Origin of the sequence: Bacillus sp. 0209A, assembly GCF_036765095.1 — a bacterium.
GTDB lineage: Bacteria > Bacillota > Bacilli > Bacillales > Bacillaceae > Bacillus > Bacillus subtilis_G.
The window spans coordinates 1-115,343 of sequence record NZ_JBAIZV010000006.1 but is presented as its reverse complement, the minus strand read 5'-3'; the positions used below and the strand labels follow the sequence as shown (position 1 = coordinate 115,343).

Sequence of the window (115,343 nt, the reverse complement as noted above, 5' to 3'; positions counted from 1 at the left end):
TTCCGATCATGCAGCGCGGTTAAATAGACATTTTTGCTCAAATCATCAGGCTGTGCGGAATATTGTTCGTACGCTCTTTTCGCTTGATCTTCAATCGTTAATACCTTTGGCGGCAGAAAGCCTTTTAAACCTAGTTCTTTTCTTTCTTCCTCAGTAAAAGCAACACCTTTGTTCAAAAAAGGAACAGAGAGTACTTCAAGGCCTCTTAACGTTGTTTGAATGTCTCCTTCGTTTGTTACTTTGAATTGTTTCACCCTGCCTCTTCCTTTCTGAGCATAATTAGTACTAGGTTTGCATTATTAGCCGGAAAACATGCAGGGCAAACATTAAAATATGCTATGGCTTCTTGCGCTTGACTGCATCTTTGATGCTTCCATCCTCATCCCATTTCAGCGCGTGATACTGGGCGTCATGGTAAAAAATAAACCAAGCGTCTTTTTCCGCCGCAAATGCCTGCCATTTCTGCTTTTGCGGTATAGAGGTCATTGGATAATCATCATAAGCCAGCACCCATAGCGGATTGCGGTGGGCGTGTGTCGGCATTAAATCTGCCATATGTACGGCGGTTTCACCCGCATCCTCGCATATTAGCACACTGTGTCCGTCGCTATGGCCCCCGGTATGATGCATCGTAATCCCCTCTGTGATCGTTAAGGTGTCTTCAAAGGTTTTCACTTGGCTGGCAATAGCCTCCCAGTTTTCTTTCCAATACGTATTTTTTGATCTGATATTCGGATGACGCATTTCATTCCATTCAACAGCCGATGCATAAATCACTGCATTCGGAAAGACAGAGACGAGCTGTTCTCCTTCATATTCTGTTAAACCGCATGCGTGGTCGAAATGAAGATGTGTCATAGCAATCACGTCTATATCATCAACCGTTAATCCGAGTGCCGCTAATGATGGTTTCACATTCGACTCTTGTGTCACGCCATAGTTTCGTTTTTGTTTTTCAGACATCTTTCCGGACCCGATTCCTGCGTCGACGATGATATTGAGCCCGTCCTTTTGAATGAAAATAGGGTCTGTCCTTAGTTCAATCTGGTTATTTTCATTGACTGGATATTTTTTAGACCATAACGGCTTTGGAACGACGCCGAACATGGCGCCTCCGTCCATATGTGTCACGCCTCCGTCAAGCCAGGTCAACGTGATATTTCCGATTTTCATTGTTTTCATTTTCATCCCCCCTGTCATCATGGTAGCAAACGGCCCATAAAAAAAACAGACTCCTGTATCAGAGTCTGTTTTACGTTCTCCATTCAACCTCAGCCCGATAGATCGGCTGGCCAAGCGCTGAAAATTTTTCTTCATATTCTGTCATAATATTGCCTTCCAGATTGCTGTTATGCAAATCGAGACTGACATATGTCAGCAGCAGGCCGTATTCAGAGAAGCTCTTCAAAGAGTACTCAAACAAGCCGCGGTTGTCCGTTTTAAAATGAATCGCTCCGCCTTTTCCCATCACTTCTTCATATTTTTTGAGGAAGTGGGAATACGTCAGACGGCGTTTTTCATGACGGTTTTTCGGCCAAGGATCAGAAAAGTTCAAGTAGACCCGATTGACTTCACCCGGCTCAAATACATCCGTCAGCGTGTCCGCATCTATATTCAGAAGCTTTACATTCGTTGCTTCGCTATCTTTTACTTTTTGGACGGCTGTCACGATGACGCTTTTAAATAACTCAATCCCAATATAATTGATGTCTGGATTTTGTTTGCCCATTCCAGAAATAAATTGCCCTTTTCCTGTCCCAACCTCGATATGAATCGGATTGTCGTTGCCAAACACTGTGTTCCATTTCCCTTTATAATCAGCAGGGTTGCTGATGGCAATATGTGCGTTTTCAGCCAAAAAGTCATCAGCCCAAGGCTTGTGGCGCATTCTCATATGATTGACACCTCTATCTATTATTTCGACTAACAACATACCATGAATTAAAAAGACCCGCAAGCTCGTTTTTTAAAGCGTGCCCGCTAAAGCTGAGTATATAAAAAAAAGAGGTTTCCGTCTGCCGGAACACTCCTTTCACATGTATAAAAACGCTCTGTTTTGAACAATTTAACCCGTATGATACTGAAGGGATGTGTACCGCTATGGGTTTACATTATGAGCATCAAGTTCATTTATTAAAGGATATATTGACTGACCATCAATTGGACTGCTGCGGAACCGTCGCAGAGTACGAACAGCTTGAGCGTGTGATTAAATCGCTGATGGCAAACACCGAGCTTGATTCAAACTTCAAAAACGTGCTGGAAGATGTTTACCGCTATAGCCAATCAGGAATATCGTCGAAATCCATCGACTCACACATACAAGAGCATCAGAACAGCCTGTCTCAATGGGTAGAGCAAATGAATTCGTATTCCTGATTATTCAACGATGCGTTTCATGAGAATATGCAGTTCTTCCATTGCATCATGAAATTCTTTATCATTGCCTTTTGCTTTATGCCAGGCAATGAAAGTGATTGTTTCAGATAACACATACCAAGCCATTCGTAAGCGCAGGCTCTCTGTTAACTCAATGCCGTACATGCTCAGCCAGCTCTCCCAAGCTGGCTTTTCGACGTAGTGGTACAGCAAAGGCCCTAGATCCATCGCCGGATCAGCGATCATGGCGCCGTCCCAGTCAATTAAATACAGCTGGTTGTCTTCAGACAATAGCCAGTTATTATGATTGACATCACAATGGCAAACGACTTTCTCACCGAAATGCACTTCATGCAGATGTTCTTCTAAATACTTGATGCCTTCTTGAATCAGCGGTGAAGATTGCTGCACAGCAAATACAGCCTGCTTGAGCTGAGACAGAAGAGCCCCCGGGTTCAGCGGTTCTTTTCCAAGTCTCTTCAACATGTCCAGCAAGGCTTTTGATGTGTGTATTTTACGAAGCAATTCAGCAACGGGCCGTCCGCTCATATCTTTAGGCTTCAGCTCTCTGCCGGTCATCCAGTGCTGGGCCGTAATCACGTCCCCATTTTCCATCCGTTTTGTCCAAACCAGCTTCGGAACAATGCCTTCGGCGGATAAAACAGCTAAAAAAGGTGAGCTATTACGTTTTAAAAAAAGCTGCTGCCCGTTATGTTTCGCATAATATGCATCTCCTGTAGCTCCTCCGGCGGGGAAGATCTCCCAATCGCTACCTAGTAATTGTCCCAACCAGTTCATATCAATGTTCAACCCATCATTTCTTAAAATATTTTAGAATAAAGGCTAATCGTCTCTAGTCTATCCAGCGAGTGCCTTTTTCGTACGAATCGTATGAAAATAAAAAAGACAGCTATTGAGAGTCTCATATGCTAATCAATAGCCGTCCTTTAAATTTTAGCGCTATAGCACAAACTTCGTCAAGCAAAACTCTTAAGATCTGATGCTAAATATAAGATAACTGTTCCGATGCCGTTTACCGCAACCGCTTTCTTGATTTCTTTCGGATCATGCCGAAAACCTGATGTATCACTTAAAAGCAGGTACGTCTTGTCGTTTGGCAGCTTCCATTCAACAGTTTCCGGACTCGCGTGGTGGATAACGATGATGTCTTCCCATTCATCAACCTCGCCGAGATCAGAAAGCCTGAATGCAATGAGGTGTTCTTTTAGCGTCAAACATTCAAGATGGCGCTGGATATCTGCAGCCGACCTGAGACGGAACGCCGGATGCGTTTTTCTCAGCGATATCAGCCTGCTGATATAGTCAACATCTTTTTTGAATGTATCACGGCGATCCCAATCCAGCTGGTTAATGCTGTCACTGGATTGATAACTGTTTTCCACCCCCTGCTTCGTCCTGAAAAATTCCTGGCCGCTGTGTATGAACGGCACTCCTTGGGCAAGCAAGATAACCGCGGCTGCAAGCCTTTGCCTGCTCCTCTTACGGCTTTCAGTTTCTTGAGGAAGCGCAAGGTCCATTTTATCCCAAAAAGTGTGATTGTCGTGTGACTCAACATAATTGATGGACTGGCTGGGTTCAGGAACAATTGGTGCAAATGCCTTCCATCCCGAAGACCCGGCAATTCCGTGCATAACGGCTTCCGCTGCTTCACCGCCGCCGAGCGCAAAGCCCGCTGCCGTAAGGTGAAAGGTGTTCCCTTTCACAGCATCACGAAACGTATCATTGAAAAAGCCGATGCCCGGCATTTTTGAAGCGTTCGCCAAGGTCGCTTTCTGTTCATGCGGCAGCGGTGTCGCCAAATCCCATCCTTCCCCAAAAAGCAGGATTCCGGGCTTTACCGCAGTTGCTTGTTCTTTGATGTAAAGCACGGTGTCAATATCTAAAATACCGAGCAGATCAAAGCGGAAGCCGTCGGCATCGTATTCCTCAATCCAGTAGATGACGCAATCCGCGATGAATTTTCTAGCCATCCGCCTTTCTGAGGCGATGTCATTTCCAACACCGGTGCCGTTTGACGGCATCCCAAATTCGTCATGCCGAAAAAAATAACCGGGCACTGTCTTTTCAAACGATGACTTCTCCCGTTCATACACGTGGTTAAAGACGACATCCAGAATGACTCGCAGGCCGTGCTGGTGAAGGGTGTTGACCATATGTTTTAGCTCTGTTTTTCTTGTTTGAGGATCATGAGGGTTTGAGGCATAGCTTCCCTCTGGGGCAAAGAAATGGAGCGGGTTATACCCCCAATTGTAAGCATCAAGCGGCTTCTCTTCATCAACTCCGGCAAAATCATTTACCGGCAGCAGCTCTACATGTGTAACGCCGAGCTCTTTTACATACGCCAGCCCGGAAGAACAGCCATTTGCGGTTTGCGTTTCTGTTTCCGTCAGCGCTAAGTATCTCCCCTTGTTTTTCATGCCGCTGTTTACATGGATGGAAAAGTCGCGGATGTGCATCTCATAGATCACGGCATCCACAGGGTTTGAGAATGGTGCGGCCGAATCAACCCAATTTATCTCATCCGGGCGCAGGACGACGCCCTTCTCTCCATTTACCGTCACGACCTTTGCATACGGGTCAACGGTTTCCGTCCATTCTGAATTGTTGCAGATGCAGAACACATACTCATATCCGTGGAGATCGCCGGTGACCGTAACGGTATAAACGCCTTTTTCCATCCGAATCATTTGGAAGGTGCGCCCGTTTTTTTCAGGATGGGAAAGCTTGACAGCAGCTGAGGCTGCGGCAGGCGCCCATACTTTAAATTCAGTATAATCCGCCGTATAAACAGCCCCAAGCTCTCCGTCATAATAAAATACATCATCAAACGCGTCCGTCCGGATGACCGCGCCTATTTGGAGATCCGTTTTGTCGCCGCTGGACGCTCTCACAGCATGTGTTGTTCCGAGAGTCACTGGACGGTCGGATGCGCAGACGTACTTGTATTTTCCTTCAAGCAGATATTCCTCTCTGACAGCCAAAGGAATATCTGTTGTTTCTGTCTCAAGCCGAAAAGGCGGTTTCATGATGCCTTTTTGTTCAGCAGGAATTAGAACGGTAATGATATTCATGTCATCGACATACGCTTCGAAGCTGCGGCGGATGCTGACCATCGGAAACTCTCTCCTCCAAACACATTTTAAGTTTTGATCCTTAGGGGTGAAGGACTCGATGCCAAACGAAACGGGGTGGTGCCCATGATTTCTCCGTCAGCGTGAAACGGAATTTTGTTCTTCGTGTAAAACGTAATGTCCTTTGCTTTAAACATCGTAACGCCGTCCATTTTGATATGCTTACCAAATGCCATCAGACATAATAGCCAATATTTTTTCAAAAACGGCTGATTTTCAACGATCACGATATCAAATGCCTTTTCGCGCGGATTTGCAAGTGGCGCCGCCTTCATGCCGCCCCTATAGAATGGGTGGTTGGATACGACCGCAAACCAGACATCATGAAATTCTTGTGTTTCTCCTTCAACTGTACAGGCTAACGAAAACGGTTTGAAGGTGGCGGAGGCGCGCAAATGGGAAAGCGGATAAACAAGAAATCGAAGGCGCAAAAAAAGAAAAACCCGTCTTAACGGAAATTCCAGCGCCTTTTTATTGACATATGCGTCAAACCCGATCCCGATATGATTCATAAAATAAAGAACCTGCGATTTATCCTGAAAGAAATTGACGCTCCCTAAATGAAAGGATCGGGTTAACGGACGCTTCTGCTTCCTGATTTCGTGCATCAGATCCACTTTTTTGATAGAGAATCCCCGCGAAAAATCATTATACGCGCCCGCCGGCACAAAGCTCAGTTCAATATCGTCAACATCTTTCAGCCCGTTGACAACTTCATGCATAGTTCCGTCTCCGCCAATGACAATCAGCCGCTTCAGCTTATATTCCTGTATCGTTGAAATCTGCCTGGCGAGCACCTCGGCGTGCCCCGGATGTTCAGTTAAAAATGAACGATGCTCAACCTTACGTTTGATCAGTTCCTTTTGAATGGACTTCCAAACACGCAGGCCGTTTCGGCGGCCTGCTGTCGGATTAATAATAAAAAACCAATGGCTCATCTTTCTCACCTGCTTATGTTATGAGAAAACCGCTCATATCGTTCTCTTTCACTCCAGCCACTCTTGTCTGCGATAGGAGTCAGACATGCAGTAAGACAGCAGAGCCTTTGCAGCCTTTACCTGATGATGTTTAATCGGGGCAGTGTTTTTCTTCTGCCGCTCAATCCATTCTTCCGCGCCCCGCTTATCCGCTATTTCTAAGCCGTATGGCGGCTCCGGATAATCGATGTACGACGTTCTGCTCAGAAGCAATTTTCGAACCGGAATATCAGCCTGTTTTTCCTTTATGATCTTTGAGACAACGGATTCCGTACGAAACAGGCTCAGCCCCGGATTTAACACTGATGCAGTCTGAGAAGCTGTTTTCTTCTCCCAAAAACGATTTTTAGACCCTATGTACACACTGTCTTCCTCCGCCTCTAAGAAAGAAACGCAATAAATCTCAAGGGGAGAAATAATCACAATGCTTAATTCAACCGCCGCCTGCTGAATTTTCAGCACAGGCTTATACATAACGAAATAAGAATCAGGCAGCTGCTGGGTCAGATAACGCAAAATGCGGTCCTGCTTCACCTGGTTTGAGAGATGGGATATTTCTGCAAGAGTAGAGCTAGCCCATTTGAGCTGAAATTCATATAAATGTCTTTTATAAAAGGAAGCAAGCGCCATCCTGCTCTTCGGCAGCCTTACATGTAAATTGTCTTCTTCCTCAAACCATTGGTGTCTCTCTTCTTGTATATCGGCTTTTATCTCTTCTTTTCTTCTTTTCAAAGAAAATTTTTTTCGTTTCTGCACCGGTTCCGGCTCTTCGGCACTGGCTTGTTTTTCTTCATGCTGGCGCTCCGCTGCCTCTAATAGTGAAAGCCAGCGCTCTTTTTTCAGCCGTACAAACTGGTTTATATAATGGTACGGATCAAGCTCATATCTTGATATATAATCATGAATTTTGATGATTTGTGCCATGTTTGTTTCTCCACTCCGCAATAAATTAAGTTAAATGAAATTTGAATAGTTCCTCATACTTTGGTGATTGATTCAAATGTATTTGAAAGAGCGAGAATCGTTCAGCCATCATCGAAACCTCTCCGCTTTCAAACGGGACATGTGCCGGAAATCCTTCTTCGCCTGTCCATTTTCTGGCCAGCGTCATATGAGGGTGGTACGGTCTCTTTTCCACTTGAAAGCCGGCTTGAAGAACAGCCTGTTTTGTATGTTCCCGCAGCATTTCAAGTGTTTTGTTTTTCTTTGGCTCGAGGTGTAAAACACGCGGCCTTCTGCGGTCGCCGAATACATCAATTTTGCCAAACTCAATCGGAAACGGATCGGTTTCTGAAGCAATCGCAGCTAGCGAGCCTTCAAGCTGCTGGATTTGTGTCTCATCCGCCGCTCCGAGAAAAATCAACGTGATATGATAGTCAAGCGGGTGCACCCATTTTTGAAACGTTAAAACCGGCTCGTTTTTCGCAGCCTGGTCAATCGGATTCGCAATTCCTTCAGGAATGGGAACGCCGATGAAATAATGAGGCCGTATATCTGGCATCCGTCTGACACTCCCTTCTGTAACAGCTATTATTTTATCAATAAAGAGGCTGTGCGGATAGAGGAACAGTGTATGAAAACACTCTCGCACAAACGTTTATTATGTTAGGATATTATACGACACTTGTTTTATTCAGAAAGGAATGACAATGTTGAAAATCGTTGAAAATACAGCTGATCTGATTGGAAATACACCGCTTGTGAGATTGAATCGGCTTCAGCCGGAAAACGCGGCACAAGTCTATTTAAAGCTTGAATTTTTCAATCCGAGCGGCAGTGTGAAAGACAGAGCTGCTTATCATATGATGATAGAAGCGGAACAAAATGGTTTGCTCAAACCGGGATCAGTGATTATCGAGCCGACAAGCGGAAATACCGGAATCGGACTCGCCATGAATGCGGCCGCGCGCGGCTATAAAGCGATCTTAGTTATGCCTGATACGATGACGAAGGAACGGATCAACCTTCTTAAAGCTTACGGTGCAGAGGTTGTATTAACACCCGGAGCGGAAAGAATGCCGGGCAGCATCAAAAAAGCGAAGGAGCTTGCTGAACAAATTCCGAACAGCTATATCCCAATGCAGTTCGATAACACCGCAAATCCTGACGCGCACCGAAAAACAACGGCGCCTGAAATTGCCCGGGCAATAGAGGAAATTGGAAAGCCGCTCGGCGCTTTTGTCGCCTCTTCCGGAACGGGAGGAACCATTACCGGAACAGGTGAAGCGCTCAAAGAGCTTTTCCCGGATATCACGGTTCATGTTGTCGAGCCCGCGGGTTCGCCTGTATTATCCGGAGGAAAACCCGGCGCACATAAGCTTGTAGGGACGAGCCCAGGCTTTATTCCTCCGATTTTAAATCAAGACGTCTATGACGAAATTATCAAAATCTCTGATGAAGACGCCTACACGACGACAAGACGCCTTGCTGCAGAAGAAGGAATTCTTGTCGGGCCCTCTTCAGGTGCTGCCTGTTTCGCGGCAATCGAAACAGCGAAACGCCTCTCTCCTGACCAAGTCGTGGTCTGTATGACAGCCGATACGGGAGAACGGTATTTATCAACTGATTTATGGTCATTTGTTTAAAAAAGGACGGGCTTCAGAAAAAGCCCGTCCTTTTATTTTGCAAGTTCGTAGATCGCCTGCGCATATAAAGCTGTCGATCTCAGCAAATCATCAATTTCAATATATTCATCCTTTTGGTGTGCGCTGTCAGGACGTCCGGGGAAGAGCGGGCCGAACGCGACACCTGCTTTTAAAGATCTGGCATAAGTCCCCCCGCCGATTGAGATTAAATCAGCTTTTTTGCCCAGCTGGCCTTCATAAACCTTTTGCAGGGTTTTGACTAACGGATGGTCTGCTGACACATGATGCGGCTTGCTGTCTTTGAATTCTCCCAGCTTAAATTCAGATGCGCTTTCGAATGCATCGCGGATCACTTTGCTTTCCGCGGTCACAGGATAGCGGATATTGATCCCGAGTTCGCCTCCTTGCCCTTCCGTATAGCGGAGTGTTCCCACATTTAATGTCAGCTCGCCGCTAATGTCATCTTCACAATCAATATTCAGTTTCTTTCCTCTCGTATCGCCTGAAAACTTGTCTGTGACGACTTGCACAAATCGCTGTCCTGCTTCGTCAAGCTCAGCCTGCTGCAGAAATTCACACAACAAAATGCCGGCATTGATTCCATTGTTCGGTTCCATCGCATGGCAGGAAAGCCCGTACATACGCAAAATGAGCTGACCGTTCTCTATGCCAGCTTCTCCTTTTTGATCCGTCGTGCGAAGCATATCTTTAAATGAAGCAAGAATCTCTTCTTTTTTCAGCCCTTCAATGACAGCTTCAGCAGCATCGGGCACCATGTTCAAGCGAAGACCCGACTGAAATGAGACAAGCATTGCCTCAGAATCGGCTAGGTTTGAGTGGGGCGGGATAAGTAAAGACGCATCAATGATTCCTTTTTCCGCGTTAATAATCGGAAAATCGGCGTCAGGCGCAAATCCCAGTGTCGGCATTTCTTCATGCTTGAAATAATGCTCTACACATCTCCAATCGCTTTCTTCATCTGTTCCGATAATGATTCTGACGCGCTTGGACAGCGGCAGATTCATGTCTTTCACGATTTTCAGCGCATAGAATGCCGCCATTGTCGGACCTTTGTCATCAATGGCCCCCCTTGCATAAATCCGTCCGTTACGGATATGAGCTGAAAACGGATCACTCTTCCAGCCGTCTCCGGGCGGCACGACGTCAACATGGCATAGTACGCCGACAATGTCATCGCCCTCGCCCCATTCAATATGACCTGCGAAGCCGTCAAGATTTTTTGTTGTAAAGCCTTCTTTTTCTCCAAGCTCCAGCAAGGAAGTCAGGCTGGCGTTTACTCCTTCTCCAAACGGTTTGCCGGTTCCTGCGGTTGTTTCATCCATTACACTGTTGATTCTCAAAAATTCCTGTGTATCACGAATTAAATCCTCTTTTCTTCTAATCACTTCAACTTCCCAGTTCATAACGTTCCCCTTTCCGCAAGAAATCACTTGCAAAAACCAAATAAAACGAATAATATTAATGGTGTTTTGTTAAAACGTTCGTAATTGGAGGATACTATGTTTCATCTAAAAGAGCAGAAAACATCCATAAAGCAAGAAATCATAGCAGGGCTGACGACCTTTTTCACAATGGTCTATATCGTCGTGGTCAATCCGGTCATTCTGGCTAACGCCGGGGTTCCTTTCGACCAGGTTTTCACCGCAACGATTATTGCCTCCATTGTCGGAACGCTGTGGATGGCCCTGGCAGCAAATTATCCGATTGCTATTGCGCCCGGCATGGGCTTGAACGCTTATTTAGCCTTTCATGTCGTAAGCGCCAGCGATGGCGGCATCACATACGCGACAGCTTTCAGCGCCGTATTTACAGCAGGGGTTCTCTTCATTATTCTATCGTTAACGCCTTTAAGAAAACAACTTATTGAGGCGATTCCAAACAATTTAAAATACGGAATCACAACAGGCATCGGGCTGTTTATCGCTTTTATCGGTTTGCGGCAGGCGGGAATTGTGGCAGCTGATGAGTCAAACTTGGTTACTCTCGGCGATTTGCATTCACCTGGTGTGATTTTAACGCTGATCGGGCTTTTGATCAGTGTGGTCTTGATGGTCCTCAACGTCAGCGGTGCCTTATTTATCGGAATGGCAGCGACCGCTTTGATCGCCTTTTTTACCGGCCAGCTGCATTTACCGAAGGGATTAATGTCGCTTCCTCATTTGCCAGACGGCCTGATCATTTCAAATCCGTTTTCCGCTTTTGGCGATGTTGTACATCACGGCCTGTACGCTGTTGTCTTTTCTTTTCTTCTGGTCACGATATTTGATACAACAGGCACGATGATCGGTGTTGCTGAGCAAGCCGGGCTGATGAAAAATAACAAGCTGCCGAACGTGCGAAAAGCGCTGCTGGCTGATTCAACTGCGACAACAGTAGGAGCGGTTTTCGGCACAAGTCCAACGACGGCATTTATCGAGTCATCCGCTGGTGTCGCAGCCGGGGGAAGAACGGGGCTTACAGCTTTGACTGTTGCGGTGCTGTTTGCGGTTTCAATGTTTTTCAGTCCGCTTGTCAGTGCCTTATCCGGCATAGCCGCCATCACCTCTCCTGCTTTAATTATCGTCGGCAGCCTGATGATGCGCTCGGTGTCCAATATGAACTGGAAAGAGATGGACGAGGCATTCCCTGCGTTTCTCGTCATTCTGTCGATGCCTTTGACATCCAGCATTTCTACAGGAATCGCGCTTGGCTTTATTTCGTATCCGATTGTAAAAGCAGCGCGGGGAAAATGGAGAGAGATTCATCCGCTCGTTATCGTTTTCGCTATTCTGTTTTTCATCCAGCTGTTTATTTTATAGCACATACAGAAAACCCAAACGTCAGCCGTTTGGGTTTTTTATGTAAACAATAAAAAGACAGCAGCCGCTAATAAACAGCATGCGGCAAACGCATAGTGCAGGATGTTGATACAGCTTTTTCTGGCCCGGTAATACTCATCACTTTCCTTATCGGCGCCAATTAGAATAGGCGCATCCATCACTTTGTCAAAGATAAGCGTAAGGATATAACGGCAAACACCTATATATACCAAGAGCGCAATCAGCTTCAGCCAAATCGGGGAGACAAAGATTAGAACGGCGAAAGCTGACAACAGCATACACATCCGTCTTATATACTCGCCATTCCTCAGCAAAACTTTGAAAAACAATTCCTTATAGCCTGTGTAGATTGTTCTTTTTTTAAATATCCTTCTTGAATTTCGGAATAATAATGGTTTTCTTCTCATCCTGTCTTTCACTTTCGGCATTCCCGCCTCCTGGCTCATCATCATCACAAGCCCGGCAAGCGCCAGCCTGCTTTTTTTCTCTTCAGTCACCTCTGCTTCAAAAGCCGAGAACGAAGCTGTCTTTTTCAAACTGCGGACGAATGCGAAAATGAAAAACAAAATGCCAATGAGCGCAAGCAACCCCCACTCAGTGAAAATGATTAGGCCAGCAGAACCAGCAAAAAGAACGGCTCTGACAAGAATTTCGGCAACCCGCCTCGAAATGGAACGCGGCTTTCTGATCCTGTCTTGCTTTAAGGATAAGAAGAACATATGAAGGCCAAACAAATAACATAATAGAGCCGCGCTTTCTGCTAATGTGATATGAAGAGAATGACTGATAAAAGGAAGAACAATGAAATAGAGCAGCAGCCATTTGCCGAGCGTGACCAAAAAAGAATACACCAGCGCGTACCGTTTTAGCTGGTAGATCAGCTCTTTCTTTTGCAGCAAAAACACGTTGTCCGCTTCCATTAAAAACGTATGGATCGAGCCTGTGCACACGATCAGCACACAGACGGCGTACAGCCATCTCCATTCCATCACCTCAGACCACTCATAAAAAAGGCCTCTTCCGTTCATCAAATCGATATACTGATAGATGACAAAAGCAAGCGCCGGTAAAACAATGTAGAGAGCGACTGTCCAGTCAATGACCGCATGCAATACCTTAAACTGATACCTGTAATAGTCAAACAGCCTGCGAAAAAAGAGCGATCGCCCGTTCATGGCCGGTCACCTTGGACCGCCTTATAAAAACAGTCAAGCAATGACTGCCCCTCTGATCCGGTCTGTTCCTGAATATCTTGTAACGTGCCCTGGAGAAACAAAGAACCTTTCTCAATCATATAAAACCGGTCGCAGATTTTTTCTGCGGTATCGAGTACATGTGTGCACATGAGAATGCCGGCTCCCCTTTGTTTTTCATCCTTAAGCATGTCCACAAAACGTTTCGTTGATATCGGATCAAGGCCAATAAATGGTTCATCAATCACATACATATCCGGCTTAGAGAGAAAAGCTTGGATAAGCATCAGTTTTTGCTGCATGCCTTTCGAAAAGGTGATTGGCAGCTCATGCATAACGTGATCAAGCGAAAATGTCTGCAGCAGGCTTTCTGCCCGAGGCGCAAATTCACGCTCATCAATACCGTGCAACGTGCTGACCAGATCCAAATGCTCCCACAGCGTCAGTTCTTCGTAAAAGGACGGGTGCTCCGGAATGTAGGCAAATGAAGAGTCATTCCAAGCAATATGGCCTTTAAAGTCTTCTGAGAGGCCGAGTATCGCCTTGATTGCGGTGCTTTTCCCGGCGCCGTTTGCTCCGATCAGCCCGACTATCTCCCCTTTTCCGACTTCCAGAAAAACATCGGTGAGCACTTTTTTTCGGCTCGTATACCCCGCCTGTTCTATTGAAGCCTCAAGCATTTTTGCCAAATCTCACTCCTCCTCCAAAATTTACTACGAAACAGAATAAAAAAAGTTTCTTTAACCATAATAATATTGTGCCGAAATACATAGTAATCCAACAAGGATGGCTGCACAGCTCAAATTGGAAAAAATTAATAGGAGTTATCCCTAGATTCATTACTGCGATATCGTGTATAATGAGGGCGAATTATCTAAAAACTATAATATAAAATGTCTGCCTTTGTTGCTATTTCGTACGCAGTTGATAGTCGTGAGTTGTGGTTAGTCAAGTCCATCCGATCTTATGATAGGGAGTGGTTTTTTGAAACCTTCAACAAACCGTATGCTAACTCGAATTAAATCAGTTTACATGTTTATCCAAGAAAAAGGCCTTGTGACAACACAGGAACTGGTTGACGAATTCGGCATTACACCTAGAACAATTCAAAGAGACTTAAATGTGTTGGCATATAATGATCTTGTTCATAGTCCAAGCCGTGGCAAGTGGGAGACAACGAGAAAGAAAGTAAAGATTACATCATAAACATTGAAAATTACATAGGGCCGCCTGAGAGCGGCCTGATAGATACAGGGCGAAGAACTTTCTGAGCCTTGTTTTTGTGTGCTTACTTATATATAAAAAAATCCCGCATTAAAATGCGGGATTTCATTTTGTCATCTTTTCAGCGTGATTGAAAACCCTTGAAGTCTAGAAAAGGCGAGCATTGGAGCAGAGCGAATGTTTTAATTCGTGAGCACCAACGCGCAGACTTGACAACGAATGCGAGGGTTTGTCGACACGCTGAAATCCCGCATTAAATGCGGGATTTCTTCATGCCTGCGGTTCATTCAGCCAATGAAGTTCTTCTGCTGTAAGCTCACGGTATTCTCCCGGTGACAAGGCAGGATCCAAGGAAACACGCCCCATTGATAAGCGCTTCAGATAAATCACTTCATTGCCGACCGCCTTTGCCATCTGCTTGACCTGATGGTATTTTCCTTCCGTAATCGTCAGGTATATCACGGTATCGCCGTTGTCGTTTGTCTTGATTTCCGCTTTTGCCGGCTTTGTTTGATAGCCGCCTTCTATGTAGACACCCGCTTCTAAATCCGAGATGTCTTCCGGTGAAATCTGTGATTGTAAATGGACTTCATACGTTTTTGGAACATGCTTTTTAGGCGATAGGAGCCGATGTGCCAGCTGGCCGTCATTGGTGAGCAGTAAAAAGCCTTCTGTATCCTTATCAAGCCTGCCGGCGGGAAAGGGTTCAAATCTCATCTCTTCCGGCGTCAGCAGATCGACCACTGTTTGCTGACGGCTGTCCTCAGTCGCCGACAGCACTCCCTGCGGCTTATTCATCATGAGATAAATGAACTCGCGGTAATCAACCGGTTCTCCGTATACGGTAACCTCTTGCGTATCAGGATCAACGTGCGCCTTTACATCTTTGGCCGGTTTGCCGTCGACCATGACGGCCCCCGCCTTCACAACGGCTTTGACTTCTTTTCTGGAACCATATCCGCTGTTGGCAAGCAGCTTATCAAGTCTCATTCCCGATCTCTCCTTTATAAAAGAAAGCCCGCAGCATGCGAGCCCTCTGTTTCTTGATTATCTAGTTCATCAGCCGGCATGTCTGCCTTTCTTTAAGAACCCGGGCAAACGGCGGCCTAATATTTTCTGCAAAAATCCTATTCGGTATCCGCAATACAGGTAGACAGCTCCGCCAATAGCGGCCGCAATGACTACAACGATCGCAGCTTGCACTTGACCATCCTGGTAGGAAATAAAGAAGCTTAGTACCCACTGTACGATTTTCACAGCTATCCCCATAATGGCTGACAAGACCAGCATCAAAACAGTCCGTTTGACTAATATCTTATACGAATAGCCCGCGTGGCGTTTGATCATGATAAATCCGTATAAAAGCGACGCGCTATATCCAAGCGCCGTCGCTAAAATCGCGCCGTCAGCCTGCATCAGCTTGATCAGCGGAACATTCAGCACAAGTTTGATCACGACGCCGATCACAAGGCTGACAACCGCAAATTTTTGTTTATTGATGCCCTGCAGAATCGCTGCGTTGACCGTAAATAAAGAGAACAAAATCGCGACTGGCGAATACCAAAACAGAATGTTTGCCCCCAGTTCAGGAAGAAGGCTCTCTGATCCGTAAAAGAACGTATACGTCGGTCCTGCCAACACTGAAATCCCAACAACTGCCGGAATAATTAAAAACAGGATCGTCTGCATCGTTTGATTAATCTGCTGATTCAACAGCTTATAGTTTCCGCTAGTAAACGATTCAGTAATCGTTGGAATTAATGTCAATCCAAAAGCTGTTGCAAGGGAGACCGGAATCATCACGAGCTTCTGCACATACAAGGTAAGAATCGCCATCATGTCCTGGCTGATGGCTTGATGGCCGGCTTCGATCATCGCTTTGTTAAACGTATTTGTATCAATATAGTTATACAAAGGGATGGCTAGTCCGACAAAAACGTACGGAGCGGCATAGCTGAACAGCTCGAGAAACATTTTCTTGTAGCTTAAGTTTGCTGTCGGCCCCGTATTCGGCATCATCGCCAGTAGGCTGCCCTTCCGTTTATTCCAATAAATATACAGTACGATCAGTCCTCCGAAGGCGCCGATCAGCGCTGCGAAGGTCGCATAACCTACAGCGATCACAAGGCCGCCGTTCAAAACCTTCAAGATCAAGAATGTCGCACTCAATAAAAAGATGATGCGGACAATCTGTTCAACAACTTGGGAAACAGCCGTCGGCCCCATCATTTGGTGCCCTTGAAAGAATCCGCGGACAAGGCTCATAATCGGCACGACCAAAAGCGCTAAGCTGACCATGCGGATGACATAAACGACATGATCAATTGTCAGGCCGTTATTATCCTTGCCTCCCAGCGATATTTCCGCAAAAAACGGAGCTGATAAATACAGAATGAAAAAGGCAATCATACCGGTGACAAGCATAATCGACATACCCGCCTTAAGCATTTTTCTGCTTGTTTCATAGTCCCCTTTGGAATTATATTTGGAAACAAATTTAGAAACGGCGGCTGGAAAGCCCATCGTGGCAATATTCAAAAATAATGTGTATTGGTTGTATCCATATTGAAACAATGCACCGCCTGTCGCCCCGACCATAATGCTGAAAGGAATTAAATAGACCATTCCAAGAATCCGCGATATATATGTACCGAGCGTTAACACAAACGTGCCTCTTAACAGTTTGCTTGACATGTTTCTTCATCACCATTTTCTACGAAGATTCAACTTTTCTATTTTACCACAACTGGGCATTTAGACGGTAATAAATACAAAAGCAATCTTGTGAACGATTCAGGTTCGCGGCAAAAGACGTTTAAGGAGAGGCTTTCTTTCGCTATAATAGTACTGCGGGCGGGGTGTCCGCAGACGAAACAGAAAAAGAAAGTTGATGATAAAGATGAAACAGTATGACGTTATCGTAATCGGCGGAGGCCCTTCAGGGTTGATGGCCGCAATTGCAGCAGGAGAACAGGGCGCTGATGTTTTGCTGATAGATAAAGGAAATAAGCTAGGCCGGAAACTCGCGATTTCCGGGGGCGGCCGCTGCAATGTGACGAACCGCCTTCCTGTGGAAGAAATTATTAAGCACATTCCAGGCAACGGCCGTTTTTTATACAGCGCGTTTTCTGAATTTAATAATGAAGACATTATCAAGTTTTTTGAAAATCTCGGCATTCAATTGAAGGAAGAGGATCACGGCCGGATGTTTCCTGTGACAGACAAAGCGCAAAGTGTCGTCGACGCGCTGTTAAACAGGCTGAAACAGCTGCGCGTAACCATCCGAACGAACGAGAAAATTAAATCTGTCATCTATGAAGATGGACAGACAGCAGGGATTGTGACGAATAACGGCGAAATGATCCATAGCCAGGCAGTCATTATCGCTGTCGGCGGTAAAAGTGTGCCTCATACCGGAAGCACGGGAGACGGCTATGAATGGGCTGAAGCTGCAGGCCATACGATTACAGAGCTGTTCCCGACAGAGGTTCCCGTCACATCTTCCGAACCGTTCATTAAGCAAAAAACACTTCAGGGATTATCACTTAGAGATGTTGCCGTCAGTGTGTTAAATAAAAAAGGCAAACCGGTCATCACACATAAAATGGACATGCTGTTTACCCATTTCGGCCTCTCAGGACCGGCCATTCTCAGATGCAGCCAATTTGTCGTGAAAGAGCTGAAAAAACAGCCGCAAGTGCCGATCAAAATTGATCTGTATCCTGATATCAATGAAGAAACGTTATTCCAAAAGATGTATAAAGAACTGAAGGAAGCACCGAAAAAAACCGTTAAAAACGTGCTGAAGCCTTGGATGCAGGAGCGCTATCTTCTATTCTTGCTCGAAAAAAACGGCATCTCTCCGAACGTATCGTTTTCCGAGCTGCCAAAGGAGCCTTTCAGACAATTTGTAAAGGACTGCAAGCAGTTTACCGTACTTGCAAACGGCACACTGTCTCTTGATAAGGCATTCGTCACAGGCGGCGGGGTATCTGTAAAAGAAATTGACCCGAAAAAGATGGCTTCTAAAAAAATGGAGGGGCTGTATTTGTGCGGTGAAATTCTGGACATCCACGGCTACACAGGGGGATACAATATTACCTCCGCCCTTATCACAGGAAGGCTTGCGGGGCTCAATGCCGGTCGCTTCGCCCGCTCTTGACCAGACCTTTCATTTTTTTACAAAACGCTGAACATTTGAAAATTCTCCGCATTCATGGTACGGTGAGACTTGTTTTGTTTCACCTGATTGCGGGGTAATTTTAAGAGAGGAATGATTTGCCATCGTACGACCATACTAAGCCTGCGAGCAAGATATAGGCGTACACAAAAAATTTAGAGGGTGAGAATATTTGAAAAATATATCTAGTGTATTTTGGATTGTGATTGTGATCACAGCTGCTGCTGTATTGTGGGGCGTTGTGTCTCCTGACAGCCTGCAAAACGTAACCCAATCCGCGCAAGCTTTTATCACCAATTCGTTTGGCTGGTATTATCTTTTAGTTGTGTCATTATTTGTCGGGTTCTGTCTGTTTTTGATTTTCAGCCCGATCGGAAAAATTAAACTCGGTAAGCCCGATGAAAAACCGGAATTCGGGTTATTATCATGGTTTGCCATGCTGTTCAGCGCAGGCATGGGAATCGGCTTAGTATTCTACGGTGCGGCTGAACCGATCAGCCATTACGCAATTAGCTCTCCATCAGGTGAAACAGAAACCCCCCAAGCCTTCAGAGATGCGCTCCGTTATACGTTTTTCCACTGGGGTCTGCACGCTTGGGCCATCTATGCCGTTGTGGCATTATGCATTGCATATTTCCAATTCCGAAAAGGCGCTCCTGGATTAATCAGCAGCACGCTGTCACCGATTCTCGGTGATAAAGTAAACGGCCCGATCGGAAAACTGATTGACTGTATCGCTGTTTTTGCCACAGTCGCCGGGGTAGCGACAAGCCTTGGTATCGGGGCAACTCAAATCAACGGCGGATTGAATTACTTATTTGGTATACCAAATAACTTTCTCGTTCAATTTATTTTGATCGCTGTTGTTACGATCCTTTTCTTGGTTTCTTCGTGGTCCGGACTCGGAAAAGGCATTAAGTATTTGAGCAACACCAACATGGTATTAGCTGGACTGTTAATGCTGTTTGTGCTGTTTGCCGGGCCTACCGTATTGATTATGAACTCTTTTACAGATTCTATCGGACAGTATATACAAAACATCGTGCAAATGAGCTTTAGACTGACGCCGTACGATCCTGAGAAACGTGAATGGATTAACGGCTGGACGATTTTCTATTGGGCATGGTGGATTTCCTGGTCTCCATTTGTGGGCATTTTCATCGCCCGGGTATCCAGAGGACGGACGATCCGTGAATTTTTAATTGGTGTCTTGGTAACACCATGTATTCTCGCGTTCCTATGGTTCTCTATCTTTGGCGTATCGGCTATGGATATTCAGCAAAAAGGCATCTTCAATGTAGCGAAACTGTCAAGTGAAACGATGCTGTTTGGAACACTCGACCACTATCCGCTGACGATGCTGACATCTATTATGTCATTGATCCTGATCGCCGTGTTCTTTATCACGTCTGCCGACTCCGCAACATTTGTGCTCGGTATGCAGACGACATACGGTTCATTGAACCCGGCCAATTCAGTAAAATTCAGCTGGGGCATCATTCAATCTGCCATGGCTGCTGTCCTCCTTTATTCCGGCGGACTTTCCGCTTTGCAAAACACAGCTATACTCGCGGCGCTGCCGTTTTCTATCGTCATTCTGCTGATGATTGTCGCTCTTTATAAATCATTGGCAAAAGAAAGAAAAGAGATCAGAAAAGCAGAGAAGCTTCAGAAACCGAGAAGCCCGAGAGTGAAAAAAGCTTAATCACAAAAAAGATCTTTCCGCTTGTGCGGGAAGATCTTTTTTATTTGCGATATAGAATAAGGGCGGAAAAACAGTAAAGCTGCTCGCCGTCTGGGTCGCACGCCGCCGAAACCGTATATTTGATATCAATCAGCTGTTCCTCCGCTATCCCTTTTAAAAACGAATTAATTTCCGTCTGTAAGTCTTTTTCATGCTCTTCATCAAATACCGCCACCTTCAGCATCTTATCCGCTCTCCTTTCTCTATCAATCTATTCCGCTTGGGACAGCGTTATGATAGAGAAATCTTGATTATCTCGTCTCCGGATAAAAAGCCCGTCTATGGCGTTTCTTCTGCGGCTCATCTTCTTGCCGCTCCACTTTGAGGAGCACGGCATAAACAATTCGCATATGACAGTAGCTGATCAGGCTGACGCTGAAAAAAGGGACAATGCCGGGCAGGTACGCAAGCAAGAAAAAGAGAGCGACAGTCAGCGCCAGCATGACGAGCGTATATTGCAAATACGCCACACTGAGCAAGAGCGAAAACTTCACATACAGACGTTTTTTCCATTCAAAATGGACAAGCAGCGGAAACACATAAAAAAGCATGGATACGAACAAAAATCCAAATATCATAATGGCAAAGCGGAGGACATGCAGAAGGAAATGGCTCGGATAAATAAAAGCCAAATCGATATAGATGATCAAACCGATGATCACCAATACTGCGCCGATCAGATTTGAACGGAGAAATTCAGCCTTGTATTCTCGCCAAAACGTTTTTAAAACAGGGACGTTGTCCTGCCCCTGAACCCATTTCCGCATGACAGCGAATAAAGCCGCGGTCGCGGGCATGATGCCGAACAGCCCGAGACCGATCAGCGTAAAAAACAGCCAAAGCAAGTTTGTATACGCAAATCTCATGATCCACTCACAAAAGCGCAGCACCCGCCCCATTGAACCATCATGCTCCACGGCGGTCCCTCCTTTTCGCATTATACATTTTGCATCTGAAACAGCCTCTTAATGTTGATCGGCTTCTTTTCGGCAACCGAGCGCCACATCCCCTCACCAACCGCGATGGAGTAGGCTCCTGCTTCAGCTCCGGCTAAAATGTCATAACGGCGCAGCGGGTCTTTTCCTAAAAAAAGATCCTCAAGCAATAACGGATCACCCCCGCCGTGCCCGCCCTCGTTTTTGACCACTTGTATCGTCTGCTTTGATTCAAAAAGCGGATAGTATTCAATTGTCTGCTCAGGAAAAGCAAACGGAATTCTGGAAGGCTCGTGAAATTCATTTGATTCGATACGCCCTTTTGTGCCATTGATCGTCAGCCGGTAGCCTTCATACGGGGCGGAAAATATGATCGAGTAGCTTAAGAGCGCACCGCCGTCATATTTGACAGCCGCCACGTACGTATCCTCAATGTCAATCTCCTCGTCAAAAATGCACGCGTCAGGCCTGTACGCTGTATACAAGCTGGACTGGTCTCCCGCTTGAAGATGATCATCCTTTACAGAGGCTATAGAAGAACGGGAATGCCATCTTGAATAGTATTGACATTTTTCTTTGACACGGCACGTCCCGCAAAAACGCCCGTCTTCTTCCGGCAGCGGGTTCCACTCACTGTCCGCCCCATAGTAATTCAAGGCGCCATAAGCAAATACCTCAACCGGTTTTTGCCCGAGCCACCAATTGACGAGATCAAAGTGATGTGTTGATTTATGGACAGAAAGACCGCCGGAAAATAGCCTCGACCGGTTCCAGCGTTTAAAATAACTGGCGCCGTGATACGTATCAATATACCAATTCAAATCAACAGAGGTGATCCTGCCTATTTTTCCATCCAGAATCATTTCTTTCATTTTCCGATGAAACGGGCTGTAGCGATAGTTAAACGCGACGGTGACTTTCCCTTTGCTTTTCGCCTCCGCCTCAAGCACCCGATTCGCATCCCGCACCGTCGTCACCATGGGTTTTTCTGTCATCACATCCGTATCCCACTGAAGGCTTCTTAAGATATATGTGACATGTGTGTCATCCCTGCCTGCCACAATGACAATATCAGGCTTTGAAACGCGCATCATCTCATCAAAAGTGTCTTCGTTGTACTCCGGCACGTGGGCAAGCTCGGGAAACCTCTTCTTGCAAACGGCAAAACGTTTTGGATCGGCATCCAGCAATCCCGTAATCTCATATTGTGTTGAAAACCGCTCCATCAGCGGTTTGATAAACATACTGAGCGCTCTGCTGCTCACTCCGCAAATGACGATGTTCTTCAATGTCCTCACCTCTATCGGGCTTCAGTTAGTTGGGAAATCAGCTGCAGCGCTTCCTCTGTTTTTTTAGCGTACACAGGGATAAACGCCGCCATATTGCGATTCAATCGAAAAGAATAGCCATTCAGCTGTTTTTTCCCTTTTTTGATCTGAACGGCATAGACCGTTTTTTCTCCTGTTTTTTGATCAACAGTTGTATAGGGAGATGTTTTTTCAGGCGGCAATCCATCTAACGGCTGAAAATTTTCCGGATCATCATACGCTTGAAACATGTCTTCAGGCACGATGAAAACATCTCCCTCACGAGCGGTGATTTCAGTCAGCAGTTTTTCCGGAAAGGCTGGAAAGATATCCACCTTCCCGGCCTTCTGCCCAGCGGCCTCTTTTATGTTTTCCTGTACGCCAGCCTGCATATCAGAAAAGAGGATGACATGCAGTCCGTCCTTCTTGCTTGAGCATGATGCCAAAAAGAGCATTGAGACGATCACACACAAAGCCGTACGTGTACTTGGTGTCATTTCCCCGCTGACCTAAAAAGAGTCTCCAGCTCTGTCATGGCCAAAATAAACGCGCCTGCTCCGTGCAGGTCGTTTGTGCTTCTTTCGCGGCTGACATAATAGTCATAGAAACCGGCCGACGTTCCGACACATATATCTTTGACAAGAAACGCACCGTCTTCTGCCATCTCGGTTTTCTGCTGAATCAAACCTTGATACGCTTTGAACAGTGTTGTTTCGTAAGCTCTGTCAAGATATCCTTTATTGATTCCTTTCGCGATTGCGTACATGTACAGACAGGAACCTGAGCTTTCCAGCCAGTTATCGGCTCTGTCGCCTTTGTCAACGATCTGGTACCATAATCCTGACTCCTTGTCTTGATAGCGGCAGATGCTGTCGATCATGTCCTGCAGCGTTTTTTTCCACACGTGACGGTTTGGATGCTTCTTCGGCAGCTCTTCAATCATGTCAGCAAGAGACATCACATACCAGCCGATGGAACGCGCCCAGAATTCCGGAGAACAGCCTGTCTCTTCATTGGCCCAAGGCATTTTTTTCGCTTCATCCCAAGCGTGATAAAAGAGCCCGGTTTTTGAATCCTTTGTATGCTTTCTCATCAGCGACTCCTGGAGCACGACCTGATCAAACAGCTCCGGCTCCTGCTTCAGATTGGCATATTTCAGCGCGAACGGCCCGCCCATGTATAAGCCGTCAAGCCACATTTGATAAGGATAGCCGTCCTTGTGCCAAAAACCATCCTCAGACGTCCGGTTCAGTGTCCCATACAAGCCGCGCAGTCTTTTTGCCGCGTTTACATACCGCTCATCCTTCGTCGTTTCGTATAATGGAAAAAGAAGAAGACCCGCTTGAATGGCGTCGAGCTCATCTCTTCTAAATAATAGATTGCCATAATCATCAATTAAGAGATCTGCATAGGCCTTCACATACTCAAAATACCGCTTTTGCCCGGTTGCTTCCCACAACCGCAATACCCCGCATAAGAAAACACCCTGATGGTAGTGCCAGCGGTTTGCAGGCGGCAGCTCCTCCACTGTGTACGTGTCCATAATGGTGTTTGCCAATGCCTCCGCGTACGTAAGAGGCGATTTTACAGCGATTGATTGATCCATTGATCCCATCCCTTTCTTAATAGATTCCTTCCTCGCCAAATTTCTTCGCCAAACGATTCGCAAGCATAACCAAGATCAGCCCGACCGCCGCTTTAAAGACGCCGACTGCTGTACTGTAGCTGAATTGGCCCTGTTTCAGCCCCGCAGTATAAACGTACGTATCAAAAATTTCCGCCACTTCCCTGTTTGTCGCATTTAACAGTAAATACACATGCTCGAAGCCAAGCTCCAGCGTGTCCCCGATTTTTAAAATCAGCAAAACGACGATGACACTTTTGATGGCGGGCAGCGTAATATGCCACATTTGCCGCAGCCGTCCCGCTCCGTCCATTTTCGCCGCTTCATACAGCTGAGGGTCAACCGCTGTAATGGCCGCAAGGTAAATGATCGTCGACCAGCCCGCTTCCCTCCAGATGACCTGCAGAATATACAAGGGCCGGAACCATTCTTCATTCAGCAGAAAATTGATTTTTTCACCGCCAAAAAACACAATCAGCTCATTAATCAAGCCTCCGTCTACTGTTAAAAGCACAAACGAAAGCGATACAACGATGACCCAAGACATAAAATGCGGAATATAAATCAGCGTTTGAACAAATTTTTTAAAGAGAGCGATCCGCACTTCGTTTAATAGAAGCGCCAGCAAAATCGGCACCGGGAAAAATATAACCAGGTTCAAAGCAAATAACACGAGCGTGTTTTTTAACAGGAGAAAAAATGTAGGCTCTGTAAACAGCCTAATAAAATGCTTCAGCCCGACCCATTCGCTGCCCAAAATGCCGAGAAACGGCTGATAATCCTGAAACGCAATCACAATTCCCCACATCGGGACATACTTGAATAGCAAAAAATAAATACAACCCGGCAAAATCATCAAATACAAATATTTCTGCTGGACCAGTTTGTTTAGTAAGCGCTTTCTTTTTTCTTTTTTTAAAATGACTGCATCAACAGCCGGCACTTGCGCTTCTGCTGTTTTCATCTTTTCCAAGCCTCCTTTCACGGGTTCTTGCATTCACTGTAGCGCAGCAGGCAAAAGTCCGTCTACAATCATATGATCACATCCTGTCTTATCCCTTTATGATCAAGGATTCAGCCGTTCCATCTGAAAAAAAGACACCAATATTAGAAAATGATTATTGACAATATCTATCAATCTTTGGATTAATTGTATTAAGGTGAAAGCCGATGTTATGAAATGGGGGGTTTTATGAAAAGAAGCCAATACAAGTTTTATTACAAACTGATCACGTTTTTCTGTCTGCTCAGCACCATTCCGGTCATTCTGGTCGGATTGTTTTCGTACGAGCACTCGCAGAAAACGGCTATCTCCAACGTTTCGGAGGAAAAACTCGACACACTCCAGCAGACCCAGCAAAGCATCGAGCATATATTAAAAACCGTCGATCACTCTTTAACCCACTATGTGAGTTCGCCGCCTCTCCTTCGCACACTGTCCGAGCCTATGCACTCTGATCAATTTCAAATCTATAACCAAGTGAACCAAGAGCTCAACTACCTGCAAAGCTTCGATACCGACCTGTCGAACATGACGCTAGTCAGCTATATGAAACAATGGTACATGAACAATTCCGGCTTGTACCGTTTGAATACAGACTCTCTTCATGAAGCAGCCGCAGCATACACAACACACAAAGCGAGCCGCTCGTATTGGACGCTTGAAGAAAACAATCATTTAATTTCGACAAAGGAAGGGACCTCAGAAAACTGCCGCTACAATATCAATTTAATTAAACAGCTTCCTCTGAACAGCACAAATACAAAGGGATTGGCCGCCGCAAGCATCCCGAGCTGTTCGCTTGTCAAAAACATGCCCGACTATTCAAATGCCAATAACCTGTTTATCATTAATGAAAAAGGCCGCATCATCCTGCATAACAACATGTCTGACATCGGTGAATCTCTTCAGAACGACGACTTTGTCCAAAAAATGCTGGCGCAGACCGCCAAAAGCGGGCAGTTTGAAACCGTTATTGACCGGATTCATTATAAAGTCACCTATCAAAGATCCGACTATAACACATGGACTTATTTCTCTCTCGTTTCCTTGCCTGAACTAAAAAAAGAAGCCAAGTCAATCGGCTGGATCACTTTTACGGTATGCTTCATTTTGTTAACGCTTTCATTATTGTTCTCTTGGCTCGGCTCCCGCCATTTTTATAAGCCGATCAGGGTGCTTTACGAATCATTCGTTAGGCATGGTGCCATACCAGAAAAACAGCCGCCTCAAAATGAATTTGAATTAATTGAACGGAGCTTTAAGCAGCTGAAGGACAGAAATGACGACCTTGAAGAAACGATGAAACAGCAGGCCACTCATCTGCAGCAATATTTTATGGTCAGGCTCATGCTTGGAAAACTGACGGATGAGGAGGTCAATAACCGTTTTGAAAGCCTTGGTTTAGAGCAAAATTGGCGGAATCTTGCCCTGCTCGTGCTTCAAATTGATTCGCTGAATCATACGCCTTATGAGAAAAAAGATATGGATCTGCTTTTGTTTGCCGTCAACAGCATGATTGAGCGAAACATCCCGTCGGACAAACATCTCGCACCCGCTGTCGTTGACAAACAGCAGGCAACGATTTTGATCAATCAGAACGGGACAAAGGAAGCATTCATGGCTGAGCTGAATGAGACTGCAAGGATGATACAGGATAAGGCGGAAGCGGAGCTGCAACTGTCTGTCAGCATCGGCATCAGCCAGCCGTTTGATGCGCTGATAAACGCGAAAACAGCCTATGCAGAAGGATCAGAAGCGTTGAAATACCGGCTCAAAGCGGAAAACAAATCAATTATCTTTTACGAAGACCTTGACCAGAAAAAAACCTTCAACACCCATTTTCCAAAACAGCTTCAGCATGAGCTGTTTGATGCCATAAAAGAGGGGGACAAGGAGAAAGCGGACATATGCCTGCACGCAATTTTGCAATCGATCTTCACCCAAAACACCAATCCGTACCAATTCCAAATCGCAATCGCCCGCTTTTTGAACCATGTGATTGAACTAATGCATGTACTCGGGATCGAATTGTTTGAGTTTGAAGAAAATAAAATGCTGTACGATCAAATTTTCGAGCTGAAAACGTTCGAGGATACCGAAAACTGGCTCAAGAATGAGTTCATTGATCCGATGACAGACAAAGTGAACGCCCGCACGGATGCCCAGTACAAAAACATTTCCGACAATATCATTCATATCATCCACCATGAGTTTGAATCCGATTTGACATTGGATGAAATCGCCCGCAGGCTGCATTACAACCCAAACTATTTAAGCAGCATATTCAAAAAAGAAATGGGTATTTCATTCAGCGATTATGTCTCCGGCTACCGCCACCATATGGCGAAAAGCTGGCTTGCCGAAACCGACATGGCGGTAAAAGACATTGCCGAAAAACTAAAATACAAAAACTCGCAAAATTTTATCAGGTCATTTAAAAAGCTGGAGGGGATTACACCGGGAAACTACCGCCAGCAAAAAAGAAGCATGTAAAAAACCCAAAACCGTGTTTTGGGTTTTCACATGTTATTTTGCCTGTTTAAACGCTTCTTCGTATTCCTGAATAATCTGCTTCCCGCCGCTTGATTCCCATTTTTTCACTTCTTTATCAAACTGGCTTTCTGTGATATCTCCTATTATATATTTATAGGTCGCGTCATCAATAATTTTCTTCAGTTCATCTCCCCGTTCCGACTCCGCGGCGGAATACAAGCTTTCAGCAGGGTTTGAGACGATGATCTTTTCATTATCTTTTGTCAGCTCCTCGTACGCCGTCCGAAGCGGATCCCCAGTGTTTTTTAAGTAGGCTTTATCAATAGCGATTAAGGCGGACAGCGGCTGAATATCAGTCTGCCAGTCTTTCACTTGGCTTTCCTTGCGTGTGAACGTTTTGCCCTCTCCTTTGTTGTAATGAACGCCGTCAATACCGTAAGTCATCAGGCTATAGACGTCTTCTTCAGCGGCTCGGTCGAAAAACGCCAAAATCCTTTTAAGCTCCGCTTCTGTTTTCACACTCGTTTTCGGGAAAGCAAACACGCCGTTATGGCCCCCTGACGCCCACACCCGCTCTTTCCCATCCGGGCCTTTTATGCGGTTGATGATCTCAAGGGCCATAGACTTATCAGAGGCATGGTCGCGAAGATTGACCGCATCTACCATATTGCCAATGTAGATGCCGGCTTTTCCTTGAGAAAACAGCTCCTGCTGCTGGGTTTTGCTTGTGACGGGAAAATCCTTATTCATATAGCCGTTATCACGCAGTTTTTTCATGTAGTTCATTGTGTCTTTGTATTCCTGCGTCATGAAATCAGGCGTGAACTTGCCGCCTGATTCCTTCCAGTCTGTCGGCATGCCTTCATACGAGCCAAGTGTTTTAAACGCGCCGTAAATGAAGTCATTGCGGTCTGTCAGTCCGAATGTATCGTCTTTCCCATCCTTATCCGGATCATCCTCCGTAAACGCTTTGGCCACTTCATAAAGCTCATCAAGCGTTCCCGGCGTTTTCAAATTCAAATTGTCCAGCCAGTCCTTCCGAATGACGATCCCTTGTCTGGAGAGCGGACGTTCTCTGTATACCCCGTAGAGCTTGCCGTCGATCGTCACGTTTTTATTAATAAGTTTATTCATTTTGCTTAAGTTGGGGTAATCTTTGATATAATCGCTAATTTCCCAAAACATTCCTGATCTGAAGGCATTCATGACTGACGAATTTTTAATATCCTGGATGGTCACGATTTGCGGAAGATTGCCGGCTGCAAGCGCCGCATTCAGCCTGTCTTCTTTCACTGCGTCAGGAACCCAAGTGATGTCCAGTTCTGTATTTGTCAGCTTTTCAATTTCTTTAATCGCCCTGTCTTTCGGCGGCTGCTGGTGATACAAAATCGCCATCCAAGACAGCTTTACCTTTGAATCCGAGTCAGCTTTACCCTCAGCCGAAGACTGATCAGCCCCTTTACAGCCCGCCATCACTCCGCCGAGTGCAAATACAAGCACAATCAAAAGCACCCTCCATTTGTTTCCCATCGTACCCCTCCGTTTCATATTCTTTATCCTTTGACAGATCCCAGCAAAGCTCCTTTTGCAAAATGCTTTTGTATAAAAGGATAGACAAGCAGAACCGGGATGGTCGCCACCACTATGACCGCCATTTTGATAGTTTGCTCGGGCGGCGGGCTGCCCGACCCCATTTCTGACATATCCCCCTGCATCCCGCTTGATACAATTACGATTTGGCGCAGAAGCACCTGAATCGGCCATTTTGTTGAATCATTTAAGTACAAAATCGCTGTCATATACGTGTTCCAATACGTGACCGCATAAAATAGTGATATCGTTGCGATCGCAGGAAGAGACAGCGGCAGCACAAGTTTAAAGAAAATGCCCAGGTCATTGCACCCGTCAATTTTCGCGGACTCTTCCAGGCTTGACGGGATATTTTGAAAGAAGTTTTTCAGAATGATCAGGTTAAAGGCATTAATGGCTGTCGGCAAAATGAGCGCCCAGTAAGAATCGAGCAATCCTAGCGATTTGACCACAAGGAAAGTCGGAATCATGCCGCCGCTGAAGAGCATCGTAAATACGACGAGAAACATGAGCGGCTGCCGGCCGATTAACTCGCGGCGGGATAACCCGTAAGCCATCAGGGAAGAAAGAAACATGCTGGCCGCAGTGCCTATCACTGTCACAAACACAGAAACAAGCAAACTCTTATAAATAATATCTGTTGAAAAAATGTAACGATAAGCATCTAGCGAAAAAGTAGACGGTATTAAAATGAATTTTTTCGACACAACTTCTTCTACTGTGGCGAAGGATGCCGCGATGACATGAATAAACGGAAGTACGCATATTAAAGCGAACATCAGCAAAAACCCGTAAATCAAAATATCAAACAGGCGACTTTTCAGTGAATGTGCGATAGCTCCCACCTCTCTTTTGTAAGCGTTACCATTCTTTTTCAAACGAGCTGCAGCACGTGACGATATCGTGTCTAAAATGTAGCAAATCTGTCATTGCCATGTCTATAATCATTTGAACAGAGTCCCCGGTCTGGCGGGGACTCTCGTGAAGGAAAAGCCGATGATAAAAGAAAAAGAGCATAATCTTAGAAAATGATTATGCTCCGTTCTCTTCCTCTTCCAGAAGTTCGGATGTATTGATTTGGGGCGAAAAACCGAGTTCGTTAACAGCGGATGCAATAGACCACGGCCGGCCTTGGTTGTCAGAGACGGCGTAATACGTGCCGTACCGGATATTGGTTTCAATGGCGGCTTTGAAAATCGACAGCAGATCAGGATGAGAAAGCAGTGTCTTTTTCGTCCGTTCTTTTTCATGCAGCGTATCCATTTCATCTGTGACGACTGTTCCGATTCGAAGGTTGATTACTGAAAGCTTATTTTCCAAATAAAATAAATGGCCGATCTGTTCAGAGGTCAGCTTTAATACACCGTACAAGTTTTTTGACAGCGGATAATCGCTTGTTGTGATCTCACGTCCTAAGAGCGAACGCCCGTCTTTTTCATACACATCTGTCACATGATTGCTGCTGGCGAACACGAGCTTTTGAATGCCGAGCTCCGCTGCGGCGCGGCACAAGTAATAGCTTGCCCTATAGAAAACATCCGTCATTTTCTCAAATTCATTGATGTCCATGACATCGTATTTGATTTTAACAGCCAATAAATTCAAGATCACATCTGTATCTTTCGGAATTTTCTTCAACAGCTCCCCATAATTTGCCGCGTCAGCCTGAATGGAAGAAGCTTTGCCATCGAAATGATCTTTATCAAGCACTGTCACTTCATAATCTGCTGTAAGCCCTTCAGCCAGCAGTCTCCCAATCACACCATTTCCGCCGGCGATCAGCACTTTTTTCACTGTGTTCACTCCCCTTTTTTATAGATTGCCCATTTTCGGCGGGGCTGACACTTTTTTTGGCACTCACAGGCTGGTTTAGTCAAAAGTCACTGGCAGCTCTTCAAGCGCCCGAAAGCCAAAAAGCGGCCGGTATCGGCATTCAGAAACAGCGAGCTTAAGACCGGTCATTCGCTGCATCAGGGTATGAATCGCAATTTGTGCTTCTAATCGTGCCAGCGAGGATCCTATGCAAACATGATGGCCATGTCCGAATGAGAGGTGCGGATTAGGGCTTCTGGTTATATCGAAGACATCTGCCTGCGTGAATATGTTTGGATCTCGATTGGCAGCCCCTAATAGAAGATAGATTTGTTCCCCTTGACGGATCGTCACCCCGCTGATGTCAATATCTTCTGAGGCAACTCTGGCTGTCATTTGCGTGGGGCTCTCATAGCGTAAACATTCCTCAATTGCGGTACCGATCAGATCAGGGTTTTCTTTTAGCTTCAAAAGCTGTTCTGGATGCCGCAGCAGACTAAGGATTGAATTGCTGATAAGATTGACCGTTGTCTCATGTCCGGCAATCGCCAGGAGTATGCACGTAGATGCCGCTTCCTCTTCCGTCAGCTTATTCTTTTCTGTCCCATTCAAAAGCATGCTGATCATATCCTGTTTAGGATGGCGTTTCCGCTTTTGAATCAGCTCTCTAAAATATGCCATAGCCTGTACAGCGATATGATTGCCCTCTGTTAAAGCCTTTCTTGACCGGGTAAAATCAATTGTTTGAACGAGACTTGAAGCCCATTCTTTTAATTGCTCCCTATCTTCGGCCGGTACACCTATCATGTTAGCAATGACGTAGCTTGCCAAAGGAAAAGCAAAGTCCGAAATGACCTCCATCTTTTTTTTACCTTGCACTTGATCAAGCAAGTAGTGGACAGTTTCATCGATATACGGACGATAGCACGCTGACATTCTCGGGGTAAACGCTCCGCTGGCCATCGTCCGCAATCGCCTATGATCAGGCTGATTCTGAAACAGCATCATTTGATTTTGTACATGTTTAAGATCTTGATATTTGATTGACGTTTCCGGCAGCGGAGCACGAACTTTGAATCTCGCATCTTTTAAAATAGCTGCCGTTTCTTCATATCCTGTGACATACCAGCCCGGATATTTCAAGAAACTCCCTTTATATATAGGATGGACAGCGCGCATTGTTTCGTAAAAAGGATATGGATTTTTCAAAAACTCAGATGATGCAGCTGAAAATGCAATTGTCATTTGATCTTCTCCTTTCTGTCAAAAATAAAAGCAATCGACATCACACCGATCGCTTTTATTGATTCTTTCAGCTTTTCGCGCTTAAACTGGCCTTCATTTCTTCGACTGATTCGACTTCAAAGCCTAAATCACTCAGCATTTTATGGTCCTCCGTCTCCTCCTGTCCGGCAGTTGTTAAGTAATCTCCGACAAAAATGGAGTTAGCGGCGTAAAGACCCAATGGCTGCAATGAGCGTAGATTGACCTCTCTTCCTCCGGAAATGCGGATTTCTTTTGACGGGTTGATAAAACGGAACAGCGCCAGCACTTTTAAACAATACAGCGGATTTAATTCGTTAACGCCTTCTAATGGCGTGCCGTCAATCGCATGTAAAAAATTCACCGGAATGGAATCCGCGTCAAGGACCTTCAAGCTTTTTGCAATGTCGATGACGTCCTGTTTCGTCTCCTTCATTCCGATAATGGCGCCTGAACACGGAGACAGCCCTGATTCTTTTGCCACTTCAACCGTATTGACCCTGTCATCGTATGTATGTGAAGTCGTGATGTTGGAATGGTTTCTCTGTGATGTATTCAAATTATGGTTATAGCGGTCTACCCCGGCTTCTTTCAGCCGCTTCGCCTGCTCCGGCTTTAACAGCCCGAGGCACGCACAAACCTTCAGTCCATACGTCTCTTTAATTTCCTGCACCGCGTCTACGACCTGATCCACTTCTCTGTTGGACGGCCCCCTGCCGCTTGCCACGATACAATATGTGCCGATATTCAGATCATGCGCCCGCTTTGCGCCTTCGAGAAGCGTATCCTTATTCACCATCCGGTAAGCCTGAATCGGCGCTTTCGAAATCGAAGACTGTGAACAATAGCCGCAGTTTTCCGGACAGAGTCCCGATTTGGCATTCATAATCATATTGAGCTTTACTTTTTTGCCGTAAAAGTGTTTTCTGATTTGAAAAGCTCCATGCATCAAAAGCAAGATGTCTTCATCTGGACAGTTTAATATCGAAAGCGCTTCTTCGTTGGTCACTTCTGTTCCAGCCAGCACCCGGTCTGCGAGTTCCATCCATTGATTCATTCTCATACCCCCATTTGATTCATCAGTAATGATAGATTGATATGGTCTTTTACCATATGTAGAACGGTTTCTTTCGTCACATTGGCAAGCTGTGGCGTAACTCCTAAAATCGGCACACCGCATAAGCGCTCAATCATTTCAGGATTGGTTTTTTCATCATCAGCAGGAGAAGCACTGATTCCATTGATGACAATTCCGGCGATTGGCAGACCCATGCTTTTTGCATATTGGACAGTTAAAAAGGTATGATTAACCGTCCCAAGATGAGGACGTGCCACAATGATCATGGGAAGCTGCAGCGCTTTTATGACATGGCTGACTAAAAAATCCTCTCCCAACGGCACAGAAATACCACCCGCACCTTCTACGATGAAGCATTCATGTTTTTCTCTTATCCGCTCCCAATGGCTTAAGACCTCTTCCATGGTGACAGCCTTTCCCTCCAGCTTCCCTGCAACGTATGGTGCAAGCGGCGCTTTGAAGGCAAAAGGTGTAATGTCTTCCTGAGAAAGACTCGTCTGCGACATGGACTTCAGCAGACTTGTATCGCTATCCGGATGATGGCGAGATATGCCGCTTAAAAATGGTTTAAACACCCCGACATCTCTGTTATGTTCTCGTAATAAAGCGGCAAGACCGCTAGATATAACCGTTTTCCCCACTTCTGTATCTGTTCCTGTCACAAAAAAACCCCTCAAATGATGTGCATCTCCTTTCCAATTGAATGAAATGATGTCAGCAAATGATCAATATCACTCATTCTGTGGTCAGCGGTGATTGTTAATCTGATCCGGCTTTCACCTGGCGCAACGGTCGGCGGCCGAATGGCCGGGGCATAAATTCCCTTGTCCTGCAGCTTTTCAGCAAATGTGACCGTTTTTCGGGCATCGCCGATGACCACAGGAATAATCGGCGTGTGATCCCCTTTTACCAAATACCCCATGTCCTTCAGACTAGTTCTGATCATGTTGATATCAGAAAATAAAAGCTGCCGTTTTTCCCTGCTGTCTTCAATGATGTTGAAAGCTTCATAAGCAGCCGCACAGCTGGCTGGCGGAATGGCGGTTTGAAAGATAAATGTTCTGGCATGGTTGAGCAAGAAGTCGATGGCGACCGCTGAACCTGCGGCGAAACCTCCCTCTGCGCCAACCGCTTTGCTTAAGGTGCCGATCACAATATCAGGACAAACGCCAAAGTATTCACTCGTTCCCCCTCCCGAATCACCCAAAACACCTGTGGCGTGGGCATCATCAACGATCACGAAGGCATGATAGCGTTTCGCAAGCGAGATGATCTGATCAAGAGGGGCAATCGTGCCATCCATGCTGAAGACCCCGTCTGTTACGATAAAACGGTGCTGATAACGTTGTGTTTCGTTCAGCTTGTTTTCAAGATCATCCATATCAATATGCCGATAAACAACTGTATCAGCCTTAGACAGCCGGCAGCCATCAATAATACTCGCATGATTTAATTGATCACTTAAAATGACATCTTCCTTTTCCGGCAATGATGAAAGGACACCGGCATTGGCCAAATAACCGCTCGAAAACAGCAAAGCCGCTTCCGTCCGTTTAAAGCCGGCAATCTTTTTTTCAAGCTTTTCATGCCAAACCGAATTGCCTGTCGTTAAACGTGATCCGCTGCTTCCCGCCCCATATTGCTGCAGTGCTTCTTGGGCCGCAGAGATCAAGCGGCTATGGCTTGCGAGTCCTAAATAATTGTTTGAGGACCAGACCGTTTGATTCTTGCCGTTCATTTTCCTCTCTGGAAACGGAGCCCCATTCATTGCCCGCAAATTACGGTATACGCCGGCTGCCTTCACTCTGTCTAACCGCTCGTTTAACCAGGCGTCAAGCTTCAAGGCTTGTAACCTCTTCGATTGCTTGTTTCATAATGTCAATCATTTCAGCGAGCTCTTCAGTTGTGCTGGCGAGAGGAGGCAGAAATGCAATCACGTCCCCAAGCGGCCTTGTCAGCATGCCAAGCTCTCGCATTTTTAAGGAAACTTTGTATCCGACCCGCCGATCAGCAGGATAAGGCTTTTTGCTTTCCTTTGATTGAACAAGCTCGGCGCCGCACATAAAGCCCAGCTGCCGAATATCCCCCACATGAGGAAGAGCGTACAGATCTTGAAGAAGGAAATGGAGTTTTTCACTTTTTTGCGCTACTTGTTCAACAATGTTTTCAGATTCAAATAATGCCAGATTTTCAAGCGCTACCGCACAGCCAAGCTGATTTCCCGTATAGGAATGGCCATGGAAAAAAGTTTTTTGGTTTTCATAATCATCATAGAATGCCTTATAGATGTCTTCAGTGGCAAACGTAACGGCGATTGGCAAATAGCCTCCCGTAATGCCTTTTCCGGCAGCCATCAGATCAGGCTGGACATGCTCGTGCTCACACGCAAACATTTTTCCGGTACGGCCAAAACCTGTAGCGACTTCATCAACGATCATTAACACATCGTATGTTGTACATAGCTCGCGCACACCCGCCAAATATCCTTCCGGCATCACAATCATACCGGACGCTCCTTGAACCATTGATTCAATGGAAAGCGCGGCAATTTCCCCGTGATGTTCCTCGAGCAGCTGTTCAAGCTCTCGCAGGCATTCATCACGGCACTCGTCAGGATCGCCGCTTTCAGAGCGGTACACATAAGGAATCGGAGCTTTGTAGCTATCAAACATTAACGGGCCGTATACGTGGTGGAACAGCTCAATTGAACCGACACTGACGGCGCCAATCGTATCACCGTGATAGCCATTTTTCATGGCAATAAATGTTTGTTTCTCAGGCCTTCCGATGTTCTTCCAATATTGAAACGCCATTTTCAAGGCGATTTCCATCGCTTCTGCACCGCTGTCTGAATAAAAGACCCGCGTAAGGTTTTTCGGGCTGATGTTGATTAATGTTTCGGCAAGCTGGGTTGCAGGAACATTAGTCATGCCCAATAACGTGGAGTGCGCGATTTTTCCGAGCTGTTTTTTTATGGCGTCATCTAATTCCTTTTTGCGGTGCCCATGGACATTAAGCCAAACAGAAGAAAAACCGTCATAGTATTCCTTGCCGTTTATGTCTTTGACTTTGATTCCATTGCCGCTTTCGATGATTAATGGGTTTTCATCATAATCTTTCATTTGGGTAAATGGCAGCCAGAGGTGCTTTTTACTGTTTTCTATCAAATCATGAGTCATGGTCTTCCTCCCACTCTATCAAAATAGGCTGTTTCTCCAGTTCATGTATGTACGTGTTGACATCTTCAGAGCCATCAATAAAAAAGATGCGGCAGCCCTCTTCAATCCCGTATTCTTTCATTGCTGTAATACGCTGATAGCCCATTTTTTCACCCGCAACGTAGCCTGTTATGTAATCAGGGTCATCTGACCAGCATAATTCCGCAATGGTTATCGGGTGCCGGCTAACCTTTGAAGCAAGTGCAAGAGCTTCTTTTATTCTTGGATGTGCCGGCACGTGAAAGCGAATCGCCCATTTTTCAAAATTGGCGTCCGTCCAATCTATTCTGGACACCCGCGTTTGATCAACCCGCTTCCCTGAGTGAATATCAAACACAACCGCTCCTCTGACACCCGACCATTCAGGGATTTGTTCATATGCTTTTTCAATCATTTCCCGTGAAACGCCTTCTCTTTCCAGTAACAATCGGGCAAGCACTTGTCCCTCTTCCGGGGAGCTCACTTCGTGTGTATGAACTGGCAATGGCTGAATAGTTTTAATCGGTTCATGAACCTCTTCGAATTGTATTTGCATAAAATCCGGTTTTCCTCTTGAATGGGATAATCCTTTTTCTAATAAGGCATTGACTGTGCGCTTCATCTCATGAAATGGAATAAGCCGTTCTCCGCCGGATATATGCTTTCCGCCATCCTCATGAGATCCATTCATAGAAGCCCTCATTCTGACACTATAAAATGTTTCTTCTTGCATCCCATCTCGCCCTTTCACTGCTAACTGAAGAACGTATATCCTATCCTATTCTAATTGTTAACCTATTATAAATAAAAGTTAACAATTAGAATATTATTATTCACATATGATTCTGTCAATATAAGAAATCTTCATTTTGGTTTGAGACTGATTGTTGAAACGAGCAAAAAGACCGTTTTACAGTAAAACGGTCCTAGCCTTAAATGTCTATTCCTCTTCGTTTTTTTCGATTTCGATACTTAATGAACAAGCCGATCCCATTTACCATCACCAGCCCAAAAATCGTATTGCCTAACGGCGCCCAGCCATTCTCGCCTGTGAAAAATAAGGAGAGGGCCACCTTCCCAGCGAGTGTCACATTCAATAGGATTAAACCAAATACAAGCGACCGCTTCCAGAAAGCAGCCAAAATAAAACCGAGAAAAACCATCATGAAAGAAATTGTTAAAACAGCCGAGACCGGACTGCTTAAAAGCATTTGCTCGAATTCGAGCACTTTTTGCATTTGCAAGTGAATCTTCTTAGGTTCTGGAAACCAGACCATACTGCTCATCATCAATACAAAAGTGATGATGATGCCTTTCCAGCTGCGCTTATACGCAGCATAAACCAGTACTAGTAAAAAGAGGGGGCGAATATACCAGCTTAATGGATTAAGATGCCGCCGGAAAGCCCAATCCAAAATATCTTGTACTTCCATTGGTTCCACATCCCTCGCTCAAGTCTGCGTCTTTCTGCCAGTTTCCCGTAACCGTCACAGCCGCTTTTGCAAAAACCGGACAGCTTCATGCCTCATGACGGCCGTTTCGAAATGCCCTGAAGCGGAACGGGCCACCCGATAACAATCAGTAGCTCCCTGTTCAGCATATACAGCTGACAATTCTTTTTCGATTTTGTTCACACCCTCAGCCGGCGTTAACCGGTCGTGTGCACCCACAAGGCTAAGGTGCGGGCGCGGCGCGATCAGGCTTTGGATTTCAGATGCGGAAAAATATTTTGCAAGCGACGGGACATAATAATAAAAGCCGTGCCGGTCAAGATTTTGTGTTTTCATCAGCACATGATGATCTACCTGGCTGCACAAATCCACACACACCTTGATCCGGTCATCAAGCGCCGTAGTCCACCACGCCATCAATCCTCCCATAGACATGCCGATGGTTCCGATTCTGTCAGCCTGAACATCAGGGCGAGACTGCATATAATCTAGCGCTCTTAAACTGTCATAAATCATCATGCCCCACATCACTCTTCCGGTAAGAAGCATTTCTTTAAAAATCTCGCTTTCCGCTTTTCCCCGCCGATCCCCAAACCCCCAATGATCAATCGCAAGCACGCTATACCCGAGAGAAGTCAGCTCACTGGAAAAAGAAGGCGCTTTCAAGTAGTCTGCTCCTTCAATCAGTTCACTTTTTCCCTTGTCATACCGCCCCCCATGCGAATGCTGAAACAATACGGACGGACACGGTCCATCTGCGGACTCCGGCTTCACAAAATAAGCAGGCACCTTTTCATGTCCGTTTAAGTCGAGCAGGAGCGTTTCAATGATATTTCCTTCTCTTTCTTCAATACGCAAGGTCTCCGCCCTAATTTGCCTCCGATCAGGCAAATCTCCAAGCAATCGAAACAGCTGCTTTCTTCTTTCCTCTCTCATTCCATCATCCTTCCTTATTCGCTTACTTCACATTTACGAGACAGAACTGGTTTCCCCTTTATTTTTTCAAACTAAATCGCATTATTTACTAAATGTTTAGTAAATATAACGAAATATTCCGAAAATAATTATTGTAACCGCTTACTTTCACATGATAATATCAATTTATCAAAAACAGACGAGTTCATATTTTACTAAATAGATGAGAGGGATTACCATGGTTCGGATTAAAGATATCGCCTTAAAAGCTAATGTTTCCAGTGCGACTGTTTCCAGGATTTTAAATGAAGATGAGTCGCTTTCTGTTGCGGGCGAAACGAGACAAAGAGTCATCAATATCGCTGAAGAGCTCGGCTATCAAACGGTTGCTAAACGCCGGAAAGCCCGCGGGCAAAAACAGCGGACCCAACCGCTGATCGGCGTACTGAGCTGTCTGTCCCCTGATCAGGAACGGCAGGACCCTTATTTTTCTTCGATTCGCAAAGGCATTGAAAAAGAATGCTTTGAACAGGAAATTTTCATTACAAATTCGATTCATCTCGGTTCCTTTCAGGAGCATATCTTTCGGGAACTGGATGGTGTCATTGTCATCGGCCGTGTTCATGATGAAGCAGTTAAGCATATCAGCGGAAGGCTGGAGCATGCCGTATTTATCAATCATTCTCCTGATCCGCAAACATACGATTCGATTGGCATTGATTTTGAATCCGCTTCACGCCAAGCGATTGATCACCTTTTCGGCCTTGGTTACAAACGGCTAGGTTACATTGGCGGACAGGAAAAAGAGCATACGCTGAAGGACGGCCAAAGCATCCGCAGAACAATTGAAGACAAACGGCTGACCGCCTTTTTGGAGTCCGCCGTCCCCCAGCCTGAGCATGTGCTGGTCGGAGAATACAGCATGCGTGAGGGTTATCGCCTGATGAAGAAAGCAATCGCTCAAGGCAATCTGCCGGAAGCATTCTTTATCGCCAGCGATTCCATGGCGATCGGCGCATTAAAAGCGCTCCAGGAAGCCGGACTGCAAGTGCCGCGGGATACAGCGATCGTCAGCTTTAATGGCATTGAAGAAGCTGAATTTGCCAGCACGCCATTAACAACGGTGAAGGTGTACACAGAGGAAATGGGCCGTACAGGCGTAAAACTGCTGCTTGACCGCCTCAATGGCCGAACGCTTCCTCACCATGTCACCATGCCCACAACATTAATCGTGAGACAAAGCTGCGGCTGTACAACTAAGGAGGTGACATAAGAAAACAATCATCACGATCATAAGGAGGAAAAGATGAAACACACTTTTGTTTTATTTCTCTCTCTTATTCTAGTTATTCTGCCCGGCTGCTCAGCAGAGAAAAGCTCAGCAGATACCGAAAAAAAGACGTTAACCATTTATTCTACAATGTCAACGGACAGTGAAAGAGCTACGTTCAGAAAACTGACGGCAGCGTTTGAAAAGGAACACAGTGACATTCGTGTCAGCCTTCATTTCCCAGGCAATGACTATGAAAATATGATGCGTGTCAGAATGGCAGCCAATGACTTGCCTGATCTTTTCGATACACATGGCTGGGGGAAAATCAGGTACGGAGAATATACAGCGGATCTCCGGGATATGGAATGGACTCAAGGTCTCGATCCCAATTTAAACAGCATCCTTAAAAATAAAAGCGGAAAGGTCTATGCCTATCCGATCAATCAGGCAAAAGACGGTCTGGCATATAACCGCAATATGTTAGAGCGTTACAGCATTGCCCCGCCGGAAACGATGGATGATTTTTTGAAAGCACTGAGAACGATTAAAGAAAAGAGCAAAGGAAGCATCGTTCCCTTCTGGTTTGCCGGATATGACAAAAGCTCATTTGCCCAATATTACGATCAATTCGCTACGCCTCTTCTCATCACAGATCCTGCCCATAATGAAAAAAAACAGCTCATCAACGGCACCTTTAATTGGAGCAAATTCACTTATTTATCAGACATCCTTAAACAAATGCAGAAAGAAAAACTGATTAATATTGACGCTGTAACCGCAAAAAAATCACAACTCATTGAATTAATGGCTCAAAACAAAATCGCCTTTACAATGCAAGGCGGCACACTCGGCCAAGACGTTGCCCAGATCAATCCGAACGTCAAGGTTGGCATTATCCCGACACCTGCCATACATGCCGGAGATGATCCGATATGGATCGGCGGTGAACGCTACACGCTTGCAGCTTGGAAAGACTCGCCTCATGTAAAAGAAGCGAAAGAATTCATCGCATTTATGGCCCGTCCCGCCAATGCCAAACAAATGGCTGAAGCCACATCGCTTCCATCAGGGCTGACCAATGTAAAAGCTGATATTTTCTACGCAAATGACTATGAGCATTATCAAGATGTCAAAGTCGAGCCTTACTTCGACCGTTTATACCTGCCAAACGGAATGTGGGACGTTCTGGGCACGGCCGGGCAGGAACTTGCTGCTGACATTTTGACGCCTCAAGAGATTTCAAAGAAGCTGGGAAGAGAATACAAACGACTACGGGAGCAATCGGAAACACAGGGAGCTGAAAACAATGAGTGATATCGCAAGAGACGTTCATGTGAAACAGGTTAAGCCGAAAAAGCAGTCCTCACTTTGGTGGATGTACATTCCTGCTTTGCTCTCCGTTCTAGTCTTTATGATTTATCCATTTGTGAAAGGCGCATTGATCACCTTTACAAACTGGAACGGCTTTTCACAAATCTACCAATGGGTGGGATTCGCGCAATATGAAAGGCTGTTTTCTGATCCCGATACTTGGCACATCTTAAAAAACACGCTGCTTTACGGGCTCGGCAGTACCTTTTTTCAAAATGTGGTCGGACTCCTGTACGCCCTGCTCTTGAATCAAAGCATCAAAATGAAAGCGATAACAAGAACAATTGTCTATTTGCCGGTCATGATCAGCCCGCTCATCATGGGCTATATTTGGTACTTTTTCTTCTCCTACGACGGAGGCGCGCTCAACGATTTGCTCGGTGTATTTGGCATCGGCCCGATCAATGCACTCGCCAGTCCGTCGCTCAATCCGTGGCTCATTGTCATGATAAACACGTATCAATATGTCGGGATTGCTATGGTTGTCTACTTAGCCGGCCTGCAAAGCATTCCGAAAGACTACTATGAAGCTGCGCAAATGGATGGCGCGAAACAAGGCCAGCAGTTTTTCACGATCACGCTGCCGCTGTTAATGCCCTCGATCACGATTAATATGGTCATCAACATTATCGGAGGCTTAAAGCTGTTTGATATCATTATCGCGCTCACCGCGGGCGGTCCCGGAAATGCGTCACAATCCATGTCTACGTTTATGTATGATTTGTATTTCAAACGGCAGGATGCCGGCTATGCCGCAACGCAAGGCATATTTATGGCATTTGTCATTTTGATCATCAGCTTTTGCGCGCTTGCGTACTTTAAAAGAAAGGAGACGGAAATGTCATGAAAGCCGCCCGTTCAAAAAAACTGCGGATCGTTACGCTTTTTGCCACTATTGTAGCCTGTGCGCATTTTATTCCATTTTACATCCTGCTGACCACTTCATTGAAAGCAAAAGGAGACTACAGTTCGAAATGGCAGTTTCCAGCCGACATCTCCTTTCACAATTTTTCAGAAGCATGGGAGCGTGCTTCATTAGGAAATTCATTTATAAACACCATCATCATCACAGGTTTTTCTGCCTTGTTATTGATCATATTCGGCTCTCTTGCCGCGTACCCTCTTGCCCGGCGGGAAACGAAGCTGAATAAAGCCGTTTTTGCCTTGCTGATTTCCATTATGATCATCCCTCCGTTAACATCCATGGTCCCCTTGTACAGAATGGTTGTGGACGCCGGCATGGTTAATACACACGCCATCGCCATTTTGATCAATACAGCGGCTTATATGCCGTTAACCGTATTCTTGTATTCAGGCTTTATCCGTTCGACCATTCCAAAAGAGCTTGAAGAAGCCGCACGAATAGACGGTGCAGGCATGCTGAAAATCTTTTTTACGATCGTGTTTCCTCTGCTGAAACCGATCACTGCGACCATCTGTATTATTTCTTGTGTCTTCATATGGAACGACTATCAATTTGCGATTTTCTTTTTACAAGATCAAAAGGTTCAGACATTAACAGTGGCCATGGCAGGGTTTTTCGGAGAAAACGCCAACAATCTGCATTTAGTTGCCGCAGCCGCGCTTATGGCAATGCTGCCGATGGTTATTCTGTTTTTGGCGCTGCAAAAATACTTTATTGCCGGCCTGTCATCCGGAGCGGTAAAGGGATAACATTAAAGGAGGAAGCCATATGAAAAAGATTACATTTATCGGTGCAGGTAGCACCATTTTCGCCAAAAATGTTTTGGGAGACTGCTTGTTAACAGAAGCGCTGAATGGATTTGAATTCGCCCTTTACGACATTGATCCGAAACGCCTGCAGGAATCCCAGCTGATGCTTGAAAATCTGAGAGACCGTTATAACCCGAGTGTGGCCATCAATAGCTATGATGATAGAAAACTCGCCTTACAGAACGCAAGCTATGTCATCAATGCCATTCAGGTTGGAGGATATAAACCGAGCACAGTCATAGATTTCGAGATTCCTAAACGGTACGGGTTGCGCCAGACGATTGCCGACACAGTCGGCATCGGCGGGATCTTCAGATCACTCAGAACCATCCCGGTCTTATTTGATATCGCAAAAGATATGGAGGACATGTGCCCGGATGCGTGGTTTTTAAATTATACAAATCCGATGGCCTCTCTTACAGGCACCATGCTTCGCTATACTAGTATCAAAACAATCGGGCTCTGCCACAGTGTCCAAGTGTGCACGAAGGATTTATTCAAATCTCTTGGAATGGAGCATGGCGGAATCGAGGAGCGCATCGTGGGCATCAACCATATGGCTTGGCTTTTGGAAGTCAAAAAAGACGGCGTAGATCTATATCCAGAAATCAAAAGGAGAGCAAAAGAAAAACAAAAAACAAAACATCATGATATGGTGCGGTTTGAATTGATGGATAAGTTCGGCTATTATGTCACGGAATCGTCCGAACACAACGCAGAATACCATCCATACTTTATTAAACGGAACTATCCCGAGCTGATCAGCGAGCTGCAAATCCCGCTCGATGAATATCCAAGAAGATGCGTCAAACAGATTCAAAATTGGGAGAAAATGCGGGATGAAATCGTCAATAATAAAAACCTTACGCACGAACGCTCAAAGGAATATGGTTCAAGAATTATAGAAGCAATGGAAACAAACGAGCCGTTCACCTTCGGGGGAAACGTCTTGAATACAGGGCTGATCACCAATCTTCCTTCAAAAGCGGTTGTGGAAGTGACATGCGTCGCCGACAGAAAAAAAATTACCCCGTGCTTCGCCGGAGAACTGCCTGAGCAGCTTGCGGCCTTAAACCGGACGAATATTAATACACAGCTGATGACAATTGAAGCCGCTGTCACATTGAAAAAAGAAGCGGTTTACCAAGCCGCAATGCTTGATCCGCATACAAGCGCGGAACTTTCCATGACTGACATCATCTCCATGTGTGACGATTTATTCACAGCACACGGCGATTGGCTGCCGGAATACAAATAAAAAACTAGGGGACCGCTCTCCCCTAGTTTTTTGGTTTTGTTTCGCCTTCCCAGGCCATCATGCCGCCTTCAACGTTGACGGTTTTAAAGCCCTGCTCATCCAAGTACCTGCAGACATTCATGCTGCGCATTCCTGAGCGGCAGATAAACACGTACTCTTTGTCTTTATCAAGGGTATCCATTTTTTCAGGAATATCCCCCATGCGAATATGAACGGCTTGCGGGATCATGCCTTCCGCCACCTCTTCATCTTCTCTGACATCAATCAAATATAACTCTTCCTCCGCCTCAATTTTTTCTTTTAAAGCGGCTGTGCTGATTTCTTTTATCTCCAAAGAAAACACTCCTATTCACAATGATCATGTTCAGTATAGCAAAGTCAGCCGGGCGATTGCTATTCAGAGACTGATGAAAAAAATCCCCTTTTGATAAAGGGGATTTCAGATTGTAGACAAAGTCCTAAAACGGTTTTTGTTTTAGGATTTTGTCATCTTGTCAGCGTGATTGAAAACCCTTGAAGTCTAGGAAGGACGAGCATTGGAGCAGACTTCCGCAGGATGCGGTGACAGCGGCGTTTGAGCAGGACGCTCAGCTTTTAGCCGCTGATCTTTTCTCAAGTGAGCACCAACGCGCAGGACTGACAACGAATGCGAGGGTTTGTCGACACGCTGAAATCCCCTTTTGATAAAGGGGATTTTTCCTTAGGCTTAGTTTGCCACAATATTGACAAGCTTGCCAGGCACCGCGATGATTTTTCGAATCGTTTTGCCTTCAAGCTGCTCTTGGACCTTTTCATCTGCTTGAGCAAGCTGTTCCAGCTGTTCTTTTGTCGCATCGGCAGGAACCTGTAATTTCGCTTTTACTTTTCCGTTCAGCTGAACAACGATTTCAACTTCATCATCCACAAGTTTTGTTTCATCATATACAGGCCAAGCTTCGTATGCAATCGTGCCGGAATGGCCAAGCTTCTCCCATAGCTCTTCCGCTAAGTGAGGCGCGATTGGAGAAAGAAGCTTTACGAAGCCTTCCATATATTCTTTTGGCAGATCTGACGCTTTATAAGCTTCGTTAATAAAGACCATCAGCTGGGAAATACCCGTGTTGAAACGAAGGCCTTCGTAATGATCTGTGACTTTCATGACCGTTTCATGATATACGCGCTCCAATGTTTCACCAGCGCCTTCAACGATTTTGCCATTAAGCTCACCGCTTTCTTCAACAAACAGGCGCCATACACGGTCAAGGAAGCGGCGCGCGCCGTCTAAGCCTGATTCAGACCAGGCGATTGAAGCATCAAGCGGTCCCATGAACATTTCGTACAATCTTAGCGTATCAGCGCCGTGAGAGGCAACGATTTCGTCAGGGTTGACAACGTTCCCTTTAGATTTACTCATTTTTTCGTTGTTTTCGCCGAGAATCATTCCTTGGTTGTACAGCTTTTGGAACGGTTCTTTCGTCGGCACTACACCGATATCATAAAGGAACTTATGCCAGAAGCGGGCATACAGAAGGTGAAGCACGGCATGTTCTGCGCCGCCGATATACATATCAACCGGAAGCCATTTTTCCAATTTCTCTGGTGATGCCAGCTGATCCGGGTTACGCGGATCAATATAGCGCAAGAAATACCAGCAGCTTCCCGCCCATTGCGGCATTGTATTCGTTTCTCTTCTTCCTTTTTTCCCTGTCTCAGGGTCTGTGACTTCCACCCACTCTTTGATGTTCGCAAGCGGTGATTCACCTGTTCCGCTCGGTTTGATTTCATCCGTTTTCGGCAAAATCAGCGGCAGCTCCTCTTCCGGCACAGCCGTTGATGTTCCGTCTTCCCAATGAATGACCGGAATCGGCTCGCCCCAATAACGCTGGCGGCTGAAGAGCCAGTCGCGCAGACGGTATGTCACTTTCTTCTCGCCGTTTTTCGTTTCTTCCAGCCAAGCGATCACTTTCGCAATTGCTTCCTGCTTGTTAAGGCCGTTTAGAAAATCAGAGTTCACGTGTTCGCCGTCGCCAGTGTACGCTGCTTCCTCAACGTTTCCGCCTTTCACAACTTCCTTCATCGGAAGGCCGAATGTTTTGGCGAATTCAAAATCACGCTCATCGTGACCAGGAACCGCCATGACAGCACCTGTTCCGTATGATGCAAGAACGTAATCCGCAATCCAGATCGGCAATGTTTCTCCGTTTACAGGATTGATCGCATAGGCTCCTGTGAAAACGCCTGTCTTTGTTTTCGCAAGATCTGTACGCTCAAGGTCACTCTTTGATTGAATTTCTTTGATATATGCTTCTACAGCTTCTTTTTGCTCTGTCGTTGTGATGTGTTCCACCAATGCGTGTTCCGGAGCAAGTACAGTGTATGTAGCGCCAAACAGCGTATCTGGTCTTGTCGTAAATACCGTAAAGGATTCATCATGTCCATCTACAGCAAAATGAACGTGCGCACCTTCAGAACGGCCGATCCAGTTGCGCTGCATATCTTTAATGCTTTCCGGCCAGTCAAGCTCTTCCAAGTCTTCGAGAAGCCTGTCCGCATAGGCGGTGATTTTCAGCATCCACTGCCTCATCGGGCGTCTCTCTACCGGATGGCCGCCGCGTTCGCTCTTGCCGTCAATGACTTCTTCATTGGCAAGAACCGTACCTAAAGCAGGGCACCAGTTTACAGGCACTTCGTCAACGTAAGCAAGGCCTTTTTCGTATAGCTTTAAGAAAATCCACTGCGTCCATTTATAGTATTCAGGGTCAGTCGTATTGATTTCACGATCCCAGTCATACGAGAAGCCAAGCGACTGAATTTGGCGGCGGAAATTATCGATATTCTGCTTCGTAAACACAGCGGGATCGTTCCCTGTGTCAAGTGCGTATTGTTCAGCCGGCAAGCCGAATGCGTCCCAGCCCATTGGATGAAGGACATCGTGGCCCTGCATACGCTTCATACGAGACAGGATATCCGTGGCTGTATACCCTTCAGGATGGCCGACGTGCAAGCCCGCTCCTGACGGATAAGGGAACATGTCCAGCGCGTAAAATTTTTGTTTTTCATTATGGTCAAGAGTGGCAAATGTTTTGTTTTCAAGCCAGTATGTTTGCCATTTCTTTTCTATCTCTTTGTGCTGAAAACTCAAAGTGAAAACCTCCTTCTGATTGAATACGGCGTGTATGGTTCAAGTATTGACGGGAAGGAGAGAATTATATTCAGAATATTCCCAAACTAAAAAAAACTCCCTCATCCCAAAAAGGGACGAGAGACTTTCGTTTTCCCGCGGTACCACCCTCGTTAGCGCGGCGTGCGCCGCACTCACTTGATACTTTTAACGCAGTTATGCGTCAGCGGCTTTTCACCGCTGCAACTCTGAGGTGAGTTCGGAAACAAACTTGATTGACTTTCACCAGCCGTCAACTCTCTGCAACAATATCTGCTTCCTACTGCTCCTCTTCATTGTTCTTATCGCAACCGTAATCTTAACTGTATTTTATAGAATTCTGTTCATAAGTGCAAGCAGGTTTGTATACAATGGGAATGTACCCTGAACGGGCGGAGATTGAGGACAATTATTCGGGTGGAGTTTTGGTTTGACGTTTGGACTCGGCCGGTTCGCCGCCGCTGTTCATTTCTCTCACAAAGTCAAAACTTCTGAGAACAGCTTCACCGCCGTAGCCTGAGATAATGGATAAGATGACAAGTTGAATTCCTGAATCGGGGTCAGCGGATAATACAAGTAAAATGGAAGCTGTCATTCCGATAAACCAATCTTCCAAAAATCCAAGGTAGATAAACCGCTTCGTCATTCTGGGTTTCTCCAGTCTGCCTCTCTTTTTCACATGACCGAGAATCCCCATGATTCCTCCAATTACACAAGCAATGAGTACCTGATGCAGCATCTTCATCATCACCTTCCTAAAGCCCTTATTTCGTAAAGCGACTTCAGGCCATCCAGCCCCCTTAAACGATTCCGATGATTTTCGATATCTACATACTGGCAAATCTGAAAAAAGCTTGTTTCTTCCATTATATGTGAACACATGATCGGTAAGCTTGATGCATTGGATTCATTTTTCACCCAGTGACATTTACCTAGTCACTCATTAAGCTTCTATACACTTTCCGTTCATATGTTCAATTTCTGTTCTTATTTTTAGTGTATACGAGGACAAGCCTTGATGACAAACAACAAACTACGCGCTTGCTTGAATCAGAACATGTGTTGTGCTACGGTTACTGTATAATTCATTGTAAAAAGGGGAATACAAGGCTTTCGCACAGCAAGCTGGCGGCCTAAGGGGGATTTATATGGCTAGTTTTCAATCATTTGGAATACAAGGACAGCTGGAAGTCATCAAAAAAGCGCTTGATCATGCGCGAGTCGGTGTGGTCATTACAGACCCCTCACTTGAAGATAATCCTATTGTCTACGTAAACCAAGGCTTTGTTCAAATGACCGGCTATGAAGCCGGAGAGATTTTAGGAAAGAACTGCCGCTTCTTACAGGGGAAACACACAGACCCCGCTGAAGTAGAAAACATTAGAACCGCTATACAACATAAAGAGCCGGTTACCGTTCAGATCCAAAACTACAAAAAAGACGGAACGTTATTCTGGAATGAATTGAATATTGACCCGCTCGAGATTGAAGGCAAGACCTATTTTGTCGGCATTCAAAAAGATATCACCCGGCAAAAAGAGTATGAGAAGCTTCTCGAGGATTCCCTCACAGAAATCACTGCACTTTCAACGCCTATTGTCCCGATTCGCAACGGCGTTTCGGCTCTTCCGCTAGTCGGCAACCTGACAGAGGAGCGATTTAATTCCATCGTCTGCACATTGACGAATATCTTATCAACATCCAAAGATGATTATTTGATCATTGATTTATCAGGGCTGGCACAAGTGAATGAACATACCGCCGATCAAATTTTCAAGCTGAGCCATTTGCTGAAATTAACCGGAACCGAATTAATCATTACCGGCATTAAACCCGAATTGGCCATGAAAATGAATAAACTGGATGCCAATTTTTCATCGCTGCAAACATATTCAAATGTAAAGGATGCCGTTAACGTGCTTCCGATCATGTAAAAAGATCCCGCTCATCCGGCGGGATCTTTTATTATGAAGAGATTGATGCTTGTTTATTTGTTTCTTTAGCCGGTTTTATCCGTTTGTCATATAAAAGCGTTGTGGCGATACTGATCATCAGCAAAACCAAAAGAGACAACACAAGAGCCTGAATGCCGAAATGATCGACAAGCAAACCGCCGAACAACGGACCAATCATTCTGCCGCCTGTCGCCGCGCTGTTGACAAAACCTTGATAAAATCCTTCCTTCCCTTTAGGGGCAAGCTGGTTGGCTATTGTCGGCACCGCAGGCCAGACAAGCATTTCCCCGATGGTCAGGATCACCATGGCAGCCAGAAACATCGGGAAGTGCTTTGCCGTCAGCAGCATACTGAAGGATACAATAAAAATGATAAATCCGGTGACCATTTGCGCCTTCAGAGATTCCGCCCACTTTTTCACCACAAAGCTGACAAGCGGCTGGCCAAACACAATTAAAATTCCGTTGACCGTCCACAGCACACTGTATAAGGAAAGGGATATTCCAATGCTTTGCGTGTACGAAGCAATCGTGGTAGACCATTGAGAATAAGCCAGCCATCCGAGTACATAGCCGCTGCTTAATATGATGAGCGCGGCAAATTTCGCTTTGCTGTTTACAGCATCATAATCAAGCACAGACGTTTGGGACGCGTCCTTCGTCTGAATATTTCGAAATCCGAAATATACGATAAAGAAAAAGGCCATATACAATACAGCATTCGCCAAAAATACATATGAAAACGAGAAAGAAGCCACGGCACCGCCAAGTGCTGAGCCGACGGCCACACCCGCGTTTTGTGCGACATAGATCGCATTAAATGCCTTTCTTCCCCCTTCAGGCCACACCGATCCAGCCATTGCATAGCTTGCCGGAAAAACAACACCGGAACCAAATCCCACAATCGTCAGCAGCACAATGTAGGCCGGCCAATCATGAAAAAAGACAAGGCCCAGCAGGCTTGCCAACGTAATCGCAATCCCGAGCATAATTGATTTAAAGCCGCCGATTTTATCAAACAAAAAACCGCCGCTTAAATTCCCGACCACACTGGCGCCTGAATTCAGCATCAAAACAAGCCCGGCTACTGTTAACGACTTCCCTAAATGATTATGGATATAAATCGTATTCAGCGGCCATAAAAAAGAAGCACCCGTCACATTAATAAACATTCCAATAACTAAAATTTTAAGAGCACGCGGCATACTCATCCCCCTTTCTCGCCTAAAAAAGCTCATGAAAAAAACGAAACCTAAAACGGCTTCGTACGAATCGAATGATCATAGCACATTCATTCTATCTGTCTATTTCACATTTTTCAACTGATGAGCTTGAAAAAATCTAACAAATATTGTTTGAAAAATGTAAAATAAATAGAAAAAGGGATAATGTTATGGAAATGGTATTATTATTCTTAGGATTTCTTGCATGTCTCATTTCGCTTGGCTATGGATTATATCATCTTGTCAGATATGTGCTAAAAAAGGAAAAATGTTTCTCTAAGAGACTCTTTTGGCCGCTTTTGATAGGAGGCCTGGTGCTGCTCGTCACCGGAGCAGCATTGACAGACCCAGACGCTGCAGCAGCAAATGCCGAGAAAAAATATTCAGCGCTAAACGCCGAATATAAAAGCCTTACAAAAGAGCATGAAGCACTAGAGAAAGAATATGAAGCAGCCAGTTCTAAAGCAAAGAAGTTGAAGGACAACACAAAAGACCAAGACAAACTACAGCAGCTTGAAAAAGAAAATAGTGATCTAAAAAAGACTCAGAAATCATTAAAAGCAGAAATGAAAGAGCTTCAAGAAAGTCAAAAACAGCTCAAAGAAGATACAAAAACAGTAAAGGCTGAAAATGAAGCACTGCAGCAAGATAAAACACAGCTTGAAAAGCAATTAAAAGAGACGAAAAGCCAAACTGCAAGTTCACAAGAAAACGCTGGAAGTTCTTCTAGCAATACGAATAAAAGTAATGAAACCAAAACAGCTGCCACAGCAGAAGGCTGTAATATAAAAGGCAGCAAAAGCGGCATCTATCACACACCGGGCAGTACATACTATGACCGGACAACCGATCCGGCTGAAATGTTTTGCTCAGTTGAAGAAGCTGAAGCCGCCGGTTACCGGCCGCCAAAACGATAAACAAAAAGCTCCAGAACCTCTGGAGCTTTTGCTGTTTCACAACGACGATTTAATAACCTTCTTATAATAAAGAACGGACAGAAAGCCAAAAATGGAGTAGAGCGCGGTGTATAACACCATCACCAGAATCATCGGCGCCCACACCTCTGATCCGAATAAGAACCAGCCGGATTGGACGGCAAAGTAGCTGTGGAAGAGGCCGACAACAAGCGGAATGCCGAAGTTATACATTTGTTTGATGCGTATTCCCTTCATCAAATCGCCTTGTGTAAACCCGAGTTTTCTCAAAATCGTATAATTCGGTTTTTCATCTTCACTCTCACCCATTTGTTTAAAATAAAGGATACAACCTGATGTAATCAGAAACGTTAAACCTAAGAAGCCGACGATGAACATCACGATACCAAACAGTGATTTTTGCGCAATGCTTGCATCCAGGCTTGATAAATGCTGGTCTTTCTTGTTCACCTTTTGAAATAGCTCATTCGCTTTATCCAGCTGGTCTTCATGCTTCACATTGACGGTGATACATTCAGATTGCGCCAGCTGAATACGGGGATCTTTGTTTTTGTTCAGATATTGAAACAGGCTGTCATCCACTATGACAGCGGGCAATCCCCCGCTCGTAAACGGAAAGGAGAGAAGAAATTCTTTCCTTAACCCTTTGTATTGTAGAGATGTCGTCTTATGCTTGCTTTTCACTTTTATGCTGCCTGAATCTTTTAAGCCCATGATTTTTTGCAGTAAATCGTTATATCCGGATAAAACGGCTTCTTCTTCTGGCACATCGACCTGTTCCACCTCTTTGTCACTCACAACCGCAAGCTGCATGTTATGGGGGTCACCCTGCATTTCCTTCGGGTCTCCATCCATAATATTTGCAATGTCAACATTCACTTGCAGGAAAGGGGTTTCTTTTTTCACATATGAAATGTTGCGTTCATTCAAACTGCTTTCAAATGTTTTGGCATCTTTCTCATTCATAAATGAAAAATCAGCCGCTACATTTTGTTCAGCGGTCTTTTCTGCCGAGTAATACGAAATATAAGCGAGCGATAACAGCCCAATGGCGAGCGCTGAAACGGTTGTAATAATCGTCAATAACAACGCGTTCGATTTCATTCTGAACATGATTGATGACAGTGACAGGACTTCGGAGATATGTAAGTAGCCGCCCTTGCTTTTTCGAATGATGTTCGAGATAAACGTAACCGAACCTTTATAAAAGAGAAACGTTCCGACAATGACAGTCCCCAGAATAAAGCTCATCGCGCCGAACAGTTCATTCAGGGTCTTAAATTTACCGCCAAACAGCTCAGAAGACACATAGTATCCTGTCAAAATCAGCACGATGCCTAAAGCGCCGATCAGCATCTGGAAAAATGATATTCTCTTCACTTGGTCTTCAGTAGATGACGTCACTTTAAACAAAGATAAAATACTTTGTTTTTTGATAAACGTATAATTCATCACCATGATTAAAAGGTAAATGCCGCAGAATACAATGATCGTTTGGATCAAGGCCTGACCGGAAAAATGCAGTTTCGCATCAGCTTTGACGTCGACAATTTTGAACAGAATCATCAGGACAAGCTTCGATATCGAAAACCCCGCAGCTACCCCGATCGCTAAGGAACTGAAATACAGCATCATATTTTCCGCACTTAAGATGCGAAAGATTTTATGCTTCGTCATTCCGATTAATTGAAAAAGCCCGATTTCTTTACTCCGTCTCTTAATAAAAATCGTATTGGCATATAATATGAAGATCGACACCACGACCACAAGCAAAATCGAAGCGGTTTTAATGGCAGCGGCTCCCTTGATTGAAGACTTCACTTCATTAATCGCAGGATCATATTGGAGTGTGACAAAGGCGAAATAAAGCGCCACGCTAAAAATCAGCGCAAACACATACAAATAGTAATTCCGAAGATTCTTTTTCAGATTTCTTAGGATGAGCTGATTAATGTTCATGCTGCACCCCGCCTAACACGCCTTGCGTTTTCATGATGTCCTGGAAAAACGTTTGTCTGTCTTGGTCTCCTTTATTTAGCTGTGTATACATTTGCCCGTCCTTAATAAAAATCACTCTTCCGCAGTAGCTGGCAGCGACAGGGTCATGGGTGACCATGATAATCGTAGCATTGCGTTTCTGATTGAGCTGGCTCAGCTTGTTTAATAGATCAGAGGCTGATTTTGAATCAAGCGCGCCCGTCGGCTCATCTGCGAAAATAATGCTCGGTTCATGAATAAATGCTCTCGCGGCAGATGTGCGCTGCTTCTGGCCGCCGGAAATTTCATTTGGGTACTTATCACGGAGTTCATCAATGCCCAGCTCTTTCGCCACCGCTTCGAACTTGCGAATCGCTTCGCTTTTGGGCATTTTTGTAATCGACAACGGCAGGAGGATATTCTCTTTTACTGTCAACGTATCCAGCAGATTGTAATCTTGAAAGATAAAACCTAAATGCTGTTTTCTGAATTCAGCCAGCTGCTTTTCCTTCATTGATGTCATGTCATTTCCGTCAATGTTAATGGTTCCGTCACTGACCTGATCAATGGAGGACAGAACATTGAGCAAAGTTGTTTTCCCAGAACCTGACGCCCCCATAATACTGACAAATTCACCTTTTTGAATATGAATATCAATGCCTTTGAGCACTTCTTGTTTATTCAGCTTGTTTCCATAGCTTTTTCGAATTTTATTCGCTTGTAAGATCATCATTCCTATAATCTCCTTTATATTGGATACTCTCATTATAAAAAGGAATGCCGGGCTTTTCCTTCGATACGGCGAACAAAAAAGAAAAGCATGTGACATTTTCGTCACACGCCTATGACTCGTTCAAATTGATTCCGTTTGGGGAAAGTTAATGTAAAAACGGTTCCCGCACCGGACTCCGAACGTACATCAATATGGATCATTAACGGGGCCGCGGCTTTTTTCGCCAAGTACAGCCCCATGCCAGTGGACCCTTGATTATGGTGGTCCGTTGTGGATGTAAATCCTTTATCAAAAATGCGGGGCACATCTTTGAGATCAATGCCCCTGCCAAAGTCCTTCACTTCAAGCTGCGTCTGCTCCCCTTTTTGAACGCTTTTGATTTCAATGTCGGAGGCTTCGCTGTATTTCACCGCGTTTGTCAGCAGCTGCCTGATGATAAACGCCAACCATTTTGCGTCGCTTAGCACTTCCTCAGCCTCCAGCTGAATATCAAAGCCGATCCCTTTTTGGATACACCACGACTGTAAATCTTTGATTTCCTTAAAAATGATGGGCTGAAGCTGAATGCATTCTACAGACAGATCATTCTCAATAAATGACATGCGCTTTTGATGAAGCTGCTGGTCAAGAAGCAGGTGAATACGCAGCCATTCATATGACAGCTGGGATTTCAAAGCTTGGTCTTCCATTCTATCGATGAGTAAATGCATCGCTGTCAATGGAGTTTTGACCTCGTGAATCCATGCCATCAGCTCATCTTTTTCATTTTCTAATGCCAAGCGATGCCGGGCTGCGGTTTGTTTTAAATGCTCCGTTTGTCCGGTAATGCTTCGTTCAACCATCGATTCAAACGGCGTTTCCGGTTCATTTATCGCTGTCACATCAAGATTGTTCTCCCAAGTTTTCAAGCTTTTATAAAACGCCGTTTCTTTCAGATAGCGGACCCAAATGAAAATGATAAAAAACAAGATACACAAATACACCATATAAAGAACATTGTTAAATGAAATCGAGGAATCAACAAAAGCAATGAAGAGCATCAAAACCTGCTGAAACAAAAACACGGCAATCCAGCTTCGCCTTTCAGTAAGGAATGCTTTAATCATAGAAATGATCCTCTTCCTTCGCCATGTAGCCTTGGCCGACTTTCGTCTCGATATATGTGCCAAGCTGCAGGGCGTCCAGTTTTTTTCGCAGGCGATTGACATTGACGGTCAGCGTATTATCACTCACAAACCGCTCATCGTTCCACAAGCTTCTGATCAGCTCTTCACGGCTGACAATCTTGTTTTTTTGTTCTATTAATTGTTTGAGAATGAACATTTCATTTTTCGTCAGTTCAACAGAGCCTTTGTCATTGCTGACGAGATTCTGCTCCGCGTCTATGGCAGCCCCGCACCACGTTTTGAGCGTGCTCGGCTCTGTATTATAATGATACACACGCCGGAAGATCGCTTGGATTTTCGCAATCAGCACATCAAAATGAAACGGCTTTTGAATAAAGTCATCTGCCCCGAGCTGCATGGACATCACCATATCAGCAGGATGATCCCGGGAGGATAAAAAGAGAATCGGAACATTTGACCGGGAGCGGATCAGCCGGCACCAATGAAACCCGTCAAATTTAGGAAGCTGAACATCAATAATGACACAATCAGGCTTAACCGCTGCAAATTCCTGCAGCACTTGACTAAAATCTTGAATGCCATATACATCATAAGACCATCCCGTTAAACGATCCTTGATTTCATGAAACAGCGATTCATCATCTTCAATCAGCAAAAGTTTAAACAATCGACTCACCGCGCTTTTTCCTTTTTTATTCAAGTGTATAGCAAAACACCATCATACGCCATAGAGAAAGCCGGCTGTCTCAGCCGGCTCGTACGCATTATAATTCTCTTCTTAACGCTGTCAGCACGTTGGTTTTGGTCGCTTTTCTCGCCGGGTTCATCCCGGAAATCACGGCTACCCCTCCGCAAATCACCACAGCGATGATCACAAGGCTGGCCGGGATGTAGGAGAAGGTGTAATTCAAATCGCCCGCATCACTTCCGCTTGTCGCCGCGAGAATCATCGGGACAGCCAGATTGACAAGGAAGCTTACGCCGTAAGAAATGATAATCCCAATCACACAGCCTAAAATTCCGATATACGCGCTTTCCATCAGGAACATTCGGCGAATGATGGACGGACTCGCCCCAATCGCTTTCATAATGCCAATCTCCTGCGTTCTTTCTGTCACCGCCATCGTCATCGTGTTAAAAATGCCGATCGCAGAGATGATAACCGCGATACATCCGACAAAGATCAGGCCGATTTTGAAGACCATGAAGAAGGTGTTGGCGCCCTCAAGCTCGGTAGTAACTGATGTGACATAGTATCCATCATCTGTCAGATCACTTGTCAGCTGTTCCACGTTCTCAAATTTATCAGCAAAAACGCCAGTGTTTTTTTCAACATTTCCGCCTTTGAAATCTAAGAATTCCGAAAAATCCTTCTTGAATTGATCACTGATGAAAATGTTTGAGTCCTCCATCCAATCTTGAGATGGCTTTTTTGTAATACCGACAATTTTAAAATCATATGTTTTTGTTTTTTCAACATCCCCTGTTTTAGGATTTGTTTTTGATACACTTAATTCAATCGTTTTGTTCAGAATATCTTTTGTATAGCCATCTGGTTCTTTTATATCTTCCGGGTTTCCTTTTGCTTCCTCTATTTTTTTGTTATACGCTTCCGATTCTTTTTTCGTCAATAATCCCTTTGCAAAGTCGTATCCTACTACAATTTCATTTTCCGACTTTGCGACTCTTCCTTTATCCAACTCCATATTGGCCTTTAGTTCATCGTTCATATTGGTAAAGATGAGATTAGAACTTTCATTTGTGCGATTGCCTAAAGTTGCTTTGTTTGGTTCATACACTTGTGTTCTTTCTACAACTGACCTTACATGATCATACTTCTCTAAATCTGCTTTTTTAATGGGCTTATCGCCTTCCTTGCCCATTACACTGACTTTCGTCACAACCTGCTGGCTCATCGTCATATCCGTAATCGTCTTTTGTATCCCGAATCCAACCGACGACAGCACAACCAAAAACGCACACGCCATTGTTGTCGCAAGAATTGTCATAAAGACACGGAGCCTGTTTTTCTTCATATTTCTTCTGATAAAATGAACCTGATCCTTAAACCTCAACCGTAATTCCTCCTTTTAACACACCGTCATGAAGCTGAAATTTCGAATGTCCGATAGAAGCGACTTCATCATCGTGGGTAATGATCACAAATGTAATGCCCCGCTCGCGGTTCAGCTGCTGAATCAAATCCAGCACTTCCTGTTCCGTTTCTGAATCAAGGCTTCCCGTCGGCTCATCCGCTAAAATAATGGATGGATTTAAAATCAACGCTCTCGCAATACTGACACGCTGCTGCTGGCCGCCTGACAGTTCATTCGGATAATGAGCGGCGTGATTCTCCAGACCGACGCGTTTCAGCATGTCCTGCACCTTTTGCTTGCGCTCAGACGGTTTGATCCCTTTTAACGCCAGCGGCATTTCAACATTTTCATACGTCGTTAACCCCGGGATGAGCTGAAAGCTTTGAAAAATAAACCCAAAGTGTTCAAGGCGGAACTGAGCCCATTCCTTTTCATTAAAGCCAGTGACATCAGTTCCGTTAATGACAATCCGCCCTTTTGTCGGCGATATGTAGCCGGAAATTAAATTCAAAAGCGTTGACTTCCCCGACCCGCTTCGTCCGACTATACAGGCGATTTCACCTTTCGCCACGCTTAATGAAACATCTTTCAATACTGGCACTTCATTCTCACGGCCTTTTTTTCCGATCGTGAAAGAATGGTCGATATGCTGAACATCAATCATATTTTTCTCTCCCTTACACATGTTTTGTTTTTTTATAAATCGCAAAATAACTGATGAAGAAACCAATTACCGCGCCTGCAGCCATGCCAATGAGATAGCCTGCAAAGCTCTCGCTGGCAGAAAATCCAAAATAGCCAAATCCCATGATTCCTATGATAATAACGATGATCTGCACCGGACGGTCAAGCGGCTTCCATAAGAAGAAGTACCCGTTTCTTTCATTAGACAGTTTGACAAAACTAATATAGCCGATGATGTAGAAGATGATAGTCATGATAGCCGGAATCACTAAATAATGAGGTGAATTCTCCACCCATTTCGAGTCTACATAGGTTATCGGAATGAAATACTGCACCCATTTAGGTATTGGACCATGGATAAAATCAATTGATCCGCCAAAAAGGATCTCGAGGTTGATCGCAGGCAGGCTGATGAGTAAAAATGGCGAAATGGCCACGGTAAATGAGACCAAAAGCTGTGCAAAAATATTGCCTGTCAGAGCTCCTCCTGCCATAACAAGCGAATAAGCCAGCATGCTGACAATGATCATTCCAAGGCTGTAATTGTGAAAATAAACGGCCTGATCTGGCTTCAAAAGCATGATCAGCAAAACAGACAAAACATAACCTATGAGCTGCGGCACCACAATCACCATTCCGCCGGTAAGGAACTTCGCATTAAATATCTGCCCTCGTGTATATGGAAGGCTTAATGTAAAATCAAAGAAGCTCTTGCTACGTTCAATTCCAAGCTGGCTGACCGCTAAAACGACTCCCCAAATCCAAAAGAATGAAATGAATGTGCCGTTTAAATAATCAACACTGAATACGCAGGGGCCGACCCACTCGTTCTGATTAGCCACGCAGCCTTGATATGAGATGTACGTATTTAATACGGTAAAAGGATTGCTAAGCATAAATACCAAAAAAATCATGATGAGCAGCGCTTTATTTTGCTTCCACTCTTTATAAAATAGCCCGGAATCCGGCACATCACTTCCCTCCAAACCGAAAGTATTTCTTAATGTTTCGTTTTCTTATAAATAGAGAAGTAGCTCACAAAAAATCCAACTACGGCTCCAATAATCATTCCAAAAATGTAACCCATGATGGAATGTCCGGCTGAATATCCAAATAAACCAAAACCAAGAATACCGAAAGACATAACCAGAATTTGTACAGGACGGTCTAATCTGTTCCAAAGGAAAAAGTGTCCGTTTCGCTCACTTGGATGCTTTTTGAAGCTTATATAGCCAATCAAGTAAAACAGAATGCTCATGGCAGCTGGAATCAATAAAATATATTTACTGTCAGACAGCCATCCATTTGCAACGTAACCAATAGGTACAAGATATGATAAATTGCTTGCCAGGGAGAAATACGCCTCAGGGGAAGGGAACATTTCCCATATACTCACACCAAAAACAACTTCAAAGTTTCCAACCGGCAATGCAACAATTAAATATGGTAATGCCGCAGCAGCAAAGGCCGTTAATAACTGGGCAAAAACATTCCCCGTTAATGCCCCAGCGGCCATCAACAAACAGTAAGCCATAAAACTAATGACGATTACTCCAACACTGCCGTGCTCAAAAAAGTAGACGTGTTCAGGGTTATAGACAAGAATTAGCAGCCAAGCAAGTAAAAAGCCAAGCAATTGCGACAGCATAATCACTAAACCGCCTAACCAAAATTTCGTCTGGAAAATTTGGCTTCTGTTATATGGGAGGCTTAATATAAAATCCATCGTGTCTTTCGAACGTTCCATTCCCAAGAAGCAAACCGCCAAAATGACACCTGGCATCCAGTTGATGTCTATCAGATTGCTTACTCTATAATTGACAATAAAATCACAATATTGCGGGTCTTGATGAGCAAGACATCCTTGATAAGACAAATACGTATTCACAATAGAGAGCGGATTTGCCAGCACTAAAAACACAATACTTAGCAAAATCACCACTTGATTCTGTTTCCACTCTCGATAGAGGAGACCTCGGTCTACCATCTCCGCTTCCCTCCAAACTTCGCAATGAACACTTCTTCCAAGTTGACAGGAAGCTCGTTCCACACTTTTGGCTTCAGCTTTCTTAAAAAGTTCTTCTTCTCTTCGTCGCTTTTCGGAATCAGGACCGTATAGAACACGCCGGCCTGATCGAGCATCGGAATATTTTGTTCTCTGATCTCCAAGTTGACATCTGTATCAAACGCCATTTGAATTTTGATGTATTCCTCTTTTAGCTCATCAAGATCCATCACATTCGTCAGCCTGTTATCTTCGAGAAAACCGATTCTGTTGCACATCCGCTCTATGTCCTCAAGCCGGTGGGAGGTGATCAGAATGCTCGTATCACGCTCCGCCACTTCATCGACCATCAGCTGCAGCACATCATGCCTTGTCACCGCGTCTATTCCGTCTGTCGGCTCATCAAGGAGAATCAGCGCCGGTCTCGCCGCAAACGACAGAACGAGAGACAGCTGTTTTTTCAGGCCCGTCGACAGCTCACGGTACTTTTTCGTTTCTGGAATTTCGTATCTATTCATCAACTCATTCGCGTAGGTGACGTCAAATTTCGGATAAATTCTTCTCAGGATGTCGACAAGCTGCTTATATGTATACTTGTCGTAGAAAGGGTTTTGAACGGGCATGTAGATAATATTTTGTTTGACCTTCGGATGCTTTTTGATTTCTACGCCGTCAAACAAAATCGTCCCGCTGTCTGCGAAAATGATTTGCTGGATTAAACGGAGCATCGTCGTTTTGCCTGACCCATTGCGGCCGAGGAGCCCGAAGATTTCTCCTTTTTCAATCGTTAATGAAACATCTTTTAATACTTGATTGCCGTCAATCGTTTTTGACAGCTGCCGTAATTCAATCATCCTCTTGCCCGCCTTTCACATCCATGCTGATTTCCTTCATCCATTTTTGCAGTTTTTCCAGCTCAACCCCTGCATAATGGGCATCGATGATGAGCTGTTTAAGTTGCTCTTTAATCATCGTCATCTTCCCTTCAACCAAAGTTGTTTTCGCTTGCTCCGAAATATAGGTCCCTCTGCCCCGCAGCGTTTCGATAATCCCTTCACGCTCAAGCTCTTTGTACGCTTTGCTGACAGTGTTCGGATTCGCAATAATGATCGTCGCCAATTCTCTGACAGAAGGAAGCTTATCACCAGGCGTCATGATCCCTTTTAAACAAAGCTCTTTCATTTGCTGAATGATTTGTTCGTAAATGGGTGTTGAGCTTCTTGGATCGATTTGAATCATTTACTTCCCTACTTTCTATACGATCTGAACCTTTTATAAATAAAACTGATCAATTATACTTTTTTGCCATTCAAAACCGATCATCACAAGAACAAGAAAAAAAGAACAAGCGATCACAGATGCCGCGATCAGCATCGGCAAGTTACGTTTGTTTCGTTTTTTATGTTTCATAACTGCCTCCTTCATTTCAATCTAAATTGACTAATCTATTTTGAGTGTCTATAGTGTATTACATCAATTAGTACACTCAATACAATAAATACTTTTACGCCTAAAGTCAATCCTTTTTTTACAAAAAAACGGACCCTTAGTCAAAAGGGTCCGTTTCTTACACATCAAGAGGGTGATGCAGGATCATATTATTTTGCAAAGCTTGAAGCTGAAGCCTCATTCTGTACAGCTGTTCTCTCTGCTGGTCATTTGACGACAGCCACAGCTTATTTAAAGCATTTACCGCATTTTCAAGCTGCATTTGCGCGTCACTGTATTCTTGGTCGTTATAATGCTCTTGTTTTGAAGCGAGTTTAAGCTGTTCTTCAGCATCATCATACGCCTGCATACATTGCTGGAGATGTTCATCTACTGATTGTCTTGTTGCCACAGTAACCCCTCCTCTTGGTAATGGAAACAATCCATCACTCATATTGTAGCCCCATCTCACTTCGTTCAATAAAGTAATTTATGGTCGATATTCATTTGTTCTCTTGTGAAATGCGTGCTACAATTTTAGGATGCAATCGTACGCAAGGAGGCACATGAATTGTGATGCAGAACAATCCTTTTCCTTATTCAAATACGGAAAAACGCTATCATACATTGAATTATCATCTTAGAGAACATTTCGGCCATAAGGTGTTTAAAGTGGCGCTTGACGGCGGCTTTGACTGTCCGAATCGGGACGGCACCGTTGCCCACGGCGGCTGCACTTTTTGCAGCGCAGCAGGTTCAGGCGATTTTGCCGGAAACCGGGCCGATGATTTAATTACGCAATTCCATGACATCAAAAACCGCATGCACGAAAAATGGAAGGACGGAAAATACATCGCTTATTTTCAGGCCTTCACCAATACTCACGCGCCGGTTGAGGTGCTTCGTGAGAAATTTGAATCCGTTCTCGCCCTAGACGATGTGGTCGGCATTTCGATCGCCACACGTCCGGACTGTCTGCCCGATGATGTCGTTGACTATTTGGCAGAACTGAATGAACGCACGTATTTGTGGGTGGAGCTTGGGCTTCAAACGGTTCATGAACGGACTGCTCTTCTGATCAACCGCGCACATGATTTTAACTGTTATGTGGAAGGCGTCAATAAGTTAAGAAAACACGGCATACGTGTCTGCTCGCATATTATCAACGGACTGCCTTTGGAAGACCGGGACATGATGATGGAAACCGCAAAGGCCGTCGCAGATTTGGACGTCCAGGGCATTAAAATCCACCTGCTGCACCTATTGAAAGGCACGCCGATGGTCAAGCAATATGAAAAGGGAAAACTGGAATTCCTTTCTCAAGATGAATATGTGCAGCTCGTTTGTGATCAGCTTGAGATCATTCCGCCGGAAATGATCGTTCACCGCATTACAGGTGACGGACCAATTGAATTGATGATCGGGCCGATGTGGAGCGTCAACAAATGGGAAGTGCTTGGCGCCATTAATAAAGAACTTGAAAATCGCGGCAGCTATCAAGGGAAGTTCTTCCAGCATCTTGAGGAGGAATCAGCTCTATGATTTTGAAAAAAATTCTTCCTTACAGTAAAGAACTGCTGAAAATGGCAGCGGGGGAAGGAGATATCGTCATAGATGCAACGATGGGCAACGGCCATGATACGCAGTTTTTAGCGGAGCTCGTCGGTGAAAACGGCCATGTGTACGCATTCGACATCCAAGAATCAGCCGTAGCCAACACGAAGGATCGGCTCGGTAAGACATATCAAGAACGAACAACGTTATTTCACAAAAGCCATGACAAAATCGCTGAATCCCTCCCGCCGGAAACACATGGCAAAGTGGCTGCCGCTGTGTTTAACCTTGGCTATCTGCCGGGCGGGGACAAGTCGGTTACGACCAACGGAAATTCAACCATCAAAGCGATTGAGCAGCTTCTCAGCATCATGAAAGATGGGGGCTTGATTGTTCTGGTTGTTTATCATGGCCACCCGGAAGGCAAAGCTGAAAAAAACGACGTGCTCGATTTTTGCCGAGACTTGGATCAGCAATCAGCCCGTGTGTTAACATATGGATTTATCAATCAGCAAAATGATCCGCCATTTATTGTCGCCATCGAAAAAAAAGCTCAAATCAGCAAATGATTTGAGCTTTTTTCTTTGAGTTTTTCATCCAGGCTATTTTTTGAAATTTTCGATAGGCTCTGCCGTTGATATAAAAGAAAAAGGAGGTTTTTCCGCTGGCTTTGATCAGCTTCTTCGCGAGCCGGCCCATTTCCTTTTGGCCCGCCACTTTATCATCTGACAAATAAACGCCCAGCAAGCCGCGATTGATTAAACGATGGAAGTTTTCATGCGGAATGCCGTGCAAATGTTCATCGGCTTTTTGGATAAAGTGTTCAAGCCGCTTCATCATTTCTTCATGCGATTGATAATACGAGCAGAAATTCAAGTCCCCTTCCAGCAAGTCCTCCTCCTGATCAATCAAATAATCGAGCAGAATGTGAAGACCTTGTATGTAAGGAAAATAACTATTGCGAATTTTTTTAGCGGTGTTTTCCGTGAAATCAGGCTGGAATGAATACGCAACAAGACAGAAAATGCCTAATGTAGAGCCTGCACAAGCCGAAAATTCATACCATTCCATCTCAGGAAGCTCTGATTCATATTGAGTAAACCACTTCTCAAGCCTCGGAACACGCTCATGCTCAATGACGTGCTTATGCACCTGCAAATCGCAATAATAGCCGCATAGTTCAAGCAGATACGGTTTAATCATGTCGTAGTGCTCAATTGAACCAAGAACACGCTGACACGTTTTGACCAATTCATGCAAATACCCGCTGTCATCCTGTTCTTCTCTGAATTGATAATAATTGCGCGGCTCCGCTCCCACTGTCAGTGCGTCCTGCATTGAGGCGTGGAGCATCCGAAAATCCTGCGGGTCAAGTGAGGTGCTGCGGTCGCACAGATTGTCCAGATAATCACTGATCGTTTGATACGCGATGATAAACTCGACACATTTCTGCTTTTGATTGCCTGACAATAACGCCAGTATGCCGCCGCCTTCACAGTGAAACGTTTTGTCTCGAATACTTGCGGTTGCCTGTGCTTTTAATTCACTGTTATGAATTGATTCTGATTTTCGCTTCCATATGTCCAGCTCTTGATGAACGAGCGGAAAAATATCTCGATATACTTTTGCCATCAGTCCAAAAGGATGTTCCGGTACTGTCAACACATGCACCCCCAATTCGTTCAAATATATTGATCAGTAAACGCTCTTGCTGCTTTAAAGACATCTTCTCTTTCGGGTTCATTAAAAATTTCATGATAAAGCCCTTCCCACTCTCTGTACGCTTTATTTCGGGAAGCAACACCTGAAAACCACTTGATCACCATCGTTTTGTCAACAAGCTTGTCGTCACCTGCCTGCATCACAAGAAGCGGCACTCTCAAAAACGCATCTGTCGGCACCATCGCTGACTCAATTGTTTTCAATAGTTCTCTGTACCACCTGACAGATACTTTCCTGACGTATAACGAGTCGTTTTGGTCGGCCTCGATGACATCCTCATTACGCGTCGCCATATCAATTGATAAACCCGAATCAACCCTAAGCGACGGAGCGATGACATTTAGGCCTCTTGATGCAAGATCAAGCGCTTTATTGACTTTAATTTGCAGTCCGAGACACGGTGATGATAAAATAATTCCCGTGATCCGGGGATTTCTTTGCTGTTTAAACCATTCAATCGCGATCAGGCCGCCCATGCTGTGTCCAAGAAGAAAAACCGGCAGCTCAAAGGTTCGTGCTTTATCTATCCAAGTATCTACTTCATCAATGTATTCTTGAAATGAGCGAATATGACCTCTTGCCCTTGTCGTTGTTCCCTGACCCGGCAAGTCGCCCATGACAACGTGATAACCCGAAGATCTCCACATTTCAATCAGCCATTTATATCGTCCGTGATATTCACTTGCTCCGTGAATCATCACAATGACTGCAACAGGTCTGTCTGCTTTCCAGGTCCACATGCTCTTCACCTCATACGAAATTTAAATAGAGAAAGAAGGATGAATATTATGATCTACCCTTATAAGAAACATATGCCAGATATCCACCCAACAGCCTTTGTAGCTGATAACGCAACAATTACCGGTGATGTTGTTATCGGAGAACAGTCCAGCATTTGGTTTTCTGTTGTCATAAGGGGAGATGTCGCGCCGACCAGAATCGGAAACAGAGTCAATATTCAAGATTTAAGCTGCCTCCATCAAAGCCCGAACCGGACGCTTCTCATTGAAGATGACGTCACGATAGGCCATCAGGTTACACTTCATAGCGCTGTCATCCGCAAGAATGCCTTAATCGGCATGGGCTCAATCATTTTGGACGGAGCCGAAATTGGCGAAGGCGCCTTTATTGGTGCCGGCAGTCTTGTGCCGCCGGGAAAAACCATTCCGCCTGGCCATCTCGCCTTTGGCCGTCCTGCAAAAGTCATCCGCCCTTTGACGGAAGAAGACCGGCAAGATATGCAGCGAATACGGTCGGAATATGTAGCAAAGGGCCAATACTATAAATCACTTCAATAAACATAAGACCTGCTTCGTCTTACTTTACCATTTTTCAAATTATGTTTGAAAGCAATAACCATCGGTTACCCGGGCGTAATGACCGTTCGGGTTTTGATTTTTCCATCAAACATTCACATATGGCATCAAACGTATGACTTTTATCTTATCATAAAACATGATTCACAACTGTAGGCAGCCGCTCAAAAACACATTCCTATTCTTTCCTGTTCTTGATTTTCTATGAGCACACACAAAAAGAGCTCACTGTGAGCTCTTTTTGTCAACTGATATTTCGTTCGCTGGCAATAGACATTTTTCTTATGGAAACCTTTTGCATAATACAGCAAGTAAGATGAGAAACCAAACCGGTCCGACAATCACGGATCCTCCTGTATCAGAACTGTAAGCCATAAGAATAAAGATAAATGCTAAAAATGCCAATGATATTTAAGACGCAAACAGAAAAAAACGGATTGGTAATCAATAATGATGGAGAAATAAAGGTATCATAACAAGGCTTTCGACGAATCGAAAGCCTTGTCTGTTACACAAAGATGACTTCTTTAGGCTGATGGTTCAGCTCTTCAGGCATATAGCGTTTTTCGATATTGATGCTATGCCAGATCATAAAGATCAGTACAGTCCAGATTTTACGGCTGTTATCTGCCTTGTCCGCACAATGGTCTTCAAGAAGCTGCAGGACATACTCCTTGTGGATATAAGCATCCGTTTGGCTTTCCTGAATAATATTCCGCACCCATTCGTTCATTTCGTTTTTCAGCCAATGACGGATCGGTACAGGGAAACCGAGCTTTTTGCGGTTTAATACGTGTTCAGGCACAATTCCTTCAGCGGCTTTGCGAAGAAGATACTTCGTCGTGCCGTTCTTCGTTTTCAGCTCATCAGGAATTTTCGAAGCAACATCAAATACAACTTTATCCAAGAATGGCACACGGAGTTCTAAAGAATTCGCCATCGTCATTTTATCCGCTTTTAACAAAATGTCCCCGCGCATCCAAGTGTGGATATCGACATACTGCATTTTATTAATATCGCTGTATGAGTTGCTCTCTGTAAAGTAAGTCTTCGTCACATCGCGATATGAAAGGTTCGGATTATAATGCTTCAGCAGCTGTTTTTTGACAGACTCTTCGAAGATCTTCGCGTTACCGATGTAACGATCTTGAAGCGGTGTGCAGCCGCGTTCAAGCAGGCTCTTTCCTCTCATGCCCTCAGGCATGACAGCCGCAACGTGCAGAAGCATCTTTTTCAGGCCGGACGGAATGCGTTCAAACGGTTTAAGGGATAGCGGCTCACGGTAAATGTTATATCCGCCGAAGAGCTCGTCCGCACCTTCACCTGATAAAGCAACCGTTACATGTTTTTTCGCTTCTTTTGCAACAAAGTACAATGGAATCGCTGCCGGATCAGCAAGCGGATCATCAAAATGCCATACGATCTTTGGAAGCTCGTTCATGTATTCCTCAGGCGAAATGACTTTGCTGATATTCTCAATGCCTAACGCCGCGGCGGTTTCTTTCGCTACATCAACTTCACTGAAGCCCTGCTGCTCAAATCCGACAGAGAATGTTTTTAAGCTCGGATGCAATTCCTTCGCTACAGATACAATAAAGGAAGAATCAATTCCGCCAGACAGGAATGAACCGACAGGAACGTCACTTCTCATATGAACATTTACAGAGTCATAGATCGCGTCTCTAACTTCTTTCACAAGCTTATCTTCTTCAGTCTGAACTGGTTTGAAGTTCGCTTTGAAATACGTTTTGAATGTGATATCGCCATCTGGGCGGATTGTAAACTGTGAACCCGGCTCTATTTTTTTCACATTGGCATCAAGCGTGTTTGGTTCAGGAACGAATTGGAATGACATGTACTGCTGCAATGCCTCTTTATCTATTTCAATATCATTTTGAGCAACCATTAAACTTTTTCTCTCTGAGGCAAAATAAACCTGATCATTGATCGTTGTGTAATACAATGGTTTAATGCCGAACGGATCTCTTGCTCCATACAGCACATGATCGTTTTTATTCCAAATCAGAAAGGCAAACATACCGCGCAGTTTGGACGCGGCTTCTTCTTTGTAGTGACGATAAGTCGCAAGAAGAACCTCTGTGTCCGAATCCGTGTTGAATGTATACCCCTTTGCTTCAAGTTCTTCTCTCAGTTCAATATAGTTATAGATTTCTCCGTTAAAGATAATCCAATAGGTTTCATCTTCATATGATAAAGGCTGTCCGCCATTTTCTACATCAATAATGCTGAGCCGTCTGAATCCGAATCCAACGTGCTCATCATGGAAATATCCATCACTGTCAGGACCGCGGTGAACGATCATTTGGTTCATTTGTTTGATTAGTTCTTCTTGATCAGCGGTTTGAGCTAACGGATGCTTGTTAAAAACCCCGACAAATCCACACATAGTATTGCCTCCATAATTAAAATTGTCATCATTGAACCCCTATTTATAGACGCTGTGAATAGTATTTGGTTTCACAGTTATGTAAAAATATAAACATGAATACAACGATAAAAAAAGGAAAGCCGCTTAACCAGTAAGCGGCTATAAAATTATTCTCCTAACGCTTCTTTGCGCAGCTGCTCCGCTTTGTCTGTACGCTCCCACGGAAGATCAACATCGTGACGTCCGAAGTGGCCGTACGCAGCAGTTTGTTTGTAGATCGGACGGCGTAAATCAAGCATTTTGATAATGCCGGCAGGTCGTAAATCAAAGTTATTGCGAACAACTTCAATCAGTTTTTCCTCAGAAGCTTTTCCGGAACCGAATGTGTTGATTGAGATTGACACAGGCTGTGCAACACCGATCGCGTAAGCAAGCTGCACTTCGCAAGAATCAGCAAGCTCAGCCGCAACGATGTTTTTCGCAACGTATCTCGCTGCATAAGCAGCAGAACGGTCTACCTTCGTCGCATCCTTGCCTGAGAACGCGCCTCCGCCGTGGCGTGCATAGCCGCCATACGTATCAACGATGATTTTGCGTCCTGTAAGTCCCGCATCCCCTTGAGGGCCTCCGATAACGAAACGTCCTGTAGGGTTGATGAAATATTTTGTTTCTTCATCAATCAGCTCTTCAGGAACAACCGGATTGATAACATGTTCTTTAATGTTGCGCTGGATTTGCTCAAGCGTAATTTCAGGGTGGTGCTGAGTTGAAATAACAATCGCGTCAATACGGACAGGTTTGTTATTTTCATCGTATTCAACGGTTACTTGTGTTTTGCCGTCAGGGCGAAGGTACGGAAGAATATCTTCTTTACGGACTTCACTCAGGCGGCGGGCCAATTTATGAGCAAGTGAAATCGGAAGAGGCATAAGCTCTTTCGTTTCGTTGCACGCATAACCGAACATTAAACCTTGGTCACCCGCACCGATCGCTTCAATTTCTTCATCGCTCATTGTGCCTTCACGGGCTTCAAGCGCTTGGTCTACACCCATCGCGATATCAGCAGACTGCTCGTCAATTGATGTTAAAACCGCACAAGTTTCCGCATCAAATCCGTATTTCGCACGTGTGTATCCGATTTCTTTAATGGTTTGACGAACCGTCTTCGGAATGTCAACATACGTAGATGTTGTGATCTCTCCGCTGACAAGAACCAAACCGGTTGTCACTGACGTTTCACAAGCCACACGCGCGTTAGGGTCTTTCTTTAAAATTTCATCTAAAATGCTGTCAGAAATCTGGTCGCAGATTTTATCCGGATGTCCCTCCGTAACAGATTCTGATGTAAATAAACGACGATTTTTACTCATGATTTGCTTCCTCCTGCACAAGGCCTCCCGATAGACCTTGTATATATGATACGGAACTCGCTCCCTCTTATACAATGTAACGTTATATTAGAGAATGTTAATTGGCATATTTTATGAAATAAAAAAACCTTTTCCATCGAGGAAAGGGTTTGGTCTTTGTGCCTTTCACTCTTATCGCTCAAGGAATCATACAACCTTGCAACAGGTTAGCACCTTGGTTGTCTCACACAGCTGAACCTAATAAATAACAGAGAAACCGGTTGCTGGGCTTCATAGGGCCTGTCCCTCCGCCAGCTCGGGATAAGAGTATCCGCTCAATGAAATATCTTATCGTAAAAGGGTTTGCAATGTCAATATGATTCAGAAGAAATAGGCACCTATATCAAGGGAAAACAATGGAAACGCACACACAAAAAACGATAAATAGTATAGACTATTTGAAAATATATGTTATACTAATTCACAATTAGCAAAACACAAAAAACGATAAAGGAAGGTTTCATATGAACTCAGTTGATTTAACCGCTGATTTACAAGCCTTATTAACAAGTCCAAATGTGTGTCATAATTTATCAGCAGCACAGCTTACAGAAAAAGCACTGTCCCGAAACGAAGGCATTTTAACATCCACGGGTGCCGTTCGGGCGACAACAGGCGCTTACACAGGACGTTCGCCTAAAGACAAATTCATCGTGCAGGAAGAAAGCACGAAAAATAAGATCGATTGGGGTACGGTGAATCAGCCGATTTCAGAAGAAGCGTTTGAGCGGCTCTACACAAAAGTTGTCAGCTATCTGAAACAGCGGGATGAGCTATTTGTTTTTGAAGGATTTGCCGGAGCAGATGAAAAATACAGACTGCCGATTACCGTCGTGAATGAGTTCGCTTGGCACAATTTATTCGCCAGACAGCTGTTTATCCGCCCGGAAGGCCATGATAAGAAAACAGTTGAACAGCCGTTTACCATTCTTTCCGCTCCGCATTTTAAAGCAGATCCAAAAACAGACGGCACACATTCCGAAACGTTTATTATTGTCTCTTTCGAAAAGCGGACGATTTTAATCGGCGGAACAGAGTATGCCGGAGAGATGAAGAAATCCATTTTCTCTATTATGAATTTCCTGCTCCCCGAAAGAGATATTCTATCCATGCACTGCTCTGCCAATGTCGGTCAAAAAGGCGATGTCGCCCTTTTCTTCGGACTCTCTGGAACAGGTAAGACCACCCTGTCAGCCGATGCTGACCGCAAGCTGATCGGCGACGATGAACACGGCTGGTCTGACACAGGCGTCTTTAATATTGAAGGCGGGTGCTACGCCAAATGCATTCATTTAAGCGAGGAAAAGGAGCCTCAAATCTTTAACGCGATCCGCTTCGGGTCTGTTCTCGAAAATGTTGTTGTTGATGAAGAGACACGCGAAGCCAATTATGATGATTCCTTCTATACCGAAAACACGCGGGCGGCTTACCCGATTCATATGATTGACAACATCGTCACACCAAGCATGGCAGGCCATCCTTCAGCCATTGTATTTTTGACGGCTGATGCATTCGGAGTCCTGCCGCCGATCAGCAAACTGACGAAGGAGCAGGCGATGTACCATTTCTTGAGCGGTTATACGAGCAAGCTTGCTGGAACCGAACGCGGTGTAACGTCTCCTGAAACGACGTTCTCCACATGTTTCGGCTCACCATTCCTGCCGCTTCCTGCCCATGTCTATGCTGAAATGCTAGGCAACAAGATCGATGAACACGGCGCAGACGTTTTCTTGGTCAATACCGGCTGGACCGGCGGCGGCTACGGCACAGGCGAACGTATGAAGCTTTCTTACACGAGAGCGATGGTCAAAGCAGCGATTGAAGGCAAATTAGAAAATGCAGAAATGACGACTGACGATATTTTCGGCCTGCATATTCCGGTTCACGTTCCCGGCGTACCTGATCAGATCCTTCAGCCGGAAAACACATGGAACAACAAGGAAGAATTCAGAGAAAAAGCGATCTACCTCGCAAATGAATTCAAAGAGAATTTTAAAAAGTTCGCACATACAGATGCCATTGCGCAGGCAGGCGGCCCTCTCGTTTAAAAAGCAAAAGCCAAGAGCATTTACGCTCTTGGCTTGTTTTAATTGACAGAATGCAGGGACGTCAGCTTGTACGTAATAATGGTCCGGCCGTCTTCCCATTGAAGCTTCTGCACTTCAGCTGTGCCCGACTTTTCGCCGAACTTTGTTTTACGCACGTCCATCGGAATCTCCATCGGATACACACGATATCCGTCTTTTTCCAACGTGAATATATTTTCATCTATGCGAACTTCTTTTCCTTTTGTCACAATCAGTGTATTAAATTCAACAGGCATTCCCAAAGTGAAATCCCCTTTCGTTCTCTTTTTTCTTTATCATAACATATTTCACCGTCAGCGGTTTTTCATCCATTGTGTCAGCTGCCGCACGATACGCCGGTTTTCTTTTGGCGGAAAATAATGTGTGAATTTACTGTAGTACCACGTCTCCACCGGCTTATGCAGCTGTTTTAGCTTCTCTTCAAATAAATAGGAATGCCGAATCGAAACATTTTGGTCTTTTTCTCCATGGATTAACAGCACGGGAGCCTGAATTTTGTTTATTTGGTCAAACGGTGTTCTCCATTTATATGCCTCAGGCACCTTTTTCGGTGTTCCCCCGATGACTCTTTTCATCATTCGCCGCAAATCGTGCCGCTCCTCATATGTAAGGATCATATCGCTGACGCCTCCCCAGGAAACGAATGAAGCCGCATGCCGGCCCATTTCAATCGCAGTGAGCATTCCCATCATTCCGCCGCGGGAAAAGCCGAAAATATGGATTCTGTCCTTTTTGACATTCGGATGCTGCTGAAGCAGGCGAAAAGCAGAAAAAGCATCCTCCCTGTCTTCTCCGGCAAAATCCTCGTTGCCCTCGCCTCCTTGATTTCCTCTGTAGAATGGAGCAAACACAACAAATCCTTGGGACGCAAACTGGATAATCCGGCCCGGCCGAACCATGCCCACGCTTTTAATCCCGCCGCGCAAATATAAAAATCCGTCATACTGTCCCGGTGCCGCCGGCTCAGCAAGAAGCCCCTTTATCCGTAAGCCATTTGAAAGATAACAGATCGTATACAGATGCACATGCTGACTTGGCGACGGAAATCTTCTTTTCTCAACAATCAAAGCAGCCGCCTCCTTTTCTATATGTTTTCCTTACTCTAAACTTACATCCGGCGAACCTGATTAGGCATTCACACATTTTTATACCCATCATACGATATGTAAAGCAAAAAAGGATATTAACTTGATGCTAAATAAGGAGGTTGTCTATGTGAACAAATGGTTAAGGCTGGGATGCGCCTGTGTCGGCAGTATATTTCTGATGATCGCTCTGGCAGCTTGCAAGCAGGAAGAAACACTCACCAAAGTCAAAGTAGCCGAAGTGACCCATTCGATTTTTTACGCGCCTTTATATGTCGCTGAGTCTAAAGGATTTTTCAAGGAACAAGGGCTTGATGTCAATGTAAGCACGACATGGGGCGGCGACAAAACGATGACCTCGCTTCTTTCAAACGGCTCCGACATCGCCCTTGTCGGATCAGAAACATCTATTTATGTCGAAGCGCAAGGAGCTAAAGACCCCGTCATTAATTTCGCCCAGCTGACTCAGACAGACGGAACGTTTCTTGTCGCGAGAGAAGATGCTGAACACTTCGACTGGGATCAGCTGAAAGGAAAAACGTTTCTCGGCCAGAGAAAAGGCGGCATGCCGCAAATGGTCGGCGAGTATGTACTGAACAAACATAAGATTAACCCGCATAAGGATGTTGATCTCATCCAGAACATAGACTTCGCCAATATCGCCAATGCATTTGCTTCTGGAACCGGCGATTATGTACAGCTCTTTGAACCTCAAGCTTCGCTGTTTGAGAAAAAAGGCATCGGCCATATCGCGGCTTCGTTCGGAGAAGAATCAGGCCAGGTTCCTTATACGACTTTTATGGCGAAACAAAGCTACCTGAAGAAACATGAAGACACCGCAGTCAAGTTTACAAAAGCCATTTATAAGGCACAGCAATGGGTGGAAAATCACTCTGCGAAAGAAATCACAGAAGCCATTAAAGGAGAATTTGATGATACCGATCCAGAAGTCATCGAAACATCCATTGACCGCTATAAAAAACAGCATTCGTATTCGCCGGACCCTCTGCTCAACGAAAAAGAATGGGAGCTGCTCCAAACCATTATGGATCAATCGGGAGAACTGCCGAAGCGCATTCCATACAATCAGCTTGTAAATAAACAAATTGCCGAAAAAGTCACCTCGGAAAAATAGGAGGCGCCATCTATGTCTTTCTTACATGTCGACCATGTAACCCATACTTATTTTTCTATTAAAGAAAAAACGACGGCCGTACGGGATATTCATTTCGAGGCCGAAAAAGGTGATTTCATCTCATTTCTCGGCCCAAGCGGCTGCGGAAAAACAACGCTGCTTTCCATTATCGCCGGCCTGATTGAGCCAGCGGAAGGCAGAGTTCTGATTGAAGGCAGTGAGCCGAATCAAAAAGAACATAACATTGGCTACATGCTTCAGCAGGATTACTTATTTCCCTGGAAATCTATCGAGGAAAATGTGCTTCTCGGTTTAAAAATCGCCGACACGCTGACGGAAGAAAGCAAGACTGCTGCACTCGGCCTATTGTCTGGGTTCGGTCTCATAGATGTGGAGAAAAAATATCCGAAAGAGCTGTCGGGCGGTATGCGCCAGCGGGCCGCGCTTGCAAGAACTCTTGCGCCAAATCCAAGTCTGCTTTTGCTGGATGAGCCATTTTCCGCGCTTGATTTTCAGACAAAGCTTTCATTGGAAAACCTGGTATTCCGCACATTAAAGGAGTATCAAAAAACAGCGGTGCTAGTCACTCATGATATTGGGGAAGCGATAGCGATGAGCGATACGATCTTTTTATTTTCAAATCAGCCGGGCAGCATTCACCAGATTTTTACGATCCCTAAAGAATTGGCCGCGATGATGCCTTTTGACGCCCGTCAGGAGCCATCCTTCCAAACGCTGTTTCAAACGATATGGAAGGAGCTGAATTCTCTTGAGAAACAGCAAAGAAACCATTGATCTGCTTCACGAGCAATATCAATTCAAACAGAAAAAAGAAAAACGGAATGTCTATTCCTTTCAGCTTGCCATATTTATTCTCTTTTTCTCGGGGTGGGAAATCTCCAGCAGGCTCGGCTGGATCGATCCGCTGATTTTCAGCTCTCCTTCAGCTGTATGGAACTTATTGCTGGAGAAGCTCGGTGACGGGTCTTTACTGTCACATATCGGCGTCACTTTATTTGAAACAGTGCTTGGCTTTTTGCTTGGGACGTTTATGGGTACGTGCCTCGCTGCTTTGTTATGGTGGTCCAACCGGCTTGCGAGGATTTTAGATCCGTATCTCGTTATTTTGAATGCAATGCCGAAAGTGGCTCTGGGCCCGATTCTGATTGTCGCGCTCGGCCCCAGTTTGATCAGCATTATTGCGATGGGGGCCATCATCAGCGTCATTATCACAACCATCGTCGTGTACACCGCCTTCCAGGAGGTTGACGAAAACTATATAAAAGTTATGAAAACATTCGGCGCAACGAAATGGGGCATTTTTAAAGAAGTGATTCTGCCCGCATCCTCCCCCGCTATTATCTCAACTCTGAAAGTAAACGTCGGTTTATCATGGGTTGGCGTCATTGTAGGCGAATTCCTAGTTTCCAAGATCGGATTAGGATACATGATTATTTACGGTTTTCAAGTCTTCAATTTTACGCTCGTCTTCTTAAGCCTGCTGATCATCGCCATATTCGCCACTCTGATGTATCAGGGCGTAGAGCTGCTGGAAAAGAAATGGACGAAGGGCAGGACATAAAAAAACCCGGCACATGTGCCGGGTTTTCAGCGTGTCGGCAAACCCTCGCATTCGTTGCCAGGCCTGCGCTTCGGTGCTCACGTAAAAAAGATCATCGGCTATACGCTAGAGCGTCCTTCCTATACTTCAAGGTTTTCAATCACGCTGAAAAATGACAAAATCAGAAAACCTGATACTGCCGAGGTTTTTATTCAATCCAGCCAGCTTCTTTCAATTTTTTTAAACTGATCGGAAGAACGGAATCCTTCATAATAAAGCTGAATTTTTTATTACGGGAAAGGTTTTCCGGCAGCTGATGAAACAAAACCGGACCTTTCGTTTCAAAGTAATCAGCTTGCTTTTCAAGCTTTTCTACATCTGCAAAATATATATTTTTCACAATCACTTTTTCTTTACCGAGAACTTTATACTGTCCGAGGTACTTGAGGCTTTTCACTCTCGCACCCGTCTCTTCCTTTACTTCCCGGAGCGCCGCTTCTTCTGCGCACTCCATTGGCTCTACTTTCCCGCCTGGAAACTCATAGCCTCTGTCCTCATGTTCTGTTAAAAGCCATTTGCCGCCAAAACGGCAAATCACCCAGACATGCTTCGGGCTGTCCGAGAAAGGCTGATCGTCAAAGGAAAGCTGAACAGTATTCTGATAATAATCTTTAAACTCGTACATGTTTATCCCTCAAATCCGTTCCTAGCTATCTTCCATACATCATACCACAGTTATGTTTCTTCGGAAGCCCTTTAACAAAAAATAAGGGAAACCCAGCACGCCATCAGGGTCTAAAAGCATACAGACTAGCTCGTACAGTTTTTGCCTTGCCTTTTGCCAAGATGTGCGACTGACGCTCTGGGCTTTATTATGACCTGTGAATAGCTAAAAGTTACGGTTTGCGCTTGAATTTATTTTTTAACGTTTCTAAAAGATCGACAAGCATTTGAGGAACCGGTATGCCGAGAGAGCTGGCTGTCACTACAATTTGCACAGATTCATAAAGAATATAAAACATAATAGCCAAGTCACGTATTGACCCCTGTGTATTCAGCAGCTGATCAAAAAAGTGGCATACAGAGATCAGAGCCAGCGTGACTAATTTTTTAACAAGCCGGGCAAATACCTTTTTAAACGCCAACTTGTGAATAATCGTTTCCTTCAAGGTCGTACTGATAAATTCAATTGCCATAAGAGAGAGCAAAATCAGGAATGAATACTGAAAACCGCCAAAGAAAAAACCCGCTGCTGAAACGCTGACTGCTAAAAACGAAAAGATGCCAAAGTCTCTATCCATTATCCCAACATCCTTTCACAGAAACGGCCTTACGATATTCTATGGAAAACAAGCCGAACGGATTGGATTTTTCAGAAAAATGGACTGGTTGTCGCCTATTTTTTCAGATACAACATCAAAAGCCGGACGTCTTATATAAGACATCCGGCCTTTCTTTTTTTGAATTTATCCTAGGTAAGCTTTCAGCATCCAGTTGTGTTTTTCAATATTTTGATGGATCGCCAGAAGCATATCCCCTGTTGTTTCGTCACCAACTTCATCAGCTAAATCCATGCCGCTTTTAAGCTCTTCCGCGATGACTGTGAAATCATCATATACACTCTGAACCATTTGTTCAGCTGATTCATTTCCTTCCGCTTCTTTTACAGAAGCCGTTTCCAAGGATTCCTTCATTGTCGCAATCGGTTTTCCGTTCAGCGCCAAAAGACGTTCTGCCAAGTCATCAATATAAGTTGCTGTTTCGTTATACAGCTCTTCAAACTTTTCATGAAGAGTGAAAAAATCTTTCCCTTTCACATACCAGTGATAATTATGTAGTTTCACATACATGACTGTCCAGTTGGCTACTTGTTTGTTCACTGCTTGAATCAATTGTTCTGACATGATTATCTTCCTCCTTGTTTATATGAATATATATACCCTCTATATCGTACGCTAAAACCTCTTTTTTACCCTTATCTGTTTTCACTATGTTACAATTGTTAAAAAACGGGAGGTGGAATGTCATGACGCTTCTCATTACGGTAAGTATGTTGATTGTGCTGGCTGTTTTGCTTATAACCATTTGGTCGACTGTGAAAGCCTATAATGTAAAGCACACCATTGATCCTCCGCAAGAAACTCGTTCTGATTCAAAAAATCAATGATTGTGTGAATGCTCGTCTTCAGACTGATTGCTGACAGCATCGGCGTTTCCGACTTGGACTTTTATGGTCGGCATGCTATGCTGTTTTTTTGCTGTGACATGGGATTGGACAGTGTATACACCATCTTCCTTAAACGTTGTTTCCAATCGGTATAAGCCTTTTTCTTGCTTTGCTTTAAACATGTGGCTGGCGTCTTTTTCTCCTTCTTTCCACACTTCAAACTCCACTTCATCGGCATCCGTCACCGCTTCGTCGCCATATGATACCGCTGCTTCATAAGCGGCGCTTTCTCCGGCATTTACTTTTTCAGGGCCGGTCAGTTTGACATCCAATACCTCCGGCGTCTCAGCAGTATTTGCTTTGTTTTCATCAGATCCGCACCCGTTAAGCAAAAAAGCAGAAAAAAGCAGAAAAATCCACATCTTTTTCATGCCATCACCCTTTCATTGTTTACCTAAATAGTAGCAAACGCTTACAACAAATGGTACACAAAATATGAGACGTCACAAAAAAGACCTTTTTGCTTAAGCGCAAAAAGGTCTTTTTATATTTAGCCAAATACTTTTAGCAATTCTTCTTTATTCTGTGACAGCCAGAAACGCATTAAACGTTTAGCGCCTTCCAGATCATGAAGCTTCGCCTGTCCGCACTGCTTTTCATTCGCAGCCGGAATTTCGGTAATCTCTACCGCTTCCTTCATTGTGTCTTCAAGCAGATCAGCGATTTCCGCAGGTGTCGGCTCTCCGCTCACAACAAGATAATAGCCTGTTTGGCAGCCCATTGGAGAAATATCAATAATATCAAAATGATCATATTTCTCAGCGTGAGAACGAATCGTAAACGCGAGCAAATGCTCAAGTGTGTGAATGGTGTCAGGTTTCATCGCCTGTTTATTTGGCTGGCAAAAACGAATATCAAATTTATTGACAACGCCGTCTGTTCCTACTTTATGCACGCCGCAATGTCTTACGTATGGAGCAACAACCGCATTATGATCAAGCTCAAAACTTTCTACTGAAGGCATAATGGCACTCTCCTCTTTTTTTAAAATGTAATTTCATTATAACATACCTTTCCGATGAGAATTATCGAATAACTTTTCAATCTGTGTTTTTTTTCTTATACTTGCATCAGAAAGGTTGCTGAAACATATGAAAACCCTATTTATCGCTCTGATCAGAGGATATCAAAAATTCATCTCGCCGCTAACGCCGCCAACATGCCGCTTTTATCCGACTTGTTCCCAATATGGAATCGAAGCGATTAAAACGCATGGCGCTTTAAAAGGCGGATGGCTGACCATCAAACGGATTTTGAAATGCCACCCGTTCCATCCGGGAGGAGTCGATCCTGTTCCTGAAAAGAAACGAAAACATTAATCGTTATAGCCGTTTACGACAAGATCCAGTTTTCCTGTTTTAGGATCAATGACTAATCCATGGACAGGAACGTTTTCCGGGAACAGCGGATGATGTTTAATAACGTCTACGCTGTCTTTCACACTCGCTTCCACTGAATCAAAGCTTTTAAACCATTGATCAAAGTCCACACCGGAGTACTTTAATGTTTCGATGCGTTCTTCCGTAATTCCTCTTTCTTTGATTTTATCAAGCATGCTTTTGCTGCTGATTTTGCTCATGCCGCAATCGTGATGCCCGATCACACATACCTCATCGGCGTTCAGCTCATACACTGCGACAAGCAAACTTCTCATGATGCTTCCGAATGGGTGTGTCACAAGCGCACCGGCACTTTTAATGATTTTCACATCACCGTTTCTCATATTCATCGCATGCGGCAGCAATTCTACCAAACGAGTGTCCATACAAGAAAGAATCGCCACTTTTTTATCTGGAAATTTTGAAGTCTGATACTTTTCGTATTCCCTTTGATCAGTAAATGTTTTGTTAAAGTCGAGAATATCATTTAGCAGGCTCATAACTAGTTGTATCCTTTCTGGTCTTTTTACTCTTCAATATATCACAGTATTTGTCTTTTCGTCATCTTATCGAAAACAAACGAGGACAGAAAAAAAGACAAACCCTCAGGTCTGCCTCATTTCCCCATGTTATAGCGTTTTTTGAACTGCTCCACTCTTCCGCCTTTTTCATTAAATTTCTGGCGGCCTGTATAAAACGGATGCGTATCAGAACTGACCTCTACTTTAATGACCGGATATGTGTTGCCGTCTTCCCACTCTGCCGTTTCATTGGATGTTTTAGTAGAGGTGCTGAGAAAACGGTAGCCGCTGTTGACATCATGAAAAATGACTTTGTGGTTCTTTGGATGAATTCCTTCTTTCATATCTATCTCCTTCTTTCAAATCGTAATAATTACGTTTTATTCTATATTATCAAAAACGTTTTGTCAATCTTCTTACATCCTTCCCTGCGTTTCCATATCGTAAACCTCATGGGCATTTAAGAACAGGAAGAATAATCTAAACGAGGAAGCAAATAATAAACCCAAAATACATATAGAACGTCTTTTGAGAAAGGTGGTTTACGATTGTGGATGATTTAGTTTTGGCCAGAAGCCTTTTTGGCACGACAATGGGCTTTCATATCATTTTCGCAACGCTTGGAGTCGGTCTGCCGCTCATGATTTTAGTGGCTGAATTGATTTATCAAAAAACGAAAGATGACCATTATGCGATCATGGCGAAAAGATGGACGAAAGCACAAGCCGTTTTGCTGGGGGTCGCCATACCGACCGGGACGATTGCGGGCACCCAGCTCGCGCTTTTATGGCCGGGATTTATGGAAGTCATCGGCCGAGTCATGTCCCTCCCGTTTCAAATTGAAATCTATGCTTTTTTTGTGGAAGCCCTATTCATGTCGATTTACGTATACGCCGCAGACCGCTTATCACCGGCTATGAGGATTGTTGCCGTTTTCTTTGTATTAGTCGGAGCGGCAGCGTCAGCTGTTCTCATCACGAATGTTCACGCCTTTGAAGGCACGCCTGCGGGTTTTAAAATGGAAAATGGAAAAATTACTGATGTTGATCCGTGGGCCGCGTTTTTCAACCCGAGCTTTTTTATCACCGCCGGCCATGTCGTGGTGTCCGCGTTTATGACGGGGGCCTTTATCGTCGCTTCTGTTGCCGCATACAAGATGATCCGGTCGCAAAAAAAGGAAAACATCTATCGCTTTCACCGGAAAGCGCTTTTGCTTTCATTGACAATCGGCGGTATTTTTTCATTGTTGACGGCATTGAACGGCCACGAATCAGCTCAGATGCTGCACGAATACCAGCCCGAAAAATTAGCCGCTGCAGAAGGTTTGTTTGAAACAACGTCTCACGCCCCGCTTGCGATCGGCGGTTTTACCGACCCGAATGAAGAAAAAGTAAAATGGGCCATCGAAATTCCATGGGCGTTAAGCTTTTTGGCAGCCGACCGTTTTGACACTGTTGTGAAAGGATTAAACGCGTTTCCAAAAGACGAATGGCCGCCGCTGTTCGTTCACACGCTGTTTAATGCGATGGTCGGAGTGGGTATGCTGCTTATTCTCTATTCCATTATCGGTGTGGTATGGAAAAAGGTGCTGAAGAAAGACCGTTTCCCAACGTGGCTTTTGGTCATTTTTATGACGGCAGGCCCTTTTAGTATCATCGGCATTGAATTCGGCTGGATTTTCGCCTGTACAGGGAGGCAGCCATGGGTCATCTATCATCTCCAGAAAACATCGGATGTGGTGACGACGACCGGCTCGATCGGGATCCTTTTCTTATTTTTCACATTTGTTTACGCCGTGTTAGGCGCGGCTGTCGTTTACGTGCTGTTGTACTATTTCCGCAAACACCCGGTTGACGAAGATTTAAATACAGCGGATTCGTAATGGCTCCGCAAACAGGAAACCAAACGGAAGGAAGATCGACAAATGGACATTACAACTGACGCTCTGATCGCCATTTCAATTATCTGGGGCTTTGTGTTTATCTACGCCGTCATGGCGACAATGGATTTCGGAGCGGGATTTTGGTCTATGATCTATTTAAACAAGGAGCACATGAAGGCCACCGATATTGCGAACCGATTTCTGTCCCCGACTTGGGAGGTCACAAACGTCTTTATTGTGGCCATCGTCGTGGCGCTTTTCAGCTTTTTTCCGGGCGCGACATTTGTGCTCGGAACTGTTTTATTAATTCCCGGCAGCATGATTTTACTGTTTTTAGCGATCCGAAGCGGCTTTCTCGTTTTTTCAAACACAGCGAAAGAACGAAAAACGCTAAGATATATTTCCGGAATCTCCGGTTTTCTCATCCCGGCTATATTAATTTTGGTTCTCCCTGTGACACACGGAGGGTTTATCGAAAAAACGGACGGAATCTATAATTTGAATATGTCTAAAATCTTTTCAAGCCCGAACGCCTATTCATTCATGGGGTTTGCGATTTTAAGCACTTTATTTTTGTCCTCGCTTCTGCTTGCTGATTTTTCAAATGTAGCGGAGGAACAGGATGCGTACAGCGCTTACAGAAAAAGCGCCTTGATTACCGGCCCGATTTCACTCCTGTTTGCTATATGCATTATGCTGACAATGCGAAATGAAGCCAACTGGCTGTATAGCGGCATGATGAATGATCTCTCCTGGATAATTGCATCGTTTATTACATTTGTCATTGCGGGAATCGCTCTTTTTCTGCCTAACAAGAGCTTTGGCCAAAACATCGGCAAACCGCGGCTAGCACTTGTCGCGATTGCGGTACAGTATTTTCTCGCCAGCTACGCGTACGGGCGGGCGCATCTTCCGTACATGATTTACCCTGATGTGACAATCATGTCGGGTTTTACAGAGCCGGCAACGTTCAGAGCGCTGTTTGCGACGTATATCGTTGCATTTATCATCCTTTTTCCCGGCTTCTTTTTCTTCTGGAAAATGTTTATGAGGGATAAGCGTTATATCCGCCAGGAGGAATAGAGGACAAGTCTGCCGGCTATACTAAGCCAGAACCTTTATAAGGAGGGGATGGCATGGAGCAGAAAATTCTATGCGAAGTCAACAACTGTTCTTATTGGGGCAAAGGAAACAAGTGCACCGCTGATGCCATTTATGTGGTCAGCCATACTGGTGATACGGCTGACAACAGCCGGGAAACCGACTGTAAAACGTTTAAGCCGCATGATTTGTAATCAAAAGAAAGAGCTGCATCAGCCAGCTCTTTCTTTTCGCATGTTCAGTGTTCTTATCTTTTTTGTCACGACCCCGTTTGCAGGTGAGAACAATAAGGCGCCTGCATACCATACACCTGTCATGGCCGCCATCGCTCCGGAAATCGAAACATTAAGCCACGTTGCGAAGAAATAGCCCATGACAGCCGACAGCCCTCCAATCACAGCGCTGAGAATCAGCATATACAGCAGCCGGTCTGTCAGCAAATGAGCCGCAGCAGGCGGGACAATCAGCATAGCCACAACCAATACAGCCCCCACCGAATCAAAAGAAGCAACGGTCGTGAGTGAGAGCATGCCCATTTGCACATAATGAATCAGCAACACGGGTATCCCCAGCGCTAAAGCCATTTGCGGATCAAACGAAGCGATTTTGAACTCCTTATAGCACACACTGATCAACACTACATTTAAAACCAAAACAGATGCCAGCATCCAAAACGCTTTCGGCCCGATGTCAGCTCCGAATATCGTGATCGTATTCCACGGCACAAAAGCGATTTCTCCCATCAACGAGTGCTCAATATCGAGATGGACATTCGCTCCATACACAGATAGCAAAATGACGCCCACCGCAAATAAAGATGTAAAAACAACGCCTATAGCGGCATCTGATTGAACCCCCTTGCTGTGGAGAAGCTGAACCAAAAATGCCGTTAACAATCCAGATACGGCCGCGCCGATAAACATAGGTATCCCGTCAAGACTTCCTGTCACAAGAAAAGCACTGACGATGCCAAGCAACACTGTATGGCTGATCGCGTCGGCCAGCATCGCCATTCTTCTCAACACAAGAAAGGTGCCGATCAGCGCGCAGCTTACACCGACTAATACACCAGTAGCTATTATCCACGCTTCAAAACTCATTTGCGATTTGTCCCTTCTCTGAATCAGAAGATGCTTTTTTTTGAAGCTCAGGCATCCGTCCATACAGCTTTAAGAGTGAAAAAAGCCGCTCTCTCGTTTCCTCAGGCAAACGATCCGGGACAAAATGCTCCTGATCGAATTCTATATTCGCTAGCTCCATTTCATGCATGAGGTACACTTCATACATTCGATGCTTCAAAGCGATGTGATAGCCTTTTTCTATTCCAGCTCGTGTCATTTGCCAAATCCCATTTTCAACACGCACGATGCATCGCTCTTTTTCTAATTCATTCAATACCTTATGGCATAATGAAGGGGATAGCCGCCTTTTCTTTCTTACACCTTCAGCCGTTACATAAAGATCGTTCTTTTCATACTGCTCGTAAATCGTCAGCAACACCTGGTCCCGGCTTGTTTTGCGCCGCAGCCTGATCAGCCTTATTGCTTTTGCTGCCAATCCACGCTTTGGCGCGCAGATCATTGAAAATAGAAAGATCATCGTTGCTGATAAGATCATTAATGGCCCTGTCGCCATACCCTTCATCGTCGTGCTAAGCAAGGTTCCGGCTACGCCGCTTACACCGCCTATGAAACCGGCAATGACCATCATTCGGGTTAATCGCTCGGTCCAATATCTTGCAGCTATGGCAGGCGTAATCAGCATAGCTGCCATTAAAATCACCCCAACTGTCTGAAGCCCGATAACAACAGCACAGACGATCAGGGAAGACAAAAGCCCGTTTAAAAAACGCACCGGCATTCCCAATCCCTTTGCAAACGCTAGATCAAAAGTAATCAATGTAAACTCCTTAAAGAAAACAATACAAAGCAGCAATAAAACTGCGGATATTCCTGCAATCAGCATGATATCCCGCCTGACCAATGAAGCCGCCTGGCCGAATAAAAAAGAATCAAGCCCGCTTTGGCTTCCCGTCCCTTGTTGCTGAATATATGTCAGCAATATGATTCCGACGCCAAAAAACACCGAGAGAACAATCCCGATCGCCGAGTCCTCTTTTGTTTTTGAAAGCCGCGGAATCAGCTGAATACACCACGTTCCAAGCAGCCCGGCAATTGCTGCCCCAAGCAAAAAGAAAGGCAGTGATTTTTGCCCGGTGAACAGAAAAGCGAGACACACTCCCGGCAGAGCTGAATGGGCCATCGCATCACCGATTAAACTTTGCTTTCTCAGAAGCACAAAACTGCCCAAAACCCCGCTTGCCGCTCCGAGCAAAAGCGTACCCGCCAGCACCCACTGTGTATTCGGATGCTGGAGCTGCAGCCACAAACTTTCAAACAATGCGCTCACCCCTTAAGTCCTTCTGCCAGCACTTTATCTTTTAGAAAAGTCAGCCTTCCTCCATACGTTTTTTGCAGGTTGTCGATCGTAAAAACGTTCTCTGCCGGCCCGAAAGCGATTTTTCTTAAATGCAACAGTAAGATCCAATCGAAATAATCCTCGGCAGTCTGCAGATCATGGTGGACGACAAGCACTGTTTTCCCTTTTTCTTTGAGTTCTGCCAAAAGCGTCATAATGGCCCGCTCCGTCGCTGCATCAACGCCGGCAAACGGTTCATCCATAAAATAAACATCGGCGTCCTGGCATAGCGCCCGGGCAAGAAACACCCGCTGTTGCTGGCCTCCTGACAGCTGGCTGATCTGCCTTTTCGCATAATCAAGCATTCCTACTTTGTCTAAAGCGGCTTTCGCCATTTCCACATCAGCTTTTTTGGACCTTTTCAATAAGCCAATCCGGCCGTATCGCCCCATCAGCACGACATCGAGCGCGTTTGTGGGAAAATCCCAGTCAACTGATCCGCGCTGCGGAACGTATCCGATTCTTGTCCGTTGATTCTTATAGTCTTTGCCGTAAATAGAGATGTCTCCTGAAGCCCGGGGCACAAGACCGAGAATGGTTTTGATCAAGGTTGATTTTCCCGCGCCGTTTGGACCGATAATGCCAATTAGCTTTCCTTCAGGCACCTGCAGTGAAATGTCCTGCAGAACAGGCTTTTTATGATAAGCGACCGTTACATTTTCGAGCTCAACAGGAAACATATCCATCACCTCTTTTCTTTATTTAAGCGCTTTGGTAATTGTATTGATATTGTGGCGGAACATCCCTTCGTATGTGCCTTCTTTTGTGCCCTTTTCACCCATGGCATCCGAATAGAGCTGACCGCCGATTGTGACTGTATGGCCTTTTTCTTTAGCCCCTTCCGCCACTGCATTTATTGATTTTTCAGATACGCTGCTTTCGACAAAAACAGCTTTTATTTGTTTTTCTGTCAGGAGATCGACCAGCTCCTGAACATCCTTCAATCCGTAATCAGAATCTGTGCTTAGCCCCTGCAGGCCTTTCACTTGAAATCCGTACTCTTTCCCAAAGTACGCAAAGGCATCGTGAGCGGTGACCAGTACACGGCTTTTCTCCGGAATGCTCGCAATCTCTTGACGTGACCATTTATCTAAATATTGCAAATCCTCTTTGTACTCTTTGGCCTTTTTCTTAAAATCTTCCGCATGCTCAGGCATCGCTTTGCTGAATTGCGCTTCAATTTCATCCACCGCATAGATCCATAACGGAATGCTGAACCAAACGTGCGGATCAAACATTTTGCCTTCTCCGGCGGAAATAAGCTTGTTTTTCGGTATGGCCTCAGTGACAGCCGCTGTTTGTTTTTGTTCGTCGATCTTTTGAAGAATGTCCTCCATTTTCCCTTCCAAGTGCAATCCGCTGTACAGAACGACGTCGGCTGACATCAATTTTTTCGTGTCGCCTTGTGACGCTTTATAAAGGTGCGGATCGACTCCCGGTCCCATTAAAGCGGTCACTTTCACATGTTTTCCTCCGATGTTTTCGGCTGCATCGGCAATTTGGGATGTTGTTGCCGTTACCTGCAGGCGCTTGTCAGCGCTTTTTCCGGCTGAATCCGTCCCGCATCCCGTTAAGGCAATGCAGGACAAAAGCACTGCTGACATCAGTCTCTTTTTCATATTTTCCCTCCTCTTTGCCATCAATGTCAGATTGTATTATCTTATGTTTTCATTTCTTAGACATGTGACATAAAATTAGACAAAAGCATATTTTGTTTAAACGAGACAAAAAGTTTCCTTAATGCAAAAATATCGCGTTTGTCCACTTTTGTCAAGCGTAATTTGCATACAAAAAAACCGGCTGGGTCAGCAGCCGGTCCAAACGAGAAGGGATGTATTCAACGAACGCTTTTACTATAACAGCACATTGACATTCTCTCAAAATGGCAAAATGTTTTTTTCTTATCCATGCTGCGTGAAAACATCCATTTTAGTCACATATTTTCGCATAATATCCTGATTCACTTCAACCCCTAAACCAGGCTGTTTGGACACAGAAATAAATCCATTATCAATACGGATATCCGGGGTCACAATATCCTCATCCCAATAGCGTGAGGATGAGGATATATCCCCAGGTATTGTGAATTGCGGCAGTGAAGCCAGCGCCACGTTCTGCGCTCTTGATATGCCTGTTTCCAGCATTCCGCCGCACCAAACCTGCATATGATGCTCTCTGCATAAATCATGAATTTTTAAGGCTTCTGTTAAGCCGCCGACACGGGAAGGCTTAATATTAATGATTTTGCAGCTTCCGAGCTCAATCGCCCGTCTCGCATCATCAAATGAACAAATACTTTCATCAAGGCAAATGGCGGTTTTCAAATGTTTCTGCAAGTGGCGGTGGTCAACGATGTCATCAGCTTGCAGAGGCTGCTCAATCATCATTAAATGATATTCATCAAGCTCCTTTAACCGGCTGATGTCCTTCAGCTCATAGGAAGAATTGGCGTCGGCCATGAGCGGAATGTTTGGGAACCGGCTGCGGATGGCCTTGACCAATTCCACATCCTGTCCAGGCTGAATTTTAATTTTTATTCGTCGATAACCCTCTTTTTGATAACTCTCGATTTCCTTCAGCATATCGTCAAGTGGCGCCAAGCCGACAACCACCCCGGCAGGGACTTTATCTCTTGTCCCGCCCAATGCCTCGGCGAGAGACATGCCCTTCTTTTTCGCATAGATATCCCAGACAGCCGATTCAAGTCCCGCTTTTGCCATCCGGTTGCCTTTATAGCGCGCCAGGCTGTCCGGCACGTCGGAAGGGTGACTGAATTCACGTCCGACAACATTGGGAATAAAAAAATCCTTAAGCATGTGCAAACATGTTCCAATGGTTTCCTCGGTGTACCAAGGCGAAGAGAACGCAGATACTTCTCCCCACCCTGTGACACCGGATGTATCAATGGCTTCCACGATCAGAAATTTACGCTCTTGAAGCGTTTCAATACTGCTTTTAAATGGTTTCTTTAAATTCATACTCAAATGGTAAAGCGTAATTTTCTCTATTTCGATCATAACAGTTCTCCTTTACGCGCATCCTTCAGCTGGTTTCGCAAGAGCTTATTAGACGCATTGCGCGGCAGGCGGTCAAGTTCAAAAAATTTCGCCGGAATTTTATACTTCGCCAAACGTTCTTTGCAGTAGGCGGTCAATTCTTCTGCGCTTACAGGCTTGTGCAGGACAAGATAGGCGTGGGGCACTTTCCCCCATTTTTTGTCCTCAGCCCCTGAAACACCGGCTTCGGCCACAGCAGGGTGTGAAAGCAGCACTGATTCCACCTCAGCCGGATAAATATTTTCTCCGCCTGAGATGATCAGGTCTGAACGCCTGTCTAATACATATAAAAAGCCTTCACTGTCCAAATACCCAAGATCACCTGTTTTCAGCCAGCCATTTTGAAAGGATGCTTCATTTGCGCTCTCCCGGTTAAAATAGCTTTTCATGACATTCGGGCCTTTGACCAAGATCTCACCGTGTTCAAACGGTTCACATGCCTGTCCGTCCCGTTCTATTTTGATCTCACATGAAAACAGCGGTTTACCCGCAGAGCCGAGCTTTTCCATACTGAATTCCGGTGACAGGGCCACAATTTGCGAGCATGTTTCTGTCATTCCATATGACTGAAAGACAGGGAATCCTTTCTCACGGCATTCCTCAAGCAATAGCAGCGGGGCAGGACCTCCGCCTAGCAGAATACATCTGATGGATTCAGGACAGCGGCTTGTTTCGGCCAAAAGACTGGCCAGCATCGTCTGCACTGCAGAAATCATTGTCACTTGATGCCTGTTGATAGAATCCAGCACATCACTTACTGAATAACGCTGGTGAAGCACGACAGCCATTCCGTAGATCACAGATTTAAATAACGCGGACAATCCGCTGATGTGAAAGAGCGGCAATGCGATAAGCCAGCGGTCTTGTTCTGTTATACCCAAATTAAGCGCGGATGACACCGCACTGAAATAATGGTTTCCGAATGTCTGCTGAACCCCCTTGGGCTTGCCTGTCGTACCTGATGTATACATCAGCGTTGCCGTTTCTTCCAATTTCATATAGGCCTGGATTTCAATTTCCTCTGCGGCTTCTTTGGCAAGCTCGTCCACATCAATGATTTGAACGATGTGCTCATAATTTTGCTTGTCAAAGCTTGAATCTGTCAGTAAAAAGCGGGCGTCGGAATCCTCCAGCTGAAACAGCCTTTCATGTGTTGACAGCTTCGTATTCAGAAGCACCGCCTTAACACCAAGCAAAAAACAAGCGTGAACGGCGTATACCATTTCTGCACGGTTTTGGAGCAAAATAGCCGCGGTGTCTCCTTTCCGAACTGAATAAGCAGCAAGCTGCGCTGCCATTCGCTTAGACGCCGCAAACAATTCTGCAAATGTCACGGTTTGGTCTCCATAGATGAGAGCGATTCTCTCAGGTGTCAGCTGGGCCCGCTGCATGAGCCAATTGGGCTGTTCTGTCAGCATGTCATCATCTCCGAGGTAAAATGTCTGTATTGAAAAGAAAACAGCTTGGACCGCAAAGTCTCAAGCTGTTTGTTGACTAAGTATTGCTGATCACGGGAAACGAGGGAACTGTCCGAAATCAGGTTTGCGTTTTTCCTTAAAGGAATCACGGCCTTCTTTTGCTTCATCAGTTGTGTAGTAAAGAAGGGTAGCATCCCCTGCAAACTGCTGAATTCCAGCAAGTCCGTCTGTATCCGCGTTAAACGCAGCTTTAAGAAAGCGCAGTGCGGTCGGGCTTTTTTCAAGCATTTCTTCACACCATTTAATCGTTTCTTCTTCAAGCTGTTCCAAAGGAACGACTGTGTTGACAAGACCCATGTCCAGCGCTTCCTGTGCGTTATACTGACGGCACAGATACCAGATTTCACGGGCTTTTTTATGTCCTACGATTCGAGCCAGATAGCCAGAACCGTAACCAGCGTCAAAGCTTCCCACTTTAGGGCCTGTTTGTCCAAAAATCGCGTTGTCGGCAGCGATTGTCAAGTCACATACGATGTGAAGCACATGGCCTCCGCCGATCGCATATCCGGACACCATCGCGACAACCGGTTTCGGAATGACGCGGATTAAACGCTGAAGATCCAGCACGTTTAAGCGCGGAATTTGGTCGTCTCCTACATAACCGCCGTGACCGCGCACTTTCTGGTCTCCGCCAGAACAGAAGGCTTTGTCTCCGGCACCGGCAAGCACGATAACGCCGACATTTTGATCGTCTCTCGCGCGAGCAAACGCATCAATCATTTCAGCAACCGTTTTAGGAGTAAACGCGTTATGTACCTCAGGGCGGTTGATTGTTATTTTTGCAATACCATTATACGTTTCATACAATATTTCATCGTATGTCCGTTCAGTTTTCCATTCTACAGCCATGATATGACCTCCTCTATTTTTCCATGTGAACCAGTTATAAGCTTGTCAAAAACTCACTCACTATTTTACCAAAAATACGCGGCTGTTCCACATGTACCGTATGTCCGGCTTCAGGAACAATCTCTATTTTACTAGATGGGAGCTTCTTATGCACCTCTTGATTGATGGCGCAAAACTTTTCGTCCCACTCCCCGCTGATCAGAAGCACAGGCACGGCTATTTCTTCTACACGGCTCCACAAGGAAGGCTGTGAACCGGTGCCCATACCGGTTAAACTATTTGCAAGCCCAACCTTATTGTTTCGCAGACGGCCCGACCGTATCCTGTGCAGAATATCTTCAGCCAGCCGCTGCTGGGATGAAAACAAAGGGATACTCTCCCAATACTGCACAAAAGCTTTGATCCCGTTACGCAAAATAAAATCAGCAAGCTTCCGGTCCCGTATGATCCGATCCCGCCGTTCCTCAAGCGTTTTAAGCCCCGGCGTTGTGCTTTCAAGCACAAGTGCCGATACCCGTTCGGGATAAGCCGCCGCAAACGAATAAGCAAGCCTTCCTCCCATAGAATACCCAATCAATTTCACTTTGTGAAGTTTTAATTGATCAAACATCTCGACAAGATCAGAAACTTGCCGGCTTGTGCTGTATCTTTTCCCATTCAGCGGGGCATCTGTTTCACCATGCCCTAAACAATCCATTTTGATCAAACGGGAATCAGGCAGCATCCCATCAAGAAAAGTCCATGATTGTTTGCTGCCGGTAAACCCGTGCAGACAGACGACGGCTTCTGAAGCGTTCGGCCGGTCGTCTGTCACAGCATATCGGACACCATCTGAAACCGTTATGTTTACAGTTCCCATTGTTTTTTCACTTCCCGCACAGCCTCATTCAGCATATCGCGATGAAGCTGGACTCTTGACTGGCGATCCGTTTTGATTTCTATCAAATGGAGTCCGGGTTTGTCTGCCTGCGGGGCGTAAGCTGCTTTGAATTCATCCCATGAGGCCGGACATGAATACGTCCCGCCGTATAGTGCAGCCGCATGCTTGAAATCAAGCCCTGTCGGCGTGCCGAACAAATCTTCAAAGTGTGCCTTCTCAGAAGCCTGCGGCAAAAATGAGAAAATCCCTCCGCCGTCATTATTCACGAGAATCACAGTAAGAGGAATACCCAGCTTTTTGGCCGCCAGCAGTCCGTTTAAATCGTGATAAAAAGATAAATCGCCAATCACGAGGGTAACAGGCGCTTTTGTGCCTTCACATACCCCCATGGCAGAGGAGACAACACCGTCTATCCCATTTGCGCCCCGGTTTGAATAAATCCGGAAAGGGCGTTCCTGCTTTTCAAAAAACGTATCAACATCTCTGATCGGCATGCTGTTGCCGACAAACAGCGAGCTGTTTTCAGGCACAAGATGCTGCAGGATTCGATAGAGATTGCCTTCAAACGAAACCTCTTCACTGCTGATTGTTTGCAGATGCGCACGGAACCTCTCATTGACAAACTGCCACTTTTCCAGCCATTCTGGTGATCTGGTCATGTCAGCATGTTCGGTCATGATCGCTTCGGCAAAAACGGATGCATTGCAGTGAATCATATGTGCGCTTGCCTGTGTCGGATCTCTCCACCCTCCATCCTCGTCAATCACAATCTGCTCGATCGCCGGGTCATCCTTAAGCCATAAGAAAACCGGTTTTGTAACAGGCATCGGCCCAAAACGGACGACAACATCAGGACGCAGTTTCGACTTCAGCTCATCATCTTTTAAAAATGAATCATACGCATCAATGACAGTGCTTTTATCATGAACACCGTTCCGCAGATTAGACAGCGGGTCGGCTAAAATCGGATACTGAAGCGCCTTAGACAGCGCAATAATGTTTTCCTTATCCGTATCACTGTGGAGTTCTCCGCAGACGATCATTCCTTTTTCAGCCTCTGCCAGCATTGCAGCCACATCAGACAGAGATTCGCGGTCTACAGACTGCGTACCCGTTTTCACAGACACGTGACGGCCTGTTCTCATTCTTCCAAACGGCTCATCCGAAAGATCCGGCATCAGCGGTTCGCGCAGCGGCACATTCACATGCACAGGTCCCATTGGACGCTTTTGTGCTTCCCCGGCGGCGCGGCCGGCCAGCGTTCGGATATATCTCAGCATATTCGGAGACGCTTCTGGAAGAGCTGAGTCTGTGAAAAACTTAACAAAGTTACCGAATAAGAAGTGCTGATTAATAGCCTGCGGCGCGCCTACTTCGCGCAGCTCGTGAGGCCGATCAGCAGTTAACACAATAATGGGCACTCTCGAATAATGGGCTTCAATCACAGCCGGATAAAAGTTAGCCGCGGCTGTTCCTGATGTGCAGATCAAAAGAACGGGATGCTGCTTCGCTTTTGCCAGCCCGAGAGCAAAAAACCCGGCAGATCTTTCATCAATTTGAACATGGACGTTGATATCAGGATGCGCGGCTGCAAGAATAGCCAGCGGTGTAGACCTTGAGCCCGGACAAACGACGGCGTCCGTAATCCCGGAAAGGGCGAATTCATCAATAAAACTTCCGATATAATGAGTAATCGGGTTGGCTGTCAACGCCTCACACCTCCTAATGCAGAGATCATCGGCTTCAATTTAATCTGCGTTTCTTCATATTCAGACTGCGGGTCCGAGTCTTCCACAATGCCGCACCCAGCAAACAGCCTAGCTGTGCTCCCCTCGATCAGTCCTGAACGGATGGCTACTGCGAATTCCCCGTTATTCTGGCTGTCAATCCAGCCGATAGGAGCTGCATACCAGCCGCGGGACATCGGCTCGATCTCTCTGATCACTTCAACAGCTTTTTTCTGAGGTGCCCCCCCAAGCGCCGGTGTGGGATGCAGTTTCTCAATTAAGTCAAAAAGCGAATCAGACTCTCGAAGCTGACCGACAATCGGGGTAAATAAGTGCTGCACACTTTTTGTTTTGTACAATACAGGTCCGCCAGGCTTTTCAACCTCCGAACAGCTTGATACAAAAGCGTCATGGATCATGCCGACCACAATATCATGCTCCAGCAGGTTTTTCTTATCGTTTAATAATTCAAGGCCTATGAGGCGGTCTTCTTCTTCATCCTTGCCGCGTCTAATGGAACCGGCCAGACAAGAAGACATGACAGTGCTGCCGTCTTTTTTGATCAGCCTTTCCGGAGACGCGCCGACAAAGGTTTTTCCTTCCTGCTCGATTGCAAAAACATAGCTTGTCTGCTGATCGTTCAGAAGCGTTTTAAGCACCGGTTCAATTTGGACCGGGCCGTCAAACGTTAGCAGCAGCTCTCGGGCAAGAACCACTTTATCGTATTGTTTCTCTTTCATTTGGCTTGTTGCCGTTGCAATCGCTTTGAGCCAATCATCCTTATCCAGCTCTTCTGATGCCGCCATCACAGCCTGATTTCTTTGATCTAAATCTGAAACCATAAATTCCGCTGCAAAAGCAATTAAGCCTTCCAAAACACCTTCTGCGTCTTCCTCTCCGCTTACCCATCTGTTGACTGTTAAGAAAGGGCCATCAGCAGTCATCGTCAGCATAAGCGCAGGCACAAAGAAATCCCCTTCCGAGAAATGGTCCCATTGTGTACCTCTTTCTTCGCAAGGGTCAAAAGAAAATCCTCCGAATAACACAGGTCCCACTGCAGAATGCTGCAGCTTTTCTTCTTCACAAATATGAAAAGCCGTCTTTTTAAAGCGCTCCCATTGGTCAAAAACCTCGCGATATCGCTCGCTGTTTTTTTGATTTGTCTGGAAAATCGCTTCTTTGCCAAGACCGACTATTGTCAATTCACTTTCAGGATCTGACCAAAAAAATCGATTGCCTGTATATTTTTTTGCTCCGTAATTGAAAAATGATAGAGGGTCAAGAGACTCGATTTGTCTCGAATAGCTTATTAAGACAGCATGGTTGACTTCTTTGGCTTTATGTAATGCATGTAGAACTCCTTTTCGGAACGTACGCTGCACCGTTGTCACCATGAGGCATTCCTCCATAATCCTTAAAATGCTTTTAATACCATACACCTGTGTCTCCTTTGTGTCAAACACACAGATCATGCAGTCCAAATGGCCTGCCTTACCTATTATAAACCTAATTACAGAAATGAAAAAGAAACAAACCTTAAATTTCTTTCTCCGCTGAAAGCAAAGGTTGTATCCGCTTACCATTTAAGGGAAATCTCCTAGATTCCTCCACCTGTCATTTATGAAAGTTATCAGGCGATCTGTTCATACTAAAGGTATGCATCACAGAGAAACGAGGCGATTACAATGCTTACAAAAGACCAGCTTCAGCATTTGAAACATGAACTGGAACAAACAAAAGAGGATATCTTAAACCGTTTCAAAGACAATGACCATTTTCAGCTCAATTCAGCCTTTCCATATGATTCAATGGGGGAACTTTCGGCTTACGACAACCACCCCGGAGATCATGCAACCGAACTTTATGAGCGGGAAAAAGACATCGCTCTCGACTTGCATGAACGAGAGCATCTTCGGGACATTGAGCATTCATTGAAGGCAATAGAAAACGGCACATACGGTATTTGTGAAGTCAGCGGAAAGGAAATTCCATACGAACGTCTTGAAGCGCTCCCGACCGCCACGACGCTCGCAGAGTATTCGTCACAGGATATCATTTCTAAAGACCGTCCGATCGAAGAAGAAACACCTTTCGGGCAATTTGAATTTGACGATGATGAAGAAATCAGAGCGCCATATGACAGTGAAGATTCTTACCAAGACGTCGAAAAATACGGAAATTCATCAACACCGCAGGATATGGAAAACCCGCCGCTCAGCTATGATGATATGACGATGAATGCCGAAGAAAATATCGGCAATACAGAGTCGTACGAAAATTTCATCGCTACAGATATCACAGGCAAAGAAATTACCGTTTATCAAAGCAGAGCCCATGAGCGTTATGAGGAAGAACTCGACGAAGAGGGAATCATGACAACATTCGGCGATCTCCACGCTGATTGAACCCCCGGTTATGGGGGTTCTTTTACGTTTTCAGCATATCTGTGATCAGCTTCAGATAATCCTTTTGCAGTCCGATGTCATACCGATTGCCCTCCAAAATTTTTCCGTAAACGTTCGATATCCCGAGTGAAGATTTAATCGCATCCGTTACCTGCACTTCTCCTCCGGCATCAGCTTCCAATGTCTCCAGCTTATCAAAAATATCAGGTGTGAAAATATAACGCCCTGCTGCGGCAAAATGAGATGGCGGGTTTTGTTTAGGCTTTTCCACAATATCCTGAATGCGATAAAGCCCTTTTTCTACAGATTCCCCTTTTATCACACCGTAATGGTGCAAATCCTCCGTTTTTGTTTCCTTTAAACCGATCACACTGCACTGATATTTCGTATACGCCTCAATCAGCTGCCCCAGGGCCGGCTGATTAGCGGAGAAGATCAGATCATCCGGCAAAACGACGGCAAACGGCTCTTCGCCTGCAAATTGCTTTCCAAAAGAAATCGCGTCGCCAAGACCTTTTGCATAAGGCTGGCGCACATAATGAATGCGTATATCCGGAACCGGATGTTTGCTGAGTAAATGCAGTTTTTGCCGGGAGGCCAGAAAGGCTTCAAGCGCTAAAGAAGAATCAAAATAATCGACAATCAGATTTTTATGGCTCGATACAACCATCAAAATATCTTCAATGCCTGACTCCTTAAGCTCTTCCACAATATAATGAATGACGGGTTTAGATCCTACCGGAAACATTTCTTTCGGAATTACCTTCGTCACCGGCAGATTCCTCGTTCCGAATCCGCCGGCAGGAATGATTGCTTTTTTTATCATGTTATTTTCCCCTCAGCTCATGTTTATTACATGATATTCCAAGACCGCACCCCGATGTTTGTACACCTGAAATTAGGCAGATGCAACTGGGCTGAAAACGGAATCACGAACCAGCCCTTTTTTAATAGGATATTGATATATGACCAGTAATCTTGTAAAGGAGCTCAGGTGATGAAAATTTGCGTGGTTGGCGCCGGATATGTCGGTTTAACCCTATCAGCGGCACTGGCATCCATCGGACATGACATGATATGCACAGACAAAGACGTCAAAAAAATCGAGCAGCTGAAAAATGGAGACATTCCCTTTTACGAGCCTGGGCTTTCAGATGCAGTACATCATTGCGATAATCTCTCGTTTTCTTCCGAAGTGAAATTAAGCATGGAGGAATGTCCCGTCATTTTTATCGCAGTCGGAACCCCTCCGCGCTCGGACGGATCAGCAGATACGAAAGCGCTGCAGTCCGTTATCAGCGATTTGAGCCAGACGATCCGATCGTATAAAACCATCATTACGAAAAGCACTGTTCCCCCCGGGACAAATGAAAACATAGCAAAACAGCTGATTGCCTCCGGCGTTTCAGCAAATTCATTTAACATCGTATCCAATCCGGAGTTTCTGCGGGAAGGCAGCGCCTTGCATGACATGCTGTATCCTGACAAAACAGTTATCGGTATTGAGAAAGGAGATCACGTATCGGCAGCAATCGTCAAATCCATTTACAAACACATTGACACCCCTTATATCATCACAAGTTTAGCAGGAGCAGAGCTGATTAAATATGCCAATAACTTCTTTTTAGCAGCAAAAATTTCGTTCATTAATGAAATGGCCCGCATATGTGAAGCCTACCAATCAGATATCACAGATATTTCCCGCGCTATCGGACTTGACCCGAGAATCGGGGAGCACTTTTTGCAGGCCGGCATTGGATACGGCGGCTCTTGCTTTCCAAAGGATCTGCAGGCGCTGCAATTCGCTGCCATTGAAAAAAACACGGAGACCTACCTGCTTCAAGCCGTTCAGCATATCAATGACACCCAGATCGGCCTGTATGTCAAAAAAATAAAATCTTTCTTCGATACACTTCACGGCAAAAAAGCGGCTATACTCGGCATTTCCTTCAAACCTCATACCGATGACATTAGGAATTCTCAAGCCGTCAGGCTGATGGAAAGGCTGACAGATCTGGGGTGTGATGTCCATGCTTATGACCCTGAAGCTGTTCTGCCAGAACATTTGCGGCAACGTGTGACCCAGCATTCTCAAGCTTTTGACGCGATAGAAGAAAGTGACTTTTTATTTTTGGCCACAGAATGGCCCGAGTTTTTAGCGATTGATTGGAAAAAGGCCGCAGGCACCATGAAAGGGCGTGTGGTGATCGACGGGCGCAACGTATTGAAAAAAGAATCTCTGGAGGCTTGCGGTCTGATCTGCACGGGGGTTGGCCGCCCATGAAAATACTCGTCACAGGAGCAGCGGGATTTATCGGCTCCCACCTCTGCGAAGAATTGCTGAAGGATGAAACACATCACGTTATCGGAATCGACGACTTTATCGGACCGACTCCATTTTCCTTAAAATTAAGAAACCTTGATGCCCTGCTGCCAGAAAAACGATTTACGTTCATAAAGGAAAATCTGCTGACAGCAGATCTTTCTCCCTTGCTGGAAGATGTGAACGTCATCTTTCATTTGGCAGCCATACCGGGTGTCCGTTCAAGCTGGGGCGATCATTTTCACCCATATGCCGCACATAATATCCAAGCGCTCCAAAGGCTCCTTGAGGCATGCCGAAAACATCCGGTTCAAGCGTTCGTCTTCGCTTCCACCTCTTCCGTCTATGGCGAAAAACAAGGGAAAGTCAGTGAAGATGCGGCGCTTTATCCTTTATCTCCGTACGGGGTAACAAAGCTGACGGGAGAAAAGCTTTGCCATGTATATCAACAAAGCTTTGGCATTCCAATTGTGATTCTCCGTTTCTTTACCGTCTATGGGCCGAGACAGCGGCCGGACATGGCATTTCACCGGCTCATCAAACAGCACCTTCTGAAAAAGCCGCTCACCATCTTCGGTGACGGACAGCAGTCAAGAGATTTCACCTATATCAGCGACTGTGTCAAAGGCATCACCGCTGTTCTTGGGAACCCCCATCTTATTGGTGAAACAGTGAATATCGGCGGCAGAGAACGTGCCTCAGTCTTAAAGGTTGTTTCCCTCATTGAAGACATTTCCGGTAAAAAAGCAACACTGCACTTCTCGGACAAAGTAGCAGGGGAACCAAGAAAAACGTGGGCGGATATTTCAAAAGCAAAACAGCTCTTGCATTACGATCCCGCCACATCCTTAAACGATGGTTTGGCTAACGAAATCGCCTATTTATCGTCGCTGTATAAGGGGGAATGAAAATGAAACTTGCCTTTATCTGTACAGAAAAGCTGCCGGCGCCAGCGGTACGCGGCGGCGCTATTCAAATGATGATTGACGGTGTCACACCTTATTTCAGCAGCCGGTACGATCTGACCATTTTTTCAATAGAAGATCCATCACTTCCAAAAAGAGAAACGAAAGACGGCGTACGGTATATCCATTTGCCAAAAGAGCATTACCGCGAGGCGGTAGCCGAAGAGCTGCGGGCCTCTTCCTTTGATCTAATCCATGTGTTTAACAGGCCTTTAAATGTCTCTTTATATAAAAAAGCTTCACCAAACAGCATGATTGTTTTGAGCCTGCATAACGAAATGTTTTCTGAAAAAAAGATGACCTTCGCGCAAGGAAAAGAAGTACTCGACAATGTCACCATGATCACAACCGTCAGCGAATTTATTAAACAAACGGTCATCGATCGTTTCCCGGAAGCCGAGGACATCACAAAAGTCGTATATTCCGGCGTTGATATCCGCTCCTATCCGCCTGTCTGGACGATGAAAGGTTCGGCTGTCAGAGAAACATACAGGAAAAAGTACGGCATTGAGGATAAAAAAGTTATTTTATTCGCCGGCCGTTTAAGCCCAACCAAAGGGCCCCACCTTCTCATTCACAGCATGAAACGGATTTTGCAGCAGCATCCCGACGCTGTGCTGGTCATAGCAGGCGGAAAGTGGTTCAGCGATGACGGCGAAAACCAATATGTAACCTATCTGCGCAAGCTGGCGCTGCCATACAGAGAACACGTGATCTTTACGAAATTCATTCCCGCAGACGACATTCCAAACCTCTTTCTGATGGCGGATGTATTCGTGTGCAGCTCTCAGTGGAATGAACCTCTGGCCCGTGTGAATTATGAAGCAATGGCAGCTGGCACCCCCTTAATTACCACAAATCGTGGCGGAAACGGAGAAGTCGTAAAACACGAAGTTAACGGACTTGTCATCGACAGCTATAACAAACCTTCTGCATTTGCGAAAGCAATTGACAGAGCCTTTACAGATCAACAATTAATGAATAAAATCACAAAAAACGGCCGGCACCGTGTAGAATCTTTATTTACCTTTACCCATGTTGCCAAACGGCTCAATGCTGTTTATCAATCCGTTCTGGCACCGGAAAACAAACAATTTCCGCCGCCTCTTCTGACGAAAAACCTTGATTTATCATTTATAAATCAGCTTTTTGTGAAAGCAAAATCATAATTCCTCACAGCTCGTGTTGCAGATACGAGCTGTTTTTTTGCTGCAGGTACGCATAAAAAAGGCATAAATGTGATTTTATGCCTTGCGCTTTACAGTTTGAGAAATCCATGGGGCTGGTGCGGATTTACTTGGAAGAACAATGATTTCTACATTAGCTTCCTCCGCTGATTCTTCATCCTCTTCTTCAATTGGAGGCGCTGATCGTTTAGAATCACGCTCTTCATCAAGCTCTCCAATGGTTTTCAATTTCGTCTTTTCATCATCCATGACTTTGTGGTTTGTTTCCGTTTCCTTTGTTTCTTCTTGAGAATCTCTCGGTGCAGTGATGTTAGGGAGCTCTCGGATCCGGCCCGCAGCCATATGCTCCTCTTCTTCATTGTCAGCCGTGCTTTTGTCATGAGCCTGCCATCCCATCGATCCGGGCGGTGTAAATACGAATTGGTCGAGATCGAGTTTAGAAATGGAGGCTTTTTGTCTCGATGACCTCATGTCAATTCGCCTCCCGATACACTTTTATTTTTTTATACAGTTCCGGCAGTTTATCCAAAAACGCGTCTTTAGATTCTTCAACGGAAATCATATTTTGCAGCGCCCAGTTGTACTTCTCATCTGACCATGTTTTCTTTTGCTTCAAATAATATTTATGGCCGATTGCACAGAACAAATGCGGAAACGCCAGATCAATCCATAGCACTTCGTACTGTTTTTCTGTGAGCGGATACACTGCATCATAGGCTGCAAGCAGCGCAATCATGAAATCCGCATCCCATACAGAAAGCTTAACCATGACTTTATTCAGCAAAATGCGCAGATCTCTTGACGGCAAATCGTACGTAATCGAGTGAAGCTCCTTTAAAAAAGGCTCTCCGTCTACCTCAGTTAACCGCGCCAATGTAAAATCCTGAAAACAGAATCCGCCATGTTCATGCGTTTCTTTCGTCCAGTTTTCATAATCTGACTCATCAAGTGCTTGCAGTGCTTCTTTACCTCTGGCCAGCATTTTATCAGCATGTTTTAAGAAAGTTTGCGAAAATATGTCTTCAGGATAAGAGGCCGCGATCTGCATATTCCCTTCTAATTCCTGCAGCTTCCAGCGATACAATTTATGCCATTTGCCGAGCCTGCTTCTTTTCTTGCTTTCATCTGTGCAAACATATCCTTTTGACGCATGATGAAAATGGCCGGCAAATGACATGACTTTTTTCATTTGCTCTGCATCATAGTAAATCATTTCTTTACCTGTCACTTTGTCATATAAACTGTAAGAGACCTGATCCGTGCCTAAGCAGCTTCCGCCATTTTTTGTTTGATGAATCGGCGCTACGGGCAGCCCTTTCTCCTGTAAATGGGCATGTGCCTGAGTGATAAAAAGCATTCGCTCCGGCTTCATCTGCGCTTCTTTTAATAGCTTTGGGCCTTGATCAGTTTGTATCTCCCAGATTTTGCGCCCGCTTTTGTTTGATTTCAGTGCCACATGTTCGAAATGGAACGGATAATAGCTGAGAATATCGGATACAATCTGTTCTTCATGCTCTTTTTGGTACACTCTGTTCACCCCTTCTATCTGTTTCTTTCATACACACTGAGCAGATTTTCCGCCACCCTCTGCCAGCCGAATTGGCTTTCTGCCTCACGGCGGCTGTATTTCCCAAGCCGTTCGCGTTTTTCAGAACTGCTGAGCAAATCATTGATATGTTGGGCATATTGTTTAGGATTTTCAAAGTCATGAATGATATAGCCGTTTTTCCCTTCTTCTATGACTTCTGGATTGCCTCCTCGATTGCTTGTGATAATAGGCAGTCCAGCGGCCATCGCTTCATAATGCACCCTCGCTAAAGGCTCCTGCCATTGCGAAGAGCACACAAATACATCTGACATGGTATAAAGGCGCGGGATGTCCTTTGGCTTCACAAATTGAATAAATGTGACATGATCCTTTTGCATCGCACCAAGTGTATGAAGATGTTTGACATAGTTATTTAATTCATTATCTCCGAACCATTTTGACCCGATAAACACCATCATGACATCGGGATGCTCCTCGATAATGTCCGGCAAAGCCTGCAATAAAATGTGCGGGCCTTTGACTTTGCTGAGCCGGCCGACAAACAGGGCGATTTTTTTGCCGTGAAGATCCAGCTCGCTTCGCATATCATCACGAGCCCGCTGCCCTTCTTTCGTCCAGCGGGGATGGTACGCTTTCAAGTCCACACCGGAATACACGGTTTTTGTTTTTGATCGTGCTGACGGAAAACGGCTTGTGATCGTCCGGCCGATATAATCGCTGACCGTAACAATCTGTGCTACAGAATCAATGCAAATCTCGCCTTCTGTCTGGCTGATTTTATCGTAAGCGAACATTTCATTGTGAACGCTTAAAATAAAAACAGCGTCTGGCGTCTTTTTCTTCAGTTTTTGCACCCAGCTTGGGCGATTACAAACATGCACAAGATCAAAACGGCTCTTTTTCAGCTCTTCCCCAACAGCTTCTTCGTAACGGTCTTCATCCAAGTGCACATAATGGACTCCTTCTGCCGTCTCTCTATCAGCAAGATTCGGATCTTTAATCGAAAACACCGTCACCTCATGTCTTTTGGCAATCAAAGGGGCAACCGCTTCTAGGTAGATTTGAATGGCGCCTCCTCGAACCGAGGGGACAGGAAGCTTCTCTGTGGCGATCAGTGCTATTTTCATACATAGCCTCCATTCCTGCATGTTTTTTAACTAGTTAAAATCATGATACGGCTGAACAACCAACTTGTGCGGAATAGGACTGCCCCAAAAACAAAACGGGTAAACAACCATATTCTTTTATACATATAGTCAAATATCTCAATCACTTTTTTCATTTGATTCATAAGGTAGGAGTAAAACAGGTAAGGATGTGTCCTTTAATGGCAGAAAACCAAGAAGTCATGGAGGAGGGGAATTCATCAGAGCTTCCTTTATCAGCAGAAGATGAAAGAAAATTAACGGAGCTGGCTGAAAATGTGCTTCAAGGATGGGATGTTCAGGCTGAAAAAATAGACGTCATTCAGGGTAACCAGATGGCGCTTGTGTGGAAGGTTCACACAGGATCCGGTGCGGTTTGTCTGAAACGAATACACAGACCCGAAAAGAAAGCCTTGTTTTCCATTTTCGCACAGGACTATTTAGCCAAAAAAGGCATGAATGTTCCCGGCATACTCCCAAACAAAAAAGGCAGCCTATATTCCAAGCATGGCTCCTTTCTATTTGTCGTATATGACTGGATCGAAGGAAGGCCGTTTGAGCTGACTGTAAAGCAGGATTTGGAGTTTATCATGAAAGGCCTTGCTGATTTTCACACAGCTTCCGTCGGATATCAGCCGCCAAATGGCGTTCCCGTATTTACGAAATTAGGGCGCTGGCCGAATCACTACACGAAACGCTGCAAACAAATGGAAACGTGGAAGCTGATGGCGCAGATGGAAAAAGAAGATCCTTTCTCACTGCTTTATCTTCAGGAAATAGACAGCTTTATTGAAGACGGACTGCGCATCAAAGACCGGCTTTTGCAATCGTCCTATATTCCATGGACTGAACAGCTGAAAAAAAGCCCTAACCTCTGCCACCAGGATTACGGAACAGGAAATACACTCTTAGGGGAAAATGAACAGATTTGGGTTATCGACTTAGATACCGTATCATTTGATCTGCCTATTCGAGATTTGCGCAAAATGATTATCCCGCTTTTGGATACGACAGGCGTTTGGGATGAAGAAACATTTCATGTCATGCTGAACGCTTACGAATCCAGAACCCCATTAACTGATCAACAAAAACAAGTCATGTTTATTGATATGCTTTTTCCTTATGAGCTTTATGATGTCATTCGCGAAAAATACGTCCGCAAGTCCGCTTTGCCAAAGGAAGAGTTAGAGTCAGCGTTTGAATATGAACGCATTAAAGCAAAGGCATTGCAGCAGCTAATTTAAAATAATCATTCCCCCTGCATATCGGGGGTTTGATCTTTATAAGATAAAGGGTAAGGATAAGTCTAAATGTAAAATAAATACATACGGAGGTTGCAAATATGAAGAAAATTCTCGGCGCCATAGCGGTTTTTGTGATTACATACGCACTGTTTTCAGCCGCAGGCTTCCTGTTTCCAATTGACCAAGAATGGTACAATTCACTAAAAAAACCGGACTGGACGCCACCCGGCTCCGCGATCGGCATCATTTGGGCCATCCTGTTTGCGCTGATCTCCCTTTCAGCTGCCCTTGTGTATGCCGCGTTTTCATTTAAAGACGCGAAAAACTTTTGGTTTATGCTTTTGATTAATTATGTGCTTAATCAGGCATTCAGCTATTTTCAGTTTACGCAAAAGAACCTGCTGGCTGCATCGATTGACTGCCTGCTTGTCGCCATTACAGCATTCATATTAATGATCATAGCAAAAAAATACAGCAGAGCCACAAGCTATCTTCTGCTGCCTTATTTTTTATGGAGTGCATTTGCGACGTTCTTATCCTTTACAATCTATTCAATGAACCTGTGAACAAAAAAAGCCGCTCTTACAGCGGCTTTTTCACATCATCGGCTGGATTCCCCAAATGTCTTTCGCATATTCCCGGATCGTGCGGTCACTGGAAAAATAACCTGAATGGGCAATGTTTACAATCGACCGCTCAGACCATTTCCGCCGATCGCGATAATCAGCTTGAATACGCTCCTGCGCATCCGCATATGAGCTGAAATCTTTGAGCACAAAATACTCATCATTATGCGGAAGCAGAGAGTCATAGATCGATTCAAATTCATCTGCTTCCCCTTCAAAAAAACCATTAATCAGCTGATCCGCCACCTGTCTGATTCTGCGGTCATGCTGATAATATTCCCTCGATCTATAGCCGCCGTTTTCCTGATACGATAAAACGTCATCCGCCTTTAAACCGAATGTGTAAATACAATCTGATCCCACCCGCTCAAGAATCTCAATATTTGCGCCGTCATGTGTGCCGATCGTCAAAGCGCCGTTCATCATGAACTTCATATTTCCTGTACCAGACGCTTCCTTGCTTGCGGTTGAAATCTGTTCACTTACATCCGACGCCGGAAAAATCCGCTCAGCCATAGAAACTCTGTAATTTTCCAAAAAAACAACCTTAATCAGCTGTTTGACTGCCGGGTCATAGTTAACCTTTTCTGCGACAGAATGGATCAGCTTAATGATTTTCTTGGCATAATGATAGCTTGGTGAAGCCTTAGCCCCGAAAATAAAGGTTTGCGGATAGATAGAAAATCCCGTGTCCTCCTTTAGACGGTTATACAAATACATAATATGAAGAACATTCAGCAGCTGCCGTTTGTATGCATGAAGCCGTTTCACCTGTACGTCGAATATACTGTCAGGGTTCACAACCACCCCAGCCGTACAAAAAATCAAATCAGCAAGCTCTTGTTTTTTCCTGCTTTTGTTGTTTTGAAACTGCTCAATAAACGCGGGATCTGAGGCGTACGGTTCTAAGCGGATCAGTGATTCCGGCCGTTTTACCCATTCATCGCCGATCGCCTCCGTGATGACAGCAGACAGACCTGTATTCGCTTTTAGAAGCCAGCGTCTGTGGGCAATTCCATTCGTTTTATTGTTAAAACGATTCGGGAACAGCAAATGAAAGTCGCGCATCTCCCTTTCCTTTAAAATATCAGAATGGATTTTGGCAACGCCGTTTACACTGTAGCTGCCCACTATGGCCAGATGAGCCATTTTGACAACACCATGCGCCGTAATCGCCATGTCCTCTATCCTTTTCCAGTCTCCGGGATACTTTTCCCAAACCGCACGGCAAAACCTTTCATTGATTTCTTCAATAATCATATACATTCGCGGAAGCAGCGGCTTAAACAAATGAATCGGCCATTTCTCAAGCGCTTCTGACAATGTCGTATGATTTGTATAAGAAATCGTATGTACGGTGATATGCCAGGCCTCTTCCCAGCTCATGTTCTCTTCATCAAGTAAAATCCGCATCAGCTCAGGCACCGCAAGCGCAGGATGGGTGTCATTAATATGAATGCTTACTTTTTTATGCAGGCCGGACATAGATTTATTCGTTTTGCGGTAATTGTTCACAATGCTTTTTAAGCTTGCGCATACTAAAAAATACTGCTGCTTCAGCCGTAAAATTTTCCCCTCGTCATGGGTGTCATCAGGATATAAAAATTCTGTAACGGCTTCTGTTTCCCGCTTATAAGACAAAATATTGCCGCCATGATAATGCGCATAGGGCTCGGCATTCCATAGCCTCAATGTATTGACGGTCCCCGTTTCATAGCCGATAATCGGAATATCATAAGGAACAGCGGTAACGATTGTAGCTTGTTCATGCCGAAAATGCAGGCGCCCGTTTTTTTCTGTCACATGCACCTCGCCCCAAAACGGTACGTCAACAGCCTGATCCGCATTTCTTACTTCCCATACGTTTCCGTTTTTCAGCCATTGTTCAGGCAGCTCCACCTGATGCCCGTCTACAATTTTTTGCTCAAACAAGCCGTGCTTATAACGAATGCCCATCCCGTGTCCCGGCAAGTTCAACGAAGCGAGAGAATCTAAAAAGCAAGCGGCCAAGCGCCCAAGCCCGCCGTTGCCCAGACCTGCATCGCTCTCTATCTGAAGGATCTCCTCTAAATTGATGCCGATATCTTTCAAGCCTGCTTCTACCACATCACGAACACCAAGATTCATTAAATTTTGTTCAAGGAGCTGACCGAGAAGAAATTCGATTGACAAATAATATGTCTGCTTTCCGCAATTGGACCTGCTCTTTTCATTCGTCTGGATCCACTCAGCGCTGATATACTCTCTGACCATATTGCCCAACGTTTTATATTGGTCCAGCTTGGCAGAGTCTCTAAAGCTTTTTCCGCACGTCATTTCCAGACGACTTAAAAATAAGGCTGCAAATCGTTCTTTACTCGAGAACATCCCGTCCACTCCTTGTCACATGCTCAAAAATGCGCTGATACTCTTTCGCTGACTGCTCCCAGCTGTAATCTGCGTTCATTGCGGTCTTCATGAGGCTCTTCCATACATCCTTTTGGCGATAAAACGACAGCGCCCTTTCAATCGTATATTTCAGATCATGCGCATTGAAGGCGGAAAACGTAAAGCCATTGCCCGATCCCTCTTCCTCCTGATAGGAATGAACAGTATCATAAAGACCGCCCGTCTCCCTGACAATCGGAATGGCGCCATATTGGAGAGCAATCAGCTGGCCCAAGCCGCACGGCTCAAATTTCGAAGGCATCAAAAACAAATCAGAGCCCGCATAAATTTGATGGGCAAGCAGCTCGTCAAATCCCATATAGGCTCGGCACTTCTCATGAAAAGCAAATTCTGCATACCGGAAATAGTCTTCAAATTCACGTTCCCCTGTCCCCAGCACAATCAGCTGTATGTCCTGCTCCTCAAGGAGTTCGTGCATAATCCTGCGCACAAGATCAAGTCCCTTTTGCTTAGTGAGCCTAGTCACCATACTGATCAGCGGAATATCGTTTCGCTCTGGAAGCCCCATCCGCCGCTGAAGCTTCGTTTTATTTTCTTCCTTGCATGCAAGATGCTCCGAATCGTAATGCACAGCTATATAAGGATCGCTCTTCGGCTGATATAAAGAATCATCAATGCCGTTTAAAATGCCGGTTACATCATTTTCCCTATATCGCAAAACCTGATCCAGCTGTTCACCGTAATAAGGCGTCAATATTTCATTTCTGTAAGTCGGGCTTACAGTTGTCACATGATCAGCCGCAATGATGCCCGCCTTCATAAAATTAACGAATCCGTTGCATTCTAACTTTTCATAATGAAAATGATCCATCTCAAGCCCTAGCAAGTCATGTGTGACATCAGGCGGAAAAATGCCCTGAAACTGCAGGTTGTGGATCGTGAGCACACTTTTCATCTGTTCATAAAAAGGATGTTTCCCGTATTCCTCTTTCAGCAAATAATTGACCATCGCTGTATGCCAGTCGTGAGTATGAACAATATCGGCTTGAATATTTACAGCTTCGACGGCCTCCAGCACAGCTCTAGAAAAAAAAGCAAAGCGTTCACCGTCATCATCATACCCGTACAACGAATCCCTGTTAAAATAATATTCATTGTCGATGAAATAATAATTCACATCATCATCGGCCATATATTCAACCCCGCAATATTGCTGACGCCAGCCGACGGCTACCGTACACTCAGCCGCTTTTCTCATACACTTTTTCCAGCGTTCAGGTATTTGGCTGTACTTCGGCAATATCACAGCTACTTCATTGCCTAATCGCGCAAGTGCCTTTGGCAGAGCGCCGGCTACATCGGCAAGACCTCCTGATTTAACAAACGGGGTGCATTCAGATACAGCAAACAATATCTTCAAGAATTCATCAGCTCGCCTTGCACCAAACCTTTTCTTAATACAAGCGGCTGCTCGGCTGTTCCCGCAGCCTCAGTCGAATTGCCGATTTTAACGTCCTTATCAGAAATAACCTGCTCAAGCAGACACTCCTCGCCAATCTGCGTTTTTTGCATAATAATGCAGTTTTTTAGCTTCGTTCCCTTTCCGACATGAACCCCCCTGAACAAAATGCAGTTTTCAATCTCTCCTTCAAGCACACAGCCATTTGCCACCAAGGCGTTTTTAACAGTGCTGTGTTTTCCGTATTTCGTCGGCGGCTCATCCTTCACTTTTGTATAGATCGGCTGCTGCGGCAAAAACACCTGCTGCCAAAAACGAGGCTGAATGAGTTCCATACTGTGGGTATAATATTTTTCCACCGAATCAATGACAGCGGCATAACCTGAATACTCATAAGGGCAAATGGTCAAGGCGGAAGCTTCCTTTTCAACAGCCTCCTGAATGGTTTTATAGCCTTTTTCACGATGTCCATAGATCAGGTCCTTCAAAAGCGTTGTAGACATGATATAGATTTGCAGCGACTGGCCGTCCTGAAATACCTCTGTGATGTCGCAGCCAACCTCCTGATGGCGTTTCAGCACAAATTGAAATTGAATGTTGCAAACGGTATGACTGTTGGAGATGACAGCATATTGCTGTGTGCTTCTGTGGAAGTAATCAAGATGGTCTGAAAACTGGCGGAAAGAACCGAATTCATCATATTCTTGATGAAGGTGGGGCGACGGGAAAAAAAAGAGACCATCCTTTTTTCGATGCAAATCCCATTCCTTACCCGCTCCAAGATGATCCATAAGCGAACGGTAGCGATACTTCGGAAAAATCGCGACACTCCTAATATCCGCATTTACCATGTTGGAGAGCATAAAATCGATCAGACGGTACCTGCCGGCAAAAGGGATTGCCCCCAGCGACCGCTGTGCCGTTAAATCCTGAAGAGAATGCTTATATGTGGTTTCATCTATAACACCTAACATTTGATTATTAAACACTGACTCTGCCCCCTCTTCAGTATTAGATCCATTCTTTTTCTACAAATTCCCCGGAAACGAGCAGCACCTCCTGAATGTCTTTTTCAGACTGAATTACTGCGCCATCCGGAAGCACCAGACCATTAGGAACAATGGCATTTTCAATCACCACATGCTCGCCAATCGTCACATCCGGCATAATAACCGACGACGTGACAGTCGCATGCTTACCGACAGTAACACCTTGAAAAAGAACGGAATGAGTCACATTTCCATACACAACACACCCTTCATTCACAAGCGAATCATGAACCTGTGCGTCAGATGAAATAAATTGCGGAGGCTGATTCGGATTGACGGAGTAAATTTTCCATTTCCGTTCAAAAAGCTTCAGCTCCGAGTCCTCTCGTAACAAATCCATATTGGCTTCCCACAAGCTCTGCACTGTTCCGACATCCTTCCAATATCCTTTGAACGGATAAGCAGATAGCTTCTTTTTCTCCTCTAAAAGCATAGGAATAATGTCTTTGCCGAAGTCGTGGCTTGAATAAGGATTTCGGTCGTCCATCTCAAGATACTGTTTTAAAAGCGGCCAATTGAATATATAAATTCCCATTGAGGCAAGATTGCTCTTAGGGAATTTGGGCTTTTCATCAAAATGTGTGATCGTCCCATCTGCATTGGTCTTCATGATACCGAACCGGCTTGCTTCCTCCCAGCCCACTTCGATGACAGAGATCGTTACATCCGCTTTCTTTTCAATGTGAAAATCAAGCATTTTGCCGTAGTCCATTTTATAGATGTGATCTCCTGATAAAATCAGCACATACTCAGGATCATACTGATTCAAATAATTGAGATTTTCATAAATGGCGCTTGCTGTCCCTTTATACCATTTGACTTCTGATGACTCGGCATAAGGGGGTAAAACCGTCACGCCGCCATTATGTCTGTCAAGGTCCCACGCACTGCCGATTCCAATATAGGAATTCAGCTCAAGCGGCTGATATTGTGTTAAAATCCCGACTGTGTCTATGCCTGAATTGGAACAGTTGCTGAGCGTAAAATCAATAATTCTGTATTTTCCCCCGAAAGAAACAGCCGGTTTGGCCATATTTTTAGTTAATCCGCTGAGACGGCTGCCCTTCCCGCCGGCAAGGAGCATGGCTACACATTGTTTTTTCATCTTTTTATCTCTCCTCTTTTTTTAACCGCCCGTAAAATCGAAATGCCGTAAGGGGGAATGGTCATCGTGATATAACCCGGTTTATGATGTAAAGCTCCCTTTTTGGATGCTAACGGCTTTTTGTTGATTTGTCCTGAGCCTCCATATGTTTCACTGTCGCTATTCAGCACTTCGATGTATTGGGTAAGAAAAGGAACTCCAACATCATATTGATGATAGACTGCGGGTGAAAAATTACAAATGATGACAAGCGCCTCACCGTGCCTTTTGCCATATCGAATAAAAGAAAAAATCGATTGTTGGTCATTATGGACATCAATCCATTCAAATGACTGTGCACGATGATCATGTTCATAAAGGATTTTGCTTTTTTGATAAAAACGGAGAAGATCTTGCGTAAAAACGCTGGCTTTCCGATGCATGGGGAAGGAGTCCAAAAACCAATCAAGCTGCTCTGTGTCTTTCCATTCATCAAATTGGGCAAATTCTGTTCCCATAAAAATCAATTTCTTTCCGGGATGAACCGTCATATAACCGAGCAAAAGCCGATACTGGGCAAATTTCTGCCAATAGTCGCCAGGCATTTTATTAAGAATTGATTTTTTTCCGTAAACGACTTCATCATGAGAAAATGGCAATACAAAATGTTCACTAAACGCATACAGTAATGAAAAAGAAATAAGCTGATGACAATACCGCCGTTCTTCTGGCGGCGTCTCCATGTATTTCAGTACGTCATTCATCCAGCCCATATTCCATTTAAAATGAAAACCGAGCCCCCCTTCCTCAGCGGCACCTGTCACTTGAGGCCATTCCGTCGAATCTTCCGCAATCATCATGACATGCGGATATGCCTCTCTCATCGTTTGATTGAGTTTTTTTAAAAACCCAACTGCATATGGATTCGTGTGGCGTTCATGCTGATTTGGCCAATACAGGATATTAGCCACTGCATCAACCCTAAATCCATCTATATGATAGAGTTCCGCCCAGTACAACGCATTAGAAATTAAAAAACTATGAACTTCCGGTTTTCCCAAGTCAAAGTTTGCCGTTCCCCATAGCCAGTTCTCCCGATCACGTTCATCTTGATATTCATAAAGAGGCCCTCCATCAAACATATAAAGACCATGTGCATCTTTACAAAAATGTCCGGGTACCCAATCGAGAATGACTCCGATGTTTTCTTGATGGCATTCATCGACAAATCTCATCAAATCATGAGGCGTGCCAAACCTGCTTGTCGGGCTGTAGTACCCTGTTCCTTGGTATCCCCAGGAACGATCATAGGGGTGTTCATATACCGGGAGCAGTTCGATATGGGTAAACCCATGCTTTTTGATATAAGGAATAAGCGACTGACTTAAATCTTTATAAGAGTAATGCCTGCCATCAGAATGTTTCTTCCAAGAACCGAGATGAAGTTCATAAATAAAAAGTGGTTTCTCATACAGCGTCTTAACCTTTTGTTTCTTTTGCCATTTATGATCTTGCCAGCTGTATCCTGCCAGATCATAAGTCAGTGACGCTGTATGAGGCCGGACTTCTGAATAAAAGGCGTATGGATCTGCTTTCAGCCTGATCTCACCGCTATGAGTCACGATTTCATACTTATATCGTTCCTGTTCTGCCAAGCCCGGAATAAATAAAGTCCAAATGCCGTTATCGTTCACTCTATGCATCACATGCTGTTCTCCTGACCAGCTGTTAAAATCCCCAGCTACTCGAACTTCTGACGCATGAGGCGCCCACACACAGAATTCATATCCGCTTTGGCCATTCAGCTCACGATAATGCGAGCCAAATAGCTGATAGCTTCTAAACAGACTGCCTTCGTGATAAAGATAAACATCATGTGCTGTCGGGCTGGCAGCGGTCATGTAATCATCCTTTCTGACATCATAGTTTTTATATATAGTATTTATTCGAAGAAATAAAAAAAAGCCCTTTCATGAAAGCGCTTATACTTATTGACATTTAAATTCATTTTCTGAAGAAAAACGAAATATATGGAGATTTTTGTTGTTTTTTTATAGAATAAAGCATGAAATCTATCATGAATTATATAAAATAATGACCACCCGTGATAACGGGTGGTTTTCTCTGCGGCTGAAAGCCTTTGTTACTGACCAAACCCTAAAGGGCTTCTGAATGGTTCGCCTTATGTACTACTTCTACTGGCGAGACCTCAAAGGCCTTCTCCCTATTTCCTTTTCTTTTTCTTGACCTCTTCACCTGTGAATGGATCGATATATTCCATCATTGTTAATTGTTCTGCCACGATATCATCTTGTATCTGATTTCGTATATATTCTTCGTTTACCTTCTCCCAACCGTATCTACATAATATCAAGTACACCAAAATTTCCGGTTCCCATATCTGTATTTCAAATTTGCGTGACGATCAAATATCATTAAACTACTTTTTCCTTTCAAATATCCTATGAATGCCTATTCACTTATCACTGGCGGAATGCTCACTAACATATGGATCTATTTTGCACGCTGTTGCTTCGATAACCTCGACACCTTTTCTTTAACGTAGGGTACCGAAAATTCCCCCTATATCTTTTTTAATTTTCCCATAAATGACTTGTCTTCTGTACTTCGGGGCAATTACGATGTGATACTATGTGTGTGCTAGACTATTACTGTCTTTTGACATTATAACTCCTCCGTATGCTCATATTTTGGTTGGCGAACCAAAAATATTTAGCACCTCGGAGGAATGTTTTTTTATAACGCGCTGGAAGCTTTTTGGAATCATAGGCCTAGCCGAGGGTTTTCTTTTCCACAATAAAAAACCTTGCAGAATATGCAAGGTTTTTGGATGATGACCCGTACGGGATTCGAACCCGTGTTACCGCCGTGAAAGGGCGGTGTCTTAACCGCTTGACCAACGGGCCGATGATTGAGAACTTCTAACTGTAATCATATGGCGGAGAAGGAGGGATTTGAACCCTCGCGCCGCTTACACGACCTACACCCTTAGCAGGGGCGCCTCTTCAGCCACTTGAGTACTTCTCCATTTGGCTCCACAGGCAGGATTCGAACCTGCGACCGATCGGTTAACAGCCGATAGCTCTACCACTGAGCTACTGTGGAATATAAATCATGGTGGGCCTGAATGGACTCGAACCATCGACCTCACGCTTATCAGGCGTGCGCTCTAACCAGCTGAGCTACAGGCCCATGACAATATAGAAATGGAGCGGGTGATGGGAATCGAACCCACGACATCAGCTTGGAAGGCTGAGGTTTTACCACTAAACTACACCCGCAATTTTTATTTGGGGCGATTGATGGGAATCGAACCCACGAATGCCAGAGCCACAATCTGGTGCGTTAACCACTTCGCCACAACCGCCAAAACATATATATTGATAAATGGTGGCTCGGGACGGAATCGAACCGCCGACACACGGATTTTCAGTCCGTTGCTCTACCAACTGAGCTACCGAGCCTAAGTATTATTTAAATGGCGGTCCGGACGGGACTCGAACCCGCGACCTCCTGCGTGACAGGCAGGCATTCTAACCAACTGAACTACCGGACCATTTTTTGGTTGCGGGGGCAGGATTTGAACCTGCGACCTTCGGGTTATGAGCCCGACGAGCTACCGAACTGCTCCACCCCGCGATGATTAAGAATATATATGGCGGAGGAAGAGGGATTCGAACCCCCGCGGGCTTTGACACCCCTGTCGGTTTTCAAGACCGATCCCTTCAGCCAGACTTGGGTATTCCTCCGTATAATGGTGGACCTTGTAGGACTCGAACCTACGACCGGACGGTTATGAGCCGTCTGCTCTAACCAACTGAGCTAAAGGTCCATTGGTAGCGGCGGAGGGGATCGAACCCCCGACCTCACGGGTATGAACCGTACGCTCTAGCCAGCTGAGCTACACCGCCAAATATTTATTAAAACCAAGTGGAGCCTAGCGGGATCGAACCGCTGACCTCCTGCGTGCAAAGCAGGCGCTCTCCCAGCTGAGCTAAGGCCCCAAGAATGGTCGGGAAGACAGGATTCGAACCTGCGACCCCATGGTCCCAAACCATGTGCTCTACCAAGCTGAGCTACTTCCCGATTACATGTATATCATGGCGCGCCCGAGAGGAGTCGAACCCCTAACCTTTTGATCCGTAGTCAAACGCTCTATCCAATTGAGCTACGGGCGCAAAAC

General features: G+C 45.0%; 110 protein-coding genes, 15 tRNA genes, 2 pseudogenes, 1 riboswitch and 1 other annotated feature (1 of these 129 running past the window's edge). Of the genes and pseudogenes, 32 read left to right on the top strand and 95 right to left on the bottom strand.

Annotated features, from left to right (window positions below; all coding sequences use genetic code 11):
• The 3 genes from V6D44_RS18670 to trmB all read right to left on the bottom strand — a co-directional run.
• Positions 1 to 254: the 5' end (the start) of an NAD-dependent malic enzyme gene (locus V6D44_RS18670; protein ID WP_333516796.1), read on the bottom strand. The gene continues 1,450 nt to the left of window position 1, outside the view; the window shows 254 of its 1,704 coding nt (coding positions 1-254); it begins with the start codon at positions 252 to 254; its stop codon lies beyond the left edge, outside the window.
• 82 nt (positions 255 to 336) lie between these two features.
• Positions 337 to 1,182 carry a YtnP family quorum-quenching lactonase gene (locus tag V6D44_RS18665; protein WP_176365299.1) on the bottom strand — a complete coding sequence of 282 codons (846 nt, stop codon included), beginning with the start codon at positions 1,180 to 1,182 and terminating at the stop codon, positions 337 to 339.
• A gap of 70 nt (positions 1,183 to 1,252) precedes the next feature.
• Complete coding sequence (trmB, locus tag V6D44_RS18660; protein WP_087992842.1) at positions 1,253 to 1,894, bottom strand: tRNA (guanosine(46)-N7)-methyltransferase TrmB; 642 nt, start codon at positions 1,892 to 1,894, stop codon at positions 1,253 to 1,255.
• A 206-nt stretch (positions 1,895 to 2,100) separates the two neighbouring features.
• Between trmB and V6D44_RS18655 the strand changes: the two genes are divergently transcribed.
• Complete coding sequence (locus V6D44_RS18655) at positions 2,101 to 2,379, top strand: YtzH-like family protein (RefSeq protein WP_087992843.1); 279 nt, start codon at positions 2,101 to 2,103, stop codon at positions 2,377 to 2,379.
• Here V6D44_RS18655 and V6D44_RS18650 read toward each other — a convergent pair whose 3' ends face one another.
• From V6D44_RS18650 to thpR, 5 genes are all read right to left on the bottom strand, one after another.
• The gene (locus V6D44_RS18650; RefSeq protein WP_003223423.1) at positions 2,380 to 3,177 is read right to left on the bottom strand and encodes a phosphotransferase family protein; all 798 of its coding nucleotides are present in this window, start codon (positions 3,175 to 3,177) and stop codon (positions 2,380 to 2,382) included.
• Positions 3,178 to 3,356: 179 nt separating this feature from the next.
• Positions 3,357 to 5,513 (bottom strand): type I pullulanase, encoded by a 2,157-nt coding sequence (gene pulA, locus V6D44_RS18645; protein ID WP_253268484.1) that lies wholly within the window; start codon positions 5,511 to 5,513, stop codon positions 3,357 to 3,359.
• 26 nt (positions 5,514 to 5,539) lie between these two features.
• Positions 5,540 to 6,469, bottom strand: coding sequence for a YegS/Rv2252/BmrU family lipid kinase (locus V6D44_RS18640; RefSeq protein ID WP_087992844.1), 930 nt, complete (start codon positions 6,467 to 6,469; stop codon positions 5,540 to 5,542).
• Between the two features lie 48 nt (positions 6,470 to 6,517).
• Positions 6,518 to 7,432, bottom strand: a complete 915-nt coding sequence (locus V6D44_RS18635; RefSeq protein WP_087992845.1) for a hypothetical protein — start codon at positions 7,430 to 7,432, stop codon at positions 6,518 to 6,520.
• 25 nt (positions 7,433 to 7,457) lie between these two features.
• Positions 7,458 to 8,009: an RNA 2',3'-cyclic phosphodiesterase gene (thpR, locus tag V6D44_RS18630; protein ID WP_087992846.1), complete on the bottom strand. Its 552-nt coding sequence runs from the start codon at positions 8,007 to 8,009 to the stop codon at positions 7,458 to 7,460.
• Positions 8,010 to 8,157: 148 nt separating this feature from the next.
• Here thpR and cysK point away from each other — a divergent pair, with 148 nt between their 5' ends.
• Positions 8,158 to 9,093, top strand: a complete 936-nt coding sequence (cysK, locus tag V6D44_RS18625; RefSeq protein ID WP_087992847.1) for a cysteine synthase A — start codon at positions 8,158 to 8,160, stop codon at positions 9,091 to 9,093.
• 32 nt (positions 9,094 to 9,125) lie between these two features.
• Here cysK and pepV read toward each other — a convergent pair whose 3' ends face one another.
• Positions 9,126 to 10,517, bottom strand: a complete 1,392-nt coding sequence (pepV, locus tag V6D44_RS18620) for a dipeptidase PepV (protein ID WP_333516795.1) — start codon at positions 10,515 to 10,517, stop codon at positions 9,126 to 9,128.
• A gap of 96 nt (positions 10,518 to 10,613) precedes the next feature.
• On the opposite strand from pepV, the gene pbuO reads away from it, so the two are divergent.
• Positions 10,614 to 11,912 carry a hypoxanthine/guanine permease PbuO gene (pbuO, locus tag V6D44_RS18615; protein ID WP_087992849.1) on the top strand — a complete coding sequence of 433 codons (1,299 nt, stop codon included), beginning with the start codon at positions 10,614 to 10,616 and terminating at the stop codon, positions 11,910 to 11,912.
• Positions 11,913 to 11,950: 38 nt separating this feature from the next.
• Here pbuO and V6D44_RS18610 read toward each other — a convergent pair whose 3' ends face one another.
• Positions 11,951 to 13,108 carry an ABC transporter permease gene (locus V6D44_RS18610; protein ID WP_333516794.1) on the bottom strand — a complete coding sequence of 386 codons (1,158 nt, stop codon included), beginning with the start codon at positions 13,106 to 13,108 and terminating at the stop codon, positions 11,951 to 11,953.
• On the bottom strand, positions 13,105 to 13,815 hold the full coding sequence (locus tag V6D44_RS18605; protein WP_087992851.1) for an ABC transporter ATP-binding protein: 711 nt from the start codon (positions 13,813 to 13,815) through the stop codon (positions 13,105 to 13,107). Before V6D44_RS18605 ends, V6D44_RS18610 begins: the two co-directional genes overlap by 4 nt.
• 295 nt (positions 13,816 to 14,110) lie before the next feature.
• On the opposite strand from V6D44_RS18605, the gene V6D44_RS18600 reads away from it, so the two are divergent.
• The gene (locus V6D44_RS18600) at positions 14,111 to 14,332 is read left to right on the top strand and encodes a DeoR family transcriptional regulator (RefSeq protein ID WP_003152337.1); all 222 of its coding nucleotides are present in this window, start codon (positions 14,111 to 14,113) and stop codon (positions 14,330 to 14,332) included.
• A 288-nt stretch (positions 14,333 to 14,620) separates the two neighbouring features.
• Here V6D44_RS18600 and V6D44_RS18595 read toward each other — a convergent pair whose 3' ends face one another.
• A complete protein-coding gene (locus V6D44_RS18595) occupies positions 14,621 to 15,340 on the bottom strand; it encodes a pseudouridine synthase (protein WP_087992852.1) in 720 nt (239 codons plus the stop codon).
• A gap of 69 nt (positions 15,341 to 15,409) precedes the next feature.
• Positions 15,410 to 17,044 carry a lipid II flippase MurJ gene (murJ, locus tag V6D44_RS18590; protein WP_087992853.1) on the bottom strand — a complete coding sequence of 545 codons (1,635 nt, stop codon included), beginning with the start codon at positions 17,042 to 17,044 and terminating at the stop codon, positions 15,410 to 15,412.
• 205 nt (positions 17,045 to 17,249) lie between these two features.
• On the opposite strand from murJ, the gene V6D44_RS18585 reads away from it, so the two are divergent.
• Together V6D44_RS18585 and opuD are read left to right on the top strand one after the other, a co-directional pair.
• A complete protein-coding gene (locus V6D44_RS18585) occupies positions 17,250 to 18,512 on the top strand; it encodes an NAD(P)/FAD-dependent oxidoreductase (protein WP_202327715.1) in 1,263 nt (420 codons plus the stop codon).
• Between the two features lie 190 nt (positions 18,513 to 18,702).
• Positions 18,703 to 20,235 carry a glycine betaine transporter OpuD gene (gene opuD / locus V6D44_RS18580; RefSeq protein ID WP_087992854.1) on the top strand — a complete coding sequence of 511 codons (1,533 nt, stop codon included), beginning with the start codon at positions 18,703 to 18,705 and terminating at the stop codon, positions 20,233 to 20,235.
• Between the two features lie 40 nt (positions 20,236 to 20,275).
• On the opposite strand, the gene V6D44_RS18575 is transcribed toward opuD, so the two are convergent.
• The 6 genes from V6D44_RS18575 to rmgP all read right to left on the bottom strand — a co-directional run bounded on the left by V6D44_RS18575 (position 20,276) and on the right by rmgP (position 25,104).
• Positions 20,276 to 20,458, bottom strand: coding sequence for a sporulation protein Cse60 (locus V6D44_RS18575; protein ID WP_087992855.1), 183 nt, complete (start codon positions 20,456 to 20,458; stop codon positions 20,276 to 20,278).
• A gap of 67 nt (positions 20,459 to 20,525) precedes the next feature.
• Positions 20,526 to 21,191, bottom strand: coding sequence for a YesL family protein (locus V6D44_RS18570; protein ID WP_087992856.1), 666 nt, complete (start codon positions 21,189 to 21,191; stop codon positions 20,526 to 20,528).
• Between the two features lie 20 nt (positions 21,192 to 21,211).
• Positions 21,212 to 22,498: a Gfo/Idh/MocA family protein gene (locus tag V6D44_RS18565; protein WP_253268487.1), complete on the bottom strand. Its 1,287-nt coding sequence runs from the start codon at positions 22,496 to 22,498 to the stop codon at positions 21,212 to 21,214.
• An 11-nt stretch (positions 22,499 to 22,509) separates the two neighbouring features.
• On the bottom strand, positions 22,510 to 23,013 hold the full coding sequence (locus V6D44_RS18560; protein WP_087992858.1) for a lipoprotein YteS: 504 nt from the start codon (positions 23,011 to 23,013) through the stop codon (positions 22,510 to 22,512).
• Positions 23,010 to 24,131, bottom strand: a complete 1,122-nt coding sequence (rmgQ, locus tag V6D44_RS18555) for an unsaturated rhamnogalacturonyl hydrolase (RefSeq protein WP_141113423.1) — start codon at positions 24,129 to 24,131, stop codon at positions 23,010 to 23,012. Before rmgQ ends, V6D44_RS18560 begins: the two co-directional genes overlap by 4 nt.
• Positions 24,132 to 24,138: 7 nt before the next feature.
• Complete coding sequence (rmgP, locus tag V6D44_RS18550) at positions 24,139 to 25,104, bottom strand: polygalacturonan/rhamnogalacturonan ABC transporter permease (protein WP_087992860.1); 966 nt, start codon at positions 25,102 to 25,104, stop codon at positions 24,139 to 24,141.
• Between the two features lie 216 nt (positions 25,105 to 25,320).
• Between rmgP and V6D44_RS18545 the strand changes: the two genes are divergently transcribed.
• A complete protein-coding gene (locus tag V6D44_RS18545) occupies positions 25,321 to 27,636 on the top strand; it encodes a helix-turn-helix domain-containing protein (protein ID WP_087992861.1) in 2,316 nt (771 codons plus the stop codon).
• 33 nt (positions 27,637 to 27,669) lie between these two features.
• Here V6D44_RS18545 and V6D44_RS18540 read toward each other — a convergent pair whose 3' ends face one another.
• From V6D44_RS18540 to V6D44_RS18490, 11 genes are all read right to left on the bottom strand, one after another.
• The gene (locus V6D44_RS18540; RefSeq protein ID WP_253268488.1) at positions 27,670 to 29,166 is read right to left on the bottom strand and encodes an extracellular solute-binding protein; all 1,497 of its coding nucleotides are present in this window, start codon (positions 29,164 to 29,166) and stop codon (positions 27,670 to 27,672) included.
• A 23-nt stretch (positions 29,167 to 29,189) separates the two neighbouring features.
• A complete protein-coding gene (locus tag V6D44_RS18535) occupies positions 29,190 to 30,050 on the bottom strand; it encodes a carbohydrate ABC transporter permease (RefSeq protein ID WP_087992940.1) in 861 nt (286 codons plus the stop codon).
• A 208-nt stretch (positions 30,051 to 30,258) separates the two neighbouring features.
• A complete protein-coding gene (locus V6D44_RS18530; RefSeq protein WP_087992863.1) occupies positions 30,259 to 31,020 on the bottom strand; it encodes an NAD-dependent epimerase/dehydratase family protein in 762 nt (253 codons plus the stop codon).
• A 75-nt stretch (positions 31,021 to 31,095) separates the two neighbouring features.
• Positions 31,096 to 32,283 carry a cytochrome P450 gene (locus tag V6D44_RS18525; protein WP_202326875.1) on the bottom strand — a complete coding sequence of 396 codons (1,188 nt, stop codon included), beginning with the start codon at positions 32,281 to 32,283 and terminating at the stop codon, positions 31,096 to 31,098.
• Positions 32,284 to 32,350: 67 nt separating this feature from the next.
• Positions 32,351 to 33,358, bottom strand: coding sequence for a biotin synthase BioB (gene bioB, locus V6D44_RS18520; protein WP_087992865.1), 1,008 nt, complete (start codon positions 33,356 to 33,358; stop codon positions 32,351 to 32,353).
• Between the two features lie 2 nt (positions 33,359 to 33,360).
• A complete protein-coding gene (gene bioD, locus V6D44_RS18515; protein ID WP_202326873.1) occupies positions 33,361 to 34,056 on the bottom strand; it encodes a dethiobiotin synthase in 696 nt (231 codons plus the stop codon).
• Positions 34,053 to 35,222 (bottom strand): 8-amino-7-oxononanoate synthase, encoded by a 1,170-nt coding sequence (gene bioF / locus V6D44_RS18510; protein WP_087992867.1) that lies wholly within the window; start codon positions 35,220 to 35,222, stop codon positions 34,053 to 34,055. The genes bioD and bioF overlap by 4 nt, the downstream gene beginning before the upstream one ends.
• Positions 35,212 to 36,558, bottom strand: a complete 1,347-nt coding sequence (gene bioA, locus V6D44_RS18505) for an adenosylmethionine--8-amino-7-oxononanoate transaminase (RefSeq protein ID WP_087992868.1) — start codon at positions 36,556 to 36,558, stop codon at positions 35,212 to 35,214. Before bioA ends, bioF begins: the two co-directional genes overlap by 11 nt.
• Positions 36,548 to 37,309 (bottom strand): 6-carboxyhexanoate--CoA ligase, encoded by a 762-nt coding sequence (gene bioW / locus V6D44_RS18500; RefSeq protein WP_087992869.1) that lies wholly within the window; start codon positions 37,307 to 37,309, stop codon positions 36,548 to 36,550. The genes bioA and bioW overlap by 11 nt, the downstream gene beginning before the upstream one ends.
• A 199-nt stretch (positions 37,310 to 37,508) precedes the next feature.
• Entirely contained in the window at positions 37,509 to 38,009 is a 501-nt protein-coding gene (locus V6D44_RS18495; protein WP_087992870.1) for a hypothetical protein, read from the bottom strand.
• Between the two features lie 54 nt (positions 38,010 to 38,063).
• On the bottom strand, positions 38,064 to 38,963 hold the full coding sequence (locus V6D44_RS18490; RefSeq protein ID WP_087992871.1) for a dienelactone hydrolase family protein: 900 nt from the start codon (positions 38,961 to 38,963) through the stop codon (positions 38,064 to 38,066).
• Between the two features lie 217 nt (positions 38,964 to 39,180).
• Here V6D44_RS18490 and V6D44_RS18485 point away from each other — a divergent pair, with 217 nt between their 5' ends.
• From V6D44_RS18485 to melA, 5 genes are read left to right on the top strand one after another with little or no spacing between them, the layout of a single operon-like run.
• Entirely contained in the window at positions 39,181 to 40,215 is a 1,035-nt protein-coding gene (locus tag V6D44_RS18485; protein WP_087992872.1) for a LacI family DNA-binding transcriptional regulator, read from the top strand.
• A 33-nt stretch (positions 40,216 to 40,248) separates the two neighbouring features.
• Complete coding sequence (locus tag V6D44_RS18480) at positions 40,249 to 41,529, top strand: ABC transporter substrate-binding protein (RefSeq protein WP_087992873.1); 1,281 nt, start codon at positions 40,249 to 40,251, stop codon at positions 41,527 to 41,529.
• A complete protein-coding gene (locus V6D44_RS18475) occupies positions 41,522 to 42,433 on the top strand; it encodes a carbohydrate ABC transporter permease (protein WP_087992874.1) in 912 nt (303 codons plus the stop codon). Before V6D44_RS18480 ends, V6D44_RS18475 begins: the two co-directional genes overlap by 8 nt.
• Positions 42,430 to 43,260: a carbohydrate ABC transporter permease gene (locus V6D44_RS18470; protein WP_087992875.1), complete on the top strand. Its 831-nt coding sequence runs from the start codon at positions 42,430 to 42,432 to the stop codon at positions 43,258 to 43,260. The genes V6D44_RS18475 and V6D44_RS18470 overlap by 4 nt, the downstream gene beginning before the upstream one ends.
• A gap of 19 nt (positions 43,261 to 43,279) precedes the next feature.
• Positions 43,280 to 44,578: an alpha-galactosidase MelA gene (gene melA / locus V6D44_RS18465; RefSeq protein ID WP_333516793.1), complete on the top strand. Its 1,299-nt coding sequence runs from the start codon at positions 43,280 to 43,282 to the stop codon at positions 44,576 to 44,578.
• 22 nt (positions 44,579 to 44,600) lie between these two features.
• On the opposite strand, the gene V6D44_RS18460 is transcribed toward melA, so the two are convergent.
• The 3 genes from V6D44_RS18460 to V6D44_RS18450 form a co-directional block, all read right to left on the bottom strand.
• Positions 44,601 to 44,912, bottom strand: coding sequence for a rhodanese-like domain-containing protein (locus V6D44_RS18460; RefSeq protein ID WP_087992877.1), 312 nt, complete (start codon positions 44,910 to 44,912; stop codon positions 44,601 to 44,603).
• Between the two features lie 372 nt (positions 44,913 to 45,284).
• Positions 45,285 to 47,699 carry a leucine--tRNA ligase gene (leuS, locus tag V6D44_RS18455; protein ID WP_289347910.1) on the bottom strand — a complete coding sequence of 805 codons (2,415 nt, stop codon included), beginning with the start codon at positions 47,697 to 47,699 and terminating at the stop codon, positions 45,285 to 45,287.
• Positions 47,700 to 47,808: 109 nt separating this feature from the next.
• Positions 47,809 to 48,023: a binding site (T-box leader), on the bottom strand.
• Between the two features lie 103 nt (positions 48,024 to 48,126).
• Positions 48,127 to 48,462: a DUF4257 domain-containing protein gene (locus V6D44_RS18450; RefSeq protein WP_003223352.1), complete on the bottom strand. Its 336-nt coding sequence runs from the start codon at positions 48,460 to 48,462 to the stop codon at positions 48,127 to 48,129.
• Positions 48,463 to 48,865: 403 nt separating this feature from the next.
• On the opposite strand from V6D44_RS18450, the gene V6D44_RS18445 reads away from it, so the two are divergent.
• Complete coding sequence (locus V6D44_RS18445) at positions 48,866 to 49,651, top strand: blue-light photoreceptor (RefSeq protein WP_333516792.1); 786 nt, start codon at positions 48,866 to 48,868, stop codon at positions 49,649 to 49,651.
• Between the two features lie 31 nt (positions 49,652 to 49,682).
• On the opposite strand, the gene V6D44_RS18440 is transcribed toward V6D44_RS18445, so the two are convergent.
• Positions 49,683 to 50,876: an MDR family MFS transporter gene (locus V6D44_RS18440; protein ID WP_333516791.1), complete on the bottom strand. Its 1,194-nt coding sequence runs from the start codon at positions 50,874 to 50,876 to the stop codon at positions 49,683 to 49,685.
• 188 nt (positions 50,877 to 51,064) lie between these two features.
• Between V6D44_RS18440 and V6D44_RS18435 the strand changes: the two genes are divergently transcribed.
• Positions 51,065 to 51,811, top strand: a complete 747-nt coding sequence (locus tag V6D44_RS18435) for an LMBR1 domain-containing protein (protein ID WP_253268498.1) — start codon at positions 51,065 to 51,067, stop codon at positions 51,809 to 51,811.
• Positions 51,812 to 51,847: 36 nt separating this feature from the next.
• On the opposite strand, the gene V6D44_RS18430 is transcribed toward V6D44_RS18435, so the two are convergent.
• The 12 genes from V6D44_RS18430 to V6D44_RS18375 form a co-directional block, all read right to left on the bottom strand.
• Positions 51,848 to 53,788 (bottom strand): ABC transporter permease, encoded by a 1,941-nt coding sequence (locus V6D44_RS18430; RefSeq protein ID WP_253268499.1) that lies wholly within the window; start codon positions 53,786 to 53,788, stop codon positions 51,848 to 51,850.
• The gene (locus V6D44_RS18425; RefSeq protein ID WP_253268500.1) at positions 53,778 to 54,539 is read right to left on the bottom strand and encodes an ABC transporter ATP-binding protein; all 762 of its coding nucleotides are present in this window, start codon (positions 54,537 to 54,539) and stop codon (positions 53,778 to 53,780) included. Before V6D44_RS18425 ends, V6D44_RS18430 begins: the two co-directional genes overlap by 11 nt.
• 101 nt (positions 54,540 to 54,640) lie before the next feature.
• The gene (locus V6D44_RS18420) at positions 54,641 to 55,645 is read right to left on the bottom strand and encodes a HAMP domain-containing histidine kinase (protein WP_087992884.1); all 1,005 of its coding nucleotides are present in this window, start codon (positions 55,643 to 55,645) and stop codon (positions 54,641 to 54,643) included.
• Positions 55,638 to 56,333, bottom strand: a complete 696-nt coding sequence (gene bceR / locus V6D44_RS18415) for a two-component response regulator BceR (RefSeq protein WP_087992941.1) — start codon at positions 56,331 to 56,333, stop codon at positions 55,638 to 55,640. The genes V6D44_RS18420 and bceR overlap by 8 nt, the downstream gene beginning before the upstream one ends.
• Positions 56,334 to 56,430: 97 nt before the next feature.
• Positions 56,431 to 57,741: an ABC transporter permease YtrF gene (ytrF, locus tag V6D44_RS18410; protein ID WP_148962403.1), complete on the bottom strand. Its 1,311-nt coding sequence runs from the start codon at positions 57,739 to 57,741 to the stop codon at positions 56,431 to 56,433.
• The gene (ytrE, locus tag V6D44_RS18405; protein WP_039074819.1) at positions 57,731 to 58,426 is read right to left on the bottom strand and encodes an ABC transporter ATP-binding protein YtrE; all 696 of its coding nucleotides are present in this window, start codon (positions 58,424 to 58,426) and stop codon (positions 57,731 to 57,733) included. Before ytrE ends, ytrF begins: the two co-directional genes overlap by 11 nt.
• A 13-nt stretch (positions 58,427 to 58,439) precedes the next feature.
• Entirely contained in the window at positions 58,440 to 59,417 is a 978-nt protein-coding gene (gene ytrD, locus V6D44_RS18400) for an ABC transporter permease YtrD (RefSeq protein WP_253268501.1), read from the bottom strand.
• 29 nt (positions 59,418 to 59,446) lie between these two features.
• Positions 59,447 to 60,433: an ABC transporter permease YtrC gene (gene ytrC, locus V6D44_RS18395; RefSeq protein ID WP_202329158.1), complete on the bottom strand. Its 987-nt coding sequence runs from the start codon at positions 60,431 to 60,433 to the stop codon at positions 59,447 to 59,449.
• Entirely contained in the window at positions 60,427 to 61,305 is an 879-nt protein-coding gene (ytrB, locus tag V6D44_RS18390) for an ABC transporter ATP-binding protein YtrB (RefSeq protein WP_087992889.1), read from the bottom strand. Before ytrB ends, ytrC begins: the two co-directional genes overlap by 7 nt.
• Positions 61,298 to 61,690, bottom strand: a complete 393-nt coding sequence (locus V6D44_RS18385; RefSeq protein WP_202329157.1) for a GntR family transcriptional regulator — start codon at positions 61,688 to 61,690, stop codon at positions 61,298 to 61,300. Before V6D44_RS18385 ends, ytrB begins: the two co-directional genes overlap by 8 nt.
• A 33-nt stretch (positions 61,691 to 61,723) precedes the next feature.
• Positions 61,724 to 61,861 (bottom strand): hypothetical protein, encoded by a 138-nt coding sequence (locus V6D44_RS18380; protein WP_003223326.1) that lies wholly within the window; start codon positions 61,859 to 61,861, stop codon positions 61,724 to 61,726.
• Positions 61,862 to 62,018: 157 nt separating this feature from the next.
• Positions 62,019 to 62,291: a YtzC family protein gene (locus tag V6D44_RS18375; RefSeq protein ID WP_087992891.1), complete on the bottom strand. Its 273-nt coding sequence runs from the start codon at positions 62,289 to 62,291 to the stop codon at positions 62,019 to 62,021.
• Between the two features lie 161 nt (positions 62,292 to 62,452).
• On the opposite strand from V6D44_RS18375, the gene V6D44_RS18370 reads away from it, so the two are divergent.
• Both V6D44_RS18370 and V6D44_RS18365 read left to right on the top strand, forming a co-directional pair.
• Positions 62,453 to 63,421 carry a TIGR01212 family radical SAM protein gene (locus V6D44_RS18370; protein WP_087992892.1) on the top strand — a complete coding sequence of 323 codons (969 nt, stop codon included), beginning with the start codon at positions 62,453 to 62,455 and terminating at the stop codon, positions 63,419 to 63,421.
• Positions 63,418 to 64,002: a tRNA (mnm(5)s(2)U34)-methyltransferase gene (locus V6D44_RS18365; RefSeq protein WP_202329156.1), complete on the top strand. Its 585-nt coding sequence runs from the start codon at positions 63,418 to 63,420 to the stop codon at positions 64,000 to 64,002. Before V6D44_RS18370 ends, V6D44_RS18365 begins: the two co-directional genes overlap by 4 nt.
• On the opposite strand, the gene tbcS is transcribed toward V6D44_RS18365, so the two are convergent.
• Together tbcS and ytpA are read right to left on the bottom strand one after the other, a co-directional pair.
• Positions 63,992 to 65,095: a tetraprenyl-beta-curcumene synthase gene (gene tbcS / locus V6D44_RS18360; protein WP_087992894.1), complete on the bottom strand. Its 1,104-nt coding sequence runs from the start codon at positions 65,093 to 65,095 to the stop codon at positions 63,992 to 63,994. The two genes, V6D44_RS18365 and tbcS, sit on opposite strands and share 11 nt — an antisense overlap.
• A 20-nt stretch (positions 65,096 to 65,115) precedes the next feature.
• Positions 65,116 to 65,895: a phospholipase YtpA gene (gene ytpA, locus V6D44_RS18355; protein WP_087992895.1), complete on the bottom strand. Its 780-nt coding sequence runs from the start codon at positions 65,893 to 65,895 to the stop codon at positions 65,116 to 65,118.
• Positions 65,896 to 65,943: 48 nt separating this feature from the next.
• Between ytpA and V6D44_RS18350 the strand changes: the two genes are divergently transcribed.
• Positions 65,944 to 66,453, top strand: coding sequence for a gamma carbonic anhydrase (locus V6D44_RS18350; RefSeq protein ID WP_087992896.1), 510 nt, complete (start codon positions 65,944 to 65,946; stop codon positions 66,451 to 66,453).
• A 262-nt stretch (positions 66,454 to 66,715) separates the two neighbouring features.
• On the opposite strand, the pseudogene V6D44_RS18345 reads toward V6D44_RS18350, so the two are convergent.
• The 3 genes and pseudogenes from V6D44_RS18345 to metK form a co-directional block, all read right to left on the bottom strand.
• A pseudogene (locus V6D44_RS18345) lies at positions 66,716 to 66,882 on the bottom strand (amino acid permease); the annotation flags it as partial.
• 97 nt (positions 66,883 to 66,979) lie between these two features.
• Positions 66,980 to 68,878 carry an asparagine synthase (glutamine-hydrolyzing) gene (gene asnB, locus V6D44_RS18340; RefSeq protein ID WP_202329155.1) on the bottom strand — a complete coding sequence of 633 codons (1,899 nt, stop codon included), beginning with the start codon at positions 68,876 to 68,878 and terminating at the stop codon, positions 66,980 to 66,982.
• Positions 68,879 to 69,027: 149 nt separating this feature from the next.
• The gene (gene metK, locus V6D44_RS18335; RefSeq protein WP_003229102.1) at positions 69,028 to 70,230 is read right to left on the bottom strand and encodes a methionine adenosyltransferase; all 1,203 of its coding nucleotides are present in this window, start codon (positions 70,228 to 70,230) and stop codon (positions 69,028 to 69,030) included.
• A 168-nt stretch (positions 70,231 to 70,398) separates the two neighbouring features.
• Positions 70,399 to 70,537: riboswitch (SAM riboswitch) on the bottom strand.
• A gap of 196 nt (positions 70,538 to 70,733) precedes the next feature.
• Here metK and pckA point away from each other — a divergent pair.
• Positions 70,734 to 72,317 (top strand): phosphoenolpyruvate carboxykinase (ATP), encoded by a 1,584-nt coding sequence (pckA, locus tag V6D44_RS18330; protein ID WP_087992899.1) that lies wholly within the window; start codon positions 70,734 to 70,736, stop codon positions 72,315 to 72,317.
• Between the two features lie 38 nt (positions 72,318 to 72,355).
• Here the strand turns inward: pckA and V6D44_RS18325 are convergent, their stop codons facing one another.
• Together V6D44_RS18325 and V6D44_RS18320 are read right to left on the bottom strand one after the other, a co-directional pair.
• Positions 72,356 to 72,598: a DUF2584 domain-containing protein gene (locus V6D44_RS18325; protein ID WP_003223304.1), complete on the bottom strand. Its 243-nt coding sequence runs from the start codon at positions 72,596 to 72,598 to the stop codon at positions 72,356 to 72,358.
• Positions 72,599 to 72,649: 51 nt separating this feature from the next.
• A complete protein-coding gene (locus tag V6D44_RS18320) occupies positions 72,650 to 73,423 on the bottom strand; it encodes an alpha/beta hydrolase family protein (protein WP_087992900.1) in 774 nt (257 codons plus the stop codon).
• A 148-nt stretch (positions 73,424 to 73,571) separates the two neighbouring features.
• Between V6D44_RS18320 and V6D44_RS18315 the strand changes: the two genes are divergently transcribed.
• Genes V6D44_RS18315 through V6D44_RS18305 form a run of 3 tightly spaced genes read left to right on the top strand, consistent with a single transcriptional unit; the run spans position 73,572 to position 76,158 of the window.
• On the top strand, positions 73,572 to 74,576 hold the full coding sequence (locus tag V6D44_RS18315; protein ID WP_087992901.1) for an ABC transporter substrate-binding protein: 1,005 nt from the start codon (positions 73,572 to 73,574) through the stop codon (positions 74,574 to 74,576).
• 12 nt (positions 74,577 to 74,588) lie between these two features.
• Positions 74,589 to 75,371 carry an ABC transporter ATP-binding protein gene (locus V6D44_RS18310; protein ID WP_333516790.1) on the top strand — a complete coding sequence of 261 codons (783 nt, stop codon included), beginning with the start codon at positions 74,589 to 74,591 and terminating at the stop codon, positions 75,369 to 75,371.
• Positions 75,346 to 76,158 carry an ABC transporter permease gene (locus tag V6D44_RS18305; protein ID WP_087992903.1) on the top strand — a complete coding sequence of 271 codons (813 nt, stop codon included), beginning with the start codon at positions 75,346 to 75,348 and terminating at the stop codon, positions 76,156 to 76,158. The genes V6D44_RS18310 and V6D44_RS18305 overlap by 26 nt, the downstream gene beginning before the upstream one ends.
• Before the next feature lie 187 nt (positions 76,159 to 76,345).
• On the opposite strand, the gene ytkD is transcribed toward V6D44_RS18305, so the two are convergent.
• The 3 genes from ytkD to V6D44_RS18290 all read right to left on the bottom strand — a co-directional run bounded on the left by ytkD (position 76,346) and on the right by V6D44_RS18290 (position 78,041).
• Positions 76,346 to 76,822 carry an RNA deprotection pyrophosphohydrolase gene (gene ytkD, locus V6D44_RS18300; RefSeq protein ID WP_087992904.1) on the bottom strand — a complete coding sequence of 159 codons (477 nt, stop codon included), beginning with the start codon at positions 76,820 to 76,822 and terminating at the stop codon, positions 76,346 to 76,348.
• 211 nt (positions 76,823 to 77,033) lie between these two features.
• The gene (locus tag V6D44_RS18295) at positions 77,034 to 77,438 is read right to left on the bottom strand and encodes a phage holin family protein (protein WP_014114879.1); all 405 of its coding nucleotides are present in this window, start codon (positions 77,436 to 77,438) and stop codon (positions 77,034 to 77,036) included.
• Positions 77,439 to 77,603: 165 nt separating this feature from the next.
• Positions 77,604 to 78,041, bottom strand: a complete 438-nt coding sequence (locus tag V6D44_RS18290) for a Dps family protein (RefSeq protein WP_087992905.1) — start codon at positions 78,039 to 78,041, stop codon at positions 77,604 to 77,606.
• Between the two features lie 122 nt (positions 78,042 to 78,163).
• On the opposite strand from V6D44_RS18290, the gene ytzI reads away from it, so the two are divergent.
• A complete protein-coding gene (gene ytzI, locus V6D44_RS18285; protein WP_176365300.1) occupies positions 78,164 to 78,304 on the top strand; it encodes a YtzI protein in 141 nt (46 codons plus the stop codon).
• Here ytzI and V6D44_RS18280 read toward each other — a convergent pair.
• Positions 78,298 to 78,735 carry a FixH family protein gene (locus V6D44_RS18280; RefSeq protein ID WP_087992907.1) on the bottom strand — a complete coding sequence of 146 codons (438 nt, stop codon included), beginning with the start codon at positions 78,733 to 78,735 and terminating at the stop codon, positions 78,298 to 78,300. The genes ytzI and V6D44_RS18280 overlap by 7 nt on opposite strands.
• A 119-nt stretch (positions 78,736 to 78,854) precedes the next feature.
• Positions 78,855 to 79,328, bottom strand: coding sequence for an S-ribosylhomocysteine lyase (locus V6D44_RS18275; protein ID WP_087992908.1), 474 nt, complete (start codon positions 79,326 to 79,328; stop codon positions 78,855 to 78,857).
• Between the two features lie 127 nt (positions 79,329 to 79,455).
• On the opposite strand from V6D44_RS18275, the gene yidD reads away from it, so the two are divergent.
• A complete protein-coding gene (gene yidD, locus V6D44_RS18270; RefSeq protein WP_087992909.1) occupies positions 79,456 to 79,683 on the top strand; it encodes a membrane protein insertion efficiency factor YidD in 228 nt (75 codons plus the stop codon).
• Here the strand turns inward: yidD and V6D44_RS18265 are convergent.
• Both V6D44_RS18265 and V6D44_RS18260 read right to left on the bottom strand, forming a co-directional pair.
• The gene (locus V6D44_RS18265) at positions 79,680 to 80,243 is read right to left on the bottom strand and encodes a beta-class carbonic anhydrase (RefSeq protein WP_087992910.1); all 564 of its coding nucleotides are present in this window, start codon (positions 80,241 to 80,243) and stop codon (positions 79,680 to 79,682) included. The two genes, yidD and V6D44_RS18265, sit on opposite strands and share 4 nt — an antisense overlap.
• 116 nt (positions 80,244 to 80,359) lie before the next feature.
• A complete protein-coding gene (locus tag V6D44_RS18260; RefSeq protein WP_087992911.1) occupies positions 80,360 to 80,608 on the bottom strand; it encodes a type B 50S ribosomal protein L31 in 249 nt (82 codons plus the stop codon).
• A gap of 206 nt (positions 80,609 to 80,814) precedes the next feature.
• On the opposite strand from V6D44_RS18260, the gene V6D44_RS18255 reads away from it, so the two are divergent.
• From V6D44_RS18255 to V6D44_RS18245, 3 genes are read left to right on the top strand one after another with little or no spacing between them, the layout of a single operon-like run.
• Positions 80,815 to 82,146 (top strand): cytochrome ubiquinol oxidase subunit I, encoded by a 1,332-nt coding sequence (locus V6D44_RS18255; RefSeq protein WP_087992912.1) that lies wholly within the window; start codon positions 80,815 to 80,817, stop codon positions 82,144 to 82,146.
• A gap of 42 nt (positions 82,147 to 82,188) precedes the next feature.
• A complete protein-coding gene (locus V6D44_RS18250; protein WP_087992913.1) occupies positions 82,189 to 83,229 on the top strand; it encodes a cytochrome d ubiquinol oxidase subunit II in 1,041 nt (346 codons plus the stop codon).
• A 53-nt stretch (positions 83,230 to 83,282) separates the two neighbouring features.
• Complete coding sequence (locus V6D44_RS18245) at positions 83,283 to 83,441, top strand: DUF1540 domain-containing protein (protein WP_087992914.1); 159 nt, start codon at positions 83,283 to 83,285, stop codon at positions 83,439 to 83,441.
• Between the two features lie 18 nt (positions 83,442 to 83,459).
• Here V6D44_RS18245 and mntD read toward each other — a convergent pair whose 3' ends face one another.
• The 10 genes from mntD to V6D44_RS18195 form a co-directional block, all read right to left on the bottom strand.
• Positions 83,460 to 84,347, bottom strand: coding sequence for a manganese ABC transporter permease MntD (gene mntD, locus V6D44_RS18240; protein ID WP_202329153.1), 888 nt, complete (start codon positions 84,345 to 84,347; stop codon positions 83,460 to 83,462).
• A complete protein-coding gene (locus V6D44_RS18235; protein ID WP_087992942.1) occupies positions 84,337 to 85,647 on the bottom strand; it encodes a metal ABC transporter permease in 1,311 nt (436 codons plus the stop codon). Before V6D44_RS18235 ends, mntD begins: the two co-directional genes overlap by 11 nt.
• A gap of 5 nt (positions 85,648 to 85,652) precedes the next feature.
• Positions 85,653 to 86,405: a manganese ABC transporter ATP-binding protein MntB gene (mntB, locus tag V6D44_RS18230; protein WP_087992916.1), complete on the bottom strand. Its 753-nt coding sequence runs from the start codon at positions 86,403 to 86,405 to the stop codon at positions 85,653 to 85,655.
• Positions 86,406 to 86,423: 18 nt separating this feature from the next.
• Positions 86,424 to 87,344, bottom strand: coding sequence for a metal ABC transporter solute-binding protein, Zn/Mn family (locus V6D44_RS18225; RefSeq protein WP_087992917.1), 921 nt, complete (start codon positions 87,342 to 87,344; stop codon positions 86,424 to 86,426).
• Positions 87,345 to 87,626: 282 nt separating this feature from the next.
• Positions 87,627 to 88,742, bottom strand: coding sequence for an o-succinylbenzoate synthase (menC, locus tag V6D44_RS18220; RefSeq protein ID WP_087992918.1), 1,116 nt, complete (start codon positions 88,740 to 88,742; stop codon positions 87,627 to 87,629).
• Complete coding sequence (locus V6D44_RS18215; protein ID WP_087992919.1) at positions 88,739 to 90,199, bottom strand: o-succinylbenzoate--CoA ligase; 1,461 nt, start codon at positions 90,197 to 90,199, stop codon at positions 88,739 to 88,741. Before V6D44_RS18215 ends, menC begins: the two co-directional genes overlap by 4 nt.
• Before the next feature lie 90 nt (positions 90,200 to 90,289).
• Complete coding sequence (menB, locus tag V6D44_RS18210) at positions 90,290 to 91,108, bottom strand: 1,4-dihydroxy-2-naphthoyl-CoA synthase (RefSeq protein WP_010329489.1); 819 nt, start codon at positions 91,106 to 91,108, stop codon at positions 90,290 to 90,292.
• A 34-nt stretch (positions 91,109 to 91,142) separates the two neighbouring features.
• Positions 91,143 to 91,967: a 2-succinyl-6-hydroxy-2,4-cyclohexadiene-1-carboxylate synthase gene (gene menH, locus V6D44_RS18205; RefSeq protein WP_202329148.1), complete on the bottom strand. Its 825-nt coding sequence runs from the start codon at positions 91,965 to 91,967 to the stop codon at positions 91,143 to 91,145.
• Entirely contained in the window at positions 91,955 to 93,697 is a 1,743-nt protein-coding gene (menD, locus tag V6D44_RS18200) for a 2-succinyl-5-enolpyruvyl-6-hydroxy-3-cyclohexene-1-carboxylic-acid synthase (RefSeq protein ID WP_253268506.1), read from the bottom strand. The genes menH and menD overlap by 13 nt, the downstream gene beginning before the upstream one ends.
• Complete coding sequence (locus V6D44_RS18195) at positions 93,694 to 95,109, bottom strand: isochorismate synthase (protein ID WP_333516789.1); 1,416 nt, start codon at positions 95,107 to 95,109, stop codon at positions 93,694 to 93,696. Before V6D44_RS18195 ends, menD begins: the two co-directional genes overlap by 4 nt.
• A gap of 291 nt (positions 95,110 to 95,400) precedes the next feature.
• On the opposite strand from V6D44_RS18195, the gene V6D44_RS18190 reads away from it, so the two are divergent.
• Positions 95,401 to 96,120, top strand: a complete 720-nt coding sequence (locus V6D44_RS18190) for a yteA family sporulation protein (RefSeq protein ID WP_087992923.1) — start codon at positions 95,401 to 95,403, stop codon at positions 96,118 to 96,120.
• Positions 96,121 to 96,142: 22 nt separating this feature from the next.
• Here the strand turns inward: V6D44_RS18190 and V6D44_RS18185 are convergent, their stop codons facing one another.
• Positions 96,143 to 96,946 (bottom strand): UTP--glucose-1-phosphate uridylyltransferase, encoded by an 804-nt coding sequence (locus V6D44_RS18185; RefSeq protein WP_253268507.1) that lies wholly within the window; start codon positions 96,944 to 96,946, stop codon positions 96,143 to 96,145.
• 171 nt (positions 96,947 to 97,117) lie between these two features.
• On the opposite strand from V6D44_RS18185, the gene V6D44_RS18180 reads away from it, so the two are divergent.
• The 3 genes from V6D44_RS18180 to V6D44_RS18170 are packed head-to-tail and all read left to right on the top strand — an operon-like array spanning position 97,118 to position 100,577.
• Positions 97,118 to 98,404: a UDP-glucose dehydrogenase family protein gene (locus tag V6D44_RS18180; RefSeq protein WP_253268508.1), complete on the top strand. Its 1,287-nt coding sequence runs from the start codon at positions 97,118 to 97,120 to the stop codon at positions 98,402 to 98,404.
• The gene (locus V6D44_RS18175) at positions 98,401 to 99,351 is read left to right on the top strand and encodes an NAD-dependent epimerase/dehydratase family protein (protein WP_202329143.1); all 951 of its coding nucleotides are present in this window, start codon (positions 98,401 to 98,403) and stop codon (positions 99,349 to 99,351) included. Before V6D44_RS18180 ends, V6D44_RS18175 begins: the two co-directional genes overlap by 4 nt.
• A 2-nt stretch (positions 99,352 to 99,353) precedes the next feature.
• Entirely contained in the window at positions 99,354 to 100,577 is a 1,224-nt protein-coding gene (locus V6D44_RS18170) for a glycosyltransferase family 4 protein (RefSeq protein ID WP_087992927.1), read from the top strand.
• Between the two features lie 75 nt (positions 100,578 to 100,652).
• Here V6D44_RS18170 and V6D44_RS18165 read toward each other — a convergent pair whose 3' ends face one another.
• The 3 genes from V6D44_RS18165 to cotSA are packed head-to-tail and all read right to left on the bottom strand — an operon-like array spanning position 100,653 to position 103,271.
• Complete coding sequence (locus tag V6D44_RS18165) at positions 100,653 to 101,066, bottom strand: hypothetical protein (protein WP_087992928.1); 414 nt, start codon at positions 101,064 to 101,066, stop codon at positions 100,653 to 100,655.
• A gap of 1 nt (position 101,067) precedes the next feature.
• Entirely contained in the window at positions 101,068 to 102,123 is a 1,056-nt protein-coding gene (cotS, locus tag V6D44_RS18160) for a spore coat putative kinase CotS (protein WP_087992929.1), read from the bottom strand.
• 14 nt (positions 102,124 to 102,137) lie between these two features.
• On the bottom strand, positions 102,138 to 103,271 hold the full coding sequence (gene cotSA, locus V6D44_RS18155) for a spore coat protein CotSA (RefSeq protein ID WP_087992930.1): 1,134 nt from the start codon (positions 103,269 to 103,271) through the stop codon (positions 102,138 to 102,140).
• A 188-nt stretch (positions 103,272 to 103,459) separates the two neighbouring features.
• On the opposite strand from cotSA, the gene cotI reads away from it, so the two are divergent.
• Positions 103,460 to 104,533 (top strand): spore coat kinase CotI, encoded by a 1,074-nt coding sequence (cotI, locus tag V6D44_RS18150; RefSeq protein WP_087992931.1) that lies wholly within the window; start codon positions 103,460 to 103,462, stop codon positions 104,531 to 104,533.
• A gap of 98 nt (positions 104,534 to 104,631) precedes the next feature.
• On the top strand, positions 104,632 to 105,099 hold the full coding sequence (locus tag V6D44_RS18145) for a TspO/MBR family protein (protein ID WP_087992932.1): 468 nt from the start codon (positions 104,632 to 104,634) through the stop codon (positions 105,097 to 105,099).
• Between the two features lie 30 nt (positions 105,100 to 105,129).
• On the opposite strand, the gene glgP is transcribed toward V6D44_RS18145, so the two are convergent.
• The 21 genes and pseudogenes from glgP to V6D44_RS18040 form a co-directional block, all read right to left on the bottom strand.
• A complete protein-coding gene (gene glgP, locus V6D44_RS18140; protein WP_333516788.1) occupies positions 105,130 to 107,526 on the bottom strand; it encodes a glycogen phosphorylase GlgP in 2,397 nt (798 codons plus the stop codon).
• Positions 107,513 to 108,967 (bottom strand): glycogen synthase GlgA, encoded by a 1,455-nt coding sequence (gene glgA, locus V6D44_RS18135; protein WP_087992934.1) that lies wholly within the window; start codon positions 108,965 to 108,967, stop codon positions 107,513 to 107,515. The genes glgP and glgA overlap by 14 nt, the downstream gene beginning before the upstream one ends.
• On the bottom strand, positions 108,964 to 109,995 hold the full coding sequence (glgD, locus tag V6D44_RS18130; RefSeq protein ID WP_087992935.1) for a glucose-1-phosphate adenylyltransferase subunit GlgD: 1,032 nt from the start codon (positions 109,993 to 109,995) through the stop codon (positions 108,964 to 108,966). The genes glgA and glgD overlap by 4 nt, the downstream gene beginning before the upstream one ends.
• 22 nt (positions 109,996 to 110,017) lie before the next feature.
• On the bottom strand, positions 110,018 to 111,160 hold the full coding sequence (locus V6D44_RS18125) for a glucose-1-phosphate adenylyltransferase (protein ID WP_087992936.1): 1,143 nt from the start codon (positions 111,158 to 111,160) through the stop codon (positions 110,018 to 110,020).
• On the bottom strand, positions 111,157 to 113,040 hold the full coding sequence (glgB, locus tag V6D44_RS18120) for a 1,4-alpha-glucan branching enzyme (RefSeq protein WP_253268511.1): 1,884 nt from the start codon (positions 113,038 to 113,040) through the stop codon (positions 111,157 to 111,159). Before glgB ends, V6D44_RS18125 begins: the two co-directional genes overlap by 4 nt.
• A 323-nt stretch (positions 113,041 to 113,363) precedes the next feature.
• A pseudogene (gene tnpA, locus V6D44_RS18115) lies at positions 113,364 to 113,783 on the bottom strand (IS200/IS605 family transposase).
• Between the two features lie 211 nt (positions 113,784 to 113,994).
• Positions 113,995 to 114,066 (bottom strand) — tRNA-Glu (locus V6D44_RS18110).
• A 30-nt stretch (positions 114,067 to 114,096) separates the two neighbouring features.
• Positions 114,097 to 114,187 (bottom strand) — tRNA-Ser (locus V6D44_RS18105).
• Positions 114,188 to 114,190: 3 nt separating this feature from the next.
• Positions 114,191 to 114,265, bottom strand: a tRNA-Asn gene (locus tag V6D44_RS18100).
• Between the two features lie 10 nt (positions 114,266 to 114,275).
• Positions 114,276 to 114,352: transfer RNA gene (locus V6D44_RS18095), tRNA-Ile, on the bottom strand.
• 15 nt (positions 114,353 to 114,367) lie between these two features.
• Positions 114,368 to 114,441: transfer RNA gene (locus V6D44_RS18090), tRNA-Gly, on the bottom strand.
• Between the two features lie 10 nt (positions 114,442 to 114,451).
• Positions 114,452 to 114,527 (bottom strand) — tRNA-His (locus V6D44_RS18085).
• A 21-nt stretch (positions 114,528 to 114,548) separates the two neighbouring features.
• Positions 114,549 to 114,624, bottom strand: a tRNA-Phe gene (locus V6D44_RS18080).
• A 15-nt stretch (positions 114,625 to 114,639) separates the two neighbouring features.
• Positions 114,640 to 114,716 (bottom strand) — tRNA-Asp (locus V6D44_RS18075).
• Between the two features lie 6 nt (positions 114,717 to 114,722).
• Positions 114,723 to 114,799: transfer RNA gene (locus V6D44_RS18070), tRNA-Met, on the bottom strand.
• Positions 114,800 to 114,816: 17 nt separating this feature from the next.
• Positions 114,817 to 114,909 (bottom strand) — tRNA-Ser (locus tag V6D44_RS18065).
• A gap of 6 nt (positions 114,910 to 114,915) precedes the next feature.
• Positions 114,916 to 114,992 (bottom strand) — tRNA-Ile (locus V6D44_RS18060).
• A gap of 2 nt (positions 114,993 to 114,994) precedes the next feature.
• Positions 114,995 to 115,071 (bottom strand) — tRNA-Met (locus tag V6D44_RS18055).
• A 20-nt stretch (positions 115,072 to 115,091) separates the two neighbouring features.
• Positions 115,092 to 115,164, bottom strand: a tRNA-Ala gene (locus V6D44_RS18050).
• Positions 115,165 to 115,169: 5 nt separating this feature from the next.
• Positions 115,170 to 115,246, bottom strand: a tRNA-Pro gene (locus V6D44_RS18045).
• Positions 115,247 to 115,261: 15 nt separating this feature from the next.
• A tRNA-Arg gene (locus V6D44_RS18040) sits at positions 115,262 to 115,338 on the bottom strand.
• Positions 115,339 to 115,343 lie beyond the last annotated feature (5 nt).

Excerpts from the sequence above, each read along its gene's own strand:
- mntD (WP_202329153.1), bottom strand. The coding sequence starts at position 84,347 with ATGAGTTTTGAAGCGTGGATAATAGCTACTGGTGTATTAGTCGGTGTA.
- V6D44_RS18250 (WP_087992913.1), top strand. The coding sequence starts at position 82,189 with ATGGACATTACAACTGACGCTCTGATCGCCATTTCAATTATCTGGGGC.
- melA (WP_333516793.1), top strand. The coding sequence starts at position 43,280 with ATGAAAAAGATTACATTTATCGGTGCAGGTAGCACCATTTTCGCCAAA.
- V6D44_RS18295 (WP_014114879.1), bottom strand. The coding sequence starts at position 77,438 with ATGGATAGAGACTTTGGCATCTTTTCGTTTTTAGCAGTCAGCGTTTCA.
- bioB (WP_087992865.1), bottom strand. The coding sequence starts at position 33,358 with ATGAATCAATGGATGGAACTCGCAGACCGGGTGCTGGCTGGAACAGAA.
- menH (WP_202329148.1), bottom strand. The coding sequence starts at position 91,967 with ATGGGAACTGTAAACATAACGGTTTCAGATGGTGTCCGATATGCTGTG.
- pbuO (WP_087992849.1), top strand. The coding sequence starts at position 10,614 with ATGTTTCATCTAAAAGAGCAGAAAACATCCATAAAGCAAGAAATCATA.
- V6D44_RS18260 (WP_087992911.1), bottom strand. The coding sequence starts at position 80,608 with ATGAAAGAAGGAATTCATCCAAAGAACCACAAAGTCATTTTTCATGAT.
- V6D44_RS18420 (WP_087992884.1), bottom strand. The coding sequence starts at position 55,645 with ATGATTAAAGCATTCCTTACTGAAAGGCGAAGCTGGATTGCCGTGTTT.
- menC (WP_087992918.1), bottom strand. The coding sequence starts at position 88,742 with ATGATCGAAATAGAGAAAATTACGCTTTACCATTTGAGTATGAATTTA.
- V6D44_RS18635 (WP_087992845.1), bottom strand. The coding sequence starts at position 7,432 with ATGGCACAAATCATCAAAATTCATGATTATATATCAAGATATGAGCTT.
- V6D44_RS18485 (WP_087992872.1), top strand. The coding sequence starts at position 39,181 with ATGGTTCGGATTAAAGATATCGCCTTAAAAGCTAATGTTTCCAGTGCG.
- ytpA (WP_087992895.1), bottom strand. The coding sequence starts at position 65,895 with ATGTGGACCTGGAAAGCAGACAGACCTGTTGCAGTCATTGTGATGATT.
- V6D44_RS18145 (WP_087992932.1), top strand. The coding sequence starts at position 104,632 with ATGAAGAAAATTCTCGGCGCCATAGCGGTTTTTGTGATTACATACGCA.
- V6D44_RS18475 (WP_087992874.1), top strand. The coding sequence starts at position 41,522 with ATGAGTGATATCGCAAGAGACGTTCATGTGAAACAGGTTAAGCCGAAA.
- cotSA (WP_087992930.1), bottom strand. The coding sequence starts at position 103,271 with ATGAAAATAGCACTGATCGCCACAGAGAAGCTTCCTGTCCCCTCGGTT.
- V6D44_RS18470 (WP_087992875.1), top strand. The coding sequence starts at position 42,430 with ATGAAAGCCGCCCGTTCAAAAAAACTGCGGATCGTTACGCTTTTTGCC.
- V6D44_RS18545 (WP_087992861.1), top strand. The coding sequence starts at position 25,321 with ATGGGGGGTTTTATGAAAAGAAGCCAATACAAGTTTTATTACAAACTG.
- V6D44_RS18310 (WP_333516790.1), top strand. The coding sequence starts at position 74,589 with ATGTCTTTCTTACATGTCGACCATGTAACCCATACTTATTTTTCTATT.
- V6D44_RS18450 (WP_003223352.1), bottom strand. The coding sequence starts at position 48,462 with ATGAAGATGCTGCATCAGGTACTCATTGCTTGTGTAATTGGAGGAATC.
- V6D44_RS18650 (WP_003223423.1), bottom strand. The coding sequence starts at position 3,177 with ATGAACTGGTTGGGACAATTACTAGGTAGCGATTGGGAGATCTTCCCC.
- bioA (WP_087992868.1), bottom strand. The coding sequence starts at position 36,558 with ATGACTCATGATTTGATAGAAAACAGTAAAAAGCACCTCTGGCTGCCA.
- mntB (WP_087992916.1), bottom strand. The coding sequence starts at position 86,405 with ATGTTTCCTGTTGAGCTCGAAAATGTAACGGTCGCTTATCATAAAAAG.
- V6D44_RS18275 (WP_087992908.1), bottom strand. The coding sequence starts at position 79,328 with ATGCCTTCAGTAGAAAGTTTTGAGCTTGATCATAATGCGGTTGTTGCT.
- V6D44_RS18575 (WP_087992855.1), bottom strand. The coding sequence starts at position 20,458 with ATGCTGAAGGTGGCGGTATTTGATGAAGAGCATGAAAAAGACTTACAG.
- V6D44_RS18180 (WP_253268508.1), top strand. The coding sequence starts at position 97,118 with ATGAAAATTTGCGTGGTTGGCGCCGGATATGTCGGTTTAACCCTATCA.
- V6D44_RS18595 (WP_087992852.1), bottom strand. The coding sequence starts at position 15,340 with ATGAGACTTGATAAGCTGCTTGCCAACAGCGGATATGGTTCCAGAAAA.
- V6D44_RS18380 (WP_003223326.1), bottom strand. The coding sequence starts at position 61,861 with ATGAAACATAAAAAACGAAACAAACGTAACTTGCCGATGCTGATCGCG.
- rmgP (WP_087992860.1), bottom strand. The coding sequence starts at position 25,104 with ATGAAAACAGCAGAAGCGCAAGTGCCGGCTGTTGATGCAGTCATTTTA.
- V6D44_RS18490 (WP_087992871.1), bottom strand. The coding sequence starts at position 38,963 with ATGAGAGAGGAAAGAAGAAAGCAGCTGTTTCGATTGCTTGGAGATTTG.
- cysK (WP_087992847.1), top strand. The coding sequence starts at position 8,158 with ATGTTGAAAATCGTTGAAAATACAGCTGATCTGATTGGAAATACACCG.
- V6D44_RS18280 (WP_087992907.1), bottom strand. The coding sequence starts at position 78,735 with ATGAAAAAGATGTGGATTTTTCTGCTTTTTTCTGCTTTTTTGCTTAAC.
- V6D44_RS18125 (WP_087992936.1), bottom strand. The coding sequence starts at position 111,160 with ATGAAAAAACAATGTGTAGCCATGCTCCTTGCCGGCGGGAAGGGCAGC.
- yidD (WP_087992909.1), top strand. The coding sequence starts at position 79,456 with ATGAAAACCCTATTTATCGCTCTGATCAGAGGATATCAAAAATTCATC.
- pepV (WP_333516795.1), bottom strand. The coding sequence starts at position 10,517 with ATGAACTGGGAAGTTGAAGTGATTAGAAGAAAAGAGGATTTAATTCGT.
- V6D44_RS18175 (WP_202329143.1), top strand. The coding sequence starts at position 98,401 with ATGAAAATACTCGTCACAGGAGCAGCGGGATTTATCGGCTCCCACCTC.
- V6D44_RS18610 (WP_333516794.1), bottom strand. The coding sequence starts at position 13,108 with ATGAACGGGCGATCGCTCTTTTTTCGCAGGCTGTTTGACTATTACAGG.
- V6D44_RS18640 (WP_087992844.1), bottom strand. The coding sequence starts at position 6,469 with ATGAGCCATTGGTTTTTTATTATTAATCCGACAGCAGGCCGCCGAAAC.
- pckA (WP_087992899.1), top strand. The coding sequence starts at position 70,734 with ATGAACTCAGTTGATTTAACCGCTGATTTACAAGCCTTATTAACAAGT.
- ytrB (WP_087992889.1), bottom strand. The coding sequence starts at position 61,305 with ATGATTGAATTACGGCAGCTGTCAAAAACGATTGACGGCAATCAAGTA.
- V6D44_RS18195 (WP_333516789.1), bottom strand. The coding sequence starts at position 95,109 with ATGGTGACAACGGTGCAGCGTACGTTCCGAAAAGGAGTTCTACATGCA.
- trmB (WP_087992842.1), bottom strand. The coding sequence starts at position 1,894 with ATGAGAATGCGCCACAAGCCTTGGGCTGATGACTTTTTGGCTGAAAAC.
- pulA (WP_253268484.1), bottom strand. The coding sequence starts at position 5,513 with ATGGTCAGCATCCGCCGCAGCTTCGAAGCGTATGTCGATGACATGAAT.
- V6D44_RS18225 (WP_087992917.1), bottom strand. The coding sequence starts at position 87,344 with ATGAAAAAGAGACTGATGTCAGCAGTGCTTTTGTCCTGCATTGCCTTA.
- thpR (WP_087992846.1), bottom strand. The coding sequence starts at position 8,009 with ATGCCAGATATACGGCCTCATTATTTCATCGGCGTTCCCATTCCTGAA.
- metK (WP_003229102.1), bottom strand. The coding sequence starts at position 70,230 with ATGAGTAAAAATCGTCGTTTATTTACATCAGAATCTGTTACGGAGGGA.
- V6D44_RS18525 (WP_202326875.1), bottom strand. The coding sequence starts at position 32,283 with ATGACAATTGCATTTTCAGCTGCATCATCTGAGTTTTTGAAAAATCCA.
- V6D44_RS18480 (WP_087992873.1), top strand. The coding sequence starts at position 40,249 with ATGAAACACACTTTTGTTTTATTTCTCTCTCTTATTCTAGTTATTCTG.
- murJ (WP_087992853.1), bottom strand. The coding sequence starts at position 17,044 with ATGTCAAGCAAACTGTTAAGAGGCACGTTTGTGTTAACGCTCGGTACA.
- V6D44_RS18425 (WP_253268500.1), bottom strand. The coding sequence starts at position 54,539 with ATGATGATCTTACAAGCGAATAAAATTCGAAAAAGCTATGGAAACAAG.
- V6D44_RS18655 (WP_087992843.1), top strand. The coding sequence starts at position 2,101 with ATGGGTTTACATTATGAGCATCAAGTTCATTTATTAAAGGATATATTG.
- bioW (WP_087992869.1), bottom strand. The coding sequence starts at position 37,309 with ATGCAAGAAGAAACATTTTATAGTGTCAGAATGAGGGCTTCTATGAAT.
- V6D44_RS18440 (WP_333516791.1), bottom strand. The coding sequence starts at position 50,876 with ATGCCGCGTGCTCTTAAAATTTTAGTTATTGGAATGTTTATTAATGTG.
- V6D44_RS18430 (WP_253268499.1), bottom strand. The coding sequence starts at position 53,788 with ATGAACATTAATCAGCTCATCCTAAGAAATCTGAAAAAGAATCTTCGG.
- rmgQ (WP_141113423.1), bottom strand. The coding sequence starts at position 24,131 with ATGGGATCAATGGATCAATCAATCGCTGTAAAATCGCCTCTTACGTAC.
- glgP (WP_333516788.1), bottom strand. The coding sequence starts at position 107,526 with ATGTTCTCGAGTAAAGAACGATTTGCAGCCTTATTTTTAAGTCGTCTG.
- ytzI (WP_176365300.1), top strand. The coding sequence starts at position 78,164 with ATGACGCTTCTCATTACGGTAAGTATGTTGATTGTGCTGGCTGTTTTG.
- V6D44_RS18265 (WP_087992910.1), bottom strand. The coding sequence starts at position 80,243 with ATGAGCCTGCTAAATGATATTCTCGACTTTAACAAAACATTTACTGAT.
- V6D44_RS18215 (WP_087992919.1), bottom strand. The coding sequence starts at position 90,199 with ATGCTGACAGAACAGCCCAATTGGCTCATGCAGCGGGCCCAGCTGACA.
- V6D44_RS18290 (WP_087992905.1), bottom strand. The coding sequence starts at position 78,041 with ATGTCAGAACAATTGATTCAAGCAGTGAACAAACAAGTAGCCAACTGG.
- V6D44_RS18495 (WP_087992870.1), bottom strand. The coding sequence starts at position 38,009 with ATGGAAGTACAAGATATTTTGGATTGGGCTTTCCGGCGGCATCTTAAT.
- V6D44_RS18585 (WP_202327715.1), top strand. The coding sequence starts at position 17,250 with ATGAAACAGTATGACGTTATCGTAATCGGCGGAGGCCCTTCAGGGTTG.
- V6D44_RS18540 (WP_253268488.1), bottom strand. The coding sequence starts at position 29,166 with ATGGGAAACAAATGGAGGGTGCTTTTGATTGTGCTTGTATTTGCACTC.
- V6D44_RS18190 (WP_087992923.1), top strand. The coding sequence starts at position 95,401 with ATGCTTACAAAAGACCAGCTTCAGCATTTGAAACATGAACTGGAACAA.
- ytkD (WP_087992904.1), bottom strand. The coding sequence starts at position 76,822 with ATGTACGAGTTTAAAGATTATTATCAGAATACTGTTCAGCTTTCCTTT.
- V6D44_RS18185 (WP_253268507.1), bottom strand. The coding sequence starts at position 96,946 with ATGATAAAAAAAGCAATCATTCCTGCCGGCGGATTCGGAACGAGGAAT.
- V6D44_RS18560 (WP_087992858.1), bottom strand. The coding sequence starts at position 23,013 with ATGACACCAAGTACACGTACGGCTTTGTGTGTGATCGTCTCAATGCTC.
- glgB (WP_253268511.1), bottom strand. The coding sequence starts at position 113,040 with ATGACCGCTGCCAGCCCGACAGCACATGATGTTTATCTTTATCACGAA.
- ytrC (WP_202329158.1), bottom strand. The coding sequence starts at position 60,433 with ATGGTAGACCGAGGTCTCCTCTATCGAGAGTGGAAACAGAATCAAGTG.
- V6D44_RS18385 (WP_202329157.1), bottom strand. The coding sequence starts at position 61,690 with ATGATTCAAATCGATCCAAGAAGCTCAACACCCATTTACGAACAAATC.
- menB (WP_010329489.1), bottom strand. The coding sequence starts at position 91,108 with ATGGCTGTAGAATGGAAAACTGAACGGACATACGATGAAATATTGTAT.
- V6D44_RS18365 (WP_202329156.1), top strand. The coding sequence starts at position 63,418 with ATGATTTTGAAAAAAATTCTTCCTTACAGTAAAGAACTGCTGAAAATG.
- V6D44_RS18445 (WP_333516792.1), top strand. The coding sequence starts at position 48,866 with ATGGCTAGTTTTCAATCATTTGGAATACAAGGACAGCTGGAAGTCATC.
- V6D44_RS18165 (WP_087992928.1), bottom strand. The coding sequence starts at position 101,066 with ATGAGGTCATCGAGACAAAAAGCCTCCATTTCTAAACTCGATCTCGAC.
- asnB (WP_202329155.1), bottom strand. The coding sequence starts at position 68,878 with ATGTGTGGATTTGTCGGGGTTTTTAACAAGCATCCGTTAGCTCAAACC.
- V6D44_RS18245 (WP_087992914.1), top strand. The coding sequence starts at position 83,283 with ATGGAGCAGAAAATTCTATGCGAAGTCAACAACTGTTCTTATTGGGGC.
- V6D44_RS18170 (WP_087992927.1), top strand. The coding sequence starts at position 99,354 with ATGAAACTTGCCTTTATCTGTACAGAAAAGCTGCCGGCGCCAGCGGTA.
- V6D44_RS18435 (WP_253268498.1), top strand. The coding sequence starts at position 51,065 with ATGGAAATGGTATTATTATTCTTAGGATTTCTTGCATGTCTCATTTCG.
- V6D44_RS18350 (WP_087992896.1), top strand. The coding sequence starts at position 65,944 with ATGATCTACCCTTATAAGAAACATATGCCAGATATCCACCCAACAGCC.
- ytrE (WP_039074819.1), bottom strand. The coding sequence starts at position 58,426 with ATGATTGATGTTCAGCATATCGACCATTCTTTCACGATCGGAAAAAAA.
- cotI (WP_087992931.1), top strand. The coding sequence starts at position 103,460 with ATGTGTCCTTTAATGGCAGAAAACCAAGAAGTCATGGAGGAGGGGAAT.
- V6D44_RS18665 (WP_176365299.1), bottom strand. The coding sequence starts at position 1,182 with ATGAAAACAATGAAAATCGGAAATATCACGTTGACCTGGCTTGACGGA.